The 114,767-nt window shown below is 73.2% G+C and carries 86 protein-coding genes, 1 tRNA gene and 14 pseudogenes (1 of these 101 running past the window's edge); 44 read left to right on the top strand and 57 right to left on the bottom strand.

Annotation, left to right across the window (positions count from 1 at the left end; all coding sequences use genetic code 11):
* Window positions 1-231: the 3' portion of a M23 family metallopeptidase gene (locus tag ACFSJS_RS19150; RefSeq protein WP_380901987.1), read on the top strand. It extends 387 nt beyond the left edge of the window; the window shows 231 of its 618 coding nt (coding positions 388-618); its start codon lies beyond the left edge, outside the window; it ends in the stop codon at window positions 229-231.
* Between the two features lie 122 nt (window positions 232-353).
* Here ACFSJS_RS19150 and ACFSJS_RS19145 read toward each other — a convergent pair.
* The 4 genes from ACFSJS_RS19145 to ACFSJS_RS19130 all read right to left on the bottom strand — a co-directional run bounded on the left by ACFSJS_RS19145 (window position 354) and on the right by ACFSJS_RS19130 (window position 3,268).
* Window positions 354-426, bottom strand: a tRNA-His gene (locus tag ACFSJS_RS19145).
* Between the two features lie 92 nt (window positions 427-518).
* Window positions 519-1,124, bottom strand: a complete 606-nt coding sequence (gene orn / locus ACFSJS_RS19140; protein ID WP_380901985.1) for an oligoribonuclease — start codon at window positions 1,122-1,124, stop codon at window positions 519-521.
* 9 nt (window positions 1,125-1,133) lie between these two features.
* The gene (locus ACFSJS_RS19135) at window positions 1,134-2,402 is read right to left on the bottom strand and encodes a helix-turn-helix domain-containing protein (protein ID WP_380901983.1); all 1,269 of its coding nucleotides are present in this window, start codon (window positions 2,400-2,402) and stop codon (window positions 1,134-1,136) included.
* 386 nt (window positions 2,403-2,788) lie between these two features.
* On the bottom strand, window positions 2,789-3,268 hold the full coding sequence (locus tag ACFSJS_RS19130) for a hypothetical protein (protein WP_380901981.1): 480 nt from the start codon (window positions 3,266-3,268) through the stop codon (window positions 2,789-2,791).
* Between the two features lie 321 nt (window positions 3,269-3,589).
* Between ACFSJS_RS19130 and ACFSJS_RS19125 the strand changes: the two genes are divergently transcribed.
* On the top strand, window positions 3,590-4,111 hold the full coding sequence (locus tag ACFSJS_RS19125; protein ID WP_380901979.1) for a universal stress protein: 522 nt from the start codon (window positions 3,590-3,592) through the stop codon (window positions 4,109-4,111).
* A gap of 277 nt (window positions 4,112-4,388) precedes the next feature.
* Here ACFSJS_RS19125 and glmS read toward each other — a convergent pair whose 3' ends face one another.
* Both glmS and ACFSJS_RS19115 read right to left on the bottom strand, forming a co-directional pair.
* Window positions 4,389-6,215, bottom strand: coding sequence for a glutamine--fructose-6-phosphate transaminase (isomerizing) (gene glmS / locus ACFSJS_RS19120; RefSeq protein WP_380901977.1), 1,827 nt, complete (start codon window positions 6,213-6,215; stop codon window positions 4,389-4,391).
* Between the two features lie 140 nt (window positions 6,216-6,355).
* Window positions 6,356-6,631, bottom strand: a complete 276-nt coding sequence (locus tag ACFSJS_RS19115) for a hypothetical protein (protein ID WP_380901975.1) — start codon at window positions 6,629-6,631, stop codon at window positions 6,356-6,358.
* A gap of 198 nt (window positions 6,632-6,829) precedes the next feature.
* On the opposite strand from ACFSJS_RS19115, the gene ACFSJS_RS19110 reads away from it, so the two are divergent.
* Complete coding sequence (locus ACFSJS_RS19110) at window positions 6,830-8,416, top strand: beta-N-acetylhexosaminidase (RefSeq protein WP_380901973.1); 1,587 nt, start codon at window positions 6,830-6,832, stop codon at window positions 8,414-8,416.
* Between the two features lie 63 nt (window positions 8,417-8,479).
* Here ACFSJS_RS19110 and ACFSJS_RS19105 read toward each other — a convergent pair whose 3' ends face one another.
* Both ACFSJS_RS19105 and ACFSJS_RS19100 read right to left on the bottom strand, forming a co-directional pair.
* A complete protein-coding gene (locus tag ACFSJS_RS19105) occupies window positions 8,480-9,412 on the bottom strand; it encodes a DUF4429 domain-containing protein (protein WP_380901971.1) in 933 nt (310 codons plus the stop codon).
* A gap of 505 nt (window positions 9,413-9,917) precedes the next feature.
* Window positions 9,918-10,505 (bottom strand): annotated as a pseudogene (locus tag ACFSJS_RS19100) (N-acetylmuramoyl-L-alanine amidase); the annotation flags it as partial.
* A 246-nt stretch (window positions 10,506-10,751) separates the two neighbouring features.
* On the opposite strand from ACFSJS_RS19100, the gene ACFSJS_RS19095 reads away from it, so the two are divergent.
* The 3 genes from ACFSJS_RS19095 (at window position 10,752) to ACFSJS_RS19085 (ending at window position 15,306) form a co-directional block, all read left to right on the top strand.
* Window positions 10,752-11,594, top strand: coding sequence for a hypothetical protein (locus tag ACFSJS_RS19095; protein WP_380901969.1), 843 nt, complete (start codon window positions 10,752-10,754; stop codon window positions 11,592-11,594).
* Window positions 11,595-11,597: 3 nt separating this feature from the next.
* Complete coding sequence (locus ACFSJS_RS19090; protein ID WP_380901967.1) at window positions 11,598-12,389, top strand: hypothetical protein; 792 nt, start codon at window positions 11,598-11,600, stop codon at window positions 12,387-12,389.
* 289 nt (window positions 12,390-12,678) lie between these two features.
* Window positions 12,679-15,306 (top strand): SpoIIE family protein phosphatase, encoded by a 2,628-nt coding sequence (locus ACFSJS_RS19085; protein ID WP_380901965.1) that lies wholly within the window; start codon window positions 12,679-12,681, stop codon window positions 15,304-15,306.
* 86 nt (window positions 15,307-15,392) lie between these two features.
* Here ACFSJS_RS19085 and ACFSJS_RS19080 read toward each other — a convergent pair whose 3' ends face one another.
* The 4 genes from ACFSJS_RS19080 to ACFSJS_RS19065 are packed head-to-tail and all read right to left on the bottom strand — an operon-like array spanning window position 15,393 to window position 21,283.
* Window positions 15,393-16,553: an acyl-CoA dehydrogenase family protein gene (locus tag ACFSJS_RS19080; protein WP_380901963.1), complete on the bottom strand. Its 1,161-nt coding sequence runs from the start codon at window positions 16,551-16,553 to the stop codon at window positions 15,393-15,395.
* A 4-nt stretch (window positions 16,554-16,557) separates the two neighbouring features.
* Window positions 16,558-17,583 carry a hydroxymethylglutaryl-CoA lyase gene (locus ACFSJS_RS19075; protein WP_380901961.1) on the bottom strand — a complete coding sequence of 342 codons (1,026 nt, stop codon included), beginning with the start codon at window positions 17,581-17,583 and terminating at the stop codon, window positions 16,558-16,560.
* Window positions 17,580-19,637, bottom strand: coding sequence for an ATP-binding protein (locus ACFSJS_RS19070; protein ID WP_380901959.1), 2,058 nt, complete (start codon window positions 19,635-19,637; stop codon window positions 17,580-17,582). The genes ACFSJS_RS19075 and ACFSJS_RS19070 overlap by 4 nt, the downstream gene beginning before the upstream one ends.
* 14 nt (window positions 19,638-19,651) lie before the next feature.
* Window positions 19,652-21,283 carry a carboxyl transferase domain-containing protein gene (locus ACFSJS_RS19065; protein WP_380901957.1) on the bottom strand — a complete coding sequence of 544 codons (1,632 nt, stop codon included), beginning with the start codon at window positions 21,281-21,283 and terminating at the stop codon, window positions 19,652-19,654.
* An 86-nt stretch (window positions 21,284-21,369) separates the two neighbouring features.
* Between ACFSJS_RS19065 and ACFSJS_RS19060 the strand changes: the two genes are divergently transcribed.
* The 3 genes from ACFSJS_RS19060 (at window position 21,370) to ACFSJS_RS19050 (ending at window position 24,438) form a co-directional block, all read left to right on the top strand.
* The gene (locus tag ACFSJS_RS19060) at window positions 21,370-22,005 is read left to right on the top strand and encodes an SACE_7040 family transcriptional regulator (RefSeq protein WP_380901955.1); all 636 of its coding nucleotides are present in this window, start codon (window positions 21,370-21,372) and stop codon (window positions 22,003-22,005) included.
* Between the two features lie 162 nt (window positions 22,006-22,167).
* On the top strand, window positions 22,168-23,325 hold the full coding sequence (locus ACFSJS_RS19055) for an acyl-CoA dehydrogenase family protein (RefSeq protein ID WP_380901953.1): 1,158 nt from the start codon (window positions 22,168-22,170) through the stop codon (window positions 23,323-23,325).
* A gap of 120 nt (window positions 23,326-23,445) precedes the next feature.
* Window positions 23,446-24,438: an acyl-CoA thioesterase gene (locus ACFSJS_RS19050; RefSeq protein ID WP_380901951.1), complete on the top strand. Its 993-nt coding sequence runs from the start codon at window positions 23,446-23,448 to the stop codon at window positions 24,436-24,438.
* A 229-nt stretch (window positions 24,439-24,667) separates the two neighbouring features.
* Here the strand turns inward: ACFSJS_RS19050 and ACFSJS_RS19045 are convergent, their stop codons facing one another.
* Window positions 24,668-25,462, bottom strand: coding sequence for a phosphatase (locus tag ACFSJS_RS19045; RefSeq protein WP_380901949.1), 795 nt, complete (start codon window positions 25,460-25,462; stop codon window positions 24,668-24,670).
* A 202-nt stretch (window positions 25,463-25,664) separates the two neighbouring features.
* Between ACFSJS_RS19045 and speB the strand changes: the two genes are divergently transcribed.
* From speB to ACFSJS_RS19030, 3 genes are all read left to right on the top strand, one after another.
* Complete coding sequence (gene speB, locus ACFSJS_RS19040) at window positions 25,665-26,687, top strand: agmatinase (RefSeq protein ID WP_380901947.1); 1,023 nt, start codon at window positions 25,665-25,667, stop codon at window positions 26,685-26,687.
* A gap of 332 nt (window positions 26,688-27,019) precedes the next feature.
* A complete protein-coding gene (locus ACFSJS_RS19035; protein ID WP_380901945.1) occupies window positions 27,020-27,316 on the top strand; it encodes a hypothetical protein in 297 nt (98 codons plus the stop codon).
* 415 nt (window positions 27,317-27,731) lie between these two features.
* Window positions 27,732-31,553: an ABC transporter transmembrane domain-containing protein gene (locus ACFSJS_RS19030; RefSeq protein WP_380901943.1), complete on the top strand. Its 3,822-nt coding sequence runs from the start codon at window positions 27,732-27,734 to the stop codon at window positions 31,551-31,553.
* Between the two features lie 61 nt (window positions 31,554-31,614).
* Here ACFSJS_RS19030 and ACFSJS_RS19025 read toward each other — a convergent pair whose 3' ends face one another.
* Window positions 31,615-32,097, bottom strand: a complete 483-nt coding sequence (locus ACFSJS_RS19025; protein WP_380901941.1) for an NUDIX domain-containing protein — start codon at window positions 32,095-32,097, stop codon at window positions 31,615-31,617.
* A 98-nt stretch (window positions 32,098-32,195) separates the two neighbouring features.
* Window positions 32,196-37,922, bottom strand: coding sequence for a glycosyl hydrolase family 18 protein (locus tag ACFSJS_RS19020; protein ID WP_380901939.1), 5,727 nt, complete (start codon window positions 37,920-37,922; stop codon window positions 32,196-32,198).
* 311 nt (window positions 37,923-38,233) lie between these two features.
* On the opposite strand from ACFSJS_RS19020, the gene ACFSJS_RS19015 reads away from it, so the two are divergent.
* Window positions 38,234-39,658, top strand: coding sequence for a S28 family serine protease (locus tag ACFSJS_RS19015; protein ID WP_380901937.1), 1,425 nt, complete (start codon window positions 38,234-38,236; stop codon window positions 39,656-39,658).
* A gap of 135 nt (window positions 39,659-39,793) precedes the next feature.
* Here ACFSJS_RS19015 and ACFSJS_RS19010 read toward each other — a convergent pair whose 3' ends face one another.
* The gene (locus ACFSJS_RS19010; RefSeq protein ID WP_380901935.1) at window positions 39,794-40,879 is read right to left on the bottom strand and encodes a LacI family DNA-binding transcriptional regulator; all 1,086 of its coding nucleotides are present in this window, start codon (window positions 40,877-40,879) and stop codon (window positions 39,794-39,796) included.
* Between the two features lie 109 nt (window positions 40,880-40,988).
* Here ACFSJS_RS19010 and ACFSJS_RS19005 point away from each other — a divergent pair, with 109 nt between their 5' ends.
* Genes ACFSJS_RS19005 through ACFSJS_RS18995 form a run of 3 tightly spaced genes read left to right on the top strand, consistent with a single transcriptional unit; the run spans window position 40,989 to window position 44,172 of the window.
* On the top strand, window positions 40,989-42,146 hold the full coding sequence (locus ACFSJS_RS19005; RefSeq protein ID WP_380901933.1) for a Gfo/Idh/MocA family protein: 1,158 nt from the start codon (window positions 40,989-40,991) through the stop codon (window positions 42,144-42,146).
* Window positions 42,143-43,312, top strand: coding sequence for a dihydrodipicolinate synthase family protein (locus ACFSJS_RS19000; protein WP_380901931.1), 1,170 nt, complete (start codon window positions 42,143-42,145; stop codon window positions 43,310-43,312). Before ACFSJS_RS19005 ends, ACFSJS_RS19000 begins: the two co-directional genes overlap by 4 nt.
* Window positions 43,309-44,172, top strand: a complete 864-nt coding sequence (locus ACFSJS_RS18995; protein WP_380901929.1) for a sugar phosphate isomerase/epimerase family protein — start codon at window positions 43,309-43,311, stop codon at window positions 44,170-44,172. The genes ACFSJS_RS19000 and ACFSJS_RS18995 overlap by 4 nt, the downstream gene beginning before the upstream one ends.
* Window positions 44,173-44,303: 131 nt before the next feature.
* Here ACFSJS_RS18995 and ACFSJS_RS18990 read toward each other — a convergent pair whose 3' ends face one another.
* Together ACFSJS_RS18990 and ACFSJS_RS18985 are read right to left on the bottom strand one after the other, a co-directional pair.
* Window positions 44,304-44,513, bottom strand: a complete 210-nt coding sequence (locus ACFSJS_RS18990) for a hypothetical protein (RefSeq protein ID WP_380901927.1) — start codon at window positions 44,511-44,513, stop codon at window positions 44,304-44,306.
* A 337-nt stretch (window positions 44,514-44,850) separates the two neighbouring features.
* The gene (locus ACFSJS_RS18985) at window positions 44,851-45,843 is read right to left on the bottom strand and encodes a ribokinase (RefSeq protein WP_380901925.1); all 993 of its coding nucleotides are present in this window, start codon (window positions 45,841-45,843) and stop codon (window positions 44,851-44,853) included.
* Window positions 45,844-45,987: 144 nt separating this feature from the next.
* On the opposite strand from ACFSJS_RS18985, the gene recD2 reads away from it, so the two are divergent.
* Window positions 45,988-48,213: an SF1B family DNA helicase RecD2 gene (gene recD2, locus ACFSJS_RS18980; protein WP_380901923.1), complete on the top strand. Its 2,226-nt coding sequence runs from the start codon at window positions 45,988-45,990 to the stop codon at window positions 48,211-48,213.
* Between the two features lie 142 nt (window positions 48,214-48,355).
* Window positions 48,356-49,645, top strand: a complete 1,290-nt coding sequence (locus ACFSJS_RS18975) for a citrate synthase (RefSeq protein WP_380901921.1) — start codon at window positions 48,356-48,358, stop codon at window positions 49,643-49,645.
* Window positions 49,646-50,136: 491 nt separating this feature from the next.
* On the opposite strand, the gene ACFSJS_RS18970 is transcribed toward ACFSJS_RS18975, so the two are convergent.
* From ACFSJS_RS18970 to ACFSJS_RS18935, 8 genes are all read right to left on the bottom strand, one after another.
* Window positions 50,137-50,607, bottom strand: a complete 471-nt coding sequence (locus ACFSJS_RS18970; protein ID WP_380901919.1) for a lasso peptide biosynthesis B2 protein — start codon at window positions 50,605-50,607, stop codon at window positions 50,137-50,139.
* Window positions 50,604-50,855, bottom strand: coding sequence for a lasso peptide biosynthesis PqqD family chaperone (locus ACFSJS_RS18965; protein ID WP_380901917.1), 252 nt, complete (start codon window positions 50,853-50,855; stop codon window positions 50,604-50,606). Before ACFSJS_RS18965 ends, ACFSJS_RS18970 begins: the two co-directional genes overlap by 4 nt.
* The gene (locus tag ACFSJS_RS18960) at window positions 50,852-52,747 is read right to left on the bottom strand and encodes an asparagine synthase-related protein (protein ID WP_380901915.1); all 1,896 of its coding nucleotides are present in this window, start codon (window positions 52,745-52,747) and stop codon (window positions 50,852-50,854) included. Before ACFSJS_RS18960 ends, ACFSJS_RS18965 begins: the two co-directional genes overlap by 4 nt.
* 17 nt (window positions 52,748-52,764) lie before the next feature.
* A complete protein-coding gene (locus ACFSJS_RS18955) occupies window positions 52,765-52,887 on the bottom strand; it encodes a keywimysin-related RiPP (protein ID WP_380901913.1) in 123 nt (40 codons plus the stop codon).
* Window positions 52,888-53,091: 204 nt separating this feature from the next.
* Entirely contained in the window at window positions 53,092-55,374 is a 2,283-nt protein-coding gene (locus tag ACFSJS_RS18950) for a heavy metal translocating P-type ATPase (RefSeq protein WP_380901911.1), read from the bottom strand.
* An 83-nt stretch (window positions 55,375-55,457) separates the two neighbouring features.
* Window positions 55,458-55,673, bottom strand: coding sequence for a heavy-metal-associated domain-containing protein (locus ACFSJS_RS18945; RefSeq protein WP_380901909.1), 216 nt, complete (start codon window positions 55,671-55,673; stop codon window positions 55,458-55,460).
* A 442-nt stretch (window positions 55,674-56,115) separates the two neighbouring features.
* Window positions 56,116-57,471 (bottom strand): Na+/H+ antiporter NhaA, encoded by a 1,356-nt coding sequence (nhaA, locus tag ACFSJS_RS18940; RefSeq protein WP_380901907.1) that lies wholly within the window; start codon window positions 57,469-57,471, stop codon window positions 56,116-56,118.
* Window positions 57,472-57,646: 175 nt separating this feature from the next.
* Window positions 57,647-58,216, bottom strand: coding sequence for a potassium channel family protein (locus tag ACFSJS_RS18935; protein ID WP_380901905.1), 570 nt, complete (start codon window positions 58,214-58,216; stop codon window positions 57,647-57,649).
* 89 nt (window positions 58,217-58,305) lie between these two features.
* Between ACFSJS_RS18935 and ACFSJS_RS18930 the strand changes: the two genes are divergently transcribed.
* Window positions 58,306-59,412 (top strand): PucR family transcriptional regulator, encoded by a 1,107-nt coding sequence (locus tag ACFSJS_RS18930; RefSeq protein WP_380901903.1) that lies wholly within the window; start codon window positions 58,306-58,308, stop codon window positions 59,410-59,412.
* A 36-nt stretch (window positions 59,413-59,448) separates the two neighbouring features.
* On the opposite strand, the gene ACFSJS_RS18925 is transcribed toward ACFSJS_RS18930, so the two are convergent.
* Entirely contained in the window at window positions 59,449-59,880 is a 432-nt protein-coding gene (locus ACFSJS_RS18925) for a nitroreductase/quinone reductase family protein (RefSeq protein ID WP_380901901.1), read from the bottom strand.
* Between the two features lie 188 nt (window positions 59,881-60,068).
* Between ACFSJS_RS18925 and ACFSJS_RS18920 the strand changes: the two genes are divergently transcribed.
* The 3 genes from ACFSJS_RS18920 (at window position 60,069) to ACFSJS_RS18910 (ending at window position 68,125) form a co-directional block, all read left to right on the top strand.
* Entirely contained in the window at window positions 60,069-60,818 is a 750-nt protein-coding gene (locus tag ACFSJS_RS18920; RefSeq protein ID WP_380901899.1) for a hypothetical protein, read from the top strand.
* A 63-nt stretch (window positions 60,819-60,881) separates the two neighbouring features.
* Window positions 60,882-62,933: a flotillin family protein gene (locus tag ACFSJS_RS18915; RefSeq protein ID WP_380901897.1), complete on the top strand. Its 2,052-nt coding sequence runs from the start codon at window positions 60,882-60,884 to the stop codon at window positions 62,931-62,933.
* Window positions 62,934-63,085: 152 nt separating this feature from the next.
* Window positions 63,086-68,125, top strand: coding sequence for a DNA repair ATPase (locus ACFSJS_RS18910; protein ID WP_417824083.1), 5,040 nt, complete (start codon window positions 63,086-63,088; stop codon window positions 68,123-68,125).
* Window positions 68,126-68,267: 142 nt separating this feature from the next.
* Here the strand turns inward: ACFSJS_RS18910 and ACFSJS_RS18905 are convergent, their stop codons facing one another.
* Window positions 68,268-69,413 carry a GGDEF domain-containing protein gene (locus tag ACFSJS_RS18905; RefSeq protein WP_380901895.1) on the bottom strand — a complete coding sequence of 382 codons (1,146 nt, stop codon included), beginning with the start codon at window positions 69,411-69,413 and terminating at the stop codon, window positions 68,268-68,270.
* 212 nt (window positions 69,414-69,625) lie between these two features.
* Between ACFSJS_RS18905 and ACFSJS_RS18900 the strand changes: the two genes are divergently transcribed.
* From ACFSJS_RS18900 to ACFSJS_RS18890, 3 genes and pseudogenes are all read left to right on the top strand, one after another.
* Window positions 69,626-70,117, top strand: coding sequence for an XRE family transcriptional regulator (locus ACFSJS_RS18900; RefSeq protein ID WP_380901893.1), 492 nt, complete (start codon window positions 69,626-69,628; stop codon window positions 70,115-70,117).
* Between the two features lie 190 nt (window positions 70,118-70,307).
* A pseudogene (locus tag ACFSJS_RS18895) lies at window positions 70,308-70,532 on the top strand (acyl-CoA dehydrogenase family protein); the annotation flags it as partial.
* Window positions 70,533-71,256: 724 nt separating this feature from the next.
* A complete protein-coding gene (locus tag ACFSJS_RS18890) occupies window positions 71,257-71,481 on the top strand; it encodes a hypothetical protein (protein WP_380902243.1) in 225 nt (74 codons plus the stop codon).
* Window positions 71,482-72,063: 582 nt separating this feature from the next.
* On the opposite strand, the pseudogene ACFSJS_RS18880 reads toward ACFSJS_RS18890, so the two are convergent.
* From ACFSJS_RS18880 to ACFSJS_RS18870, 3 genes and pseudogenes are all read right to left on the bottom strand, one after another.
* Window positions 72,064-72,254, bottom strand: a pseudogene (locus ACFSJS_RS18880) (transposase); the annotation flags it as partial.
* Between the two features lie 195 nt (window positions 72,255-72,449).
* Window positions 72,450-73,301 (bottom strand): YwqG family protein, encoded by an 852-nt coding sequence (locus ACFSJS_RS18875; protein ID WP_380901891.1) that lies wholly within the window; start codon window positions 73,299-73,301, stop codon window positions 72,450-72,452.
* A 71-nt stretch (window positions 73,302-73,372) separates the two neighbouring features.
* On the bottom strand, window positions 73,373-74,992 hold the full coding sequence (locus ACFSJS_RS18870; protein WP_380901889.1) for a leucine-rich repeat domain-containing protein: 1,620 nt from the start codon (window positions 74,990-74,992) through the stop codon (window positions 73,373-73,375).
* Window positions 74,993-75,088: 96 nt separating this feature from the next.
* On the opposite strand from ACFSJS_RS18870, the gene ACFSJS_RS18865 reads away from it, so the two are divergent.
* Window positions 75,089-75,244 (top strand): transposase, encoded by a 156-nt coding sequence (locus tag ACFSJS_RS18865; RefSeq protein WP_380901887.1) that lies wholly within the window; start codon window positions 75,089-75,091, stop codon window positions 75,242-75,244.
* A 170-nt stretch (window positions 75,245-75,414) separates the two neighbouring features.
* Here the strand turns inward: ACFSJS_RS18865 and ACFSJS_RS18860 are convergent, their stop codons facing one another.
* Window positions 75,415-76,320: an MmyB family transcriptional regulator gene (locus ACFSJS_RS18860; RefSeq protein WP_380901885.1), complete on the bottom strand. Its 906-nt coding sequence runs from the start codon at window positions 76,318-76,320 to the stop codon at window positions 75,415-75,417.
* A gap of 159 nt (window positions 76,321-76,479) precedes the next feature.
* Here ACFSJS_RS18860 and ACFSJS_RS18855 point away from each other — a divergent pair, with 159 nt between their 5' ends.
* From ACFSJS_RS18855 to ACFSJS_RS18845, 3 genes are all read left to right on the top strand, one after another.
* Window positions 76,480-77,262 (top strand): SDR family oxidoreductase, encoded by a 783-nt coding sequence (locus tag ACFSJS_RS18855; RefSeq protein WP_380901883.1) that lies wholly within the window; start codon window positions 76,480-76,482, stop codon window positions 77,260-77,262.
* 162 nt (window positions 77,263-77,424) lie between these two features.
* Complete coding sequence (locus ACFSJS_RS18850; RefSeq protein WP_380901881.1) at window positions 77,425-77,997, top strand: Rossmann-fold NAD(P)-binding domain-containing protein; 573 nt, start codon at window positions 77,425-77,427, stop codon at window positions 77,995-77,997.
* Between the two features lie 29 nt (window positions 77,998-78,026).
* Window positions 78,027-78,257: a tautomerase family protein gene (locus ACFSJS_RS18845; RefSeq protein ID WP_380901879.1), complete on the top strand. Its 231-nt coding sequence runs from the start codon at window positions 78,027-78,029 to the stop codon at window positions 78,255-78,257.
* Between the two features lie 199 nt (window positions 78,258-78,456).
* Here ACFSJS_RS18845 and ACFSJS_RS18840 read toward each other — a convergent pair whose 3' ends face one another.
* The 14 genes and pseudogenes from ACFSJS_RS18840 to ACFSJS_RS18775 form a co-directional block, all read right to left on the bottom strand.
* On the bottom strand, window positions 78,457-78,654 hold the full coding sequence (locus tag ACFSJS_RS18840; protein ID WP_380901877.1) for a hypothetical protein: 198 nt from the start codon (window positions 78,652-78,654) through the stop codon (window positions 78,457-78,459).
* Between the two features lie 32 nt (window positions 78,655-78,686).
* Window positions 78,687-78,923: an integrase core domain-containing protein gene (locus tag ACFSJS_RS18835; RefSeq protein WP_380901875.1), complete on the bottom strand. Its 237-nt coding sequence runs from the start codon at window positions 78,921-78,923 to the stop codon at window positions 78,687-78,689.
* 122 nt (window positions 78,924-79,045) lie between these two features.
* The gene (locus ACFSJS_RS18830) at window positions 79,046-79,201 is read right to left on the bottom strand and encodes a hypothetical protein (protein ID WP_380902241.1); all 156 of its coding nucleotides are present in this window, start codon (window positions 79,199-79,201) and stop codon (window positions 79,046-79,048) included.
* On the bottom strand, window positions 79,150-79,452 hold the full coding sequence (locus ACFSJS_RS18825) for an IS3 family transposase (RefSeq protein WP_380901873.1): 303 nt from the start codon (window positions 79,450-79,452) through the stop codon (window positions 79,150-79,152). The genes ACFSJS_RS18830 and ACFSJS_RS18825 overlap by 52 nt, the downstream gene beginning before the upstream one ends.
* Window positions 79,453-79,546: 94 nt before the next feature.
* Window positions 79,547-80,797 carry an FAD-dependent monooxygenase gene (locus tag ACFSJS_RS18820; protein WP_380901871.1) on the bottom strand — a complete coding sequence of 417 codons (1,251 nt, stop codon included), beginning with the start codon at window positions 80,795-80,797 and terminating at the stop codon, window positions 79,547-79,549.
* The gene (locus tag ACFSJS_RS18815) at window positions 80,794-82,191 is read right to left on the bottom strand and encodes an MFS transporter (protein ID WP_380901869.1); all 1,398 of its coding nucleotides are present in this window, start codon (window positions 82,189-82,191) and stop codon (window positions 80,794-80,796) included. Before ACFSJS_RS18815 ends, ACFSJS_RS18820 begins: the two co-directional genes overlap by 4 nt.
* A gap of 82 nt (window positions 82,192-82,273) precedes the next feature.
* Window positions 82,274-84,805: an FtsX-like permease family protein gene (locus tag ACFSJS_RS18810; protein ID WP_380901867.1), complete on the bottom strand. Its 2,532-nt coding sequence runs from the start codon at window positions 84,803-84,805 to the stop codon at window positions 82,274-82,276.
* Window positions 84,802-85,629, bottom strand: a complete 828-nt coding sequence (locus ACFSJS_RS18805) for an ABC transporter ATP-binding protein (RefSeq protein WP_380901865.1) — start codon at window positions 85,627-85,629, stop codon at window positions 84,802-84,804. The genes ACFSJS_RS18810 and ACFSJS_RS18805 overlap by 4 nt, the downstream gene beginning before the upstream one ends.
* A 134-nt stretch (window positions 85,630-85,763) precedes the next feature.
* Window positions 85,764-86,438: a response regulator gene (locus ACFSJS_RS18800; protein WP_380901863.1), complete on the bottom strand. Its 675-nt coding sequence runs from the start codon at window positions 86,436-86,438 to the stop codon at window positions 85,764-85,766.
* 12 nt (window positions 86,439-86,450) lie between these two features.
* Window positions 86,451-87,683: a sensor histidine kinase gene (locus tag ACFSJS_RS18795; protein WP_380901861.1), complete on the bottom strand. Its 1,233-nt coding sequence runs from the start codon at window positions 87,681-87,683 to the stop codon at window positions 86,451-86,453.
* Between the two features lie 57 nt (window positions 87,684-87,740).
* Window positions 87,741-88,211, bottom strand: a pseudogene (locus ACFSJS_RS18790) (fatty acid desaturase family protein); the annotation flags it as partial.
* 382 nt (window positions 88,212-88,593) lie between these two features.
* A pseudogene (locus ACFSJS_RS18785) lies at window positions 88,594-89,014 on the bottom strand (P-loop NTPase family protein); the annotation flags it as partial.
* 653 nt (window positions 89,015-89,667) lie between these two features.
* Window positions 89,668-90,267, bottom strand: coding sequence for an NAD(P)H-dependent oxidoreductase (locus tag ACFSJS_RS18780; RefSeq protein ID WP_380901859.1), 600 nt, complete (start codon window positions 90,265-90,267; stop codon window positions 89,668-89,670).
* Between the two features lie 114 nt (window positions 90,268-90,381).
* The gene (locus tag ACFSJS_RS18775; protein WP_380901857.1) at window positions 90,382-91,218 is read right to left on the bottom strand and encodes an NAD(P)H-binding protein; all 837 of its coding nucleotides are present in this window, start codon (window positions 91,216-91,218) and stop codon (window positions 90,382-90,384) included.
* A 90-nt stretch (window positions 91,219-91,308) separates the two neighbouring features.
* Between ACFSJS_RS18775 and ACFSJS_RS18770 the strand changes: the two are divergent.
* A pseudogene (locus ACFSJS_RS18770) lies at window positions 91,309-92,238 on the top strand (AraC family transcriptional regulator); the annotation flags it as partial.
* A 482-nt stretch (window positions 92,239-92,720) separates the two neighbouring features.
* Here ACFSJS_RS18770 and ACFSJS_RS18765 read toward each other — a convergent pair.
* Window positions 92,721-93,323 (bottom strand): hypothetical protein, encoded by a 603-nt coding sequence (locus ACFSJS_RS18765; RefSeq protein WP_380901853.1) that lies wholly within the window; start codon window positions 93,321-93,323, stop codon window positions 92,721-92,723.
* A 210-nt stretch (window positions 93,324-93,533) separates the two neighbouring features.
* The gene (locus ACFSJS_RS18760) at window positions 93,534-93,764 is read right to left on the bottom strand and encodes a hypothetical protein (RefSeq protein WP_380901851.1); all 231 of its coding nucleotides are present in this window, start codon (window positions 93,762-93,764) and stop codon (window positions 93,534-93,536) included.
* 236 nt (window positions 93,765-94,000) lie between these two features.
* Here ACFSJS_RS18760 and ACFSJS_RS18755 point away from each other — a divergent pair, with 236 nt between their 5' ends.
* Both ACFSJS_RS18755 and ACFSJS_RS18750 read left to right on the top strand, forming a co-directional pair.
* Window positions 94,001-94,564: a hypothetical protein gene (locus ACFSJS_RS18755; RefSeq protein ID WP_380901849.1), complete on the top strand. Its 564-nt coding sequence runs from the start codon at window positions 94,001-94,003 to the stop codon at window positions 94,562-94,564.
* Between the two features lie 53 nt (window positions 94,565-94,617).
* The gene (locus ACFSJS_RS18750) at window positions 94,618-95,202 is read left to right on the top strand and encodes a hypothetical protein (protein WP_380901847.1); all 585 of its coding nucleotides are present in this window, start codon (window positions 94,618-94,620) and stop codon (window positions 95,200-95,202) included.
* A 477-nt stretch (window positions 95,203-95,679) separates the two neighbouring features.
* Here the strand turns inward: ACFSJS_RS18750 and ACFSJS_RS18745 are convergent.
* Window positions 95,680-95,970, bottom strand: a pseudogene (locus ACFSJS_RS18745) (transposase); the annotation flags it as partial.
* 147 nt (window positions 95,971-96,117) lie between these two features.
* Here ACFSJS_RS18745 and ACFSJS_RS18740 point away from each other — a divergent pair.
* Complete coding sequence (locus ACFSJS_RS18740; protein WP_380901845.1) at window positions 96,118-96,786, top strand: hypothetical protein; 669 nt, start codon at window positions 96,118-96,120, stop codon at window positions 96,784-96,786.
* A 140-nt stretch (window positions 96,787-96,926) separates the two neighbouring features.
* A pseudogene (locus ACFSJS_RS18735) lies at window positions 96,927-97,345 on the top strand (arsenic resistance protein); the annotation flags it as partial.
* Between the two features lie 210 nt (window positions 97,346-97,555).
* Here ACFSJS_RS18735 and ACFSJS_RS18730 read toward each other — a convergent pair.
* Entirely contained in the window at window positions 97,556-98,086 is a 531-nt protein-coding gene (locus tag ACFSJS_RS18730; RefSeq protein WP_380901843.1) for a hypothetical protein, read from the bottom strand.
* A gap of 391 nt (window positions 98,087-98,477) precedes the next feature.
* On the opposite strand from ACFSJS_RS18730, the pseudogene ACFSJS_RS18725 reads away from it, so the two are divergent.
* Window positions 98,478-98,661: pseudogene (locus ACFSJS_RS18725) on the top strand (GNAT family N-acetyltransferase); the annotation flags it as partial.
* A 31-nt stretch (window positions 98,662-98,692) separates the two neighbouring features.
* A pseudogene (locus ACFSJS_RS18720) lies at window positions 98,693-98,992 on the top strand (transposase family protein); the annotation flags it as partial.
* Between the two features lie 140 nt (window positions 98,993-99,132).
* Here the strand turns inward: ACFSJS_RS18720 and ACFSJS_RS18715 are convergent.
* Window positions 99,133-99,516 (bottom strand): winged helix-turn-helix transcriptional regulator, encoded by a 384-nt coding sequence (locus ACFSJS_RS18715; protein WP_380901841.1) that lies wholly within the window; start codon window positions 99,514-99,516, stop codon window positions 99,133-99,135.
* A 101-nt stretch (window positions 99,517-99,617) separates the two neighbouring features.
* Here ACFSJS_RS18715 and ACFSJS_RS18710 point away from each other — a divergent pair.
* Window positions 99,618-99,953, top strand: a pseudogene (locus ACFSJS_RS18710) (RidA family protein); the annotation flags it as partial.
* Between the two features lie 189 nt (window positions 99,954-100,142).
* On the opposite strand, the pseudogene ACFSJS_RS18705 reads toward ACFSJS_RS18710, so the two are convergent.
* Window positions 100,143-100,373: pseudogene (locus tag ACFSJS_RS18705) on the bottom strand (methyltransferase domain-containing protein); the annotation flags it as partial.
* 470 nt (window positions 100,374-100,843) lie between these two features.
* Between ACFSJS_RS18705 and ACFSJS_RS18700 the strand changes: the two are divergent.
* The 3 genes and pseudogenes from ACFSJS_RS18700 to ACFSJS_RS18690 all read left to right on the top strand — a co-directional run.
* Window positions 100,844-100,972, top strand: a pseudogene (locus ACFSJS_RS18700) (IS5/IS1182 family transposase); the annotation flags it as partial.
* A gap of 312 nt (window positions 100,973-101,284) precedes the next feature.
* A complete protein-coding gene (locus ACFSJS_RS18695; RefSeq protein ID WP_380901839.1) occupies window positions 101,285-101,674 on the top strand; it encodes a hypothetical protein in 390 nt (129 codons plus the stop codon).
* A 143-nt stretch (window positions 101,675-101,817) separates the two neighbouring features.
* The gene (locus ACFSJS_RS18690) at window positions 101,818-102,429 is read left to right on the top strand and encodes a CAP domain-containing protein (RefSeq protein WP_380901837.1); all 612 of its coding nucleotides are present in this window, start codon (window positions 101,818-101,820) and stop codon (window positions 102,427-102,429) included.
* Window positions 102,430-102,519: 90 nt separating this feature from the next.
* On the opposite strand, the gene ACFSJS_RS18685 is transcribed toward ACFSJS_RS18690, so the two are convergent.
* The 3 genes and pseudogenes from ACFSJS_RS18685 to ACFSJS_RS18675 all read right to left on the bottom strand — a co-directional run bounded on the left by ACFSJS_RS18685 (window position 102,520) and on the right by ACFSJS_RS18675 (window position 106,600).
* On the bottom strand, window positions 102,520-104,037 hold the full coding sequence (locus ACFSJS_RS18685; protein ID WP_380901835.1) for an endonuclease/exonuclease/phosphatase family protein: 1,518 nt from the start codon (window positions 104,035-104,037) through the stop codon (window positions 102,520-102,522).
* A 369-nt stretch (window positions 104,038-104,406) separates the two neighbouring features.
* Window positions 104,407-105,200, bottom strand: a pseudogene (locus ACFSJS_RS18680) (IS5 family transposase).
* Window positions 105,201-105,421: 221 nt separating this feature from the next.
* Complete coding sequence (locus tag ACFSJS_RS18675) at window positions 105,422-106,600, bottom strand: macrolide family glycosyltransferase (RefSeq protein WP_380901833.1); 1,179 nt, start codon at window positions 106,598-106,600, stop codon at window positions 105,422-105,424.
* 396 nt (window positions 106,601-106,996) lie between these two features.
* On the opposite strand from ACFSJS_RS18675, the gene ACFSJS_RS18670 reads away from it, so the two are divergent.
* From ACFSJS_RS18670 to ACFSJS_RS18655, 4 genes are read left to right on the top strand one after another with little or no spacing between them, the layout of a single operon-like run.
* Window positions 106,997-109,423, top strand: coding sequence for an MMPL family transporter (locus ACFSJS_RS18670; RefSeq protein ID WP_380901831.1), 2,427 nt, complete (start codon window positions 106,997-106,999; stop codon window positions 109,421-109,423).
* A complete protein-coding gene (locus tag ACFSJS_RS18665; RefSeq protein ID WP_380901829.1) occupies window positions 109,420-110,256 on the top strand; it encodes an alpha/beta fold hydrolase in 837 nt (278 codons plus the stop codon). Before ACFSJS_RS18670 ends, ACFSJS_RS18665 begins: the two co-directional genes overlap by 4 nt.
* On the top strand, window positions 110,177-110,572 hold the full coding sequence (locus tag ACFSJS_RS18660) for a class I SAM-dependent methyltransferase (protein WP_380901827.1): 396 nt from the start codon (window positions 110,177-110,179) through the stop codon (window positions 110,570-110,572). Before ACFSJS_RS18665 ends, ACFSJS_RS18660 begins: the two co-directional genes overlap by 80 nt.
* A gap of 21 nt (window positions 110,573-110,593) precedes the next feature.
* Window positions 110,594-110,773 (top strand): hypothetical protein, encoded by a 180-nt coding sequence (locus ACFSJS_RS18655; protein ID WP_380901825.1) that lies wholly within the window; start codon window positions 110,594-110,596, stop codon window positions 110,771-110,773.
* Window positions 110,774-110,946: 173 nt separating this feature from the next.
* Here ACFSJS_RS18655 and ACFSJS_RS18650 read toward each other — a convergent pair whose 3' ends face one another.
* Window positions 110,947-113,748 carry a DEAD/DEAH box helicase gene (locus ACFSJS_RS18650; RefSeq protein WP_380901823.1) on the bottom strand — a complete coding sequence of 934 codons (2,802 nt, stop codon included), beginning with the start codon at window positions 113,746-113,748 and terminating at the stop codon, window positions 110,947-110,949.
* Between the two features lie 98 nt (window positions 113,749-113,846).
* Window positions 113,847-114,296, bottom strand: a complete 450-nt coding sequence (locus ACFSJS_RS18645; RefSeq protein ID WP_380901821.1) for a hypothetical protein — start codon at window positions 114,294-114,296, stop codon at window positions 113,847-113,849.
* Window positions 114,297-114,767: the final 471 nt, after the last annotated feature.

The following is a 114,767-nucleotide window of genomic DNA, read 5'->3' as shown; positions in this document are numbered from 1 at the left end:
GCCGTCACGATCGGGATGGACGACGGCCACTACACCCTCTTCGCCCACCTGTCGGCGATCTCGGTGCGCGAGGGGCAGCGGGTGAGCGGCGGCAGCCGGGTGGGCTCCTCCGGGGCTACCGGCCGCGTCACCGGGCCGCACCTGCACTTCGAGGTGCGCAACGGGCGCAGCTACGGCTCGGACGTCGACCCCGTGGCCTACCTCGCCCGGCGCGGGGTGCGGCTGCTGTGAGGGGGGTCATACCGCACCGCGCCCCCCGGCCCGGGGGAGCCGGGCGGCGCGGGAGCCGTCCGGGGCGGCCCGGGAACGGCCGAGGGCCCGGTCCGCATCCGGACCGGGCCCTCGGGCACCAGGGTGAGTAACGGGACTCGAACCCGCGACATCCTGGACCACAACCAGGTGCTCTACCAGCTGAGCTATACCCACCACGACCGGCGCTTCCCGCACCGGCCGATAAGAGTGTACAGGGTCGGAAGCCCTGCTCGCGCACCCTTGTCGGCCGGTGTCCGGGAGGCGCCTTATCCGGACGCCGGCAGCACGTGCCGGGCCGCGATCCCCCGGGCGGTCTCCGAGTCCGGACCGGGCTGCGGCACGAAGACGGCCTCGCGGTAGTACCGCAGCTCGGCGATGGACTCCCGGATGTCGGCCAGCGCCCGGTGGTTGCCGCTCTTCTCCGGGCTGTTGAAGTACGCCTTGGGGTACCAGCGCCGCGCCAGCTCCTTGATCGAGGAGACGTCCACGATCCGGTAGTGGAGGTGGCCCTCCAGCGCGGGCATGTCGCGCATCAGGAAGCCGCGGTCGGTGCCGACGGAGTTGCCGCACAGCGGGGCCCGGCCGGACTCGGGCACGTACTGCCTGACGTACTCCAGGACCCGCTGCTCGGCGTCCTCCAGCGTGGTGCCGCCCTCGAGCTCGTCGAGCAGCCCGGAGGCGGTGTGCATGGCGCGGACGACGTCCGGCATGGAGGCCAGAGCCTCGGCGGGCGGGCGGATCACGACGTCCACCCCTTCACCGAGCACGTTCAGCTCAGAGTCGGTGACCAGGGCGGCCACCTCGATGAGCGCGTCGTCGGACAGCGAGAGCCCGGTCATCTCGCAGTCGATCCACACCATGCGATCGTTCATGCGTCCAGCCTACGGGGCCCTGCCCGGAGTACGGCCCCGCTGGGAGGGCAGCCGGGGGGAGTAGGTGTCGGAGTCCGGCTTGCACGCCTCGCCCCGGACGCCCCGGTCCGGCCTCTCCCCGCGCTCGCCCCGCTCCCCGTGGAGGGCTCCGGGGCCGCCCTGCCCGCCGCGGCCGCCGGTCCCGTCCGCGGCCGCGGGCGGGTGGTCGGCCCGGCCCGCCGCCACGCGCTCCTCACCCGTCCCGCCGCCGTCCGGTCTGCTGCCGGTGCGCGCCCGGTAGGCCGCCCGGTAGGCGGCCGGGGAGGCGCCCAGCTGCCGCCGGAAGTGGCCGCGCAGGGCGACCGGCGAGCGGAAGCCGCAGCGTCCGGCGACCTCGTCGACCGAGTAGTCGGAGGTCTCCAGCAGCCGCTGCGCCTGGAGCACCCGCTGGGTGATCAGCCACTGCAGCGGCGCGCTGCCCGTCAGGGAGCGGAACCGGCGGTCGAAGGTCCGGCGGCTCATGTACGCGCGCGCGGCGAGCGTCTCCACGTCGAACTGCTCGTGGAGGTGCTCCAGGGCCCAGGCGACGACCTCGGCGAGCGGGTCGGTGCCGATCTCCTCGGGTAAAGACCTGTCCAGGTAGCGCTCCTGGCCCCCGTTGCCGCGCCGGGGCGGTACGACGAGGCGGCGGGCCAGGGCTCCCGCCGCCTCGGCGCCGTGGTCGGTGCGCACCACGTGCAGGCACAGGTCGATGCCCGCCGCGGTCCCGGCCGATGTGAGGATGTCGCCGTCGTCCACGAACAGCTCGCGCGGATCGACGTGGACGGCCGGATAGCGTTTGGCCAGCGTCGGCGCGTACATCCAGTGCGTCGTCGCGGGCCGGCCGTCCAGCAGCCCCGCGGCGGCGAGCACGAACGCGCCCGTGCACAGGCCGATGATCCGCGCGCCCTCCTCGTGCGCCCGGCGCAGTGCGTCGAGCGCCGCCGGGGGCGGCGGCTGGGTGATGGAGCGCCAGGCGGGCACCACGATCGTGCCCGCCCGCGAGAGCGCCTCGAGGCCGTAGGGAGCGGTCAACTCCAGGCCTCCGGTGGTGCGCAGCGGTCCCTCTTCGCCCGCGCACACCAGAAGGCGGTAGCGGGGAACGCCGGCGTCCTGCCGGTCGATGCCGAAGACGGACAGCGGGATGGAGCTCTCGAAGATCGGGCCGCCGCCGAAGAGCAGTACGGCAACGATCTCGCGGCGGCGGCGCGCGGCCAGCTTGCGCGTCGTCCCAGGGCCGTGTGTTGGCTCCTGGCTCATGAAACTAAGCCCCCCTCAGTCGTCGCGTCCTTCCGGTGCTGCACATTTCCCCCGCCGTGGTTGCCAAGATCGAATCTACTGTGTCGCGTGAGGCTGACGTGACAAGTTCACCACTCGCCGCTATGTCGACATGACAACTTGGCGTGAAGCGTTCGATCACGAAGAGTTCCACCTGTCGGTGCCCCTGTGAAGAACGCCTCGGTTCGTCGTCATCTGTCCGCGGCGCCCGCTCGCTCGCCTCGTCTCCTTCCGTCCAGGTGGGCCGGGTGCGGGTCGGCCTCCGGCAAGTTGTGTACCACGGCTGGAAGTTGGCCGAAAAGCACGGGGGCTCAGAAAGAGGGGGCCCACGGTTCCGGTGATGTGCGCTCCGAAGGGGAGGGGCGCATTCAGCGGTGGCCCCGTCCGCCCCTGTGCGCCCCCGCGCCGGTGCGGCCGTGCCGGCCCCGGTGCGGGCCGGTGCGCCCCGGGCGGCCGGGGCGGGCGGCGGTGCGCTCGCAGTGCCGCAGCAGGACCCGGCAGACGGCGGTGACCAGGGCGGCCCCGGCGCCCGCCCCCAGGGCGCGGGCGGGGGAGGAGCCGCAGGAGAACAGGGCGAGGGGAACCAGGAGGCAGCCGAAGGCCGCCCAGCGGGCCAGCTCGCCCGCCCGCCCGGCCGGCCCCGCCGCCCGCCGCCGCGTCCGCCGCCCGCGCCCTTGGCCCCGGCCCCCGTGCCGGGGGGCTCCCGGGCCGTCCGGCGGCCCGCCGCGGCCGGTGCGCCGGCGGCGGCGTCCCCGCGGGACGGCGGGCGCGGACCGCGGCGCGGGGGCGTCCGCCGCCCCGGGCGCGGATCCCGCGTCCTCCGGCGGGGCGTCCGGGAAGCGGCTCACGACGGGCTCCGGGGCGGTCGGGGAGGCGGGCACGCCCTGCCTAACGGCCGGGGTCGTCCGGGGTCACCGGGGCAGGGGCGCCCCGCTCCCCGCGGTCCGGCGGGCCCGGTGCCGCGGCCCGGCCGGCACCGCTTTGCCGCGGCTCCCGGGAGCACACGGGACGGACCGGGCATTGCGCATCGCCCCCCGCTCCGGCATGCTGCACCGGCAGTGACCGCAGACCGCACCATCTGGGCAAGGGGGGAGTGCCGACGTACCCTGGGGGGTATGGGCTGAGGAAGTTGCCTCCCGGTCGTATCCAAGGCACACGTGAAGTTACCGATGGCTGGACACGAGATCCCCGACCCCGCGGACCGCAAGCGGCTCGCCGATCCGACGGCGACGCCCCGGGCGGCGGACGAGACGCGCCACTCCTGCGATCCGGCGTTCCAGCACGGGGTCGTGGTGGGGTTCGACGGCTCGACCTCCAGTGAGCGGGCCCTGGCCTACGCCATCGGCATGGCGCGGCGCTCCGGTTCCGGCCTGATCATCGTCCACGTCGCCAACCGGCTGCCGACGACCGTCTGGGCGGGCTGCGAACCGCCGGTCTTCGTGGACGTCCCCGACCACCGCACCGAGGTCCTCGGCCTGGAGCTGGCCTGCGCCGACCACCTCGCCGAGGTGCCCTGGATCCTGGTCGAGCGCGGCGGCGACATCTGCCACGAGCTGGAGGAGGTCGGCTGCGAGTACGAGGCCGACGCCATCGTCGTCGGCTCCACGCACGGCCTCGTCGGCCGCATCTTCGGCTCGGTCGCCGGACGCCTGGCCCGGCGCGCCCGGCGGCCGGTCGTCGTCATCCCCTGAGCCCCCGGGCCGCTGCCGCCCCCGCTCCCCGGCGGCCCCCCGCCGCGCACGGGCGCGTCCGGTGAATCTGCCCGCACCCGGAGGTGGAACGCGCCCTCGCCGGGGGCATATACGGAGCAGACGCGCCGCCGCGCGGGAGGTGACGGTCCCGCGGGGCGGCCCGCCGCCGGCGTGATGGGCGACGCCGGCGTGGTGGAGGCGGTCCCCTCGTGCGTCCGGTGGCACGCACGAGGGGACCGCCCGTGCCTCTGCCGGGCCGGCGGGCGCCGTCCGGCGCTCACTCCACCGTGACCGACTTCGCCAGGTTCCGCGGCCTGTCGATGTCCCGGCCCAGGGCCAGGGCCGTGTGGTAGGCGAGGAGCTGCAGGGGGACGCCCATCAGGACCGGGTCCAGCTCCACCTCGTTGCGCGGTACCACGATCGTGTGGTCGGCCTTCTCCTGCTCGGCGTGGGCCACGGCCAGGATGCGTCCGCCGCGGGCCCGGATCTCCTCCAGCGTGGCGCGGTTCTTCTCCAGCAGCTCGTCCTCGGGCAGGATCGCCACGGTCGGCACGGCGGGCTCGATCAGGGCGAGGGGGCCGTGCTTGAGCTCGGAGGCCGGGTAGGCCTCGGCGTGGATGTAGGAGACCTCCTTGAGCTTCAGGGACGCCTCGCGCGCCACCGGGTAGCCGCGCACCCGGCCGACGAACATCATCGACGTCGCGTCCGCGTACTCGGCGGCCAGCTTCGCGATCGCCTCCTCCTGCGCCAGGACCTCGGTGATCTGGGCCGGCAGCCGCCGCAGGCCGGAGATGATCCGCCGGCCGTCCGCCACCGAGAGGTCCCGGACGCGGCCCAGGTGGAGGGCGAGCAGCGCGAAGGCGACGGCGGTGTTGGTGAAGCACTTGGTGGACACCACGCACACCTCGGGACCGGCGTGGACGTACACGCCGCCGTCGGTCTCGCGGGCGATGGCCGAGCCGACGACGTTCACCACGCCCAGCACCCGGGCGCCCTTGCGCTTGAGCTCCTGCACGGCGGCGAGGGTGTCGTAGGTCTCGCCGGACTGGCTGACGGCGACGTAGAGGGTGTCGGGGTCCACCACCGGGTTGCGGTAGCGGAACTCGCTGGCGGGCTCGGCGTCGGCCGGGACGCGGGCCAGCTCCTCGATCATCTGGGCGCCGATCAGCCCCGCGTGGTACGCCGAGCCGCAGCCGAGGATCTTCACGCGGCGCACCGCGCGCGCCTCGCGGGCGTCCATGTTGAGGCCGTCGAGCCGGACGGTGGCGAAGCGGTCGTCGATCCGGCCGCGCAGCACCCGGTCCACGGCGTCGGCCTGCTCGCAGATCTCCTTGTGCATGTAGGTGTCGTGGCCGTCCATGTCGTAGGACTCGGCCTCCCACTCCACCGTCGTCGGGGTGGCCGAGGTGCGGCTGCCCTCGGTGGTGTAGGTGCGGTAGTCGCCGGCCTTGAGGGTGGCCATCTCGCCGTCGCCGAGGGTGACCACCTGGCGGGTGTGGGAGACCAGCGCCGCGACGTCGGAGGCGAAGAGCATCTCGTGCTCGCCGATGCCGAGCACCACCGGCGAGCCGTTGCGGGCCACCACGATGCGGTCGGGGAAGTCGGCGTGCAGGACGGCGACGCCGTAGGTGCCCTCGATGCGGCCCAGCGCCTCGCGGACCCGCTCCTCCAGCGTCGGGGCCTGCGAGCGGCCGATCAGGTGGGCCAGCACCTCGGTGTCGGTCTCGGAGGCGAACTCCACGCCGTCGGCGGACAGCCGGGCGCGCAGTTCGCCGGCGTTGTCGAAGATGCCGTTGTGGACGACCGCGACCCGGCCGGAGGCGTCCTGGTGCGGGTGGGCGTTCTCGTCGCTGGGGACGCCGTGGGTGGCCCAGCGGGTGTGGGCGATGCCGGCGGTGCCCGCGAAGCGCGCGGGGACGCGGGACTCCAGGTCGCGGACGCGGCCCTTGGCCTTGACCGTCCGCAGTCCCGCGGCCCGGCCGGTGCCGCTGCCGTGGATGGCGATGCCGACGGAGTCGTAGCCCCGGTACTCCAGGCGCTGGAGGCCCTCCAGCAGGAGGGGGGCGACGTCACGTCCGCCGATGTATCCCACGATTCCGCACATGTCCGGTTCCTCGGCTTTCTGGGCCTCTCCGGGTCTCCCCGGCGCCTCGGTGGTGGTTCTGGGTCTCGGTCCGCGTCCGGGCCGCGCCGTCCGGGCCCGCGCCGCGGCGCGGGCGGCGTCCGTGCGGGCGCCCTCCGCCGTCAGCCGTAGACGATGCGGCGCAGCTGCCGCAGGGAGAGCTGCGGCGGAGCCACCGCGCGGTACGGCAGCTCGCCGGTGATCCGCTCGAAGATCTCCGGGTTCGTCAGCCCGCGGGCCTGGAGCTCGCGGTGGCGGCGGCGCACGAACTCCTCGACCGTCTCGTCGAAGTAGGCCAGGACGTCCAGGACCACCCGCGCCGCCTCGCCGCGTCCGAGCGGCGTGGTGCGCACGAGGTGGTCCACGAGGTCGTCATGGGCCGGGGGGCGTTCGAGCACCCGTTGATACTGAGGCCCCCCCGCCGTCTTTCGCAAGAAATCTGCCCGATATCGGGCAGGTGGGCACTCCAAGGAGGGATGAGGGATCCCCGAAGTGGTCTATACCTTGACCCCCGATGGTGTGCGCAGTACGCATGGGAGCCGAACGGTTGCGCCTCGTACACCCACACCCCGTGCCACGGTCCGAAGGGAACGCCCGTGAGACGACTGCGACTCCGGCTCCTCCTGCTCTGCGCCGCCCTCCTCGCCACCGTCCCCCACGGCCCGGCGGCCGCCGCCGATCCCACCGGACCGCCCGGGGCCGGGCCCAGACCGCTGGACCAGGTGATCCCGGCCCCCGCGTCCGTCGAACCGGGCGGGAGGCCGTACGCGATCGGCGAGCGGACCGTGATCCGGGTGCCGGGCCGGTCGGCCGGGGCGCGGGAGGCCGGCGACCACCTGGCGCGGCTGCTGAGGCCGTCGACCGGGTACCGGCTGCCGGTGACCACCCGGCCCGGCCCCGACGGCATCCGGCTGGAGCTCGGCGGCCCCGCGGAGCTGGGGGAGGAGGGCTACCGGCTGGACGTCTCGCCGCGCGCGGTGGTGATCCGGGCCCGCACGGCCTCCGGCCTCTTCCACGGCGTCCAGACGCTGCGTCAGCTGCTGCCCGCGCGGGTGGAGGCCCGCGAGCGCAGGAGCGGCCCGTGGCTGGTGGCCGGCGGCACCGTCACCGACGTCCCGCGCTACGCCTACCGCGGCGCGATGCTCGACGTGGCGCGGCACTTCTTCACCGTCGAGCAGGTCAAGCGCTACATCGACCAGCTCGCCCTCTACAAGATCAACACCCTTCACCTCCACCTGACGGACGACCAGGGCTGGCGCATCGCGATCGACTCCTGGCCGCGACTGGCCGCCCACGGCGGCAGCACCGAGGTCGGCGGCGGGCCCGGCGGTCACTACACCAAGGAGGAGTACCGCGAGATCGTGCGGTACGCCGCCGGCCGGCACATGACGGTCGTGCCCGAGATCGACATGCCCGGCCACACCAACGCCGCCCTGGCCTCCTACGCCGAGCTCAACTGCGACGGCGTCGCGCCGCCGCTGTACACCGGCACCGAGGTGGGCTTCAGCTCGCTGTGCGTACCGCTGGAGACCACCTACGACTTCGTCGACGACGTGATCCGGGAGATCGCCGCACTGACCCCCGGCCCCTACCTCCACATCGGCGGCGACGAGGCCCACCAGACCAGCGAGGAGGACTACGCCGCCTTCATGGAGCGCGCCCAGCGGACCGTGGCGAGGTACGGCAAGACCGTCATCGGCTGGCACCAGCTCGCCGGCGCCAGACCCGCCGAGGGCGCGGTCGTGCAGTACTGGGGGACGACCGGCAGGGAGGCGGAGGTCGCCGAGGCGGCCCGCGGCGGCACCCGGCTGATCCTCTCCCCGGCCGACCGCTCCTACCTCGACATGAAGTACGACGAGGACACCCCGCTGGGGCTGAGCTGGGCGGGCTACGTCGAGGTGCGGCAGTCCTACGACTGGGACCCGGGCAGCTACTTCGCGGACGTGCCGCAGGAGGCGGTGCTCGGGGTCGAGGCGCCGCTGTGGACGGAGACCATCGAGACCGGCGACCACATCGAGTTCATGGCCTTCCCCCGGCTGCCGGGCATCGCCGAACTGGGCTGGTCCCCGGCCTCGGCCCTGGACTGGGAGGACTACCGCACCCGGCTGGCCCAGCAGGGGCCGCGCTGGGAGCTGATGGGCATCGACCACTGGCGCTCGCCCCAGGTGCCCTGGGAGGGATGAGGCGAACGCCGGCCGGGGGCGGCGCCGCGGGCCCGGGCCCGCAGCGCCGCCCCCGGCCCGTCCTCAGAACCGGCGCAGCACCGCCTGCTTGGCGGCGGTGAACTCCTCGTCGGTCAGGACGCCCTCCCGGTGCAGTTCGCCCAGCTCGCGCAGCCGCCGCAGCAGGGCGTCGTGGTCCTCGCCCGGCCCGCCGCCGGGCGGGGACTTCGGAACCGGCGCGGACGCCGGGGGCAGCGCGGGCGGGACGCTCCCGCCGCCGGGCGCCTCCCGCCCGGCGCGCGAGGCGGCCGAGGGGTGCGGGAGGCGGGCGGTGACGGCGGCGGCCAGCAGCACCGAGCTGACGTCCTTGGCCTGCCGCACCCCCCACAGCACCAGGCAGTTGGGGTCGTGGTCGGGCTTGAGGACGGCGTGCGCCCCCCTGGGCCGCAGCCGCAGGTAGCCGTTCTCCAGACCGACCGCCGGGCTCCACTGCACCCCCTCCAGCTCGTGCAGCGCGAACACGCGCGGACCGGCGGAGGACTTGCTGCCCTCGGCCACCCAGTTCCAGTCGAGCCGGACCTCCTCCCCGTCGAAGGAGGCCGTGCCGTCGGTGCCCTGCACCGTCAGCGGCACCGGCGGGCCGGGCAGCAGGTAGCGGTCGCAGGGCTCGTCGACGGGGACCTGTTCCAGCACCAGGGCGTTGCGGAGCTCCTCGGCGAAGTACCCGGCCACCCCCGAGCGGTCCGGCTCCACCTCCAGGCGGTACGGGTCGGCCGCGTCGGGCAGCCGGCCGCCCGCCGCCTGGAGGAGCGGGTCGGCCCCGTGCCGCAGCCGCAGCCGCAGCCATCCGCCCTTGCGCCCCGGCTCGTACGAGACACCGGCCACCGCCGCCAGCGGGACCGTCAGTTCTCCCAGCAGCCTCCGCAGCTTGTGCACGCTCTTGTGGTGGCCGGGCACGATGCGCACGCTGCCGCCGTCGAACGTCCAGGTCCCCGCCTGCTGGAGTATCTCGGTCATGGGCCGATTCTCTCAGCCCGTCACCGCCGCCACCGCGCGGACGGAGAGCCGGGGCGGGCCGTCGGCGCCGGCCCGCCCCCGGTCACGTCCAGTACAGGCCGCGCAGACGGGAGGTGGTGATGGTGACCGGCGCGTCGTCGTCGGGGGAGGCCGGGTGGTAGATCACCTCGAAGCGCAGCTTCTCGGTGCGCGCGATGCTGCCGGAGTGGTGGAAGTCGGCGAAGGTCGTCCCCGAGGTGGCGGCGCGCTCCATCACGCCCGACTCCCAGCGGGAGCCGTCCGGCCGCAGGTGGTAGAAGCGGCCCTGGAGCGTGGAGTCGCGCGGGATCCTGACGGTGAGGTGGGCCATCACCTGGTAGCGCGTCGCGCCGGTCAGGATGTCCACGCCCTTGATGTCGAGGGTCGTCCACTTCCCCGGGGCGAGCCGGATGTCGGCGGTGTCGTACTCCCCGATCGCGTTCGGCACGTCGTCCTCCTCGTCCCGGTCCCAGCCGGCGGTGTGGTTCAGGCGCTCGCGTATGCGGGCGCGCAGGGTGTTCATGGAGAAGCCGCGGGGATCCACCTTGCCCGGCTGCCACTCCAGGTGGCCGATCACGGACTCGGCCTTCCAGCCGTGGTGGCGGCAGAGCGCCGCGGCGGCGCGTTCGATGGCGTCGAGCTGGGCCGCGGGCCAGGGGTCCTTGCCGTCGCCGAGGTTCTCGCACTCGAAGCCGTAGAAGCGGGCGTTGCCGTCGGTGTTGGCCTCGTTGTCCGCGGGGAGGGGGGAGCGCTCGTCGATCACCGCGCGCAGCACGTCGTCGTCGCCGAGCCCGGCGTGGTTGGCCCTGCCGTGGCCGACCAGGTGGACCCGGCCGTCCTTGGTGATGACGCCGTGGCACAGGGGGCCGGGCAGGCTGCTGTAGCCCGTGCGGCAGATCTCCACCGTCCGCGCCGACCCCGAGGTGACGGTGTGGTGGATCATCACCCCGTGGACCGGCCCCCAGGCGCCCGTGTGGTTGCGGTTGTGCGTGCGCCAGCTGCCGACCTCGACGACTCTGAGCCCCTCCTTCTTGAGGGCGGTGACGAGCGCGCTCGCCCCGATGGGAGTAGCCATAGGTGTTCTCCCGACTACCGTGGGTAAAAGTCGTTGACTGTTTCTTACCCACCTCCACCCGGGTGACCTGGGTGCGGCGCAAGATTTCTCGAAGCGTTTCGACGGTGTGGAGGGCGGGGAGGCGCCGGGGTGCGACGGCGGGGCGGCGGGCCAGGGCTCCCACGGGGCGGGCGCCGGGGATCCGCCGAAGCGGACGAGTCGGGGAAACCGCTTCGGTCACGAACCGTCACGCCCTAGGCTGAGCGGGTGACGAACACGCCGCGTCCTCCCAGAGCCGGTCGGCGGTCCGGGGGCGGGCTGACCCGCCTGGTGGCCCACAGCGACCCCATAGCCCTGGTCGGCATATGCCTGGCCATCGTCCTGTCCGTCTGCCTGGACGTCACCGGAGCCGCGAGCGGGGTCGAGTCCCTGACCGTCGGACTCCTCGTCACCCTCCTCTCCCTCGTGCTGGACGCCTCCGCCCGGGCCGAACGCCGCTTCCACCTCAAGCAGGTCCTCCGGGCGCCCGACTGGCTCGCCGACTCGGTGACGTCCGTGTCCACGGCCGTGCGGCGGATATCCGAGCGGTATCCCGGCAGCGTGATCGAGGAGGAGGCGCGGCGACGGCTGCGCAGGCTGTCCGAGGAACTCGACGAACTCGGCCGGGGCCGGGTGGAGCGGCCCGGGGACGACGGCGAGCACCTCCTGAGCGCCACCCGGAACTGCCGCGTCCGGATGGAGGCCGTGACCAACGTCGTGGGCGACCCGCTGTGGTGGCGCAGCGCCCTGGGGGAGGCCTACTGGCAGGCCAACCTCGACGCACTGGCCAGGGGGGTGCGGATCAGACGCGTCTTCCTCGTCGACCGGACCGGCGCGGAGCTGGAGGAGCTCGTGGAGCGGCAGCGGCGGGCGGGGGTGGAGGTGGTCGTCAGGCACCGGGAACAGGATCCGGGGCTCCGCCTCAACTCCGTCGTCTGGGACGGCCGGTACGCCTGGGAGGCGCGGATGAACGCCCGCGGGGAGATCGTCGCGCAACTGTTCACGGTCAACGAGCAGGACACGGGCCGGCTCCGCGAGTCGTTCCGCAGACTGGTGCCCACCGAGGACTGAAGGGTGACGTCGCTGCTGGTGGCCGCCGTGACCGTCACGCTCACGGTGTGGGTCGTCAGCCTGATCCGTTCGGTCCGGTGGCGCGCGCTGGTCTACAGCCTGCCGATCCCGATCACGATGATGTCGATCGCCACCCCCTTCCACGTGGACGGCGGCGAGCTGCTCGGCGTCGCCGCGTTGAACGCGTTCTTCGTCGTCGTCGCCGTGCTGCACGTGCGGATGGGGCTGCACATCGTGGTGGCGGACCTCGCCGGAGTGCTGGTCTACCTCGGGCTGAGCAGGTTGGTCGCGGTGTTCGAGCCGCTTCCGCTTCCGCCGGTGCTGGCCGTGGTGGGCGTGCTGTGGGCGGTGGCCACGGTGCTGTTCCCGCCCGGCCCCGACCGGGCGGCCGGCCCTGCCACCCGTCTGGGCCCCCTGGCGAAACTGGGCGCCGCGGCGGGCGGCTCGCTGCTCATGGTGGCGGTGGGCCGGCACCTGAAGGGACTGGTCGTCACCTTCCCCTACTCGGGTGTCCTGGTCGTGCTCGAAACACGCCACGACCTGGAGCGCTTCACCCGGCACTTCACCCGCAACAGCATCGGTCTGGTCGCCTTCTTCACGGCCTGCCACCTGCTCCGGGAACAGGGCAGGCCCGTGGCGCTCGCGGCGGGATGGCTCGCCCACGCCCTCTGCGCGACCGCGCTGCACCTCGGCAGGGCGAGGGGGCGGCCCCCCGCCGCCTCCGGCCCGGGGGAGGGCGAGGTCCAAGCCCCCGGTCACGGCGGGGACGAGGCCCGGCCGCGGAGCTCGCCGTGAGCCGTTCCGCGGGGCCGGCGCCGGGGCGGGAGCCGTGCGGGGGCCTCCACTGCGGTGGGAGCGGAGGGCGGGCCGGTGCGGCCACCGGAGGGCGACCGTTCGCCACGGGGCGGCAAACGGTGTTAAGAATGGGCATGTGATCGGACTTTCTGACCGATCTTGGGGCGTGCTGTCCCGACTGTTCGGCGCCCGCCACTCGCGCGGGAACGGGGGATCGGAGCGCGAGGACCCAAGGCGCCACCGGGCCGGGCGGCCGTCGTCGGAACGGCCCCCCGGCTCGTTGCTGGGCATGAGGAGCCTGGCCGGCCAGGTCTTCCTCCTCCAGGCCGTCCTCGTCGTGCTGCTCGTCGTGGCCGCGGTGGCGGCCCTGCTCGTCCAGGCCAACAGCAGCGGCGCCCAGGAGGCGCGCAACCGCTCGGTCGCCGTCGCCGAGGCGTTCGCCAGCGCGCCGGGGCTGTCCGGGGCGCTGGCGGAGGAGGACCCCACCGAGGTGCTCCAGCCGCTCGCCGAGCGGGCCAGGGAGCGCTCGGGCGTGGACTTCGTCGTGGTCACGGACACCGAGGGGATCCGCTACACCCACCCCAGGCCCGACCGGATCGGCGAGCGCTTCGTCGGCACGACCGGACCGGCGCTGGAGGGGGAGGTCGTCACCGAGGAGATCGTCGGCACCCTCGGCCCCCTGGTGCAGGCGGTGGTCCCCGTCACCGACGGCGACGGGACGGTGGTGGGCCTGGTCTCGGCGGGCATCACCATCGACAAGGTCAGCAGCGGGGTCCAGGACCAGCTCCCGCTGCTCTTCGGCGCCGCCGCGGCGGCGCTGCTGCTGTCCATGGCCGGCACGGCCGTGGTCGGCAGGCGGCTGCTGCGCCAGACCCACGGCCTGGGACCGGCCGAGATGGCCCGCATGTACGAGCACCACGACGCCGTGCTCCACGCCGTCCGGGAGGGCGTGCTCATCATCGGGGCCGGCGGCCGGCTGGTGCTCGCCAACGACGAGGCGCGCCGGCTCCTGGACCTGCCGCCCGACGCCGAGGGCCGTCACGTCCGCGAACTGGACCTGAGCCCGCGCACCACCAGACTGCTGGTCTCCCAGCGCCCGGCGGTGGACGAGGTCCACATGGTCGGGGACCGCATGCTGGCCGTCAACCAGCAGCCCACGGACCGCCACGGGGGCCCGCCGGGCAGTGTGGCGACCTTCCGGGACTCCACCGAGCTGCGGGTCCTCTCCGAGAGCGCGGAGGCGGCGCGCCGCAGGCTGAAGCTCCTCTACGACGCGGGCAACGGCATCGGCACCACCTTGGACATGGTGCGCACCGCCGGGGAGCTGGCGGAGGCCGCGGTGCCCCGGTTCGCCGACTTCGTCACCGTGGACCTGGCCGACGCCGTGCTGCGCGGCGACGAGCCGGCCGGCGGCACGGCCGACATGCGCCGGGCGGCCGCGGCCGGCATCCGGGACGTCCCGGCCTTCTACCCGACCGGCGAGTCGATCACCTTCCTGCCGTCCACGCCCCAGGCCCGGGGCTACCGGTTGGGCCACGCCGTCCTGGAGTCGGACCTGTCCACCGCTCCGGGGTGGCGGCGGCAGGACCCCGAGCGCGCCCGGGACATCCTGGCCGAGGGGGTCCACTCGCTGGTCGCGGTGCCGCTCAAGGCGCGCGGCATCGTGCTGGGCGTGGCCACCTTCTGGCGCTCGGAGAAGCCCGAGCCCTTCGACGACGACGACCTGTCCCTGGCCGAGGAACTGGTGGCCCGCGCCGCGGCCGCCGTCGACAACGCCCGCCGCTACACCCGCGAGCACACCATGGCCGCCACCCTCCAGCGCAGTCTGCTGCCCCGCGCACTGCCCGGACAGGAGGCCCTGGAGATCGCCCACCGCTACCTGCCCGCCCAGTCCGGGGTGGGCGGCGACTGGTTCGACGTGATCCCGCTCTCCGGGGCCCGCGTCGCACTGGTGGTCGGCGACGTGGTCGGGCACGGGCTGCACGCGGCCGCCACCATGGGGCGGCTGCGCACCGCCGTCCACAACTTCTCGGCGCTGGACCTGCCGCCCGACGAGATCATCGGACACCTCGACGAGCTGGTGAGCCGGAGCGACCAGGACGCCGACGAGGACGGGGCGCCCGACGACGCCGTCGGGATGATGGGCGCCACCTGCCTGTACGCGATCTACGACCCGGTCGCCCGCAACTGCGTCGTCGCCCGCGCCGGGCACCCGCCGCTCGCCCTCGCCCACCCCGACGGCACCGTGGAGTTCCCCGACACCCCGGTGGGCGCGCCCCTGGGCCTGGGCGGGCCGCCCTACGAGACGGCCGAGATCGACCTGGCCGAGGGCAGCCGCCTGGTCCTCTACACCGACGGGCTCATCGAGGACCGCGGCCGGGACATCGACGTCGGGCTGACCCTGCTGCGGGAGGCGCTGGTCCACGCCGGGGACGCCTCCCCCGAGGAGGCCTGCGACGTGGTGACCGGCGCGCTGCTGATCGAGCGGCCGCGCGACGACGTCGCCCTGCTCATCGCCCGCACCCGGGCGCTGGCGGCCGACAGCACCGCGGTCTGGGAGGTCCCCTCCGACCCGGCCGCGGTGTCGGAGGTGCGGGCGGGCGTCGCCCGGCGGCTGGCCGGCTGGGGACTGGAGGAGCTGGGGTTCAGCACCGAGCTGATCCTCAGCGAGCTGGTCACCAACGCCATCCGGCACGCCACCGGACCGGTCGGGGTCAGGCTGCTGAGGCTGGAGCGGAGCCTGATCTGCGAGGTCTCCGACGCCAGCAGCACCTCGCCGCACCTGCGGCGCGCCGCGACGACGGACGAGGGCGGCCGGGGGCTGTTCCTGGTGGCGCAGCTCTCCGAACGCTGGGGCACCCGGTACACCGGGACGGGGAAGATCATCTGGGCCGAGCAGCCGCTGCCGCAGACATGACCGGGGCGGGCCGGGCACCCCGGCCCGGCCCGGCCCGCCCCCGCTCGGGCGGTGCGGGCGCGGGGGCGGGCGGCGCCCTGCCGAGCTCAGGAGGACATGCCCAGTTCCCGGGCGATCAGCATGCGCTGCACCTCGCTGGTGCCCTCGCCGATCTCCAGGATCTTGGAGTCGCGCCACATGCGGGCCACCGGGTACTCGTTCATGAAGCCGTAGCCGCCGTGGATCTGGGTCGCCTCACGGGCGTTGGTGACCGCGATCTCCGAGGAGTACAGCTTGGCGATCGCCGCCTCCTTCTTGAACGGCTCGCCCGCCAGCAGCCGGGAGGCCGCGTCGCGCCAGGCGATGCGGGCGGTGTGGGCCCGCATCTCCATGTCGGCGAGCTTGAACTGGATGGCCTGGTTGGAGCCGATCGGGCGGCCGAAGGCATGGCGCTCCCGGGCGTACCGCACCGACTCGTCCACGCACCCCTGGGCCAGCCCGGTGGCCAGGGCCGAGATGGCGATGCGGCCCTCGTCGAGGATGCGCAGGAACTGCGCGTAACCGCGGCCCTCCTCGCCCAGCAGGTTGGCGGCCGGGACCCGGACGTCGGAGAAGGACAGCTCGCGGGTGTCGGAGGCGTTCCAGCCGACCTTGGAGTAGGGGGCGGCGACGGTGAAGCCCGGGGTGCCGGAGGGAACGATGATCGAGGAGATCTCCGGGCGGCCGTCGGGTCCCCGGCCGGTGACGGCGGTGACCGTGACCAGACCGGTGATGTCGGTGCCGGAGTTGGTGATGAAGCACTTGGTGCCGTTGATCACCCACTCGTCGCCGTCGCGGACGGCGGTGGTGCGGGTGCCGCCCGCGTCCGAGCCGCACTCCGGCTCGGTCAGGCCGAAGGCGCCCAGCACCTCGCCCGAGCACAGCTTCGGCAGCCACTGGCGCTTCTGCTCCTCGGTGCCGAAGCGGTAGACGGGCATGGCGCCCAGCGAGACGGCCGCCTCCAGGGTGATGGCGACGGAGGAGTCCACCCGGGCCAGCTCCTCCAGGGCCAGGCACAGGGCGAGGTAGTCGCCGCCCATGCCCCCGTACTCCTCGGGGAAGGGCAGGCCGAACAGGCCCATGCGGCCCATCTCGCGGACGATCTCGTAGGGGAACTCGTGGTTCTCGTAGAACTCCCCGATCTTCGGCGCGACGACGTCGTGCGCGAACTCCTCGACGGTGCGGCGCAGTTCCTCGTGTTCGGGGGAGAGGCGGTGGTCAAGGGACATGGCGTCACTGCTCCTTGTGGGAGGCGGGGGAGTCCTGGGCGGTGGTGTCCCGGGAGGCGTCGGCGGCCCGGGGGGCCAGGGCGCGCACCGTGCGGGAGGGGCTGGGGCGGCCCAGCCGTTCGGCCATCCACACGCTCGTGGCGGTCAGGAGGCCGAGGTCGACTCCGGTGTCGATGCCGAGCCCCTGCAGCATCCACACCAGGTCCTCGGTGGCGAGGTTGCCGGTGGCGCTCCTGGCGTAGGGGCAGCCGCCGAGGCCCCCCGCGGAGGCGTCCACGGTGGTGACGCCGTGCCGCAGGGCGGCGAGGGTGTTGGCCAGGGCCTGGCCGTAGGTGTCGTGGAAGTGGACGGCGAGGCGCCCGGTGGGCACCCCGGCCTCGTTCAGGGCGGTCAGCAGGGCGGTGACGTGGCCGGGCGTGGCCACGCCGATGGTGTCGCCCAGGCTGAGTTCGTCGCAGCCCAGGTCGAGCAGGCGGCGGCAGACCCCGACGACCCTGTCGACGGGCACCGGACCCTCCCACGGGTCGCCGAAGCACATCGACAGGTAGCCGCGCACCCCGGCGCCCGCCTCCTTCGCCCGGGCCACCACCGGCTCGAACATGGCCAGGGCCTCGTCGACGGTGCGGTTGAGGTTGGCCTTGGCGAAGGACTCGGTGGCGCTGCCGAAGACGGCGATCTCGCGGGCGCCCAGGGCCAGGGCCCGCTCCAGGCCGCGCTCGTTGGGGACGAGCACCGGCAGCCGTACGGCCTCGGCCCCCGCGCGGTCGGCGAGGTCGGCCACGGCCGGGAACAACTGCTCGGCGTCGGCCAGCTGGGGCACCCACCGGGGGTGGACGAAGCTGGTGGCCTCGACGGTGCGCAGCCCGGCGCCGGCGAGCCGGCGGACGAACTCCGCCTTCACCTCGACGGGGACGACGGACGGCTCGTTCTGCAGTCCGTCGCGCGGCCCCACCTCATGGATGCGGACCCGGGAGGGGAGCCCCTCCGCGGGGAAGGCCATGGGCAGCCCCTCGGCCGGTCCCCCGGTCATCGCACGGCCCCCTCGGCCGGCTCGGCGGCCGGCTCGCCGGACCCCCCGGGCTCGACGACGGCCAGCACCTGGTCCATGGCGACGGTGCTGCCCGGGGCGACGTCCAGTTCGGTGACGGTCCCGTCGTACGGCGCGGTGATGACGTGCTCCATCTTCATCGCCTCCACCACCAGCAGGCTCTGGCCCGCGACGACCTCGTCGCCGACGGCCGCCTTGACGACGGTGACCGTGCCGGGCATCGGCGCGGTCAGCGCGTCGGCGCCGTGCGCCCCGGCACCGCCGCGCAGGGCCGCCTCGACCGGGTCGTGGTCGGTCAGCTGCCAGCCGACCCCGTCGCGGCCGAGCCACCGGCCGCCGCCGGCGCGGGCGTGGGCGAAGGAGTGGGTGACGCCGTCCCACTCCAGCAGGATCCGGCCGGCCGCGCCGCCCCGCAGCGCGGCCCGCACCGGCGGCTCCTCCCCGACGCGGACCTCGGCGCCGGTGGACCGGCCGCGCACCCGTACGGCCACCGGCTCGCGGCCCGGCACCCGCAGGTGGTGGACCGTCCAGGCGGGCTCACCGCCGAGCCGCCAGCCGGTCGGCGCGGCGAACGGGTCCGTCCAGCCGGCGGGGGAGGGCTCCGGCTCCAGGGCGGCGTGGCGCAGCAGGGCCGCCGCCGCGTACACCTCGGCGGGCACCCCCGACGGCAGCAGCGAGGCCGCGTCGCGGTCCACCAGGCCGGTGTCCAGGTCACCGGAGAGCACCGCCGGGTGCTCCAGCAGGGCGCGCAGGAAGGCGGTGTTCGTCTCCACACCCAGGACCGTCGTCCCGGCCAGGGCACCGCGCAGCCTCCGCAGGGCCGACGCCCGGTCCGGCCCGTAGGCGATCACCTTGGCGAGCATCGGGTCGTAATCGGTGCCCACCTCGGTGCCCTCGGCGAGCCCGGAGTCCACGCGCACCCCCTCGCCCGACGGCTCGGACAGCAGGTGGACGGTGCCGGCCGACGGCAGGAAGTCCACCCGCCCGCCGGTGGCGCGGGCGCTCTCGGCGCAGATGCGGGCCTCGACCGCGTGGCCGCGCAGGGAGACGTCCTCCTGGCCGAAGGCGAGCGGCTCGCCGGCCGCCACCCGCAGCTGCCACTCCACCAGGTCCAGGCCGGTGATCAGCTCCGTGACCGGGTGCTCGACCTGGAGGCGGGTGTTCATCTCCATGAAGCAGTACGAGCCCGGGTCCCCGCCGGGGACGATGAACTCCACCGTGCCCGCGCCCCGGTAGCCGCAGGAGCGGGCGGCGCGCACCGCGGCCTCGCCCATCGCCGCGCGGGTCGCCTCGTCCAGCAGGGGGCTGGGCGCCTCCTCGATGATCTTCTGGTGGCGGCGCTGGAGGCTGCACTCGCGTTCGCCCAGGTGGACCACGGTGCCGTGGCCGTCTGCGAGGACCTGGATCTCGATGTGGCGCGGACCGTCGATCCACCGCTCCACCAGCAGGGTGTCGTCACCGAAGGCGCCGCGGGCCTCGCGGCGCGCGGCGGCGATCTCGTCGGCCAGGGCCGCCTCGTCGCGCACCAGCCGCATGCCCTTGCCGCCGCCGCCCGCCGAGGGCTTGAGCAGCACCGGCATGCCGATCTCCAGGGCGGCGGCGGCCAGTTCGGCGTCGGTCAGGGAGCTGCCGCTGCTGCCGGGCACCACCGGCACCCCGGCCGCCCGCACCGTCTCCTTGGCGCGGATCTTGTCGCCCATCAGCTCGATGGCCCCGGCGGGCGGACCGACGAAGACCAGGCCGGCCTCCTCCACCGCGCGGGCGAAGGCGGCGTTCTCGGCGAGGAAGCCGTAGCCGGGGTGGACGGCCTGTGCGCCCGTCCGCCGCGCCGCGTCCAGCAGCCGCTCGGCGGACAGGTAGCTCTCGGTGGCCGGCGCGGGGCCGATCCGCACCGCGGTGTCCGCCTCCCGCACGTGCCGGGCCCCGGCGTCCGCGTCGCTGAAGACGGCGACCGAGCGCACGCCCAGCCGCCGCAGCGTGCGGATGACGCGGACGGCGATCTCGCCGCGGTTGGCGACCAGCACCGTGTCGAACATGGAACGCATCCCCCTCACATCCGGAAGACGCCGTAGCCGGGCGCCGCGGGGTCCTTCTCGGGCAGCGGAGCGTTGGCGCACGCGGTGAGCGCGAGGCCGAGCACCGCGCGCGTCTCCAGCGGGTCGATCACTCCGTCGTCCCACAGCCGCGCGGTGGCGTAGTAGGCGCTGCCCTGGGTCTCGTACTGCTCGCGGATGGGGGCCCGGAAGGCCTCCTCCTCCTCGGCACTCCACTCCTCGCCGCGCGCCTCCAGCTGGTCGCGCTTGACGGTGGCCAGCACCGAGGCGGCCTGCTCGCCGCCCATCACCGAGATCTTGGCGTTGGGCCACATCCACAGGAAGCGCGGCGAGTACGCCCGGCCGCACATCGAGTAGTTGCCCGCGCCGTAGGAGCCGCCGATCACGACCGTCAGCTTCGGCACCCGGGTGCAGGCCACGGCCGTCACCATCTTGGCGCCGTGCTTGGCGATGCCGCCCGCCTCGTAGCTGCGGCCGACCATGAAGCCCGAGATGTTCTGCAGGAACAGCAGCGGGATGCCGCGCTGGTCGCACAGCTCGACGAAGTGCGCGCCCTTCTGGGCCGACTCGGAGAACAGGATGCCGTTGTTGGCGACGATCCCGACCGGGTGGCCGTGGATGCGCGCGAAGCCCGTCACCAGCGTCGTGCCGTACTCGGCCTTGAACTCCGCGAACCGCGAGCCGTCCGTGATCCGGGCGATGACCTCGCGCACGTCGTAGGGGGTGCGCGAGTCCACCGGGACCGCGCCGTACAGCCCGGCCGGGTCGGCCTTCGGCTCCTCCACCGGTTCCACGCGCCAGGGCATCGGGCCGCGCCGGGGGAGGGTGGCCACGATCTGCCGGACGACGCGCAGGGCGTGGGCGTCGTCCTCGGCGAGGTGGTCCGTCACCCCGGAGGTGCGGGAGTGGACCTCCCCGCCGCCCAGCTCCTCGGCGGTGACGACCTCGCCGGTGGCCGCCTTCACCAGCGGCGGGCCGCCCAGGAAGATCGTGCCCTGGTTCCGCACGATCACGGCCTCGTCGCTCATCGCGGGCACGTACGCGCCGCCCGCCGTGCACGAGCCGAGCACCGCCGCGACCTGCGGGATGCCGGCGCCGGACATCCGCGCCTGGTTGTAGAAGATCCGCCCGAAGTGCTCGCGGTCGGGGAAGACCTCGTCCTGCATCGGCAGGAAGGCGCCGCCGGAGTCCACCAGGTACACGCACGGCAGCCGGTTCTCCAGGGCCACCTCCTGGGCGCGCAGGTGCTTCTTGACCGTCATCGGGTAGTACGTGCCGCCCTTGACGGTGGCGTCGTTGGCGACGACCACCACCTCGCGCCCCGACACCCGCCCGATCCCGGCGATCACACCCGCGGCCGGGGCCTGCCCGCCGTACATGCCGTCCGCCGCGAGCGGGGCCAGCTCCAGGAAGGGGGAGCCGGGATCCAGCAGGGTGTCCACGCGGTCGCGCGGGAGCAGCTTGCCGCGCGCGACGTGCCGCTCCCGCGCCCGTTCGCCGCCGCCCAGCCGTGCCGCGGCGAGCTTCTCGCGCAGCTGCGCGGCCAGCTCCCGGTGCGCGGCCTCGTTCGCCCGCCAGGCCTCGGACGCCGGATCGGCGGTGGTGACCAGCGGAGGTGCCTGCTGCATGCCCTTCGAGCCCCCTTGCCCGGTTAGTGAGCGTTAACCTCGCCATAAGGTTAACGCCCGCTAACCCGGCTGTCTACAATTTCCCCATGAGCTCCAGGACCGACGCCCCCACCCGCCGCGAGCAGATCCTCGGCGAGGCCGCCCGCCTGTTCGCCGAGCGCGGCTTCCACGGCGTCGGGGTGGACGAGATAGGCGCCGCGGTCGGCATCAGCGGCCCGGGCCTCTACCGGCACTTCGCCGGCAAGGACGCGATGCTGGCCGAGCTGCTGGTGGGCATCAGCGAGCGGCTGTACGCGGGCGGGCGCAGGTGCCTGGCGGAGTCCGCCGGCGCCGGGCTCGCGCCGGGGGAGACGCTGGACGCGCTCATCGGGCGCCACATCGACTTCGCCCTCGACGACCGCGCCCTGATCACCCTCCACGACCGCGAGCTGGACCGGCTGCGCGACAGCGACCGCAAGCTGGTGCGCCAGCTCCAGCGGCAGTACGTGGAGCTGTGGGTGGAGGTGGTCCGCGAGGTCCACCCGGAGCTGCCGGAGAAGGAGGCCCGCGCCTCGGTCCACGCCGTCTTCGGGCTCCTCAACTCCACACCGCACCTGAGCCGCCCCTCCTCCCTCCCGGACCGCGCCGCGACGGCCGCCCTCCTCCACCGGCTGGCCCGCGGCGCCTTCACCGCGGCCGCGGGGGGCGCGGCGCAGGGGTGGGGCGGCGCCGCCGGCGCGTGATCCCGGGCGCGGCGCAGCCGCCGGCGCTCCCCGCGCGGGGCCGCCCCGTATGACGCCGCCCACACCCGGTGTCCGCCGACCGGATGCCTCTGGACAGTGCGGTGACCCTTGGGTAGCTTGCGTCTGAGCAAGCGCTTAGTTTCCGGCCCCAGGAGGCGTGAGATGCGTCGCACGGTGTTCAACGAGGACCACGAGGCGTTCCGGGAGACCATCCGCGACTTCATCGCCGCCGAGGTCGTCCCCCACTACGAGGAGTGGGAGAAGCAGGGGTGCGTACCCCGCGACTTCTACCTGAAGCTCGGGGAACTGGGCGTCTTCGGGATCGAGGTGCCCGAGGAGTACGGCGGCGCCGGCGAGACCAGCTTCAAGTACAACGCGGTCATCTCCGAGGAGACCGCCCGGGCCGGCGTCAGCTTCGGCGGCTCCGGCGTCCACACCGCACTGTGCCTGCCCTACCTGCTGAAGTACGCCACCGAGGAGCAGAAGCGCCGCTGGCTGCCGCCGTTCGTCACCGGCGAGATGATGACCGCCATCGCCATGACGGAGCCGGGCACCGGCTCCGACCTGGCGGGCATGAAGACCACCGCGAAGCTGTCGGAGGACGGCACCCACTACGTCCTCAACGGCGCCAAGACCTTCATCACCGGCGGCGTCCAGGCCGACCGCGTGCTGGTCTGCTGCCGCACCGCCCCGCCGACCCCCGAGGACCGCCGCGCGGGCATCTCCATCCTGGTGGTGGACACCGCCAGCGAGGGCTACGCCGTCGGCCGCAACCTCGACAAGCTGGGCCTGAAGTCCTCCGACACCGCCGAGCTGTCCTTCACCGACGTCAAGGTCCCCGTCGAGGACCTGCTCGGCGAGGAGGGCAAGGCCTTCTCCTACCTCACCCACAACCTCCCGCAGGAGCGCCTGGGCATCGCCGTCGGCGCCTACGCCCAGGCCGCGGCCGCCGTCCGCTTCGCCCAGGAGTACGTCCGGGACCGCACGGTCTTCGGCAAGCCGGTCGCCTCCTTCCAGAACACCAAGTTCGTGCTCGCCGACTGCCGGTCCGACGTGGACGCCATGCAGGCCGTCACCGACCGGGCCCTGGAGGCGCTGGACGCCGGCGAGCTGACCCCGGCCGACGCCGCGTCCGTGAAGCTGTTCACCACCGAGACGGCGGCGAAGGTCATCGACAGGTGCCTCCAGCTGCACGGCGGCTACGGCTACATGCGGGAGTACCCGATCGCCCGCCTCTACGCCGACACCCGCGTCACCCGCATCTACGGCGGCACCAGCGAGGTCATGCGCTCCATCGTGGCCAAGTCCATGGGGCTGTGAGCCCGCAGCGGGACGGCGGGGACGGGAAAGGAGACGGCGGGGACGGCGGGGACGGCGACGGACCGCCGGGGAGACGGCAGGGGCACGGCGGGGGCCGTGCGGGAGGACGGGCACCACCACATGGACACCGACGCCACCGGCGCCACCGACGCCACCGACGCCACCGGCGCCACCGCGGGCACGGGCGGGCCGGACGGCCCCGCGCGGAGCGGCGGCGGGACGGCCGCGCCGGACCCCCTGGCCGACCTGCTGCGCCTGCTGGACCTGGAGCGGATCGACCGCGACATCTTCCGCGGCCAGAGCCGTTTCGCCGTCGTCCCCCGCGTCTTCGGCGGGCAGGTCGCCGCCCAGGCCCTGGCCGCCGCCTCCCGCACCGTCGGGGAGGACCGGCTCGCGCACTCGCTGCACGCCTACTTCCTGCGGCCCGGCGACCCGGACGCCCCGATCGTCTACACGGTCGACCGCATCCGCGACGGGCGGTCCTTCACCACCCGCCGCGTGGTCGCCGTCCAGCACGGTCGGCCGATCTTCCACCTGTCGGCGTCCTTCCAGACCCACGAGGAGGGGCTGGAGCACCAGGACGAGCCCGCGCCGGACGTCCCCGACCCGGAGACGCTGCCGTCCTCCGCCGACCTGCTGCCGCGCCACGCCCACCTGTTCGGCGACCCGGGCGTGGCCGACCGCCTCGCCCAGGCGCGGGCGGCGGTCGACCTGCGGTACGTCACCGACCCGCCGTACCTGACGGCCGGCCGGCCGCGGGAGCCGCGCTCGCGGATCTGGTTCCGGGTCGACGGCAAGCTGGCGGGCGGGGACGACCGGCCGGTGCTCCACCGGTGCCTGGCGGCCTACGTCTCCGACATGAGCCTGCTGGAGCCCGTCCTGCTCGCCCACGGCCGCGGCGGCTGGACGGTCGGGGACGTGGTGGGCGCGAGCCTGGACCACGCCATGTGGTTCCACCGCCCCTTCCGCGTGGACGAGTGGCTGCTGTACGACCAGTCGAGCCCCACCTCCCAGGCCGGCCGCGGGCTGGGCAGCGGCAGGATCTTCACCGCCGACGGGCGGCTGGCGGTCACGGTGGTGCAGGAGGGCGTGGTGCGGGTGCCGCGCGGCTGAGCGGCGCGCGGCACCCGGCGCGTCCGGTACCGTCCGGCCCGTGGGGCCGCCACCGGGCCGCCGAGCCCGGTGAAGCCGTACCCGGTGAACTCCCGCCAGGCGGCCAGGCGGCCAGGCGGCCAGGCGGCCGGGTGCCCGCCGGGCAGCTGCGGAACACACGGCGCCGACGCCAGGGCCGCGGCCGCCGCCGGGGAACCGGTCTCTCCGCGGGCCGCCGCGCCCGCCGCCCCTACGCGGGCGTCAGGCCGGCCGCGTCCAGCAGGTAGGCCGTCATCGGCTCGTAGTGGCGCGGATCGACCACGTGGTCGTCCAGCGGGACGGTGACCGCGAGGGTGCCCTCGGCCTCGCCGATGAACAGCGCCGGATCGTTGCAGTCGGCGAAGCCGACGGTGGCGATGCCGCGCTGCGCCGCGCAGCCCGCCCAGCCGTGGTCGGCGAAGACCAGGTCCGGCAGCGGCTCGCCCGCCCGCTCCAGGGCGTCGAGGATCGCGGCCATCGGCGCGGGGGAGTGGGTGTGCCACAGCGTCGCCCCCCGCTCGTGCATCGCGATGTCGGCGAGCTGCACCACCACGCCCTGGTCGGCGATCAGCCCCAGCGGCACCCGGACGATCTCGCACCCGGCCAGGCGCAGCGCGCTCGCCACCCGGCTGTGCAGGTCGATCAGGGCGCCGGGGTGGCCGGTGGCGAACAGCACCCGGTGCCCGGACCCGGCCGCCTTGCGCAGCTCGGCGGCGGCCCGGTCCAGGGCGGCCACCGTCAGCTCCGGATCGATGGTGTCCTGGCCCTGGCGGTGCCCGGGGTCGTCGACGACGCCGCAGCGCTCTGCCATCACCGCCAGTACGTCCTGCTCGTCGGTCCAGCGCTCGCCCAGCTCCAGCCCCAGCCAGAAGTGCCGGTCGCCGTTGGCGAGCCTGCGGTAGTGGTCCAGGTTGTTCTCGCGGGGGGTGGCGACGTCCCCCGCGATGCGGGTGCGGACGAGGTGCTCGATCAGCTCGGCGCGGGTGGGGACGGGGGTTATCGGCATGGAGGCATTGTCCCCCGCGGACGCCCGGCGGGCGATCGGCTCGGCCCGTGTGCCGCCGGCGCGTCCCGCGGCCTCCGCCGGCGCCTGCGCGGAGGCGGTCCGCGCACGGCCCCGCGTCCTGTACGGGGCGTCCAAAAAGGCCGCGTCCGACTGGCGGATCCGTCCATGTGTCCCGCAGTGGGGCGGTGCCTACGCTCGGCGCATGAGCACGGACGACACCAGCACGCACAGCGCCCCGCCCCGTGGGCCCGTCGACTCCTCCCGCATCCCGCGCTTCGCGGGGCCGGCGACCTTCGCCCGCCTGCCGCGCCTGGACGAGGTGCAGGGCCGCGCCGACGTCGCGGTCGTCGGGGTGCCCTTCGACTCCGGCGTCTCCTACCGCCCCGGCGCGCGCTTCGGCGGCAACGCCATCCGGGAGGCGTCCCGGCTGCTGCGCCCGTACAACCCGGCCCAGGACGCCTCCCCCTTCGCGCTCGCCCAGGTCGCCGACGCCGGCGACATCGCGGCGAACCCGTTCGACATCCACGAGGCCGTGGAGACGGTCGAGGCGGCGGCCGGGGAGCTGCTGGACGGCGGCGCCCGGCTGATGACCCTCGGCGGCGACCACACCATCGCCCTGCCCCTGCTGCGCGCGGTGGCCCGGAGGCACGGGCCCGTCGCCCTGCTCCACTTCGACGCCCACCTGGACACCTGGGACACCTACTTCGGCGCCGAGTACACCCACGGCACCCCGTTCCGCCGCGCGGTGGAGGAGGGCATCCTCGACACCGAGGCCCTCTCCCACGTCGGCACGCGCGGTCCGCTCTACGGCAAGAAGGACCTGGACGACGACGCGCGGATGGGCTTCGGCATCGTCACCTCCGCCGACGTGATGCGGCGCGGCGTGGACGAGGTCGCCGACCAGCTCAGGCAGCGCATCGGCGACCGCCCGCTGTACGTCTCGATCGACATCGACGTGCTGGACCCGGCCCACGCCCCCGGCACCGGCACCCCCGAGGCGGGCGGCCTCACCTCGCGCGAGCTGCTGGAGATCCTGCGCGGGCTGGCCGGCTGCAACCTGGTCTCCGCGGACCTGGTGGAGGTGGCGCCGGCGTACGACCACGCCGAGATCACCTCGGTGGCCGCCTCCCACACCGCCTACGAGCTGACGACGATCATGTCCCGGCAGATCGCGGCGGCGCGGCGGGACGCGGGGGCGGACACGGGGGCGGAGGCCGCCGGCTGACGCTCGCGGGCCGTTGCGGGAGCAACGGCCCGACCGGTCGAGGGCTCATGAACCGGCCGTTCCGAGGTGCCTTCCCGGCCAGTCGGTGAAGGTTTTCGGTCACCTTTGGCACGGTGCGTATACGGACGTATGCACAACGTTTCGAAGACGATCGACATGATCGAGTGGGATATCGCTGGTGACCGGCGCGTATGTCCCGCACCCCGGGACGTTACAGAGAGATGCTTGTTTAATACACAACGTTACTAAAAATGATCGCTGAAGGTGCGTTCGGCGGCAGTTCTCGACAGACTCACGTTCGCTATCCGTTACGCCCAACGGAAGGACGCGTCATGCCGAACGCGGTGGAGTACGCCCTGGCGGGCGGCCTGCTCGTCGCGGGCGCCCTCGGTCCGCCGGCCGGTGCGGCGCTCGCCGTGCCGCCGCCCCGCGCGCCGGCGGCACTGGTGCTCCCCGCGGCGCCGGAGCGTGCCGCGGAGCCGGCGGCGGTCCTGGTGTGCGGTCCGGAGGCGGCGGACGTCCGCCCCGAGCCGGAGATCGTCTGCGTACGCCTGGGCACGGCGGACGGGCGGGGCGGAAGCGCCGCCGGCACGCCCGCGGACACGGGAGCGGGGGTGCCCGCCTCCTGAGACACGCGGGGCCGCCGGGCCCTCCCCCGGCGGCCCCGCACAGCGGCCGGTCACCGTGCACGCCCCGACGGGCGGCGCGAGTGTCACCGGCACGGTCCCGCGGTACCTCCTCGCCGCGGGGCGGGCCGAACGAGCGGACGGACGGAGAGCCGGTCCTGTGGGGGGTGCTGGCGCGCCCCGTCCGTCGACGCCGCGGCCCACCGGGGACGCGGTCCGGAGAGAATGCCTGGCTCTCCGGGCCGCGTCCCTCCCCCTTCTCCGCCCCGTCGCGGCCCTCCCCTTCCCGCCCCGGCCGGTGCCCGGGCCCCCACCGGAATGAAATACGGCCGCCCGCGTGTTGGATCCCTGGTGCAGTGGACACCCAGGGCGACACACGGTCGCGCACGGCGACGGACGGTCAGCGGGAGGTAGGCACGTGGCGGGCAGCACGGAGGCGGGGGAGACCGGGACGGCCGGGGACGTGCGGCAACCGGGGTGGGTGCGCAGACTGACGGCGTACTGCCTGCGGTACCGCCGCAACGTCTGGCTCTCCCTGGGCGCCTCCCTCGCCGGCATGGGCCTGATGGCCCTGGTGCCGTTGATCACCAAGGAGATCATCGACGGCGTCGTCGACGGCGACACCGGCGGGATCGGCCGGTGGATCGCCCTGCTGATCGCCGCCGCGGTCGTGGTCTACGGGCTGACGTACGTGCGGCGCTACTACGGCGGCAGGCTGGCGCTGGACGTCCAGCACGACCTGCGCACCGAGATGTACGACTCCCTCGCCCGCCTCGACGGGCGGCGGCAGGACGAGCTGTCCACCGGGCAGGTCGTCGGACGGGCCACCAGCGATCTCCAGCTCATCCAGGGCCTGCTGTTCATGACGCCGATGATGATCGGCAACATCCTGCTCTTCGCCGTCTCGCTGGTCGTGATGGTGACCCTCTCCCCGCTGCTGACCCTGGTGGCGCTGGCCGTCGGGCCGGCCCTGTGGTTCATCGCCCGGCGCAGCCGCGACCGGCTCTTCCCCGCCACCTGGTACGCCCAGGTGCAGGCCGGCGCCGTGGCCGGGGTGGTGGACGGGGCCGTCACCGGCGTGCGGGTGGTCAAGGGCTTCGGGCAGGAGGAGCAGGAGACCGGCAAGCTGCGCTCGGTCAGCCGCGAGCTGTTCGCCGCGCGGCTGCGCACGGTGAAGCTCAACGCCCTCTACACCCCCGCCCTCCAGGCCGTCCCCGCGCTCGGCCAGGTCGCGATGCTCGCCCTGGGCGGCTGGATGGCCACCCGCGGCCAGATCACGCTGGGCACCTTCGTCGCCTTCTCCACCTACCTCGCCCAGCTCGTCGGCCCGGTGCGGATGCTGACCATGATGCTGACGGTCGGGCAGCAGGCCCGGGCGGGCGTCGAGCGCGTCGTGGAGCTGATCGACACCGAGCCGGCGATCCGCGAGCGCGACGACGCCCGCGAACTGCCCGGCGACGCCCCGGCCACCGTCGAGTTCGACCGCGTGGGCTTCTCCTACGGCACCGGGCCCGACGCCCGGCCCGTACTGGAGGACTTCTCGCTGCGTGTGGAGCCGGGCGAGACCGTCGCCGTCGTCGGCACCTCCGGCAGCGGCAAGTCGACCGTCTCGCTGCTGCTGCCCCGCTTCTACGACGTGACGTCGGGCGCCGTGCGCGTCGGCGGCCACGACGTGCGCGACCTGACCTTCGACTCGCTGCGCGCGGCCATCGGCCTGGTCCCCGAGCACAGCTTCCTCTTCTCCGACACCGTCCGCGCCAACATCGCCTACGGCCGCCCCGGCGCCACCGACGAGCAGATCCGGGCGGCCGCCCGCGCCGCCCAGGCCGACGGCTTCATATCGGCCCTGCCCGACGGCTACGACACCGAGGTCGGGGAGCAGGGCCTGACGCTGTCCGGCGGTCAGCGCCAGCGCATCGCCCTGGCCCGGGCGATCCTGTCCGACCCCAGGCTGCTCGTCCTGGACGACGCCACCTCCGCCGTCGACGCCCGCGTCGAGCACGAGATCCACGAGGCGCTGCGCGGGGTGATGGCCGACCGCACCACCCTGCTCATCGCCCACCGCCGCTCCACCCTCTCCCTGGCCGACCGCATCGCCGTCCTGGACGGCGGGCGCCTGGTGGACGTCGGCACCGACGCCGAGCTCCAGGAGCGCTGCGAGCTGTACCGGCGGCTGCTCAGCGACCCCGACGAACTGGGCGGCGTCGAGCGCGACCCGGCCGGGCTCGCCTCGGGGGACGGGGGGGACGACCGGAGCGGCGCCGACGGCGACGGCCGCGTCGACGGCATCACCCCCGAGCTGTGGATCCGCGAGGGCGACCCGGAGGACACCGCCGGAACCGGCCCCGGCTCGCCCCCGCCCGCCACCGGCGGCCCCGGCTTCGCCGGGGCGCTGGCCGGCACCCCGGCCACCCCCGAGATGCTCGCCAAGGTCGCCGCCCTGCCGCCCGCCACCGACGCGCCCGACATCGACGAGGAGCGCGCGGCCGGGGCCGAGACCGCCTACCGGCTCAAGCACCTGCTGCGCGGCTTCCGCGGCCCGCTGCTGCTGAGCCTGCTGCTGGTCGTGGTGGACGCCACCGCCGGGCTGCTGCTGCCCGTCCTGGTCCGGCACGGCATCGACGAGGGCGTCCAGCAGTCGGCGATCGGCGCCGTGTGGGCCGCCTCCGTGCTGGCCCTGCTGGTCGTGGTGGTCCAGTGGGCCGCGCAGACCGGTGAGACCCGCGCCATCGGCCGCACCGGCGAACGCATCCTCTACACCCTCCGCGTCAAGATCTTCGCCCAGCTCCAGCGCCTCGGACTCGACTACTACGAGCGCGAGCTGACCGGGAGGATCATGACCCGGATGACCACGGACGTCGACGCGCTGACGACCTTCCTGCAGACCGGTCTGGTCCAGGCGGTCGTCGCCCTGCTGACCTTCTTCGGCATCATGGTCGTCCTCGTCGCCATCGACGCGGGGCTCGCCCTGGTGGTCCTGGCCACCCTGCCCCCGCTGGTGGTCGGCACGGTCTTCTTCCGCCGCCAGAGCCTGAAGGCGTACGAGCTGGCCCGCGAGCGGGTCAGCGGCGTCAACGCCGCCCTCCAGGAGGGCGTCGCGGGGGTGCGGATCGTGCAGGCGTTCCGCCGCGAGCGCGCCGGCAGCCGCCGCTTCGCCGAACTCAGCGACGGCTACCGGCAGGCGCGCGTCCGGGGCCAGTGGCTGATCTCGGTCTACTTCCCCTTCATCCAGCTCATGGCCTCCCTGGCCACCGCCGCCGTCCTGGTCGTCGGCGCGGGACGGGTGGGCGACGGCACGCTGACGGCGGGCGCCCTGGTGGCGTACCTGCTCTACATCGAGCTGTTCTTCGCCCCCGTCCAGCAGCTCTCCCAGGTCTTCGACGGCTACCAGCAGGCGGTCGTCTCGCTGGGCCGCGTCCAGGAGCTGCTGCGGGAGAGGACCACCACGCCGGCCCCGGAGGAGCCGCGCGCGGTGGGCGAACTGCGCGGCGAGCTGACCTTCGAGAAGGTGAGCTTCCGCTACGCCGGCTCCGAGGACGGCGAGGAGGCGCTGTCAGAGGTCGACCTGCACATCCCGGCCGGGCAGACGGTCGCCTTCGTCGGCGAGACGGGCGCGGGCAAGTCCACGCTGGTCAAGCTGGTCGCCCGGTTCTACGACCCGACCTCGGGCGCGGTCCGGGTGGACGGCACCGACCTGCGCGAGCTGGACCTGGCCGCCTACCGCCACCGGCTCGGGGTCGTCCCGCAGGAGTCGTACCTCTTCGAGGGCACCGTGCGGGACGCCATCGCCTACGGCCGCCCCGACGCGACCGACGCCGAGGTGGAGGCCGCCGCGCGGGCCGTCGGGGCGCACGAGATGATCGCCGGGCTCTCCGGCGGCTACCTGCACCCGGTCTCCGAGCGCGGGCGCAACCTCTCGGCCGGGCAGCGGCAGCTGATCGCCCTGGCCCGCGCCGAGCTGGTGCGGCCCGACATCCTGCTGCTGGACGAGGCCACCGCCGCCCTCGACCTGGCCACCGAGGCGCTGGTCAACCAGGCCACGGACCGGTTGGCCGGGCGCCGCACCACCCTGGTCGTCGCCCACCGCCTGACCACGGCGGCCCGCGCCGACCGGGTGGTGGTCCTGGACCGCGGCCGGGTGGTGGAGGACGGCACCCACGCCGAACTCCTGGAGCGCGGCGGGCGGTACGCCGAGCTGTGGCGCACCTACGTGGGGGAGCCCGAACCGTCGGCGGCGTGACGGCCCGGCCCGGGGCGCGTCCTGCCGTCGACGCGCCCCGGCCGGTGCGGTGGGGCGGGAGTCAGGGGCGGCAGAGCGCGGCCAGGTACTCGTCCACCGTCTGCACCACGCCGCCCTCCAGCGGCTCGTCGCCGTCCCTCCAGTGGATCGCGGCGATCTCCTCGCCGGGCTCGAACGGCAGCGGTCCGTCCACCTCGGCGGTGTACAGCGCCCCGTACAGCACCCGGCGCTCCGGGCCCACGGCGGTGCGGGCGAAGCCGACGAACCGCAGCCGCTCCGGCGCCACCCGCTGGCCGCTCTCCTCCCACAGCTCGCGCACGGCCGCCCGGCGGGGGGTCTCGCCCGGCTCGATCGTGCCGCCCGGCAGCTCCCAGCAGTCGCGGCCGCGCACCCGCACCATCAGCAGCCGCCCGGCGTGCCGGAGGGCCACCAGCGCGTAGCCCACGCGCGCGTCACCGAAGCGGGTGTCCTCCGGTTCCCGGCGGAAGTCCAGCAGCGCCATGCCCAGCGGTCCGTCGGCCAAGGGGGACGATGTGTCGGTCATGGCGGTGAGCGTATGCCCGCGGGCGGTGCCCGCGGAACGGGGCCGGACGGCCGGCGGCCCGCCGGGAGGAACCCGGCGGGCCGTCGGTGCGGTGTGCCTCAGCCGGTGGGCCCGGTCGAGGCCGGGACCGGGCCGAGCCTGGTCCACGGGTTGTTCGGGTCGGTGGCGTCGGGCGTGTTGCCCCGGGTCCAGTACTTGGCCTTCCAGTAGTGGCCGCCGTGGGAGACGACGGTGCGGGTGATGCCGCCGGGATCACCCGCGACGGCGTGGGTACCGGCGGTGTTGCCGCTGTTGAGCGGTTCGGCGACGAAGTCGGTCGACGAGCCGGTGGTGTCGTTGTGGGTGATCAGTGTGTAGGAGGTGCCGTGCTGCGGGGCGTCGGCGGGGTTGCCGTCGGCGTCGAGCAGCCGCCACCGCTGGCCTCCGGCGCTGCCGCAGTCGCGGACGGTCAGTGACTCCAGTTTCCTCTGGGCCCCCAGGCACTGCTCCTCGCCGCTGCTGTCGTTGGTGATGCGGAACACCCCGCCGTCGCCGTCCGGCTCGATGCGCCACAGCTGGTGGACGTTGCCCAGCGGGGCGTACAGGTGCGCCCGGTCCCATCCGGCCGGGTGGTCCAGGAGGTTGCCGCTGTTGACGTCCTCGATCTTCCACCGGTCGCCGGTCTGCCACAGGGTGAACGGCGCCCAGGCCGGGTTGTAGGTGCGTGAGGCGTCCCACGCCGCGGCCTTGCAGGCGGCACCGCCGCCGGAGGCGTCGGGCTCGACGGTGGTGGTCCCCTTGCGGCGGTCCTGGACCAGGCCGTACTCCTCCCCGCCGATTCCGAGCTTGAAGTTGGCGGGCCCGGTGATCGGCAGGTAGTACTTCAGGGCGATGTCGCGCGAGGCGCCCGGTGCCAGGTCCTCGCAGTAGCCCAGTCTGATCGTCACCCGGTGGAAGTCCCCGTCGAGGCCGCCCGCGTTGGGTCCGGTGTGGCCGGGTTCGACGGCGTCCTCCATCTCCTGCCACGCCTCGTCCTTCAGCAGGGGCGGGGTGGAGGTGGGGATGTCGAAGGAGAGCTCGGTGCCCTCCGGCAGGGTGGTGTCGGTGTTGTTGGTGATGCGCAGCTTGGGCTGCTGGGGCCACATCTGCGCGGTGTCGGTCGGGTAGTCGGTCAGCTCGGCGGTCACGTCGACCACCTCGGAGGGAAGCTCGGTCCCCCCGTTGCGGGTGTTGCCGTAGGGGCCGGCGTCGCGCAGGGCGTCGTCCAGCGCCTTGGTCAGGGTGTAGCCGGGGACGCACTGCCACCGCTCGGGGCAGTTGTAGTCGCCGGCCAGCTCCCAGACCATCGCGCCGCCCGCTCCGGTGGCGGCGATGTAGTCGGCCTTGGCCGCGACGTCCTGCTCGTCCTGGGTGGAGAGGAAGACCTTCTTGTCCCCGTTCCACAGCCAGGACGCCTTGAGGGTGTCGTCCCAGTGCCGGGTGTAGCCGTCGACCCGGTTGGCCGGGTCGGAGGAGCTCAGCTCGAACTGCTCGCGGTAGGAGGGCGGAATGCCCCTCTCCAGGTTCTTGGCGTGCCACATCGGGTTCGATCCGGCCGCCACCTCCTTGCCGCGGTCGGTGTCGTGCCACAGGTTGTCGATGCCGGTGGCACCGGCGCCGCAGGCCGTGGTGCTGCCGTTCGGGCCGGTGCCGTCGGGGCACTGGCTCTGGTCGGTCAGCTCCGACCTGCCCCACAGCCCGTTCTCGCCGCCGGTGACGTTCTTCCAGCCGCGTGTGTAGTACGGGATGCCGAGGTTGATGCGCCCGGACTGCAGCGCGCCGCGCAGGTGGTGGTAGGACCAGTCGGTGTTGAAGTAGCCCATCTTCTGGTACTCGGGGTTCGTCTCCTCGTCGTAGATCCCGGCCGCCGCCAGCTCGGCGTCCCTCCCGTCGTCGTACAGCGGGGACTGCGGGCCGACGTAGGAGTTCCACGTGCCGTGGAAGTCGTACGTCATGGTGTTGGCGAAGTCCAGGTACTGCAGGGCGCGGAAGTCCTCCTGGCCGCGCAGCAGGTACCCGGACGCCGACACGGCGGCGGTGAGCTGGTAGTAGCGGCCGTCCTCGGCCGAGGCCCGGTCCAGCTTCTCGCGCAGCGTCTTCATCAGCGCCGTGTAGCCGGCGTTGAGGCCCTTGCGGCGCGGGTTGGCGACGGGCCAGTCCGCCGGGTTGCCGGCGTCCATCAGGGCGGTGGGGTACTCGTAGTCGATGTCCACGCCGTCGAAGCCGTAGGTCCGGATGAAGTCCACGGCGGAGTCGGCGAAGGTGTCGATGGCCGGCTGGTTGACGCTGCCGTCGGCGTTGGTGGCCAGGGTGTAGAAGCCGCCGTCGGCGACGCGGTTGCCGTCCGCGTCGAAGTGCCCGCCGGTCTCGGCCCAGCCGCCGACCGAGATCAGCGTCTTCACCCGCGGATGCTGCTTCTTGTACTTGTTCAGCAGGTTGAAGTTGCCCTTGTACGGCAGGTCGGGGTCCATCTCGGCCCCGGGCACGCCCGGCCAGGTCATCCCGGTGGCCGGGTTGGCCGGATCGGAGGTGTCACCGACCGAGACCCGGTTGTCCTCGATGTGCGCGAAGGCGTAGTTGACATGGGTGACCTGCCCCCAGGGGATGCTCCCCGGCAGGTACATCGGCTGGCCGTTGCGCCCGGTGCGCCAGCCGGTGAAGTAGCCGACCAGCCGCCGCGGGTGCCGCTCGCCCATCCGCTCCCGGCCCTGGTCGTCGTAGAGCAGGCAGTACGGGGTGTTGACCCCCTCGGTGGGCGTCATGCCGTCCGGGCGGCACTTCGGCTGGTCGGCGGCCTTCGTCGACCACGGGCCCGGTCCCTCGGGCTCGGGGTCCCCCGGCGGCGTCGGTCCGGCCATCAGGGCCTGCGGCTGGACCACCAGCGGAGGCGGCTGCTCCTGGAGCCAGTCCAGGTCCCGCAGGGAGGGCCACATCTCGGTGAGGGGCATGGGACCCTTGACGACGGTGGTCTTGGACAGGTCGGACCGGTCCACGTTCAGCATCACCGCCTGGTCGCCCGAGATGAGGACGGTCAGCCTGCCGTAGAGGCTCATCGCGCTGTCGACGTGCTGGTCGAAACCGGTGCCCGCCAGGACGGGCATCGCGGTGGCGATGGTGGCCGGCTCCTTGATCCAACTGTCGTTGTTCTGTTCCAGGGTCATCTTCAGCACCCCCACCAGATCACCGCGGAACATCAGCACGCCGCCGCCGGTGTGGTCGTTGGCGGCGGCGTCGATGCCGTCCTCGAACGGGGTGCCCCGCAGGACGTGGAAGAAGTCCCCGATCGGTCCCGGGCCCTTGACCACCTCGTTCTGCGCGCTGCCGATCGGTCTTTGGACCCGGACGTACTGGTCCCCGCGGATCAGGATGAGCTGGAAGTACGTCTGGAAGCCGCAGCAGTAGGACGAGAAGGCGGTGTCGACACCGTTCTCGAACGGGGTGCCCCGCAGGCTGTCCAGCTCCTCGGACAGGGAGCCCTGGCCGAGGAGCCGCCCCTCGGCCACGCCGAAGTCGGCGGAGGAGCCGTCCTGGTTCACGGTGGGGTCGAGGCGGGCGTGCCTGCCGCCCTTGAACAGGTAGTGGTCCTCGTACACATGGCCCTGGTTGTCGTCGCCGTACCGGCCGGTCCACACCGAGGCGTCGACCAGGGTCTTGACGGGGGAGACGGCGGTGTCGTCCGGGGAGCGCGAGGCGGAGCCGGAGCACCGGAAGGACCAGTCGGTGTCGCTGAGCAGGTTGGCCGCCTTGCTCAGGCAGGCCCCCATGGCCCGCTGGCCGTGGGCGTTGGGGTGGATGGCCTCCTGCTGGTCGCCCTGCGACTCCCAGGGCACGTCCTTCGTCCCGTCCAGGAGGTAGGGGACCCAGCGGATCCACTCGGCGTCGGCGGCGGGCAGCCGGTTGTCCGGGCTGTTGGAGCCGGTCGCCTGCCGGGCGGTCTTCGCGCACAGCTCGTGGCCGGCGAAGGCGCTCTGCAGGTCGAGGAAGACCGCGCTGCTCGCCTTGGCGGCCCGGCCGATCATCGCGCTGATCCGGGGCACCACGGAACTGTGCGCCCAGTCCGCGTCGACGTCCCGGAAGGGGCAGCCGCCGCTGCGGTAGCGGCTGTAGTCGATCAGGTCCTGCGGGTACTCGAAGTCCGCGCCGCGCGGCAGCGGGTTGGGGTAGGACTGCAGCACGATGCGGTAGCCGGTGTCGGACTGGCCGGCGTCGCGCAGCGTCTCGCGGATCTTCCAGACGGTGTCGGTGACCTTCTTCTCCACGTCGTCGAGGGCGGCCGCGAACGCCTCCTCCTCGGTCTCCTTGCACGGTGTGGCGCCGGGGATCATGTACGACTTCGCGCAGGCGGCGATCAGGTCGGAGAAGTTCAGGTCGTTGCCGCCGATGGAGAGCGCCACCAGGGAGACGTGATGGTCCTCGGCGATCTCCGCGAGCTGTTCCACCTGGGGCTTCTGGCCCTTGAACTCCTCCTCGACGACATGCCGGGTCTCCGACCCCGAGCAGGCGATGTTGAACCGGTGCTCCTCGGAGACGCCGAGTTCGGCCGACATGATCGGCGCGGTGTCCGCGCGGTCGCACCGGTTGCCGCCCTCCGCGTAGGAGGTGTCGCCGTAGACCCGGGTCAGGTCGTGGTCGCAGGCGTCGGCCGCGGAACAGTTCACGGCGGCCCGGTCGGTGCCCCACACATGGCCGCTCGCCGAGGTGTTGGCGTTGCCCGCCCAGCGGCCTCCCTCACCGGAGATGAAGCTGTCGCCCATGGAGACGACGGCGGACGGCCGCGAGTCGTAGCTCTCGCACGCCGCGCCGTCCTGGGCGGCCACGCCGCTCCCGGCCGCCGGTGACGAGGGGACCTGCGGTACGGGGGTCCGCTGCACGTCCCGCAGGGTGAGGTTCGACGGGAAGTAGACCGTCACGAAGTTCCAGATTCCGCAGATCACCGCGTTCCGGTCGGCGAAGAGCACCGGGTAGTGGTCCGAGCCGCCGTCCGAGCCCAGCCGCACGGTGTGGTCGGCGATCCGCTCGTCGGCCACCATGAAGTCGAGCGCGTAGCCCGACTGCTGGGTGGGGGCGGGCTCCCCGTTGCTCTTCTTCGCGTAGTAGACGTGGCCGCCGGCCGTCTCGGTGAACGTGTCCGGCTTGCTGTTGAAGTCGCCCAGGACACGCCAGTGCTCGCCCGCGGGCACGTTGTCGGCCACGGCCTTCACCAGGTCCTTGGCGTGCCCGTTCTGCGCGTCACCGGACCGCCTGGACTCCGTGTGGATGCCGAAGAACCAGGTGTCGCCGAACTTCAGTCCGAGCGCCGGGCGCGAGCGCAGGTAGTGGGTGGTGGCGTCGGGGGAGTCGGCCGCCCGGACGATCCCCACGTCGTCCGGGCGGACGGCGCTCCAGACCGCCAGGGACTTGCCGGAGTTGCCCGTCAGGTCCACCGGTTCCCCGGCCTTCTGCAGCTTGTACACCTTCAGGTAGTACAGGTAGCCGGCCTGCGGGTTCGCCCGGGGCTGCCCCCACCTCAGCTCGTGCAGGCTGTACTTGAGGCTGGGCAGGCCGGTCGGGGTGGTGTCCAGGTCGCCGAGGTTGTCCAGGAGGCGGTTGGAGGCGGTGAGCTCCGTCCCGCTGGGCGGTGTCTGCGCCTCCTGGAGCGCCACCAGGTCGGCCTTGCCGATCAGGCCCTGCACCGGGGAGGACCACTTGATGCCGCCGCCCTGCATGTTGAAGGTGATGGCCCGTTCGGGCAGGGGCGCCACGGCGGCGGCGGGTTTCGCGGGGAGGACGACGGTCTGGAGGAGCCCGGCCAGCAGGGCCAGGGCCAACAGGGGGACGAGGGATAAGGACCGGTGCCTGGTGGCCCGGCGGCGTTGCGCAAGGGCTCTGCCCATGGAAACCCATCTCGTGTCGGGCCGCGTGAGCGGCGTCTGAGGCACCCGAACGGCGGCCGGGCGCCGTGGGATTTTCGCAATGACGGGTGAAGAACCGGTAAACGGCCATGTCGGCGCGGGGAGGCGCCGGTGCGGCGGCCGGGAAAGGGGGCGGAGGGCCGCCCGCGGTCCGCGCGGGTCTGGTGGGGCGGCGCCGGGGCGGATAGGTTCGCGGCGTTCGAGGACGAGCCCAGGGGAGGGCACACATGCGCAAGGCGCTCAGAGCGCTGCTGACCCTGATGGTGCTGATCGGCACCGTCGGGGTCGGCGGCGCGTCGGCGGGGGCCGCCACCGCGGCCGGGACCGGCGGAGCCGACATCGGGGACCGCATCCTCGCGATACCGGGGATGAGCCTGGTCGAGGAGAAGCCGGTCGAGGGATACCGCTTCTTCGTGCTGGAATACCGTCAGCCCGTGGACCACCGCAACCCCCGGAAGGGAACCTTCCGGCAGCGTCTGACGGTGCTGCACAAGGGGGAGGACCGGCCCACCGTCTTCTACACCTCCGGCTACGGGCTGAACACCAACCCCTCGCGCAGCGAGCCGACGCGGATGACGGACGGCAACCAGGTCTCCATGGAGTACCGCTTCTTCAGCCCGTCGCGGCCCGAGCCCGCCGACTGGTCGAAGCTGGACATCTGGCAGGCCGCCAGCGACCAGCACCGCATCTTCCGCGCGCTGCACCGGATCTACGACGAGGAGTGGATCTCCACCGGCGGCAGCAAGGGCGGGATGACGGCCACCTACTACCGCCGCTTCTACCCGGACGACATGGACGGCACGGTCGCCTACGTCGCGCCCAACGACGTGGACAACAGGGAGGACTCGGCCTACGACGAGTTCTTCGCCACCGTCTCCACCGCCGAGTGCCGCGAGCGGCTGAACGCCGTCCAGCGCGAGGTCTTCGTGCGCCGCGACGAGATCGTCGACCGCTACGAGGCCTGGGCGGCGGCGGAGGGCCGCACCTTCGAGGTGGTCGGCAGCGCCGACCGGGCCTTCGAGAACGTCGGCCTGGACCTGGTGTGGGCCTGGTGGCAGTACGGCTCGGAGGCCGACTGCGACGAGGTGCCCGCGGCCGACGCGAGCACCGACGAGCTCTACGAGTTCGTCGACCGGGTGTCGGGCTTCTCCTTCTACACCGACCAGGGCCTGGAGTACTACACGCCGTACTACTACCAGGCCGGCACCGAACTCGGCTCGCCGACGTTCGCCACCCCGCACCTGGAGGGGCTGCTGCGCCACCCGGGCATCTACGACCCGCGCACCTACGTGCCGCGCGAGATCCCCATGAGCTTCGACAGGAAGGCCATGCGCGACATCGACAGGTGGGTGCGCAAGGACTCCGAGCGGATGCTGTTCGTCTACGGCGAGAACGACCCGTGGGGTGCGGAGCCCTTCCGCCCGGGCCGCGGCAGCGAGGACTCCCACGTCTTCACCGCGCCCGGCGCCAACCACGGCGCGAACATCGCCCAGCTGGAGGAGGGCGACCGGCAGGTGGCCACCGCGGCCCTGATGCGGTGGGCCGGCCTGGACGACGAGGCGGCGGCGCGGCGGAAGGCGGCGCCGCTCGCGCCCTACGACGCGGCGCTGGACCGCGCCGAGACGGCCGACCGGCGGATGCTGCGGCCGTAGGACCGCGGTCCGCGGGATCCGCGCGGCCCCGGGCGGCGCGGATCCCGCACCGCGGCGGTGGGCGCGGCCGGAGGGGGACTCCGGCCGCGCCCACCGCCGCGTCCGGGGGCGCGCCGGGCGGGGCCGCGGGGCGCGTCAGGCGTGCGGGGGCGCGGTGGAGGCGCGGGCCATCAGCTCGGTGCGGACGGTCGCCACGCCGCCGGGGGGCGCCGACTCCCGGCCCAGGGCGAGGCGCCCGGCGCGGGCCCCCGCCTCGTGGAGCGGGATGCGGACGGTGGTCAGCGCGGGGGCGGCGTCGGCGCTGAAGGGCAGGTCGTCGAAGCCCGCCACCGAGACGTCCTCGGGGATGCGCAGGCCCCGGTCGCGCAGGGCCGCGCACACGCCCAGGGCGACGGTGTCGTTGGCGGCCAGGACGGCCGTCAGGTCCGGTCGGCGGCGCAGCAGCTCCAGGGCGCCGTCGTAGCCGGAGGAGCGGTCGTAGGCGCCGTGGACGGTGAGGTGTTCGGCGGCGGCGAGCAGCTCCGGCCCGCGGTCGGCCAGCGCCGACCGGTGGCCCTCCAGCCGGTGCCGGGTGGTGGTGCGCTCTGCCGGTCCGGCGACGTAGCCGATGCGGCGGTGGCCGAGGGCGAGGAGGTGCTCGGTCAGCCGGCGGGCACCGCCGCGGTTGTCGAAGGCCACGGTCAGCGGCCCGCAGGCGTCCTCCCCGTCCGGGGCGGCGGCCCCTCCGTCCGCCTCCGGCAGCGGCGGTCTGCCGCACAGCACCACGCGGGTGCCCGCGGAGGCCAGCCGGCGCAGCCGGGCGGCCAGCGCGGCGGTGTGCCCGGGATCCTCCACGGCGCTGCCGGTGAGGACGACGGCGGCGGCGCGCTGGCGCTGGAGGAGCGTGAGGTAGGTCAGCTCGCGCTCGGGGGAGCCGCCGGTGTTGCAGACGACGGCCAGCTTCCCGCCCGCCTTCTCCGGTTCCATCTCCGACTGGACGGCGCTTGCCATGATTCCGAAGAACGGGTCGGCGATGTCGTTGACGAGGACGCCGACGAGGTCGGAGGTCGCGGCGGCCAGCGCGCTGGCGGGCCCGTTGACGACGTACTCCAACTCCTCGACGGCGCGCAGCACACGGCTCCGGGTCGCTCCGGCCACCGGGTAGTTGCCGCTGAGCACGCGCGAGACGGTGGCCGCCGAGACCCCCGCCCGGGCCGCCACATCCGCCAGCGTCACTGCCATTCCTGTCCTCCGGTGCGGGTGTCGTCCAACAGGTCTTGTCCAGGGTGCTGTGGGCAGGCTAGCTTGCCCTGGGATAGAAAGCGCTTTCTAAAGCGAGAGGGAAACGCCCATGACACGCAGGGTCGTACGGATCGCCATGAACGGCGTCACCGGCCGGATGGGATACCGGCAGCACCTGGTCCGCTCCATCCTGGCCATCCGCGAACAGGGCGGACTGGACCTCGGCGACGGTGACGTGCTGTGGCCCGAGCCGGTCCTCGTCGGACGCCGCGAGCACGCACTGAAAGCGCTGGCGGAGCGCCACGGCCTCGACCCCGCGGCCGTGAGCTGCGACCTCGACGCCGTCCTGGCCGACGAGAGCGTGGAGATCTACTTCGACGCCCAGGTCACCTCCGCCCGCGAGGACGCCCTCCGCAAGGCGATCGCGGCGGGCAAGCACGTCTACACCGAGAAGCCCACCTCCACCGGTCTGGCCGGGGCCCTGGAGCTGGCCCGGCTCGCCCGCGAGGCGGGGATCAAGCACGGGGTGGTGCAGGACAAGCTCTTCCTGCCGGGCCTGCTCAAGCTCAAGCGGCTGATCGACGGCGGCTTCTTCGGCCGGATCCTGTCGGTCCGCGGCGAGTTCGGCTACTGGGTCTTCGAGGGCGACTGGCAGCAGGCGCAGCGCCCGTCGTGGAACTACCGCGCCGAGGACGGCGGCGGCATCGTCGTCGACATGTTCCCGCACTGGGAGTACGTGCTGCACGAGCTGTTCGGCCCGGTGCGCACCGTCCAGGCCCTCACCGCCACCCACATCCCGCAGCGCTGGGACGAGCAGGGCAAGCCCTACGAGGCCACCGCCGACGACGCCGCGTACGGCGTCTTCCAGCTGGAGGGCGGCATCGTCGCCCAGATCAACTCCTCCTGGGCCGTCCGGGTGAACCGCGACGAACTGGTGGAGTTCCAGGTCGACGGAACCGAGGGCTCGGCCGTCGCGGGCCTGCGCACCTGCCGCGTCCAGCACCGCTCGACCACCCCGAAGCCGGTGTGGAACCCCGACCTGCCGGTCACCGAGTCCTTCCGCGACCAGTGGCAGGAGGTGCCCGACAACCAGGAGTTCGACAACGGCTTCAAGGCCCAGTGGGAGCTGTTCCTGCGCCACGTCGCGCGGGACGAGCCCTACACCTGGGACTTGCTGGCCGGCGCCCGCGGCGTCCAGCTCGCCGAGCTGGGTCTGGCCTCGGCCGCCGAGGGCCGCCGTCTCGACGTCCCGGAGCTGGGCCTGTGATCCGCCTCCCCGACCCCGCCGGCGCCCTGCGCGAGTACACCCCGCGCACCGAGTCCGCCCTGCCCCCCGCCGGGGGCCCGCCGCTGGTCTCCCGCACGGTGTTCTCCGCCGCCCATGTCGTCGCCGACCCCTTCGCCGACGTCTGCCCGGACGACCCGGCCGCCGTGGACTGGGACGCCACGCTCGCCTTCCGCCGCCACCTGTGGTCCCACGGCCTCGGTGTCGCCGAGGCCATGGACACCGCCCAGCGCGGCATGGGGCTGGACTGGTCCGCCGCCGCCGAGCTGATCCGCCGCTCCGCCGCCGAGGCCGCCGCCTGCGGGGGACGCATCGCCTGCGGCGTGGGCACCGACCAGCTCACCGCCCCCGGTGCCTCCCCGGAGGCGATCCGTGCCGCGTACGAGGAGCAGCTCGCCGTGGTGGAGGAGGCCGGCGCCCAGGCCATCGTGATGGCCTCCCGGGCCCTGGCCGCCGCCGCCCGCGGCCCCGAGGACTACGCGGAGCTCTACGGGCACCTGCTGCGCCAGGCGTCCGAACCGGTGATCCTGCACTGGCTCGGCCCGATGTTCGACCCGGCGCTCACCGGCTACTGGGGCAGCGAGGACCTGGACGCCGCCACCGAGACCTTCCTCGCCGTCATCGCCGAGCACCCCGACAAGGTCGACGGGGTGAAGATCTCGCTGCTGGACGCGGGCCGCGAGGTCGAGCTGCGCCGCAGACTGCCCAACGGGGTGCGCTGCTACACCGGCGACGACTTCCACTACCCCGAGCTGATCGCGGGGGAGGAACCCTCGCGGGGAGGCCGCTTCAGCCACGCCCTGCTGGGCATCTTCGACCCGCTGGGCCCGCTGGCCGCCGAGGCCGTGCGGGTGCTGGACACCGGCGACCCGGCCGGCTTCCGCAAGCTGCTGGACCCCACCGTCGAGCTCTCCCGGCACCTGTTCCGGGCCCCCACCCGCTGCTACAAGACCGGCGTGGTGTTCCTGGCCTGGCTGGCCGGGCACCAGGAGCACTTCGCCATGGTCGGCGGCCTGCAGTCCGCGCGCTCGCTGCCCCACCTGGCGCGCGCCTACGAGCTGGCCGACTCGCTCGGGCTCTTCCCCGACCCGGCCCTGGCCGAGGCCCGGATGCGGCGCCTGCTGGCGGTGTACGGGGTGGACGCGTGAGCGCGGCGGCGGGGGGCACCGGCGCGGCCCCGGGCGCCCCGGAGGGCTTCTCCATCAACCAGGAGACCGTCAGGCAGCTCTCCCTGCCCGAGCTGGTGGAGGCCTGCGGTGAGCTGGGCGTGGCCGGGGTCGGCCTGTGGCGCGCGCCCGTCCGGGAGTACGGGGTGGAGGCCACCGCGCGCCTGGTGCGGGACGCGGGCCTGACGGTCACCAGTCTGTGCCGCGGCGGCTTCCTGACCGCCGCCGACCCCGCGGGACGGGCCGGCGCCCTGGACGACAACCGGGCGGCGATCGACGAGGCGGCCGGGATCGGCACCGACACCCTGGTGCTGGTCTGCGGCGGTCTGCCGCCCGGCGACCGCGACCTGTACGGAGCGCGGGAGCGGATCGCCGACGCGCTGGGCGAGCTGGCCCCGTACGCGGCCGAGCGGGGGGTGCGGCTGGCCGTCGAGCCGCTGCACCCGATGTTCGCCTCGGACCGCTGCGTGGTCTCCACCCTCGGGCAGGCCCTGGACCTGGCCGAGCGCTTCCCGGCCGGTCAGGTCGGCGTGGTCGTGGACACCTACCACATCTGGTGGGACGACCGGGCGCCCGAGCAGGTCGCCAGGGCCGGGGCGGGCGGCCGCATCGCCGCCTTCCAGGTCGCCGACTGGTGCACCCCGCTCCCGGCGGGCGTGCTGCTGGGCCGGGGGCAGCTCGGGGACGGCTCGATCGACTTCCGCCACTGGCGGGACCTGGTGACCCGGGCCGGCCACCCGGGGTGGACGGAGGTGGAGATCTTCAACGAGGACCTGTGGGCCCGCGACGGCCGCGAGGCCCTGGCCGAGACCGTCGAGCGCTACCGCGCCCACGTGCTGTAGGCCCGCTCGCGGCGGCGGCCCCTCCGCCGCGCCGCGCGCGGCACCCCGGGACGGACGCGGTCCACCACGTCGCGCCGTGGACCGTGCCGGTCCGCCGTCGCCTCCCGTGCGCACGGGAGGCGACGGCGGTGTCACCGCGAACCGCCGCGGTCCTGCTCGGCCCCTTCCGCGCCCTTGTCGCCCTCGGCCTGGGAGGGGGTGCCGGCCTGTGCGCCGCCCTCCTCCCGCGCCTTCCGGTCGGCGGCCTCGGCGGCGTGCCGCTCGCTCAGTCCCCGCGTCTGGTCGACGCCCTCGTCGTCGTCCCGCTCGCCCTCGGCCTGTGATGGCGTCCAGCCGCTCATGCGCCGCTCCTCCCTCGTGTCGTGGCAGGTCCCGGCCTCCCGGAACCCTTCCGCGGTGCCTGCCGGGTACCCGGAGCGGCGCCGAATCCACCCCGCGCACCCGCGCCGGACGCGCCCGGTGGAAACCCGCGGAAAAAATCACGGAGAGCCGTGCAACCGTTCCGCCCGGTCGCGGGTCATAGGTGGTGTCGGTCGCCTTGGGGGAGGATGACGGGGGAGAAGAGACCGACGGGGGGGCACGAGGGGTCCGGCCGCCGAGGCCGGGCCCCTCGTAACGTTCCGCGCCGCCGCGCCGCCGCGCCGGGGCGCGTCACGCCGCACGGCCGCGCGCCGTCCCTCACCGGGGCAGCGCGCCGGCGGTGGGGAAGGAGCTCTGCGCGCCGGGCCGGGTGACCGCCGCGGCCCCCACCCGCACCGCGAACCGCACGGCCGCCTCCGGTGTGTCGCCGCGGGCGAGCCGCCAGGCCAGGGCGCCGGTGAAGGCGTCGCCCGCGCCCGTGGTGTCCACCGCCTCCACCGCCGGGCTCGGCACGCGGACGGTGCCCCCGGGGCCGCGGTGCAGCGCCCCGGCGGCGCCCAGGGTCACCACCACGCTGCGCGGGCCGAGGGCCAGCAGCGCCCGTGCCTGCTCCCCGGGGTCCCGCGGCGCCCCCGCGCCGCCCAGCAGACCGCGCGCCTCGTGCTCGTTGACCACCAGCGGGTCGCAGACCGCCAGCACGTCGTCGGGCAGCTCCCCGGGCGGTGAGGGGTTGAGCACGACCCGGGTGCCGGCCGCCGCGGCCGCGCGCGCGGCCGCGGCGACGACCGGCGCGGGCACCTCCATCTGGAGGGAGACCACGGCGGCGCCGGCCAGCACCCCGTGGGCGGCGGCCACGTCCTCGGGGGTGAGCCGGGCGTTGGCGCCGGGCGAGACGACGATGGTGTTGTCGCCGCGGGCCCCCACCGCGATCAGGGCCACCCCGGTGGGGGCGCCCCCGGTCAGCACCGGTGCGGTGTCCACCCCCGCCGTCCGCAGCGACTCCAGCAGCATCCGGCCGTGGGCGTCGTCGCCGACCCGGGCCAGCAGCGCGGCCCGCGCGCCGAGCCGGGCGGCGGCCACGGCCTGGTTGGCGCCCTTGCCGCCCGGGTGGACGGCGAGGTCGGAACCGAGCACGGTCTCGCCGGGGGCGGGATGGCGCTCGACGCGGGTGACCAGGTCGGCGTTGGCGGAACCGACCACCAGCAGCTCCGCGGGGGCCGGCGCGCGCGAACCGTCCGCGCTCCCCCGGGCGCGCCGTTCCGCCGCGGCGGACCCTCCCGGCCGCAAGGCGGCGTCCCTGGTCCCCGTCATGCCGCAGCACTCCCTCGGGCGCGTGGAAACGGCCACACCGGCGTGCGCCCAGGGTAGGGGGCTCCGCGCCGGGCGGCGACCGCCCCGGCGCGGAGCCCCCACCGGGGTGCCCGGCTGTCGGCGGTCGGGGCTACGGTCTGTGACATGTCGTTCCGACCCGCCGTGCTCGAGGGCGTCCTCGAGCGCATCACCTACGCCAACGAGGACAACGGCTACACCGTCGCCCGCGTCGACACCGGGCGCGGCGGCGGGGAGCTGCTCACCGTCGTCGGCTCCCTGCTCGGCGCGCAGGTCGGGGAGTCGCTGCGGATGGAGGGCCGCTGGGGCTCGCACCCGCAGTACGGCCGGCAGTTCCACGTGGAGAACTACACGACGGTGCTGCCCGCCACCGTCCAGGGCATCCGGCGCTACCTGGGCTCCGGGCTGATCAAGGGCATCGGGCCGCGGATCGCCGAGCGGATCGTGGACCACTTCGGCCTGGAGACGCTGGAGGTCATCGAGAACGCCCCGGAGCGGCTGATCGAGGTGCCCGGCCTCGGCCCGAAGCGGACCAAGCTGATCGGCGCCGCCTGGGAGGAGCAGAAGGCCATCAAGGAGGTGATGGTCTTCCTCCAGGGCGTCGGGGTCTCCACCTCGATCGCGGTGCGCATCTACAAGAAGTACGGCGACGCCTCGATCTCGGTGGTGAAGAACCAGCCCTACCGGCTGGCCGCCGACGTGTGGGGCATCGGCTTCCTCACCGCCGACCGCATCGCGCAGGCCGTCGGCATCCCGCACGACAGCCCGGACCGGGTCAAGGCCGGCCTGCAGTACGCGCTGTCGAACTCCGCCGACCAGGGGCACTGCTACCTGCCGGAGGAGCGGCTCATCGCCGACACGGTGAAGCTGCTCCAGGTGGACACCGGCCTGGTCATCGAGTGCCTGGGGGAGCTGGCGGGCGAGGAGGAGGGGGTGGTGCGCGAGCGCGTCCCCGACCCGCAGCACCCGTCGGAGGCGGTCACGGCGGTCTACCTGGTGCCCTTCCACCGGGCCGAGCTGTCGCTGGCGGCCCAGCTGCTGCGGCTGCTGCGCACCGAGGAGGACCGCATCCCCGCCTTCCGGAACGTCGACTGGGAGGCGGCCCTGTCCTGGCTGGCGCGGCGCACCGGCGCCGAGCTGGCCCCCGAGCAGCGGGACGCGGTGCGGCTGGCTCTGACGGAGAAGGTCGCGGTGCTCACCGGCGGCCCCGGCTGCGGCAAGTCCTTCACCGTGCGGTCGGTGGTGGAACTGGCCCGCGCCAAGGGGGCGAAGGTGGTGCTGGCCGCGCCCACGGGCCGGGCGGCCAAGCGGCTGTCGGAGCTGACCGGGGCGGAGGCCTCCACCGTCCACCGGCTGCTGGAGCTCAAGCCCGGCGGGGACGCCGCGTACGACCGGGAGCGGCCGCTCGACGCCGACCTGGTCGTCGTGGACGAGGCGTCGATGCTCGACCTGCTGCTGGCCAACAAGCTGGTCAAGGCCGTGCCGCCGGGCGCCCACCTGCTGCTGGTGGGGGACGTGGACCAGCTCCCCTCGGTGGGGGCGGGCGAGGTGCTGCGCGACCTGCTCGCCGAGGGCGGCCCGGTCCCGTCCGTGCGGCTGACGCGGATCTTCCGGCAGGCCCAGCAGTCCGGGGTGGTGACCAACGCCCACCGGATCAACGCGGGCCGGCCCCCGATCACCCAGGGCCTGCCGGACTTCTTCCTCTTCGTGGAGGAGGACACCGAGGAGGCCGGGCGGCTCACCGTGGACGTGGCGGCCCGGCGCATCCCCGCGAAGTTCGGCCTCGATCCGCGCCGCGACGTGCAGGTGCTCACCCCGATGCACCGCGGCCCGGCCGGCGCGGGCACCTTGAACGGCCTCCTCCAGCAGGTCGTCACGCCCGCCCGTCCCGACCTTCCGGAAAAGCGGTTCGGCGGGAGGGTTTTCCGGGTGGGCGACAAGGTCACTCAGATCCGCAACAACTACGAGAAGGGCGCCAACGGGGTCTTCAACGGCACGGTGGGCGTGGTGACCGCCCTGGACACCGACGAGCAGCGGCTGACCGTGCGCACCGACGAGGACGAGGAGGTGGGGTACGACTTCGACGAACTGGACGAGCTCGCGCACGCCTACGCGGTGACGATCCACCGCTCCCAGGGCAGCGAGTACCCGGCGGTGGTCGTCCCGGTCACCACCGGCGCCTGGATGATGCTCCAGCGCAACCTGCTCTACACGGCGGTGACGAGGGCGAAGCGCCTGGTGGTCCTGGTGGGCTCGCGCCGGGCCCTGGAGCAGGCCGTGCGGACGGTCTCCGCGGGGCGGCGCTGCACCGCCCTGGACCACCGATTGCGCGGCGCACCGCACCCCGCGTAACTTGCCGGAGGCACTCCGTGCCACCTGAGGGCCCACTGGCCGACCCCGAGTGCACCGCACGGCACCGGGTGGGGGACAGTGGAGAGAAGTCAGGGCACCTCGAACACCTCGAAGAAGAGGCACTACGTCGGTGAGGGATGACGTGAGCGACAACTCTGTAGTACTGCGGTACGGGGACGGCGAGTACAGCTTCCCGCTGGTGAACAGCACTGTCGGCGACAGTGGGTTCGACATCTCCAAGCTGCGCGCCCAGACCGGTCTGGTGACCCTGGACTCCGGTTACGGCAACACCGCCGCATACAAATCGGCGATCACCTTCCTCGACGGAGAGAAGGGCATCCTCCGCTATCGCGGTTACCCGATCGAGCAGCTCGCCGAGCGCGGCACGTTCCTCGAGACGGCCTACCTGCTGATCAACGGAGAGCTCCCCACCGTCGACCAGCTGGCCGAGTTCGGGAACGAGATCACCCAGCACACGCTCCTCCACGAGGACGTGAAGCGGTTCTACGACGGCTTCCCCCGGGACGCCCACCCCATGGCGATGCTCTCCTCGGTGGTGAGCGCGCTGTCCACCTTCTACCAGGACAGCCACAACCCCTTCGACGAGAAGCAGCGCCACCTGTCCACCATCCGGCTGCTCGCCAAGCTGCCCACCATCGCGGCCTACGCCTACAAGAAGTCGGTGGGCCACCCGGTGGTCTACCCGCGCAACGACCTGGGCTACGTCGAGAACTTCCTGCGCATGACGTTCTCGGTGCCGGCCGAGGAGTACGAGCTGGACCCGGTCGTGGTCAGCGCCCTGGACAAGCTGCTCATCCTGCACGCGGACCACGAGCAGAACTGCTCGACGTCCACGGTGCGCCTGGTGGGCTCCTCGCAGGCGAACATGTTCGCCTCGATCTCCGCCGGCATCAGCGCCCTGTGGGGCCCGCTGCACGGCGGCGCCAACCAGTCGGTGCTGGAGATGCTGGAGCGCATCCAGGCCGAGGGCGGCGACGTCGACGCCTTCATCCGCCGGGTGAAGAACAAGGAGGACGGCGTCCGCCTGATGGGCTTCGGCCACCGGGTCTACAAGAGCTTCGACCCCCGGGCGAAGATCATCAAGGCGGCGGCGCACGATGTCCTCTCGGCGCTCGGCAAGAGCGACGAACTGCTGGACATCGCGCTGAAGCTGGAGGAGCACGCGCTGGCGGACGACTACTTCGTCGAGCGCAACCTCTACCCGAACGTCGACTTCTACACCGGTCTGATCTACCGGGCCATGGGCTTCCCGACCAGCATGTTCACCGTGCTGTTCGCGCTCGGCCGGCTGCCGGGCTGGATCGCCCAGTGGCACGAGATGATCAAGGAGCCGGGCTCCCGCATCGGCCGCCCGCGCCAGATCTACACCGGTGTCGTCGAGCGCGAGTACGTCCCGGTGGAGCAGCGCTAGGCGGCCCCGCAGCCGCCGCCGGACCGTGCGGCGCGGCCGTCGCGCCGCCGCGGCCCGAGCCCCGCAGACCCCGTTCCGCAGCACCGCGCGGAACGGGGTCCTTCGCATGGGCGGAGGGGAAGGGAGGCGGGTGGCCGCACCGCGCAGTCGAGTGACGCACGTCACATCGTTTGGGGGGTAACCATCGGCCGGGGTCGTGTGTCTAACGGGGTGGCGGTCGGTACTCCGGCGGAGCCGCCGCCCGCCCGCCGTGTTCGTCTGTGGGGGACGAGGACGGCGGTCCGCGGCGCGACGTGCCTCGGGGGAGCTTGAGCGGCCCTCCCGCCCGCACGCCGCCCGGCAGGCACCCGGCCAGGATCCCGTGGGGGGAGTCCATGACCGGGAGAAGGGAAGCGCCCCGTCGACGGGCCCGTGGGGGGACTCGTCGTTCGGGGCGCTTCTGCCGTCTGCGGGCCCCGGGAGGCCGTCCGCCGCGCCCCCGGGCGGGAGGGCTACGCCTCCGGGAGGCCGCCCCCGCGCCGGCCGGGCGCCCCCGCGGAGCCGCCGTCCCCCTCGCCGCGCACCGAGACCGTCATCAGCGGCCGCAGGTCCTCCGCCGGCTCGCCGACCACCCTGCCCCCCGCCCGCACCCACGCGTGCGGCGAGAAGGGGGGCGCGGCGCGCACCCCGGCGCACCAGTCGGGCCAGGCGCCCGAGGCGCGGCAGACCAGGGCGACCGCGATGGAACGGGGCAGGCAGCCGTACCAGCCTGCGCACCTGCGGCTGGTGGCGACCACCGCCTCGTACGCGGCGAGGGCCTCCTCGTGCCCGGCGGGGCGGGCGCCCCGGCTCACCCGGGCCAGCAGTCGGCGCAGCCTCCCCGGGCGCAGCCGGCTCAGGACGAGGGCCGCGGCGACGGCGGAGCGCACCCGCAGGCCGCCGGGGCCGCCTCCCCGGCGGGGCATGGTCATCTCGGTGGTCACGGCGTGACGATCTCCGCGTCGAGGAGCCGGCCGATCAGCTCCGCCACGTCCGCCTCGGCCTCGGCGCGCCCGACGTCGAACTCCTCCAGCAGCCGCTCGACGGCGGCCTCCCGGCCGCCTCCCCCGGCCAGCGCGTCCACCACGACGGCGCCGCACTCGTTCAGCTGCCAGTAGGCGCCGCTGCGTTCGTCGAGCAGCACGGCGCCGTACTCGGTGGCGGTGAGGGCCACACCCTGTCTGAGCTTCAAGAGACTGCCTCGCTCTCCTCGGAATCGCGGTGACGCTCCCCGCCCGGCCCGGCGCCTTCGGCGGGCCAGCCGCCCTCGGCCGTCCGCAGCCACGCCTCGCAGGAGACCGTCGCGTCGATCGGATGCTGCTGGAGCACGGGTGAGAACGGGTCGTCGGCCAGCCGGCGGAGCCGCCCGGCGTCGACGAGCCCGCGCTCGGCCAGGAGGGAGCCGGACCACAGCGCGCGCAGGTCGGCGGAGTGCTCGCGCAGCCCCTGCACGTCGTCGGCGGCCATGTGGTCCTTGGTGGTCCGGGCCAGCAACCGGGCCGGCACCACCTCGCGCACGGCCTCCACCAGCAGCGGCTTGTACCGCCAGGGGACCAGCCGGTCCTCGGCGCGGACGGCGAGGACCGCCTCGACCACCCGGTCGTCGTAGAACGGCGCGGCCACGGGGAGGCCGGCGGTGACGCCCACGTCCTCCAGGACCTGGAAGCCGCGGGCGCCCAGCCGCACCGTGTCGATGTCCGCGTGCCGCCCGGGGCGCGGGTCCAGCGGCTCGGCGTGCTCGGCCGCCGAGCGGAACCCCTCCAGGATCAGCTCCACGGCGCCGTCGGTGAGCCACGGCCGCAGCGTCTGGCGCGGGCCCCAGGAGAGCGCCGGGCTGCGGTCCGCGGGGGGCCCGGACGTCACGGCGCCGGCCAGCCAGGCGGCGAACGGGGGGCGCGCCAGCAGGCCGCGCAGGGTCGGCCACAGCGGCCAGCCGTACTGGTGCCGCAGCGCGCCGAGCCGGCTCCAGGCCTTCAGGGGGCTGCGCGGGAGGAGGTCGCAGCAGGCGGCCGGCAGGCCGTTGAAGAGTTCGTCCCCGCCGTAGCCGGTGAGGTGGTACCGGGAGCCCGTCGCGGCCGCGCGGCTGAGCAGCAGGTGCGCCCGGGCCCGCGCGGGGGCGACGGGGAAGGGCTCGTCGAGCAGTTCACGGGCGTTGCCCCGCAGGTCCGCGTAGAACAGCGGGGCGTCGTGGGCGGGAATGACGCGGTGCTCGACCGGCCGGGGGGCGCCGCGGCGGAGGTCCGCCGCGCCCCGGCGGGCCCACGCCTCGTCCTCCGCGTGGGCGTTTCGCGAGGCCACGGTCAGCAGGGCCGTCTCCCGTGCGCCCGCCCGCCGGGCGAGGAAGGCGACGGCGGTGGAGTCCAGCCCGCCGGAGAGCTCGCAGCTGATCCGGTCGTGCCCGGCGAGGTGGGCGCGCACGGACTCCGCGAGGGCCGCGGCGAGGAGGGGGGCGCCCTCCGCCGCGCCGAGCTCCGGCTCGGGGGGCCGCCACCAGCGCCACACGGTGTGCCCGGGGCCGCCGGCGCCGTCGCGCAGGCTGAGCGCGTACGCCGGGTCGACCTCCTCCAGGCCGCGCCAGACCGGGCGGTGCCGCAGCGGGTGCGGGAGGTGGTCCAGCAGGCGCAGGGCGAGCGCGCCGTCGTCGAGCTCCGCGCCGGTGAGGTGGGCCAGGACCGCCGGGCGGTCCGAGACGAGGCGCCCGGCGGCGTGCCGGGCGTGGTAGACGCGCCGGTGCCCGGAGGCCGTGCCCCGCACGCAGACCTCTCCCCCGATCCGGGAGACCACGTGGTGGAGCCCGGGCAGCCGCGTCAGCCGCCGGTGGAGGTCGGCGGTGTCGCGCGCCGGCTCCAGGACGCCCAGCAGTTCGGCGTCGGGAACGGGCCCCGGGCCGATCAGCACCAGGGCGTCGTCGCCGCGCGTGACGCGGCTGATCCGCCGGAAGGGCAGGCGGGAGACGATCCAGGGGCGTCCAGAGGGATGGGGGACGACGTGCAGTTCCCCCGCCGGCCGGAGACGCCCGGCCACGGCCCGCCCCTCGGCGGAGTCCGGAAGGACCGCGAAGAAGTCGCGCAGATGACCGGGCATCTCCACTCCCGCGCCGGTCAGATGAACCGGCGGGTGAAGTACTCCTTGTACGAGCCGTAGAAGTAGCCCGCGGTCTTCTTGCGGAAGGCCCCCTGGTGGAAGAGGGAGGGCTTCACGTAGGTCTTCTTCTGCTTCTTCATGTCTTGCGCGCTCTCCTCGTGGCAGGACAGCCCTGTACGGATGCGAACACTCGCGTGCCGCGCGGGGCTGTGACCGGAGTGACGGACGGGATCACCCTCACAGCCGATCACAAGCCCTGCAACGCACTTTTGCGTCATCTTCACGCGGCACGCGGGCGGCTCTGTTTGCCAATGGGACAACTTTCGGCTGATGCGATCATTCGGTCATCGGAAGGCTCGCAGCCGCAGGCTGTTGGTGACGACGAAGACGGAGGAGAAGGCCATGGCGGCCCCCGCGATCATGGGGTTGAGCAGCCCCGCGGCGGCCAGGGGCAGCGCGGCGACGTTGTAGCCGAAGGCCCAGAAGAGGTTGCCCTTGATCGTGCCCAGGGTGCGCCGGGCCAGCCGGATGGCGTCCGCGGCCACCCGCAGGTCGCCGCGGACCAGGGTGAGGTCGCCGGCCTCGATGGCGGCGTCGGTGCCCGTCCCCATGGCCAGGCCGAGGTCGGCCCGCGCGAGGGCGGCCGCGTCGTTGACCCCGTCGCCGACCATGGCCACCGTGCGGCCCCCGGCCTGGAGGCGCTCCACGGCGTCGACCTTGTCCTGCGGCATGACCTCCGCGATCACCTCGTCGATGCCCACCTCGCGGGCGACGGACTCGGCCACGGCCCGGTTGTCGCCGGTGAGCAGGATCGGGGTCAGCCCCAGGGCGCGGAGCCGGGCGACGGCCTCGGCGCTGGTCTCCTTGACCGCGTCGGCCACCGCCAGGACGCCCCGCGCCCGTCCGTCCCAGACGACGGCGACGGCGGTGTGCCCCTCCGCCTCGGCCGCGGCACGGGCCCCGGCCAGTTCCCCGGGGAGCTCCACGGCGAGTTCGGCCAGCAGCCCGTCGCGGCCGACGGCCACCTCGCGCCCCTCGACGGTGCCCCGGACGCCCAGTCCGGGCAGGGCGGTGAACTGCGCGGGCGAGGGCAGCGGGCCGGCCTCCTCGGCGGCCGCTGCGGCGATCGCCCGGGCGACGGGGTGCTCCGAGGCGTGCTCCAGCGCACCGGCCAGCCGCAGCACCTCGGCCCTGTCCTCACCGCGGGCGGTGTGGACGGCCCGGAGGGTCATCCGGCCGGTGGTGACGGTGCCGGTCTTGTCCAGCACGACGGTGTCCACGGCCCGGGTCGACTCCAGCACCTCCGGCCCCTTGATGAGGATGCCGAGCTGGGCGCCGCGCCCGGTGCCGACCATCAGGGCGGTGGGCGTGGCCAGTCCCAGGGCGCAGGGGCAGGCGATGATCAGCACGGCGACGGCGGCGGTGAACGCGGCGGCGGGCCCCGCGCCGGTGCCCAGCCAGTACCCCAGGGTGGCCAGCGCGATCAGCAGCACCACCGGGACGAACACCGCCGAGACCCGGTCGGCCAGCCGCTGCACCTCGGCCTTGCCGTTCTGCGCCTCCTCCACCAGGCGTGCCATGCGGGCCAGCTGGGTGTCGGCCCCCACCCGGGTGGCCTCCACCACCAGGCGCCCGGAGGTGTTGACGGTGGCGCCGGTCACCGTGTCGCCCACCGAGACGTCCACCGGCACCGACTCGCCGGTGAGCATCGAGGCGTCCACGGCCGAGGAGCCCTCCACCACGCGGCCGTCGGTGGCGATCTTCTCGCCCGGCCGGACCAGGAACCGCATGCCGGTCCTCAGCTCCGCGACGGGGACCGACTCCTCGCGGCCCCCGCGCAGTACGGTCACCTCCCGGGCCCCCAGCTCCAGCAGGGCGCGCAGCGCCGCGCCCGCACTGCGCTTGGAGCGCCCCTCCAGCCAGCGGCCCAGCAGGATGAACGTGGTCACCCCGGCCGCGACCTCCAGGTAGAGGGCCGAGGAGGCGTCGGCGCGCGAGACCGTCAGGTCGAAGCCGTGCCGCATCCCGGGCATCCCGGCGTCGCCGAGGAACAGCGCCCACAGCGACCAGCCGAAGGCCGCGAGCGTGCCCACCGAGACCAGGGTGTCCATGGTGGCCGCACCGTGCCGGAGGTTGGTCCAGGCGGCCCGGTGGAAGGGCAGGGCGCCCCAGACGACCACGGGCGCGGCGAGGGCCAGGCAGAGCCACTGCCAGTACTCGAACTGGAGTGCCGGCACCATCGACAGCAGGACGACGGGCACCGACAGCGCCAGCGAGACCAGGAAGCGCTGCCGCAGCGCGGCCAGGGTCCGGTCCGCGCCGTCCGCGGCGCCCTCCCCGTCCCCGGGCGGGCCGCCGCGCTCCGGGGCGGGCGGCTCGGGGACCCGGGCGGTGTAGCCCGTCCTCTCGACGGTGGCGATCAGGTCGCCGACGGTGACGGCGCCGTCGGGGTAGGCGACCCGGGCCTTCTCGGTGGCGAAGTTGACCGTGGCGGTCACGCCGTCCATCCGGTTGAGCTTCTTCTCCACGCGGGCGGCGCAGGAGGCGCAGGTCATCCCGCCGATCGCGAGTTCGATCTCGGCGGTGTCCGCCGGGGCCCCGGCGGGGGCGGTCGTGCTGGTGGTCATGCTGTCTCCCGGAAAGGGGGCCGGGCCGCACCGGCGGCGCGGACGCGCGGGGGTGCGGCCCGGCGGGGACGGGGGCGGACGGCTCAGACCCGGCCGACGAGCTCGTAGCCCGCCTCGTCGACGGCGGCGCGCACGGCCTCGTCGTCCAGGTCGCGGTCGGAGGTGACGGTCACCAGGCCGGAGGAGGCGACGGCCTTCACCTCGGTGACGCCGTCGATCCCCGAGACCTCCTCGGTGACCGCGCCCTCGCAGTGGCCGCAGGTCATGCCGGTGACCTTGTAGGTGGTGACGGTGCTCATGTCTTCTCCACTCCTCGGATGGGCGTGCGGGGGCGTCCGGGAGGGACGTCTTCCCCGGTGATGTCGATGGTATACCCCTAGGGGGTATGAGCCAAGCGAGGGTCGCCCCCTCGGGACGGGTCGGGGCGGGGAAGGGCGGTCGCCGTGCCGGCGGGGAGCGGCACGGCGAGGGCGGCGGTGAGCGCGGGCACGGGGCAGCGGCGCGGAGGACGGCGGCGCGGAGGGCGTGGGGGAGGGCGGGCACGGGGCAGCGGCGCGGAGGGCAGCGGCGCGGAGGACGCGGGGAGGGCCGCTGGGCGTGCGGCGTCGCCGGAGTCCCCGGAAGCGGCGCGCCGGCCGGGACGGGGTGCGGCGGGGGCCGCGGCCCCCGCCGCGGGGAGCCGGAGGGCGGGCCGGGCGGCCGCCGACCGCGAGCTCGTGCTGGCGGCCGGCGCCGGGGCCGTCAGCCCTCGCGGTCGGCGGGAGCGGCCGCGTCCCGGCGGGCCGCCTCCGCCCGCCGCTGGTAGATGTCCGGGACGTTGTCGTGGTCGTCGTCCCGGTTCTCCTCCTCCCACAGCCGCCGGTACTTGGCGTTGCGGGCCCGCAGGAAGATGCAGGCCACCAGGGCCGAGGCCAGCGAACCGACCAGCACCGCGGCCTTGACGTGCTCGGCGACCGCGGGGTCGTCGACGAAGGCCAGCTCGCCCACCAGCAGCGAGACGGTGAAGCCGATGCCGGCGAGCATCGAGACGCCCGCGACGTCCGCCCACTCCAGCTCGTCGCTGAGCTGGGCGCGGGTGAAGCGGGCCGCCAGGTAGGTGCCGCCGAAGACGCCGGCGATCTTCCCCACGAACAGGCCGAGCATCACACCCAGCGCCTCGGGCTGCCGAAACGTCTCGCCCAGGGCGTCGGCGGAGACGCCGACGCCCGCCGCGAAGAGGGCGAAGACCGGCACCGCGAAGCCCGCCGACAGCGGACGCACCTGGTGCTCGATCCGCTCCGCCGGGGACTCCTTCTCGTCGGCCCAGCCCGCGCTGCCCTGGTGCGGCTTGACCCGCAGCAGCATGCCCATCGCCACACCGGCGATGGTGGCGTGCACCCCGCTGGCGTGCATCAGCGCCCAGATGACGAGGCCGAGCGGCACGTACACGTACCAGCCGCGCACCTGGAACTTGTGGTGGAGGAGGCCGAACACCACCAGCCCGGCCACCGCCCCGGCCAGGGCGGGCAGGTTCAGGGTGGAGGTGTAGAAGACGGCGATGACGACGATCGCGCCCAGGTCGTCGACGATCGCCAGGGTGAGCAGGAAGGCCCGGATGCCCGAGGGCAGGTTGGTGCCGATCACGGCGAGCACGCCGAGCGCGAAGGCGATGTCGGTGGCCATGGGCACGGCCCAGCCGTCCATCTGCCCGCCGCCCGCCGCGTTGACGGCGACGTAGAACAGGGCGGGCACCACCATGCCGCAGACCGCCGCCACCACCGGCAGGGCCGCGGCGGCCGGCCGGCGCAGCTCACCCAGGAGCAGCTCGCGCTTGAGTTCGATGCCGGCGACGAAGAAGAAGATCGTCAGGATGCCGTCCGACGCCCAGTGCCCCACCGAGAGGTCCAGGTGGAGGGAGTCGATCCCGAAGTGGAAGTCGCGCACGGACTCGTACACGTCCCCCCACGGGGAGTTCGCCCACACCAGCGCCACCACCGCCGCGGCCAGCAGCAGCATGCCGCCGACCGTCTCGGTGCGCAGCGCCTCCAGCAGGAAGCGGCGCTCCTGGAACGAGGGGAGTCCGAAGAGGGAGGTGCGCTCTTTGGGGGCCTGGGACATGGAGTGGGACCTCCGGTCGGTTTCGGGCACGTCGACGAACGTCGCCGACCAGACTTCCCGGCACACCACTCGTGATCTTGATTGTCATACCACCGTACCCACAGGAGGACGCCCCCGCGCAAGAGCGGTCCGGCGGGCGCCCGCGTGCGCACCGTCGGGAAATACCCCCGATCGCCTAGCCCATGTTGGCGAATGCCTCGACGGCCCGGGTCCCTCCGGTGACGATGATCACATCACCCCTGCCCACGACGGTCCGGGCGGTGGCGTGGGCGAAGTTCTCACCGGGCCGCTTGATGCCGACGACCGTCACCCCGTACCGGGTGCGCACCTGGCTCCCGGCCGGCGGGACGCCCACCACGCGGTCCGGCGCCACCGTCTTGACCAGCGCGTAGTCGTCGTCGAACCGGATGAAGTCCAGCATCCGGCCGGTGACCAGGTGGGCCACGCGCTCGCCCCTCTCGTACTCGGGCAGCACCACGTGGTGCGCGCCGAGCCGCTCCAGGACGCGGCCGTGCCGGCGGCTGATGGCCTTGGCCCAGATGTTGGGCACCCCCGCCTCCAGCAGGTTGGAGGTGACCAGGATGCTCGCCTCGACGTCGGTGCCGATCCCGACGACCGCGCTGGACAGCTCGTGCACCCCCAGCTGGCGCAGCGTCTCCGTGTCGGTGCAGTCGGCCACCACCGCGTGGGGGAGCGTGTCGGAGAACCGCCGGACGAGGCGGGGGTCCTCGTCTATCCCCGGCACGTCCCAGCCGGCCGCTCCCTTACGCTGTGCCGGGGCGTGGTCCGGGCCGTCGGCGCGGGGCCCGAGGACGGCTGGGGGGCGGTGCACAGGTGAGAGGGGGCGGGGTCCCGGAATCCTTCCTCGGCGGCTACCCCGAGCTGCTCGCGGAGATCTCCCGGACGGGGCGGCTGCCGCGCCGCGGAGAGCTGGACTCCTTCCGCGCCCTGGGCGAGCTGGCCGCCGAGGCGGGCCACGGGCTGCGCGACCTGGTCGGCCTCTACCTGGGGGCGACCCGGCGGCTGTGGGGCACCCTGCCCGGCATCGCCCGGTCGGCCACCGGCGCCGAGCGGGCCCGCACCGGGGACGCGCTGCTGGCGGCCCTGGAGTCCTGCGTCGCCGCGCTCGGCGAGGGGCACGAGCGGGCCCAGCGGCTCGCGGTGCGGCAGGCGGAGGCCGAGCGGCGCGAGTTCGTCGACGACCTCCTCTACGGCCGCAGCGACCTGGGACGGCTGGCCGAGCGGGCCCAGCGCTTCGGGCTCCACCTGGCCCGCGCGCACGCCGTCGCGGTCGCCGAGGGCGCCGAGCGGTACGACGACGTGCATCCGGCCGTCCGCCGCATCGAGCGCGAGCTGGTGGGCCGCTTCGGCGAGCGCGACGTGCTGCTGGCCACCAAGGACGGCCGGCTGGTGTGCATCGCCGCCAGCTCCGAGCGCTCCGCCCTGGAGGCGTTCGCGAAGCTGGCCGAGGACCCCGGGCCCGGCCACCCCGCCGCCCGCCGCGTCGCGCTCGGCCGCGACCACAGCGGTCCGGGCGGCGTGGTGCGCTCCTACGAGGAGGCGCTCGGCACCCTGGACCTGGCCGACCGGCTGGAGCTGCCCGCCGTCCGGCTGAACGCGGCGGAGATGCTGGTCTTCCCCGTGCTGCTGCGCGACCGCGCGGCGATGGCGGACCTGGTCAAGACCGTGCTGGGCCCGCTCACCCAGGCGCGCGGCGGGGCCGGGCCGCTGGTGGAGACCCTCTCGGAGTGCGCGGCCGCGGGCTATGTGAACGCCGAGGCCGCCCGCCGGCTGGGCGTGAGCGTGCGGACCCTGTCGTACCGCCTGGCGCGCATCCGCACCCTGACCGGCTACGACCCCGGCGACGGCCTCCAGCGCTACACCCTGGAGACCGCCGCGATGGGGGCCCGGCTGCTGGGCTGGCCGGAACGGCCGCTCTGACGCCCCGCGGCGCCCCGGTCCGGGAGCGCCGCGCGGTCAGGCGTCCGCGCGGCGGAGTTCGACGACGGGGATCGTCCGTCCGGCGCGCCCTGCCCGCTCCTGGTGCTCGGCGAAGAACGGCTGCTGCCGCACCGCCTCCGCGAACAGCGCGTCCCGCTCGGAGCCGGTGGGGACGACGGCGGTGGCGGGGAAGACCTCGCCGCCGAGCTCCACGGTCACGGCCGGGTGGGCCGTCAGGTTGTGGAACCAGTCGGGGTGCCGGGGCGCCCCGTCGTTGGAGGCGATCACGCACAGCCGGCCGTCCAGGCGCAGGAACATCACCGGGGTGGTGCGGCGCGTTCCGCTCCGGGCGCCGGTGTGGGTGAGCAGCAGCAGCCGTCCCGCGTCGAGCCGCCCTCCGACCGTGCCCCGGCCGCCGCACGCCCGGAACTCCTCGATCACCTGCCGGTTGAACGCCGAAAGGTCCACGCTTCCCCCTGGTGGTCAATCGCCCGTCAGTTCGATCAGAGGGTAGCCGCCGGGGCGGTCCCGAGGGGCCGGTTGCGCCCGCAGTCGGACATAAAAACGCTGTAAAGATTGCCGGATCCTGGCAGTGATCCAAGGGGCGGCGCAGTGCCACCATGCGAGCACACCGCAACGGACACGGGGGTGGGACGATGAGCGAGTTCATGCGTGTGGCCATGGACTTCCCGGCCGTCCTCTTCGGTTTCGGCCTGCTGGTCGTCCTCGGTTACTGGGTGGCGGTGCTGGTGGGGGGCGTGGGCGTCGATGCCCTGGACGGGGGTGAGGGCATCGACGCCGCCACGCCCGGCACCGGGGCCGCGGGGGTGCTCGCCGCCGCCGGACTCGGCGGGGCGCCCGTCCCCGTCTCCCTCACGGTCTTCCTCTCGATTGCCTGGTTCGCATCATTGAGCGGTTCGGTCGCCGTGGAGGAGGCCGCCGGGGGAACCCTGCCGCGTCTGCTGGTCCTGCCGGCCGCGCTGCTCGTCGCCTGGCCGGTCACCCGGCTGCTGGTCCTCCCGCTGCGCCGGTTCGCCCGGCGCGAGGCCGGCACCAGCCACCGGGACCTCGTCGGCCGGGTCTGCACCGTCCGCACCGGGCACGTCAGCCACCGCTTCGGACAGGCCGAGATCACGGCGGACGACGGCTCGTCCGCCCTGGTCCAGGTCCGGGCCCTGGGCGCGGACGCCGCCGGGCTCACCGCCGGGAGCACCGCCCTGGTCTACGACTACGACCCCGGGGACGGCACCTTCCGGGTCATGCCCTGCGACCCCGTCCTCGACCCCGCCTCCGGCCCGGCCCCCGGACCCCTCCCCGAACCGCTGCCCGAACCGCTCCCCGGCCCGGCCCCCGAGCCGGCGCCCGGCTCCGCGCGGGAGCAGGACCCCGGCGCCCCACGGCGCTGAGCGCGTCCGCCCCGCCCGTTCCGCAAGCCTTCCCGTCCACAACCTCACAAGGGATCCATCGCCATGGACGCCATCTCCACGGGCCTCGGCGTGCTCATCGCCGTGCTCCTCCTCATGGGAGCCGCCCTCCTGATCGTGGTCAGCCGCCTGTTCCGCAAGGTCGAACAGGGCAGGGCGCTGATCGTCTCCAAGATGCGCAAGGTCGACGTGACCTTCACCGGCACCGTCGTGCTGCCCGTGCTGCACCGGGCCGAGGTCATGGACATCTCGGTGAAGACCATCGAGATCGCCCGCACCGGCAGCGAGGGCCTGATCTGCCGGGACAACATCCGCGCCGACATCCGCATCTCGTTCTTCGTCCGCGTCAACAAGACCGTCGAGGACGTCATCAAGGTCGCCCAGGCCATCGGCACCGAGCGGGCCAGCGACCGGGGCACCCTCCAGGAACTGTTCAACGCCAAGTTCTCCGAGGCGCTCAAGACCGTCGGCAAGCAACTGGACTTCGCCGACCTCTACACCAAGCGCGACGAGTTCCGCGACCGGATCATCGCCGTCATCGGCACCGACCTCAACGGCTACAGCCTGGAGGACGCGGCGATCGACTACCTGGAGCAGACGCCGCTGGCCCAGCTGGACAGCGACAACATCCTCGACGCCCAGGGCATCCGGAAGATCACCGAGCTGACGGCCGCCGAGCACGTGCGCACCAACGAGTTCCGGCGCAACGAGGAGAAGGAGATCACCCGGCAGAACGTCGACGCCCGCGAGGCCGTCCTCGAACTGGAGCGCCGCCAGGCCGACGCCGAGATCCGCCAGCAGCGCGAGATCGAGACCGTGCGCGCCCGCGAGGAGGCCGAGACCGCCCGCGTCCAGGCCGAGGAGCGGCTGCGCGCCCACACCGCGCACATCAGGACCGAGGAGGCCCTCGGCATCCAGAACGAGAACCGCGAGCGCGAGATCGCCGTCGCCAAGCTCAACCGCGACCGGGTCGTGGCCATCGAGAACGAGCGCATCGAGAAGGACCGCCTGCTGGAGGTCATCGCCCGCGAGCGCGAGACCCAGCTGCGCCGGATCGCCGCCGACAAGGAGGTCGAGGCCGAGAAGCGGGAGATCGCCGACGTCGTCCGCGAGCGGATCGCGGTGGAGAAGACCGTCGCGCAGCAGGAGGAGGAGATCAAGAAGCTGCGCACCGTCGAGGAGGCCGAGCGCGAGCGCCAGGCCCTGATCATCGCCGCCGAGGCCCAGGCCCAGGAGCGGCTGGTCAAGGACATCAAGGCGGCCGAGGCCGCGGAGCAGGCCGCCGGGCACCGGGCCGCCGAGGAGTTGACGATGGCCGAGGCGCGGCGCAAGGCCGCCGAACTGGACGCGGCGGCCGCCGTCCGGCTCGCCGAGGGGAAGAAGGCCGAGGCCGCCGCGGCCGGACTCGCCGACGCCGAGGTCAAGGAGCGGATGGCGGACGCCATCGCCAAGACCCGCCACGCCGAGGCCGTCGCCGAGCGCGAGATCGCCCTAGCCCAGGCCGACGGGCTGCGCGAGAAGCTCAAGGCGGAGGCCGAGGGGCTCACCGAGAAGGCCGGCGCCATGGCCCGCCTGGACGAGGCGAGCCGGGAGCACGAGGAGTACCGGCTGCGCCTGGAGGCGGAGAAGGAGATCCGCATCGCCGGCATCGACGTCCAGCGGCAGATCGCCGAGGCCCAGGCGACCCTGATCGCCACCGGGCTGGAGAACGCCACGATCGACATCGTCGGCGGCGAGTCGGTCTTCTTCGACCGGCTCGTGAACTCCATCGCGGCCGGGAAGAGCGTGGACGGCTTCGTGAACCGCAGCGAGACGGTCCGGACCCTGGCGGGCCCCTGGCTCGACAAGGGCAACTCCACCTTCACCGACGACCTCGCCGCGATGGTCTCCGGGCTCGGCGCCGACGGACTGCGCGACCTGACGCTGGCCGGTCTGCTGACCAGGCTCGTCGCCGCGGGCGGCCCGGAGGCGCCGAAGCTCTCCTCCCTGCTGGAGGCGGTCCGCGGTTCGGGCGCGGCGGACCTGCCCCTGTCGGCCCTGACCGGGAGCGGCGCGGCCCGCGTGCCGGCCGCCAACGGGACGGCCGCGGGGCACTGAGCACCGGCGGCCGGTGGGCGCGCGGGGAGGGGGCGCGCGCCCGCCGGCCGGTCCGGCGACCCCCGAAGGCCCGGCGCGCCCCGTGCGCCCCGCGGCCCCCGCCCGTCCGGCGCGTTCGCGCAGACCCCCGGGAACCGTTGGAGGAACAGGAGTTGAGCAGCGTGGAGATCCAGGCCGCGGACGACCGGGTCGCGGGGGAGGGACCGTCCGGCACCCCGCGCGAGCGTCCGGACGCGGACACCTACGAGGTGCTGCGCGGCCGGATGGCGGCCGCCGCCGCGGACCTCGCGGCCCGGGCGCGGGCCCTCGACGACCGCCGGGCCGCGGTCTTCGGCGCCGCCGGGCTGGAACTGGCGGGCACCGCGAGCCTGGCGACCGGGCAGCCCCGGGTGCCGTGCGACCTGGTCCGGGTGGGCGGGGTGCTGCTGCTGGGCGCCAACCCGCCCGCCGGGCACGGACGGGCGGCCGCAGTCGGCGACGTGCTCACCCTCCACCGCCTCGTGCTCCCCGCCGGCGCCGCCGCGCCGTCCTTCGAGGCCGCCGGCCCCGACGCCGTGCCCGGCCTCCTCGACGACCCCCGCCTCCACCGCGACGTCGAGGAGCTGTACCGCTACTACCGCCAGGCCCGTCTGCTGCGCCTGCGCCGCACCGGCCCGCTGCTGCTGGCCGTCTTCCGCACCGGGGAGCGGGACACCGACCTCCGCGTGCTGCGCTGGCGCGTCGAGGCGGACGGCACCGCCGCCTACCTCGACGCCACGGGGGAGCGCGACCACACCACCCCGCCCGCCCACGACGTGGAGTGGACACCGGCCGGACGCGAGGACCACGTCGCCGGGCGCCACCCGCACGTCGCGGTCGCCGGGGGCGAGCTGTACGTCTCCACCGTCGGCGGCTCGCTCACCGTCAAGACCGAGAACGACACCGAGACCCCGGCGGGCGTCCACGACGAACCCGTCGACGACCCCCTGCAGTCCCTGGCCGACGCCGAGATCGCCCACGCCCGAGTCGGCCCCCTGATCCTGCTGCGCGTCCTGCCGTACAACGAGACCGCCCACCGCCACCTGGTGTTCAACACCCGCACCCGCGAGGTGCTGCGGCTGGACGGCATCGGGCGGGCGTGCCGCCGCCTCCCGGACGACCAGGGCGTCGTCTTCCCCGGCGGCTGCTACCTGGCCGACGCCCCGGCCGGCGCCGCGGCCCGCACCTTCGACGCGGACACCGCGGGCATGGAGTACGAGACCGCGGTGCGGTCCCCGGGCGGGGAGGACGTCCTCTACGTCTTCCACGCCCCCGCTCGCGGCCGCACCCTGCTGCTGCCCTACAACCTGATCCGCAAGGAGGCCGCCGCCCCCCTGCCCGCCCTGGGGCACGCCCTCCTCGACGACGGCACCCTGGTGGTGCTGCGCGAGCCGGAGGCGGGAGCGGACGGCGCCGGGGCCGCGGCGCAGGACGCGCCGCGCACCCACCCCGTCCAGGTCTGGAACACTCCCTTCCGATCCGCCGAGCGGGCCGCCGCGCTCGCCGCCGAGCGGGCATCCGCGGACGGGCCGCTGGCCCGGGTCGGCAACGCCGAACTGGTGCGCGGCGTGGCCGACTGCCTGTCCGCGGCACGGCTGGCCGAGGGCGCGGCCGGGGACGGGACGACGGCCACCGCCGCCGCCCTGGAGGCGGTCGCCGCCGCCTGCGCGCGGACCGCCGACCGCCACCACTGGCTCTCCTCGCCCGCGCTGGCCCGCGAACTGGAGGGCCTGGACGGGCCGTTGCGGACCCTGCGCGAGACCGCCGAGCAGGCCGTCGCCGAGTACGAGCGGGCCGCCGAACTGCGCGCGCGGGCGGCCGAGGCCGTGGAGCGGGCCGCCGGGGAGGCCGCCGCCCTGGTGCGCCGCGCGCGGGGCGAGAACCCCGGCGACGCGACCGGCTGGGTGGAGTTGCTGGCCGGACTGCGCCGCGCCCTGGGCTCGGTGGAGTCCCTGCGCGAGGTGCGCCACGCCGACGCCGTCCGGATCGACGCCGTCGCCGCGGAGCTGGGCCGGGCACTGGAGTCCGCCGGCCGCCGCGCGCTGTCCCACCTCGCCCGCCCCGGCGCCCTGGACGACATCACCGCCGCCGCCGGAGACCTGGCCGACCGCGCCTCGGCCGCCGCCACCGCCGCCGGAACCGCCCCGCTGGACGAGGAGCTCCGCGCCCGCGCCGGCGACCTCGCCGGCGTCACCGAGGCGGTCGCCTCCCTCGACGTCCCCGACACCACCGTGCGCACCGCCGTGCTGGAGCGGATCGGCGAGGCCACGGCGGCCGTCAACCGCGCCCGTGCGCTGCTGGAGGGGCGGCGCCGGGAGCTGCTGGAGGCCGAGGGGCGGGCGGAGTTCGCCGCCGAGACGGCGCTGCTGGGCCAGGAGGTCGCCGCGGCGCTGGCCGCCGCCGGCACCGCCGAGGAGTGCGACGAGCAGCTGGGGCGGCTGCTGGTGCGCCTGGAGGACCTCGAGGCGCGCTTCGGCGCCCACGACGACTTCCTCGACCGCCTCTCCGAGCGGCGCGAGGAGATCCGCGAGGTCTTCGCCGCCAGGCGGCAGGCGCGCCTGGACGAGCGGGACCGGCGCGCCGAGCGCCTGGCGCGTTCCGCGGCGCGCGTGCTGGAGACCGTCGCGCGCCGCTGCGCCTCCCTGGGCACCCGGGAGGAGGTGGCCGCCCACTTCGCCGCCGACCCGCTGGTCGCCCGCGTCCGCGCCGCCGCCGACGAACTGCGCGCGCTCGGCGACACCGCGCGCGCCGAGGAGCTGACGGGGCGCCTGAAGGCCGCCCGCCAGGAGGCGGACCGCGCCCTGCGCGACCGCGCCGACCTGTACGACGCCGAGGGCACCGTACGGCTGGGCCGCCACCGGTTCGCCGTCACCACCCGGCCGCTGGAGGTGTCCCTCGTCCCCGACGGTGACGGGCTGGCGTTCACCGTCTCCGGCACCGGCTACCGGGCCCCGGTCGACGACGCCGGCCTCGCCGGGGTCCGCGAGTTCCGGGACCAGCCGCTGGTCTCGGAGTCCCCGGAGGTCTACCGGGCCGAGTACCTGGCGGCCCGGGTGCTCGACGGCCTGCCCCCCGGCACCGCCGCCGCCGTCACCGAGGTGATCGGCGCCGAGGGGGAGGCGGCCGGGGCGCGGGCCCTGCTGCCGGTGGTCGGCCGGGTGGCGCAGGAGGCGTACGACGAGGGGTACGACCGGGGCGTCCACGACCACGACGCCGCCGCGGTCCTCGCCGCCGTGCTGCGGCTGCGGGCCGGGGCGGGACTGCTGCGCTTCACCCCCGGCGTGCGGGCGGCGGCCCGGCTGTTCTGGGCGTACGGAGCGGACAGCGGCGGCCCCGGGGGCGGCGGGGGGCGGGCCCGGTGGGCCGCCCGCGCCCGCTCCCTGGTCCGGGCCCGGAGCGTGTTCGGGGCACGCGGCACGGTGGACTCCCTCGCCGCCGAGCTGGGCCGGGCCGCGGCCGGCTTCCTGTCGGAGGCCGGGCTGCCGGTGCCGCCGCGCCCGGAGGCGGTCGGCGCGTACCTGGTGGAGGAGCTGGCCGCGAGCGGGGGCCGCTTCGTCACCGGTCCGGGCGCCCGCGCCCTGCTCGACGGCTTCCACGCCGCGCTCGGCGGACCGGAGTCCGCCGCGGCCGGGGAGTTCGCCGGGGACCTGAGGGCCCTCGGCGGCGACGGCCCCGGGCACCTGGCCGCCCGCCACGGACTCGCCGCCGCCTGGCTGGGCGCCTGGGCCGCCTCCGACGGCTCCGTGCCCGGCGGCACCGGCAACCCCGACCTGCCCGAGGCCGTCGCCGCCGTGCTGTGCGCGGACGCGGCGCCGGGGCGGGAGGCGGAGGCGGGGGTGCGGCTGACCGCCACCGTCACCGGACTGCTGGGCACCCACCCCAGGATCACCGGCGGCGCCCTGCCGCTGCGCCTGGACGAGTTCCTGGAGCGCACCGCGGAGTTCCACGCCGTCCGCGTCCCGGCCCACCGGGCCCACACCCGCCGCCGCGCCGCCCTGCTGGAGGGCGAGCGGAAGCGGCTGCGGCTGGACTCCCACGTCCCCCGCGTGCTGCCCACCTTCGTCCGCAACCGCCTGATCGACGAGGTGTACCTGCCGCTGGTGGGCGACAACCTCGCCAAGCAGCTCGGCGCGGCGGGGGAGGGGCGCCGCACCGACAGCCAGGGCCTGCTGATGCTGCTGTCGCCGCCCGGGTACGGCAAGACGACGCTGATGGAGTACGTCGCCTCCCGGCTCGGGCTGGCCTTCGTCCGCGTCGACGGGCCGGCGCTGGGCCACCGCACCACCTCCCTGGACCCGGCGGCGGCGCCGGACGCGGGGGCGCGGCGCGAGGTCGAGAAGATCAACTTCGCGCTGGAGGCGGGCGACGACGTCCTGCTCCACCTCGACGACGTCCAGCACACCTCGCCGGAGCTGCTCCAGCGCTTCATCCCCCTGTGCGACGCCCAGCGCCGCATCGACGGGGTGCGGTTCTCCGACGGCCGCCCGGCCACCTACGACCTGCGCGGCCGGCGGTTCGCGATCTGCATGACGGGCAACCCCTTCACCGAGTCCGGCGCCCGCTTCCGCGTCCCGGACATGCTGGCCAACCGGGCGGACGTGTGGAACCTGGGCGACGTGCTGGCCGGGCGCGAGGAGCTGTTCGCGCTCAGCCACGTGGAGAACGCCCTCACCGCCAACCCGGTGCTGGCGCCCCTGGCCTCGCGCGAGCGCTCGGACGTCGAGCTGCTGGTGCGGATGGCGCGCGGCGACGCCTCGGCCCGCGCCGACCGGCTCGTCCACCCCTGCGGCCGGGCCGAGCTGGAGCAGGTGCTGGGCGTGCTGCGCGGACTGCTGAGGGTGCTGCGCACGGTGCTGGCGGTCAACGCCGCCTACATCGACTCCGCCTCCCGGGACGAGGCCGCCCGCACCGAGCCCCCGTTCCTGCTCCAGGGCTCCTACCGCGACACCGCGAAGCTGGCCGCGCGCCTGGTGCCGGTGATGACCGGCGAGGAGGTGGAGGCGCTGCTCGACGACCACTACACGGCCGAGGCCCGCACCCTGGCCACGGGAGCGGAGGCGAACCTGCTCAAACTCGCCGAGCTGCGCGGCCGGCTGACCGGGGAGCAGGCGCGGCGCTGGGAGGAGGTCAGGGCGGCGTTCCGGGCCGGGCGGCGCGCGGCCCTCCCGGTGTGAGCGCCGCGCGCCGCCCGCACCGGGACGGCAAGGCGGCGCGAACGGCGGGACGGCGGCGGGGGCCGCCCCCTACAGTGCGGGTATGGCCGACGACCGGGTGGTGCGCACGCCCGGCCGCGGCCGGGCGTGCGGCCCGGCGCGGTCAGGAGCGGCGGGCCGGGGCGGAGCCTTCGGGCGCCCGGCCCGGCCGGACCTCGCGGCACCCGGCCGTGCGGTCGTCCTCCGCCACGGCCTCCATCGCCTCGCGCAGCGCCCCGACGCTGGTCAGGGAGCGCCCGGCGGCCGGCGGCACGAGCCAGTGCAGCCCCGGCGGCCGGAGGCTGGCGGCGTCGGGCACGACGACGTAGGAGCCGCGGCCCAGGACGCGGGCGCCCGGCAGCTCCCAGCGGTCGGCGGCCCGCGGCGGGATCAGGAAGTACACCCGCGACGGCTCCTCCGCCCCCGGCCCGCCCCGCGGATCGGAGATGACCGGTCCGGGCGGCCGCCTGCCCCGCCGCAGCAGCGCCTCCAGCACCCGGTGCCCGGTCGGCCCCGGCAGCCGGACGGCGTCCCACCAGGTGCCCGCCGGCACGGCGCGGTGCATTCCGCCGTACGGCAGCCAGCCGGGCCGGCCGGCGTGCGGGGCCTCGTGGGGGGTGAGGCCCGGGAGGCGGGGGACGGCCGGGAACCGCTCGCCCGCCACCGCGGGGGCGGGGGAGCCGGCCGGGTGGACCCGGTCGCCCCCGGCGCGCTTGGCCTGGCGCAGCGCCACGTCGGAGTCGAGCAGGAGGTCCGCCAGGCCGCCGGGCGCCGGGTCGTCCGGATCCCAGGCGCACAGGCCGAACGAGACGGTCTGCCCGGTGATGGTCACGCACGTGCCGCGGCTGACCGGGGCGGTCACCGCCATCTCCCGCACGCCCCGCAGCAGCCGCCGCGCCGTCTCCGCCGCCGCGGCGGCGTCCGCGCCGGGCAGCAGCACCAGGAACTCGTCGCCCCCGTGGCCCCCGTACCGCCCGCACAGCGCGCCCTCGGCGCGCCGCAGCACCTCGGCGGTGCCGCGCAGCACGGCGTCCCCGGCGAGGTGGCCGTAGGTGTCGTTGACGCTCTTGAAGCGGTCGAGGTCGCCCAGGAGCAGGGCGAGGGGCTCGCGCCGCCGGTGGGCGAGACTGAGGGCCTGGGAGGCCCTGATCTCCCAGGCCCTCCTCACCAGCAGTCCGGTGAGGTCGTCGGTCAGGGGACGATGGCGGCCCTCCGGGCAGCACGAGGGGGGCGGTGCGTGTTCCTCGGCTGTCCTCCGCGCAGTACTCATCGAACCCCTTCTCCCCCGGTCGGTCCGGCACGTGGGTGGCGGTGGTGAACCTGCGGTTGACTCGTTCGTTGCCCTACTCAACCAGTAGTTGAGTGGATGCGATGAGTGAGTCTAGGCTTCCGGGCAGGTTCACTGTCAACTCCCGCGTGGGGGCCGGGCGTTATGATGCGGTGACGAGTTCCGGCCGTTCAGGCGTGGTGGAGGTGGATGCGGTGTCCGATCCCGGCGGGCGTCGGACGCTGGCCGAGAATCTCGACCGGCTCTTCGACACCATCCGTCCGGAGGGCCCCAAGGGCCGCCGGTACACCAACGAGGAGGTCGCCACCGCCATCAAGCGGGCGGAGCCGGGCATCCGGGTGGGCGGCGCCTACCTGTCGGCCCTGCGCAAGGGCACCAAGCGCAACCCCTCGACGGAGCTGCTGGGGGCCCTGGCCCGGTTCTTCGGCGTCCCGGCCTCCTACTTCCTGGACGAGCACACCGCGGCCCGGACCGACGCGGAGATCGAGCTGGCCAGGGTCGCCCACAACCTGGGCGTCAGGAGGCTCGCGCTGCGCGCCCTGGAGCTCTCCCCCGAGGGGCTCGCCGCGGTGACCCGGATCGTCGAGCACGTCCTGGAGAGCGACCCCTCCTCCCGCCCCCGGCCGCAGGACGGCGACCGGACGCCGGGCGCGTCACCGCCGGACGGCCGGCCGGCGGGGCACTGACGCGGTGGACCCCGGGGCGATGCGCCGCAGCCGCGCGGCCACCGGCGCCGGCGAGGAAGCCCCCGGACCCGCCCTGCCCTCCCCCCGCCCCGGCGCCCGCACCGCGCCCCGCCGCGGCGGACTGTTGCCGGGCGTGGGTGACTCTCCTACGCTCTGGTGCCGTTGATCCCTATTCGAGGCGGTCCGGGCTGTGAGCACTCATCTCCCCGAGCACGACGGCACCCTGACACCGGGTCACCGCTCAGGCGGTCCCGGAACCCCGCACCACGAGGAGGCGGTGCGCTCGGTCGTCGAGCACACCGTCTCCCGCGAGGCGCCCGAGGTCGACCGGCAGGGCCGGTTCCCCCGCGCGAGCATCGACGCGCTGGCCGGGGCCGGGCTGCTCGGGCTGATCAGCTCCCCGGACGTGGGGGGGGGGGGGGGGGGGGGGGGGGGGGAACGCGCGGTCGGTGGAGGACGGCGTACGGGCGGGCCGGGGCCGGACGCAGACGGGAGCGAGGCGGCGCGGTGGTTACGGGACTTGTTCGACGCCTGCGGGCTCGCTGTGCCGGTTCACCCGCCGGTACGGGTTCAGCTCCGCGGCCGTCTCCCGGTACCTGAGCGGCGAGCGGCTGCCGCACAAGGCCTTTCCAGGGGTGCTGCTGACCGGACGCGCCCGGCGCGCCGGCGCGGATCGCGGGCGAACAGCGCCACACCGGTGGCCGGCAACGGCCCCGGGGCCGGTAGGGCCAGTGTGATCAGCAGCAGAACAAGCACGGTCATGAGTACCTATCTGGCGGGATACCGGCGGGTGCGGACAGCCACCGGTGAGCCGCCTGCGACCTGGGCCTGGGGAAAACGAATGACAGCGAACGACTCCGAAGGAACCGGAAGCGCCACAGATCCGGTCGCGGAGTTCGCCGCGTGGATGCGCGACCTCCACCGGGAAGCGGCCAAGCCCAGCTGCACCGCCACCGTGCGGCGGAGCCGAACGCGGTACCCGGACGCCACCGTGCGGGGGAGCGCCATCTCCGACATCCTCAACGGCAAACGGCTCCCTCGCTGGGGGACCGTGGACGCAACTGGAGCACGGCCAGGTCTTCCAGGTCCACGCTCGGGCCCTGGAAGCCCACGGCCGGACGCTGGAGCAGATCGCGAACGTGGTCGGTGGCCTGGCCGTGGGCCGGCAGCAGCTGACCGAACGCGTCGACGGGCTGGTCGGCCGTGCCGGCGGCATCGAGGTGGGCCAGGCCGCGATCCTGGACCACCTGCGGCAGCAGGTCGCGATGTCCCGGCCAGGATCGACCCCAGCGGCCGCAGGAACCCTGAGCGCCGACCGCTCCGCCGGTAGGACCGCCGCGCGGCGGTCCTACCGGACGAAGTGAGATACGGGGCCCGCACACGCTATCCGGGCAGGGGACAAGCAGCTCATGGCCCACCACAGCGACGGCCCCGACCGCGCCCACCAGCGCCCCGTCGGCGTCACCGATGCCACCGCGGAAGCCCTCGGTTCCCTCTCCGAGGCCCTGGAGCTCACTGAACGGGCACGCGGCCACCTCCAGCCCGGAGCATCGAGTCGACCAGCGGCGCGAACTCGTCGATCACCCTCGCTTTCGACCGACCGTTCGGCGACCGGCGCGGCGGGGTCGCCGGACCTGGTGCCGACGGATACTTGCGGACCGTCTTCCGGTCCGGCCCGGTCCCCCGGGCCACCTCCGAGAGGCCGATCGCCCCGGACGCCAACAGGCTCCGAAAGCGCCGCAGCTCCAACCATCGATGCGGATCCAGGACCATCGCCGACCGCCTTCCGCCGCCTCTCACCGACCAAGCAGCAGGGTGTCGAGCAGAGGGCCTCAACGCATCGACAGCTGTTCCTTATCATCCGTACGCGGGTGGGGACGTCCACGTGCACGCCGACACAGACGTGCGTGGACGCACCGGGAACGTTGGCAAGGCGCTCAGGACCGGATCGCGTGCACCAAGCCGGCGTGGGGCGTCGGAGACGACGAACCGGACGCCGGACAGGCCGCGGGCGATCGGGAAACGCAGGAAGGCCAGCCGGTCGGCGCCGTCCTCGGCGGTGGCGACGTCCAGGCCGGGATCTCGCGGTGGCCGTCGGCGTTCACGCCGACCGCGATCACAGCGCATGCACATTAACGTCGCCCCTGCCCCCGCCCCCGCCCCCGCCCAAGCCCAAGCCCAAGCCCAAGCCTCCACCAAACTCATTCTGAAACGGTCGGTTGGCCCCCGGCGACTGCTCCTGCACCGGGCGCCGCCGAGGGCTCCCCATGCCGCCCGTCCAACGAATCCCGCCTTGGCGGCGGTGACATCTCAGGTCAGCGTCCTGCGGGTGTCACGGGTTCCAGGTCATGGTGGCGTAGACCCGGTCGAAGCGTCCCGCGGCAAGGTCCTGCCGGGAGACCGACCAGGAGTAGAGGGCCGTCTCCAAACCGTCGAGCCCATGCATCCACTGGGCGAGGCACACCCAGTCCTCGGGACGTACGTCCGTATCGGGCGCGGGCAGTTCGCCTCGGGTCACCGCTCGTGCCGCTTCCCGCCCGGCCGCCACGCTGGGGTCTTCCGCCCAGTTCTCGTCCTCGGCGTATCCACCCAGCTGAAGCCCGCGGCCGATGCCCTCGCCCGGCATCTCCGTCCACACCTCGATCAGTTCGTTCGCATGGGGATGTTCCGGGTGATCCATGCAGTCCAAGGGCTGCCCGGGAGCGTAGACCGAGGTGTAGTACGGCAGGGAGACGCCGGTACTCAGGTGAAGCAGCCCTTCCGGGAGATCCGTTTCGTAGGGGTAGTTCTTCCATTCCGGGTCGAGGTTCACAGGGCGTTCCTCGACGGGTGTGCCAGCGGGAATGTGGAGTGCACTGCCCAGGTTTCCTTCCCCGATCCGGTCGGGGTCGGGGTCGGCGAACAGCAGGAGGTGGCCGTCGGCGGGCAGGTCGAGGTCGGTCACTCCTGAGGGCAGCGCGGCGAGGTCGATGGTGGCGGCGAGCTTGCACCACGGGTCGGGGGCGTCCGCGGGAAGCATGAGGGGCCCGCCGAGCCGGCCCACCACCGGCCCGTCCCCCCCGGTGCCCAGGAAGGCGCAGGGTCGGGCGGTGGCCACCCACCGCTCGATGTCGTCCGGGGGGATGCCCTCTGCGAGGGCCCTCTCACGGAACTCATTCAGTGTGTCCAGGTTCTCGGGGGACATGAGAAGTCTCCTTGCGGCCAGGTCGGTTCGGCGGAAGGCATCGTGCCGGGTGAGCGGCGGGTCGTGAACAGTCAGCGGTGCAGCGTGACGGTCACGCCTCGTGCCCTGAGTTCGGTCACCACGGGGTGGGGGGCGCCCGACGGCGAGGTCGCAATCCGTTCGGCCAGGTGGACGTGTGCCAGCGCCGGCATGTCGAGCAGAGGCCCGAGATCCTGCAGGGACAGGCATCCACGCAGGTCGAGTTCCGCAAGGTGGGGCGAAGCGGTGAACAGGGTGATGTCCTGCAGCGCGGCCCAGCGCGGGCCGGCCACGCTGAGTGAGCTGAGCCGTTCCACGGGTATGCCCTCGACCGAGGGGCAGTCGTCCAGGGAGCGGAGGGTCAGTTCGCGCAAGCCGGAGCAGTCCCGGAGGGCCCTGAGCGATTCCAGGTTCTTCATGTACAGCAGGGTCAGTGTGGTCAGCGGAGATCCAGACAGGTCACCGAGGCCGCGGACGGCGGAGCCGTTGATCATCAGCGTGCGCAGCGCGGGCAGGCGGTCGAGGCCCTTGAGGTCGGCCAGCGCGGAGCAACCGGTGAAAGTCAACTCCCGCAGCGCCGGCAGCTCGCCCAGCCCCTCGGTGGTGCGCAGTACCGCACTGCCGTGGATCCCGAGCTTCGTCAGTCCGGGGTGGCCGTCCAGCCCTTCGAGCGTCGTCAGCTCGTTGCATCTGTCGAGTTCGAGGGACTGGAGTCGAGGGAGAGCCGCGAACGGCGAGAGGTCGCGGAGCTGGTCGCCGCTCAGCTGGAGGTGGGCGAGGTTCGGCAGCCCGGCGAGTCCCTCCAGGTCCGTGAGGGACCCGCGGGAGCGGAGATCCAGGGATTCCAGAGCACCGAGCGCCCCGCCGAACATACGGAGGGAGCGCACCTTGGTCCAACTCAACCTCAGCCGACGCAGACCACTGAGGTTCAGCAAGGGCTCGAAATCCTCGACGGCGCCGCACCGGCTCAGGTCGAGGCGGGTGAGCCGGGAAAGACGGCCGATCGGGGTGAGGTCCTCCACGCTCGTGCAGCCACCAAGATCAAGGTCCGTGAGACCGGTGAGTTCACCGACCTCGGTGAGGTCGGTGAGCCCGTCACACCGGTAGAAGCCGAGCTTCTCGAGCATCGTGAGATGCCGCAGACCGTGCAGGGAGGAGGCGTACGGCAGCCTCAGCTCCGTCCTGCCCTCCTGGCGGAACGCCGGAGCCAGCAGGTGCTCGGCGAAACTGTCCGGGTCACGGTCCGTCCTCCACAGACGGATGAGGAACTTGGACGCGTACGGGTCCAGAGGGGTGAACCGGGCAGCCAGTTTCAGGGCATGCCCGCCGTCACCCGGCGCGGACAGGGAAACCAGTTTCCTGACGGCCTTGCGCGCGCGGTACGCCGGGGCATCCAAGTTCTCGCAGAAACCGAACGGATCTCCGTCGGCGATCGCCCACAACCGGAGCAGTTCCTCGGTGGAGCAGTCGGACATGCCGCTGTACCGCACGGCCAGCTCCAACGCCGCGTCGCCGCCGCCGGACGCCGTCAGCAGCATGAGCTCCCTGACCGCCTCGCCTGCCTCGGCGGGATTCGCGGTTTCCAGAAGCACCTCTAACTGCCTTGTTCGCGCTGCTGTGTCGTCGTCCTGTGTGTCATCGGCGGGCACGCCGGAGGAGGTTGGTCGTGTCATGGGAGGACTTTAGGGGCCAGGTGTGACATGAAGCTTCCTCTTGGTCGCAGACACCTGGAAACTGAGATCTTGAGGTTCCAGAGGGAGTAGCACCAGGTGGGAAACAAGTACACGAAGCGGTACACCGAGGAGTTCAAGCGGGATGCGATCGCACTCGCCGATTCCTCGGGCAAGACGGTCACCGCCGTCGCCCGCCGACCGAACCTGGCCACCCACGAGGTCGTCGGCTACGCCATGACCGGCCACCTATGAAACGCCGGCGCTGCCGCGCCCGGTCGACCTGCCGCCGCGGAGACCATCCCGTGAGCGTGAGGAAAACGGGAATCAAGGGATCATCGTGAGCCCCGGGCCCGAAGACATATCTCTGTGGGGGTAGGGACCGCCACGCCTTGCCGGGAAGGCGGTCCCCTCGGCGGCGCGGGTCAGGGCTGTGATCCGGATTCCGCCGCGGACAACCCCTCCGGTGCCGTGCCCTCCGTGATGCCCAGGTTCTGGGCCCCTATGACGGACAGCAGTTCCAGTTGCTCGGCTCCCGGGCTTCCGGGCGGGGCGGTGAACCACAGCAGGCGTTGGCGTCCGTCTTCGCTGAGGAGGTTGTAGCAGTCGAGTTCGATGATGCCGAGCGTGGGGTGGACGATCTTCTTGTGGTCCATGCGGCGCACCGCGACGTCGTGGGCGTCCCAGAGGGCTGCGAACTCCTGGCTGCGGCGGCGTAGCACGGCGATCATCTTCGTGACCTCCGCGTCCCGGCCGCGCTTGGCGGCCGCTGCTTGGAGGTCGGCCACGAACACCCGGGAGTGGTGCGGGTGATCCTCGGGCGGGTACCTCTCGCGCGCCTGCGGGTCGGTGAACCAGCGGTACACGAAACTCGCCGCCGGGCCGCGGTGCGCCGGGGACTCGCCGAGCAGATTCCTGGCCAGGTCGTTTTCCACCAGGGTTTCGTGCAGGTCGGTGATGACGCGCGCGGGGGTGTTGGACAGCCGGTCCAGCAGTCCGAGAAGCGCGGGCTGCACGTGCGCCGACGGTCCGTGCGCTGGCGGAGGGCCCGGCCGTTCGGCGAGGTGAAACAGGTAGTCGCGCTCGTCGCCGTTCAGACGCAGGGCTCGGGCAAGGGCGGCCAGGGTCTGGGCCGAAGGCTGTACGCCGTTCTTCGCGCTGCCGCGTTCCAGCTCGGTGTAGTAGTCGGCTGACAGCCCTGCCAGCTGGGCGACTTCCTCGCGGCGCAGCCCGGGGACGCGCCGGCGCGGGCCTTGGGGGAGACCGACCTCGGCGGGGCGGATGCGGTCGCGGCGTGTCCTGAGGAAGGCGCCGAGTTCTGGAAGGTTCACCCCTTCATGGTCGCGCGCGTGCCGAGCCGTAGCCAGGGGGTGGCATCCCCTGGGTGGACGCAGCCCTGGCTAGGGGGTGGGGGACCGGCCGATCGTGGATGACGCAGCAGGGCGACGGCGAGACCGCGGCCCGACCCGCATTCACCACAGGAGTCAGTAATGTCCATCCCCACTTCCCTCGACGGGACCGCTGCCCCGGCTCAGCCCTCCGCCTCACCCCGTGTCGCGATCGTCACGGGCGGCTCGCGCGGCATCGGCCGCCGGACCGTCGGGCGGCTGGCCGCCGACGGATACGCCGTCGTGGTCGGCTACGCCGGCAACCAGGACGAGGCCGAAGCAGCCGTGAAGGAAGCCGTCACCAGCGGCGTCCGGGCGATCGCGGTGCGTGCCGACGTCGCCGACGAACACGCCGTCGCGGCCCTGTTCGACGCGGCCGAAGCAGAGTTCGGCGGTGTCGACGTCGTCGTGCACGCGGCCGGGCGGGCACACATGGCGCCGATCGCCGAGCTGGACCTGGCCGTCCTGGACGACCTGCACCGCACCAACATCCGCGGCACGTTCGTCGTCGTCCAGCAGGCCGCCCGTCGGGTGCGCCCCGGCGGTGCGATCGTGACGTTCTCCACGTCCGTGGTGGGGCTGGCCTTTCCGGGCTACGGCGCATACTCCGCCAGCAAGGGCGCGGTCGAGGCGCTGACGCTGATCCTGGCCCGGGAGCTGCGGGGCCGGGACGTCACCGCCAACGCCGTCGCGCCCGGCCCCACGGCCACCGACCTCTTCCTGGACGGCAAGGACGAGGAGACCATCGCCCGCCTGGCCGCCCAGCCCCCGCTGGAGCGACTCGGCACCCCGTCGGACATCGCCGAGGTCGTCGCGTTCCTGGCCTCCCCGGCCGGCCACTGGATCAACGGACAGGTCGTCCGCGCCAACGGCGGAATCATCTGAACCGCCCGCCCAGCCACCCCGTCGATCAACGAAGGACCCTGTCATGAGGAACGACGACACCGGAAAGGCCATCCCGGCCACCAGGGCCTCCAGCGGCATCGGGCGCTGTCCGTGCGTGCTCCGGCCCTCGCCGGCCACACCGTGTACGCGGGCATCCGCCAGATGGCGACCCGTAACGCGACCGCGGTGGCCGACCTGGTGCGCTACGGCACCGACCACCGGGTCGACGTGCACGCCGTCGAGCTGGACGTCACCTCCCAGGACTCCGCCGACGGCGCAGTCGACCGGATCGTCACCGAGCACAGCCGACTCGACGTGGTCGTGCACAACGCCGAGCACATGGTCCTGGGCGCCGCCGAGGCGCTTCCGTTCGGCATCGACACCGCGATCGTGGTGCCTGGTGCGTTCACCACCGGCACCAACCACTTCGCCAACGCAGGCACCCCCGCCGGCATCGACCGTGCGGAAGCCCACGGCCAGCGTCACCAACCCCTCATGGACGACCTGGGCAAGCGCCTGGCCGCGCTCATCCCTTCGGACGCCGATGTGACCGAGGTCGCTGAAGCCGTCGCGCGACTGGTCACGATGGAGCACGGCACCCGGCCTCTGCGCACCCGCATGGACCCCAGCCGGGATGGCAGCGAAGTCGTCTCCGCGGTCGCCGACCGCCTCCGCGCCGACTTCTTCCGCCGCATCGGACTGGACAGCCTGCTCACCGCAGGCAGCTCCCTGTGACACCCCACTGAGAGAAGGAACAACCAGCCATGCCTTTTGCGAACTTCAAGGTCCCCGAGAAGACCCTCACCCCGAAGCAGAAGGAGGAGATCGTCACCCGCACCACCGAACTGTACGTCGAGATCTACGGCGAGCGCGCCCGCAACAACACCATGGTTCTGGTCGAAGAGGTCGCCGACGGCGGCTGGGGCATCTCCGGCAACGTGCTCACCCTCACTATGCTCGGCGAGGCGACACCGACCGACACCAACGACGCCTGACCGCACCGGCCGTCATTCGGCCAGCACACCACCTTGAAACCGAAGGCCCCCGGGTCGAGCGTCCGGCCACACGGCCTCGTTCATCCGGGGGCCGGTGGGATCGGCGAAGCCCTTCAATGTGTCCCCGCACTCGATCGGTCTGCGATGCCCGCCGGGGTGCGGGTGCGGGTGCGGGTGCGGGTGCGGGGCACGGCAGCGGTCAGCCCCAGGCCGAGCCGCTTGCCCATGTCCAGGCGAAGGTGCCGTACGGGCTGACGTTGGACCAGAACAGTGCGGTCAGGCCGCGCCGGCCCTCGTCGCTCGGATTCTTCGCCCAGGCCGGCCCGGCCAGGACCTGCTGCACCAGCAGCGTGTTGGCATGCACGAGCGCGGACTGGAGCGGACGAAGCGCGAGCATCGACGCCTCGGCGTGCTCCTTGTCCGGGCCGGTCAGGGCGCCGCCCTTGCCGCAGTGCGGAACGCGTCGAGGCGGGCCTCGCGCTCGCCGGCCCAACGCTCGCGGCCCTGGAGCGTCTCGCGCTTGAACGTCGCGTTGAAGGACTCGGCGAGCGCGTTGTCCGCCGAGCTGCCGACCGCGCTCATGGAGTGCCGGACGCCCGCTGTGCGGCAGGCGCCGGCGAAGGCGGCGCTGGTGTACTGGGCTCCGTGGTCGGTGTGCAGGACCACTCCGGTGAGGCCGCCGCGGGTGAGCTCGGCGGCCGAGGCGCCGGTGACGAGACCGGTGCGCAGGTATCGGCCAGAGCCCGGTCGGCCAGGCGGCGGGAGGCGGGGTCGATGACGGTGGCCACCTACAGGAACTTCCCGCCGCCCAGCGGGAGACAGGCGATGCCGCCGGCGTACCGTCTGTTCGGCTCGGCGGCGGTGAAGTCGCGGCCGATCAGGTCCGGGGTCTTCACCCCGGCCGGGTCCGCGACGGTGGTGCGGTGTCTGCGCCGCAGCCGCACGCCGGCCGGATTGATGCTCGCATCACGCGCGCGATGCGCTTGTGGTTGACGCGCTCGCCCGCCTCGCGGAGCTCGGCGGTGATCCTGGGGACGCCGTAGGTGCCGTCCGACTCGCGGTGCACGGCCCGTGTTCGTGCGGCGAGAACGGCGTCGTCAGCCTGCCCCGCTGCCCGGTCCGCGGCTGTCGCGCGCCGGTGGCAGAAGCCGGAGGACGAGCTCGTCGAGGCTGCCGACGAGGAACAGTCGAACAAGGCGACCGCCCGCTACGGCCGCGCGCCGACCAGCGCTGACGACATGACACGGGTCGGTGACGGAACGGCCCGACTTGTTCCGGATGGAGTTCCGTCAGCCGGCAGGGCCCGACCCGGCTCGGCGGTCACGCCGGCGCAGGGGATCGAGCAGAGTGAGCGCCGAATGAGCCGGTTTTCCCTCCGCCGGGGGCATGGCGCTGAGGCTGCGCAGTCGTTCGTTGCGCTGTTCCAGGGCCTGGGCGGTGGTGGGGAAGAGGGTGGCGCCGCCCTGACCGACCAGCCCTTGGTTCGCGGTCACGAACTGCCGGGTGTCGCGTTCGTAGGCGGCGAAGCCCGCGCCGTGACCCCGGTCCGCGAGGCAGCCGGCGAGCATGTACGCGCCGACGAGCGCGAGGCTGGTGCCCTGTCCGGTGAGGAACGAGGGCGCGTACGCGGCGTCGCCGACCAGCGCGACCCTGCCGTTGGACCAGCGGGGCATGTGGATCTGGCTGACCCCGTCGAAGAACAGGTCCTCCGCCTCGCGCAGGGCGGCCAGCATGCCCGGGACCTCCCATCCCGCGTCGGCGAAGACCTTGGCGACCAGGTCGCGTTGGGCTTGCGGGTCCCGGAACGCGTCCATGGGCGGCTCCGGCCGGGCGAAGTTCAAAAAGGCGTGCACCTCGTCGTCGTCCCCCACGGAGTAGAGTGCCGCGGCCCTGCCCGGGGCGTTCCACATCACGGTCTCGTGGGAGAGCCCGAAGGTGTTGCGCATGGTGAACACGGCGAAGCAGTAGCCGAGGTAGCGGTGGAACTGCTCTTCAGGGCCGAACAGCATCTCCCGGGTGCGCGAGTGCATGCCGTCCGCACCGAACACCATGTCGAACGTACGGCTGCCGCCCCCGCGGAAGGTGACGTCGACCCCGTGGTCGCTCTGGTCGAGGGTGTCGACGGAGTCGCTGAACAGGAACTCCACGTCGTCACGGACCGCCGTGTACAGCGCTTCCGTCAGATCCCCGCGCCGTACCTCCAGGTCCCGTCCCGCGACGCCGCCGGTGACGGCATGCGGGTGCAGGGAGGTCACCTCGCTGCCGTCCGAGTCGAGGAAGGTCAGCCGCCGCAGGTCGATGTGCGCGTCCCGCAGCCGCGGCAGGATCCCCATCCTCCGGACGACTTCCAGTGCGGTGCCGCGCACGTCGACGGGATAGCCACCCCCACGCAGGGTGGGCGCCTTCTCCACGACCGTGACCGCGTATCCGTAGCGGTTCAGCCAGAACGCGAGGGCGGGCCCCGCGATGCTGGCCCCGGATACCAGGACCGTGCGCCTCGGCGTGCCGCGGACATCCGTCAGCTGATCGGTGAGGGTCATTCCTTGACTCCTTTGGGCATGGTGCGAGTGACGAACAGGGCCAGCGACGTGACGACGCCGGCTATGACGAAGCCGGTGACGTAGGCCGATTCGGCCGCGACCTCCGACCCGGAAGGGGTTGCGGCGGTGAGGAGCGCACCACCGAGCTGCCCGCCCACGGCGTAGCCGAGTACGCGGCTCACCAGGATCAGGCTGGTGGCGATGCCGGTGTCCTTGGCATCGACGGCCGTGGCGGTGCTGGTCATCATCGCCGTGACGCACAAGCCGCTGGCCAGCGCGATCAGCGCCTTGCCGACGACGACGTGCCAGGCCTCGGTGTGCACGGACGCCAGGACGACCAGGGAGACGGCCAACATGACGACCCCGGCGTTGACCACGGCACGCGAGCCGAAACGCCGGTCCCCGATCCCGCCGAGCGGCCCGGCCAGCGTCGCGGCGACGGCGCCGGGCAGCAGGAGGAAGCCGATCTCGGTGGCGCTGGCGCTGAATCCGTACCCGTCGCCGCGCTCGTCGAGCAGCTGCGGAACGAGATAGGCCGCCATCGAGGTGCCGAGGCAGATCACGAATGTCGGCGCACACGCCTTCCAGATCGCGGGCCGTGCCAGCATGTGCAGATCGATCATTGGGGAGGCCGCACGCCGTTCGACGGACACCCAACCGGTGACGAAGACGGCCAGAGACACGACGAGGGCGCCGAGCACGAGGGGTTGCGAGGCCGCTTCGGGCGCCAGCGCGAGTACGAGCATGAGCGTGACCAGCACCCCGCTCAGGAGCAGCAGGCCGGGCCAGTCGATGCCGGCGTCGTCCGACCCGCCCGGCTGGTCGGACGGCATGAGCCTGTTCACGAGCAGGGTGGCCCCGATGACCGCGATCGTGGGCAACGCGAACATCCAGTGCCGGGAGAGCTCTTCCGCCACCGGCCCGGCCGACAGCATGCCGACCATCCCTCCCCCGACGAAGAGTCCGCTGACCACCCCGATGGCGACCCTCGACTCTCCCGGGGGCAGGTTTTTGCGCACGATGATGAACGACAGGGGAAGCGCGCCCACCATCGCCCCTTGCAGCACCTGCCCGAGCAGCAGCACGGGCAGGTTCGGGGCCAGGGCTGACACCGTGCCGCCGACCGCGACGACCGCCATCAGCCGGATCAGGACTCGCTTCCCGCCGTAGCGGTCGCCGAACTTGCCCGCCAACGGCGTGATGAGTGCCCCGGTGACGAGGAGCACGATGCTGAGCAGTGCCCCTTCGGACTGGCTCATGTCCAGTTCGCGTTCCAGGAGCGGGATCGTCGGTGACACCACCGACTCCAGAGCGCCGGTGAACAGTGCCAGTAAACCGAGGGCTCCGACAGCGGCCTTCCCGATGGGAACCGGGGGATCCAGGGTTGTGGTCATGAGTGTCCTTTCCGCCATTGCCGGGTGAGGAAGGGGGCAACGGGGGGCGCGCACGGCATGTGGCGCTGCCACCCCGGATGGGCTAGGACCAGCGGCGCAGCGCGGCCCGGGCCGGCAGCGTGACCGCCGGCAGGGCCAGGCCGCCGGCGGCGACCGCGAAGCATCCGTACACCAGCGGGGGCACGTACGGCATGTCACCGGTCACGCCGCTCATCATCGGGATCAGCGTGGCCGCGGCGATCGCGGAGCCGAGGGCCAGGCCCACCACGGCGACCAGCAGGCCCTCCCAGCGGAGCATCGTCATCACCTGACGCCGGGTGGAGCCGACGAGGCGCAGCACGCCCAGCTCGCGGCGGCGGCCCAGGACCGTCATCACCAGGGTGTTGACCGCGGCGACGGCGGCGAACCCGCCGAGGACCGCGGCCATGGTGTTGTTCATCCAGGCGCCCAGCTTCGCGTCGCGGTTCTGCTCGGTGGCGTAGCCGGAGGCGTCGGTGACCTCGCCCAGGGCGGTGAGTGACTTCTTTGAGCCGCCCCGTACCAGGAGCGTGCTGTCGAAGCTCGAGGTGACGTGCCCGGCCAGGGACGCCCGGTCCATGGTCACCGTGGCCAGGCCGAGGCCGCGACCGTAGACCGCGACGATCTCGGGGCCGACCTCCGTCCCGTCGGGGAGGTAGAGCGGGAGCCGGTCGCCGACACCGGCGTCCGCCGAGGCCGCCAGGGTCTTGTCGATGGCGATGCGCCCCTCGCCGAGCCGGTCGAGGCTGCCGTCGCGTACGTCCAGGTCCTGCACCTTCGCCAGCTCGGCGCCGGAGCCGGTGACGCCCTGGGCGGTCGCGCCCTGGAGCGACGTGAACTCGCCGGAGCCGGTCGGCACCAGCACCTGCGTGTTCAGCAGCCCGACGGCCGCCTCCACGCCCGGCGCGCGGGCGGCGCGTGCCGCCGCGTCCACCGGGAGCCCGGCCGGGGCCGTCACCACGTGGTCCGCGGTGATGCCCGCGCGCAGCTGCTTGTCGGCGGCGCGGGTCTCGCTCGTGTGCATGAACACGAGGGTCGAGGAGAAGGCCACGGCGAGCACGATCGGGGTGATCGCGGAGGCGAGGCGGCGGGCGTTGGTGCGGGAGTTGGCGGCCGCGAGTTCGGCGGACGGGCCCGCGCCGCGCAGCGGGAGGCCGAACAGGCCGGCGCACAGCCGCGCCACCAACGGGCCGAGCAGCCCGACGGCGAGCATGAAGAGCATGACGACGCCGAGGGCGGCGCCGGCCGCGTCGTCCCCGGCGGAGCGGGCGGACACGCCGGTGAGGATCGTGCCTCCGACGAGGGCGCCGACGCCGAGGAGGGTACGGACCAGACCGGGCCGCAGCCGCTCCACCGACGCGTCCGACAGCGCCTGTCCGGGCTTGGTCTTCGCGGGCCGGCGCCCGGCCATCCAGCCTGCGCCGAGCGCGGTGAGCAGCCCCATGCCGACGGCGGCGAGCAGCGGGAGCCCGGAGACGTGCAGGTCCACGGCGCGCGGGATGGCGTCCCGGTCCTGGAGCTGCCCGAACCACCAGTGGGCGAGCCCGATGCCGGGCAGGCAGCCGATGATCCCGGCGAGCGGCGCGACGAGCAGTGCTTCGGAGGCGACCACGCGGCGGATCTGCCGCGGGGTGGCGCCGACGGCGCGCAGCAGGGCGAACTCGCGGGCCCGCTGACCGACCGAGAGCGCGACGGTTCCGGCGGCCGTGAAGACCGCGACGATGGCGGCGATGCCGCCGAAGGAGCCGCCGATCCCGAAGAGCGTCACCTTGGCGTATCCGAGGCCCGGGTCCTCGACGGCACCGCGGTCGTCGCCGGTGCGGACCTGGACGCCGGAGCCGGCCAGGGCCTGCTTCACGGCGCCGGCGAGGGCGTCGGCGTCGGTGCCGTCATCCGCCAGCACGACGACGGCGTCGGCCTTGCCGGGATGCCCGGCGAGCAGGGGGGCCTGGGTGTCGGCGAACCAGGCCAGGGCACCCGCGTCGCCGGAGTCGCGGGCGGTCTCCGCGGGGCCGGCCTCGGCGACGCCGGCGACGCGGAAGTCCTGCCGGCCGGCGGCGGTCTCCAGTACGACGGTGTCGCCGACCGCGGCGTGCGCGGCGCGGGCCGTTCCCGCGTCGAGGACGACTTCCCCCTCGCGGGGTGCGGAGCCGGTGGTCAACGAGGTGCCGGTGAAGGTGTGCGAGCCCCATCCGTGCGCGGTGAGCACACCTCCCGGAACAGTCAGTGCACGGGCACCGGCGTCCATCGCGCGCACCGGGAAGGTGAAGTCCGCGATGGCGGTGGCTGCACCCGGCGCCCCGGCGGCCTTCGCAGCCAGCCCGGCGTCCATCCGTGCCGTGTCCGGCAGGGGTGTCGCCTCCTCCTCGCGGTCCTCGCCGCTGCCGGTGACGACGTACTTGTTCTGGTCCGCCGCCGCGACGACCGGCGCGTTCGCGTACCGTTCCGGCGGCACGGAGGCGCGCAGGCCGGTCTCGAGCAGGATTCCGCAGGCCGAGACGATCAGTGCGGACATCAGCAGCGCGAGGAAGGTACCCGCCAAGGACGCGGGCTTGAAGCGGACAGCCTCACGGGCGAGTCCGTTGGGGCGCCTCATGCCGCCGCCCTCGCCATCGCACCGGAGCGGGAGGCGCGCGAGGTGAGCACGGCCATCCGTGCCGCGATCTGCTCCACCGAACCGCGCTCGAGGTGGTCGGCGAAGGCGCCGTCGGCGAGGAACAGCACACGGTCGGCCCAGGCGGCCGCGACCGGGTCGTGGGTGACCATGACAACGGTGGCGCCCAGAGCGTCCACCGCATTGCGCAGCAGGCCGAGGACCTCGGCGGCGGTGCCGGTGTCGAGGGCGCCGGTGGGTTCGTCCGCGAAGACCACGTCGGGGCCGGTGACCAGGGCGCGGGCGACGGCCACGCGTTGCTGCTGACCGCCGGAGAGCTCCCCGGGCCGGCGCTTCGCCTTGTCGGCGAGTCCGACCTGGGCGAGCACCGCCTGCGCCTGGCGCCGGTCCTGGCGCTGCCCGGCCAGGCGCATGGGCAGCAGCACGTTCTGCTCCACGGTCAGCGACGGCAGCAGGTTGAACGCCTGGAAGACGAAGCCGAGGCGGCTGCGGCGCAGCTCGGTGAGCTCGTTCTCGCTCATGCCGGTGATCTCCGTGCCGCCGAGGCGCACGGATCCCGCCGTCGGCCGGTCGAGCCCGGCAGCGCACTGCAGGAAGGTGGACTTGCCGGACCCGGACGGGCCCATGACCGCGGTGAACGTGCCGCGCGGCAGGGCGAGGTCGACGCCCGCGAGGGCGTGCACCGTGCCCGGCCCGCGGCCGTACTGCCGCCGGACGTCGCGCAGTTCGACCGCGAGACCTGGCGTGGCGGCCGGGACCTCGGGCCGGTTGTCCGCCTTCTGCCGCCTGCCCCTGCGTAGCCTCATGTCCCGTCTCCCTCTCCCGTGCACTTCCTGTGACGGGTGAAGAGTGCGGGGACGGCTGAGCGCCGGGCGTCATACCGGGGAGCCGATGCGGGGGTGCTACCGCGGTAGGGGGTGGGGGAGGGGCGGGGGCGGTCCTACTCGCCCGGAGCGACCAGCCCCGACTCGTAGGCGAAGACCACCGCCTGGGCGCGGTCGCGCAGGCCGAGCTTGGTCAGGACGCGGCTGACGTGCGTCTTGACCGTCTGCTCAGCCAGCACCAGCGTCTGCGCGATCTCCCCGTTCGACTGCCCGCGGGCCACCAGCGTGAGGACCTCGGTCTCGCGTTCCGTCAGGCCTTTGAGCCGCAGCGCGGGCTTGCCCCGGACGGCGGAACGCTGCCTGGCGAAGTCCGCGATGAGGCGGCGCGTCACGGAGGGGGCGAGCAGCGCGTCGCCCGAGGCCACGACGCGGACCGCCGCGATGAGGTCGGCCGGCGGCGCATCCTTGAGGAGGAAGCCGCTCGCGCCCGCCCGGAGCGCCTCGTAGACGTAGTCGTCGACGTCGAAGGTGGTGAGCATCAGGACGCGCGGCCGGTGTGTCACACCGGGTGCCGGCTCCAGGAGGCGGCGTGCTGCCTCCAGCCCGTCCATCTCGGGCATCCGCACGTCCATCAGCACGACGTCCGGGTGGGTACGCCGGCTCAGCTCGACGCCCTGCGCGCCGTCGGGGGCCTCGCCCACCACGTCGATGTCGCTCTGGGCGGCCAGCAGGGCGGCGAAGCCGGCCCGCACCATGGCCTGGTCGTCGACGATGATGACGCGCGTCGTCACGTGAAGTCCTTTTCAGTCGAGGAGGTTCAGGGGAAGTCGGGCGGCGACCCGGAAGCCGCCGTCCGGCAGCGGCCCCGTGTCGAGGCTGCCGCCGACGAGCCGCACCCGTTCGCGCATGCCGACGAGGCCGTGCCCGGTGCCGCCCACCTCGAGCGGCCCGTCGGGCGGCTGGGGCGGCGGTCCGTTGACGACCAGGACGGTGAGCCGCGCACCGTCCTGCGGACCGGACTCCGTCACCGACAGCGACACCTGCGTGCGGGCACCCGGTGCGTGCCGTACGACGTTCGAGAGAGCCTCCTGGACGATCCGGTACGCGGACAGGCCGACCGCCTCGGGCACCTCGACGTCGCAGGGGGTGAACTCCACCGGCCCGCGGGCCCTCGCCGTCACTTCCACCAGCTGCCCGATCTGCGCCAGGCCCGGCTGGGGCACGAGCTCGCCGTGCGCCTCCTCGTTGCGCAGCACGCCGAGGAGCCGTCGCATTTCGCCGAGCGACTCGCGCGCGGTCGCCGCAATGGACGTGAACTCCTCCCGCACGTCCGGCGGCAGCCTGTCGAGGCGGTACTCCGCGGTGTCCGCCTGCACCGTGATGACGGACATGTGGTGTGCCACCACGTCGTGCAGCTCGCGGGCGATCCGGGCGCGCTCCTCCAGCAGCGTCCGCCGGCCACGTTCGGCCTCGCTGATCGTCTCCTGCTCGACCAGCCTGCGCTGCACCTCGGACCGCTCGCGCAGCGCACCGCCCAGCAGGAGCGCGACACCCCCGAGGATGGTGAACAGCAGGCCCATGGCGCCGAAGCCATGGGGCGCGACGAACCCCAGGGCCACGTTCGCGGCGGCCGTGGCCAGCCACACCAGCAGCAGTGTCCGGCGCCGTTCGCGCAGCCCCAGGGCGAGGCAGAGGCCGACGTACCCGACGATCTCCATGGGCGGGAACGGCCACAGCAGCCGCTCCTGGAAGTCGACGGTGAGCAGGGCGAGCGCCCCGGCAACGTCCGCGACGAAGACCACGTACCAGGCCTGCAGCGGCCGTACGACGGCGAGCAGCAGCGGCGCGGCCTGCGCGACGGCCAACCCGCCGGCGACGCCTCCGGTCAGGCCGTAGTCGGCGGTGAGGACCACGATGGTCGTGGGCAGCAGGGCGACGCACAGCACGAACGCCACGGCCCGCGGCAGCAGCCGCACCCATCGCCGCGAAGCCCCCGCGAGCAGTGCGCGCGGGCGTTCCTCCTCCACTGAGGTCATGCGCACCAGCCTATGTGCGCCGCGACGGCATCCGGAGTGGCGCAAGGCGTCGGCTCCTCATATGTCGGCACGCAGCGGTTCTCCCACTTCGCGCATGTGCCGCAGGGCCTGACGGTGGGAGTCGACGAGGCCGGTCTCCGTGCAGGGGACGCCGAGTTCGCGGCAGTGGGCCTTCACCAGGGGCCGGGCGGGTTTCAGGTGGGGGCGGGGCGTGCTGGGGGACAGGTGGTGCTCGATCCGGTGGTCGAGGCCGCCGAGGAACCAGTCGGTGGGGACGCCGCCTTCGATGCTGCGGGACGTGAGGACCTGGCGCCGCAGGTGGCCCCACTCCTCGCCGTCCGGGTCGGGCATGTCCCTTCCCTTGTGGTCGGGTGCGAAGGCCATGCCCGGGTGCAGCTCGAACAGGGCCTGGTGGAGTACGGCGAAGACGAGTGCCCGAGCCGGCGGCATGCTCGTCAGGAGCACGGTGAGGTATCCGGCGACGTGGGCGGTGAGGAGCGAGCCCTCCACCAGGCGCTCGCGGCCGGTCCGGCGGTTCACGGCCCGGTTGCCGCTGATCCGGGTGTGGCCCGCGTCGTGGCGATGAACGCGGTGCGGCGGAGGCGAGCTTCGCCGTGTGCTGCCGGCACGCGTGGTCACTACGGCGGTGGTCGGCACCGTCCTGAAGCGGCGCATCCATCCGTCTCCCTCTGTCTCGTCCGTGGGAAGACGAGAAGGTAGAGACGCGGTGGGCGCCGGGGCGTCACACCAGGGAGCCAAGACGCGGTGATACCCGGGTAGGGGGTCGGGCCAGGTCCGGCCACCGCGCGGCACGGGCCGCACCGCCCCGGTGGGCCCGCCCCGCGCGCAAGGACCTTCCGAAACGACCGCTCCCCCCTACGCCACGCTCCCCCCTACGCCACGCTCCCCCCTACGCCACGCTCTCCCCCGCGGCCGCGACGGGCCCCGGCGCCCTGCCCTCCCGCTGCGCGAACCGTGTCCGGTACAGCTCGGTGCAGCGGCCGTCGGCCGCCAGGAGCTCGTCGTGGGCGCCGCGTGCTACGGTCCGGCCGCTCCCGATCACCGGGATCAGGTCGGCCGTGCGGATGGTGGACAGGCGGTGGGCGATGACGAGGGCGGTGCGGTCGACCAGGGCCTCAGTCGGGACCTCCTGAACGGCGGGCTCCGAGGTGTCGTCGAGGTGGGCGGTGGCCTCGCGAGGATGACCACGTGCTGGCGGGCCGGCAGCGGCCGGGCATGGTCATGCGCCGGCGCTCGCCGCCGGAGAGGCGGTAGCCGCGTTCGCCGACCACCGTCTCCAGGCCGTGCGGCAGGGACCGTACGAGGGTGTCGCCTGTCGTGCAGGGTGAACCAGCCGCCGAGGCCGTGAACCAGCGCGAGGCAGTCCATCCTGATGGCTGGACACGGCCCTCGACTCCCTGCCCCCGGTACCGGTCGGCCGAGGCGGGGGCAGCAGGACCCGCACGAACGCAGTCGGGTAGCTCGCCGCCGCACTGCGCGCAGCCTGGCGGCGAAGACGGCGTCCATACGCGATACCGGTCGCCTGTCCGCACCATCGGCCGCCGGGCAGCGCCCCACGAACCCCTGCCGTCCCAAGCGGCGGCAGGGGTTCGTGGGGTGCTGCCCGGCGGCCCTCAAGGGGCGGGTTCTTCACCGATGCTGTCCATCGCCGTAGGCACCACCGCGGTCCGGTGCCGTCGAGGACCAGAAGATGGCCGACCGGGACAACTGCGGTCTTGGCCATGGCGGACAGCAACCCGTCGGCCAGTGCGGTGCCGTCCTTTCCGTGTGGGAGGTCTGTTTCGGCACGGGCACAACGGCGGAGTGCTGCGCGGTGACGGGTGGCACCCATACGGCGAGACGGTCATCGTGCCTGGAGCCGGGGCCGGCTCGGCGTTCCGATGTCCCTTGGAAAGCGCAGCAGCCGGCGTCCCTGGCTGCTCTGCCGCGGCATCCCACCGGTCGAAAGGCTGTCTGACCTACCTCATCCCCCCAGGCGGGCATGGATGGCTTCGCTGATGGTCCGCACCGCACGGTCGACATCTCGCACTGTGGCCTCGGGGGTGAGCCGTTCGGATTCGTAGATGAACGCCGTGGAGCCGCGCCGGCTGCCGCAGTAGTCGATGATGCCGTGCTCGACCTGCGTCCGCAGAGCGCTCTCGTATCCGTGGCGCTCGTATGCACCGGAGTCGTCGCCGGCGATGGGGAGAAGATGTGTGGTGAGGCCCTGCAGTTTCGGCTGCAGACCCGAAGCGGGGGAGTATTCGAAGGCCCAGCCGTTGACGAAGACACGGTCGATCCACCCCTTCAGCAGTGCAGGCATCGACCACCAGTACACGGGGAAGACCAGCACGAGATCGGTGGCGCGCTCAAGACGACGGTGTTCAGCCGCGACGTCAGCCGGATAGTTGCCGCCGTCGTGGTACGCCCGACGATCCGCCGGAGTGAACCGGGGATCGAACCGCTCCTCGGCCAGGTCGGCGATCTCGACCGAACCGGGGTGAAGCGCTGCCTGAAGTCTTCCCAGCACGTGATGCGTCAGGGACCGGGGGTCGGGGTTGGCGGCGACCAGCAGGGCATGCATCGATGGCTCCAGTTGCGTGAAGGTACGGACGTCGACAAGTGGTGTGGATGTGCGGGATGGCGTGCGGTGCTCCACTTCCCGGAGCCCAGGACGCCAGGCCAAGGCCCGCGGGACTCAGCACCGCCAGGCTTCCGCTGCCGTGGCCCGCAGGACGAAGCCCTCGAAGGTCCGCGGCGCGCACCCCAGCACGGTGGCGACCTCGTCCGACGTCCAGGCGGCGGTCCCGCGTTCAAGCAGCACGAACATCTCGGTGAGGTACTGGGCCTCGTCCTCGCCCCAGCCCTCCCGGACCAACGCCGCGGTGTACCCGGCCGGGGAGATGCGCCGGTGGACGATGGGCAGCCCGGACGCCCGGGAGATCGGCTCGACTGCCTCCGCCCAGGTCAACCCGCACGGCCCGGTCAGCTCATAGACCCGACCGGCGTGCTGTCCGGGCTCGGACAGCACTGCGGCCGCTCCGTCGGCGACGTCCTCGAGGTCGATGAACGGCTCGGGGACCGCACCCGCCGGAAGCGCCGGCTCGCCGGCGGCCGGCGGGGCGCGGAAGGGTTGCCCGCCGAAGTCCTGGGCGAAGTTCGAGGCACGCAGGATGGTCCGTTCCAGCGCCGAGCCGCGCACGGCGTCCTCGGCCGAGCGCATGTCCGGACCGAACGCAGAGTCGCCCCAATCGTCGGCGCCGTGACCGGAGAGCAGGACCAGGCGCCGCACACCGGCGGCCTCGGCCCGCGCCACGACGTCGTGCACCGGACCGGGCACGGGCGGAGGCACCACGCAGGCGGTGGTGACGCCCCGCAGGACCTGATCCCAGCCGGCGGGGTGGAACCAGTCGAACGGGGTCCGACCGGAACGGGAGGCGGCGCGCACGGGCGTGCCGCGCAGCCGCAACCGGGCGGTCACCCGCCGGCCGGTGGTGCCCGTCGCGCCGAGGGCAACAGTGATGTCGTTGCTCATAGCAGCGAGTCAACGGCACGCATCCGGACGGTTCCATAGGTGATACGCCAGATCACCTGGGCAATCGTCTGAATCGTTTAGCCTTGGCGGGTGGATGCTTTCGGCGACCTCCTGCGCGGAGTGCGGGCCCAGGGCTCGTTGTTCGGCAGCTCGACCCTGACCCCGCCCTGGTCGCTGCACTTCGTGGACGGCGCGCCGCTGACCTTGTGCACCGTCCTCTCCGGAGGCGGCTGGATCGTGCCGGAGCGCCGCCCTCCCGAGCGTCTGGGCGTCGGCGAGACAGTGATCGTGCGGGGCCCCGCGCCGTTCCTCTTCGTCGACGAGGTGGGCACTCGGGCCGAATCCGTCGAGTGCGGCGCGTTCTGCTCGACGCCCGAGCAGGGCGGGACCCGCTACCGGCTTGGCTGGCACGACGCCGGTACCGGCGGGGAGGACACGACGACCCTGGTCGTCGGCGCCTATCCGGTGCGCGGGGAGATCAGCCGCAGGCTGCTGGACGCGTTGCCCGCCGTACTGCGTGTGGGGTCCGGCGGCGGGCCCGACCCCGTGTGGGACCATCTCGCCGCCGAGGTCGCCGCCGACACCCCGGGCCAGCAGATCGTCCTCGACCGGCTGCTGGACTGGATGCTGGTGTGCGCGCTGCGCGAGTACTTCGACCGGCCCGGCGGTACTCCGCCGGGCTGGTACTCCGCCGGGCGCGACCCGGTGGTGGGCGGCGCGCTGCGCCTGCTGCACGAGGAACCGGCAGCGCCGTGGACGGTTGCCTCGCTGGCCGGCCGGACCGGGGTGTCGCGGGCCACGCTGGCGAAGCGGTTCACCGACCTGGTCGGCGAACCGCCCCTGACCTACCTCACCCACTGGCGCATGACGCTCGCGGCGGACCTGCTGACCGAGCGCGAGACGGCGACTGTCGCGGAGATCGCCCGCGCTGTGGGCTACTCCGACGCGTTCGCGTTCAGCGCGGCGTTCAAACGAACCCGCGGCATCAGCCCCAGCGCGTACCGGCGCACCGCGACGGCCCCGCCCCCGCAGCCGGCCGGCACACCCCCCCATGACAAGTCCCCCGGCATCCGCCCCCTCGTCCAGGACCCTCCGCCGGTCAGCGAGATAGAGGTGCAACAGCCTCCGAGTGCTCACCCCACCCAGATGGTCAGCAGGCGCTTCGACTGACAGGAAGTCAGCGATCACCCTGCCTGATACACATTCTCGTGTCTGGAGAACCGTCCTACTTCGGCCCCCGTCCCGGCCGCAGATCCGGCGCCGGGGCGGCCACGCCCGGCATCGGCTCCGGCAACGTCCACGCCACGCGTGATCCCTTCCACCAAGGATCCCCGTGCTGTCGCTTCGCCGCCGCCCTGGTCTCCTGACTCAGGAGACCAGGGCGGCGGCGAACAGAATGTGGACCGACCGGTCCACGGGCGGGATGCCGGGGCGGCGCGTGTACCAGGCTCGGGAGTCCCGCGGTTGCGGTCGACGGCTGCGTCGCGGTGGTGCCGCCTCCCTCACACGCCTGTCGTCCGGACGTCGGTGATCTCCACGGAGAGTTCTGTGTCCGACGAGACGGTGCTGAGTGATGACGGCGTGTAGCTCAGTGTCGTCTGCTCCGACAGTTCCGCGGTACCGATGACCGGTCCGGACTCGTCGCCCTTGATCTCGTAGGTGATCTCGTAGGTTGCGTCCGGGTCGATGTCGTCGCTGAGGCCGACGTAGGACAGGTCGGGTTCGACGGTGACGTTGCAGCCGGCGGAGCCGAAACACTGCTTTGCGGTGGTGCGCAGGGTGATGGTGAAGCTGTCGGGGGTGAGGTCGGCGTAGACCGGCGGTTCCGGGGTCGGCTCGTTTGCGGTGGCGGTCGCTACGTCCTCAGCCGGGGCACTTGACGCGTCGGCCGTGGCGGTGGGCTCGCTGCCGTCGTTGCCGATGGCCTGCACGACGGCAACGCCGGTGCCGATGATCGTGGCGATGACGGCGGCCGCGGCACCGATGACGACCTTGTTGCTGAGACGCTTTGCCTCCGCCGGCGCCGCAGCTGGGGGCTGATCGGGCTGGGCTTCCGGCTGGGGCGGGAAGTCGGGCATCGGCGGCTGCGGCGCTTGGGCGGTCACGGGGTCCCCCTGTACGGCTGGTAACAGAGGCATCATGCGGGGTTAGGGGGAGTCGTGAAGGCCCGTTGGCCGAACCGTGACCAGACCAGCCGGATACACCACGATCATCGCACGCATTCACCTCTCCCAAGCGCCCAGGCGAATAGGCTGCTGAGCGCGTTCACCTGCATTTTCCTGGGCACTTTCACAAGTATGCCGACACACGGCCTGTCAGTGCCGGTGCCGTAGTACTGGGTGGGCCAGGGTGCCTGCGGTGCCGGCCAGCGCACCGAGTACGGCCGCGCCCACTCCCAGAGGCCCGGTCAGTGTCGGGTGGGCCAGGGCGAGGTAGACAGCGGCTGCGGTGATCAGCAGTCCCACGGTCAGAGCCAGTAGGAGGATGGCCGTGTGCAGCTCGTGGTGGTCTCGGTCCCGGCGGGGCATGCCCGTGTTCGTGGTCATGAGGTGTTCGGCTCCTTGGCGAATCGGGCGTACAGCAGCCGCGGCCCTCGGTGGGCGCGGCTTCGTGCAGCGGATCAGCAACGTTCGACCTGGCCGGCCCCCTTGCGGCGTCGGTGCGCCACGAGGGAGCCGGTCTCCACTGCCATGTAATCCGGTGGCCCGGGCACCGACCGGAGGAAGCTGGGGGGTCTGTAAAATCGGCCCGTAGAGGGGAGTCGTGCCGGCAGCTTCAGGCCATGTCCTCCCGCAAGGACCCCAGCGCGGCCGACCGGCAACTCATCGAGCACGCGCAGCGGCACGGCCTCACCGTCACCGCGAAGCAGCTGGCCACCTGGCGGCGCTCAAGGCTGCTGCCGGGCAACATCCCCGGCGGAGGCCTGGGCCGCGGCAAGGGCCGCACCTCCCGGCCGGCACCCGAGAGCTTCGACCTGGTCCTCGGCCTCGCCCGTCATGCCGGACCGGGTAAGCGGCCGTCGGACCTGGCGCTGCTGCTGCTCGCCGAGGAACTACCGGTGCCGGAGGCGGCGGTGCGGGCGACCTTCCGCGCCGCCGTGGCCCTCGCCATCCCCGGCGAGGACGACGACCCGGAGCAGGACCCGGACGAGCGCCTGGACCGCCTCGCCGACCGTCTCTCAGCAGACGGCCAAGCGGTGACCCTGGTGCCCGCCCGGGCCCGGCGTATCGACGAGCAGATCGCCCGTATCCTCCGCGAGGCCGCAGGCGCCTGGCCACCTGCGGAACTGGCCGGCCTGGACCACAACCCCGAATCGGCATCCTTTACCCCGCAGACGCCGCGCTGACCGCCGTCGAGGCAACCCTCAGCGGTTCCCTGTCCACGGACGAGATCGGCACCATGCTGCGGGCGATGGCCCCGGAGTTGCCCGCCAACCCCATCGCCTCCCTCGTCGGGACCACCGAGCACGGCGTTCCCGACATTGCGGCCCGGATCCTTGATACGGACGGCGCCCTGGCCTTCCTGCCGGGCGGCGACGTGCGCGACCACCTGCGCCACCTGGCCGACACAGCGCCCCTGGAGGACCTCGCCGCTGTCTGGGACACCGCTCAGCAGGTGCGGACGTGGGCCCTGGACCTGTGCGAGCGCGTCGAAAGTGAACTGGACGCTGGACAGCTTGGTGAGGCCGTCGAGGAGTGGCTGCGCGGCCGGCAGACGATGTCCGGCCTGGCGGTCCTCGAGGCCCTGCGCGACCGCTGCTGGTCGCCGTCGAAGGGTACCCTCTCCGCACTGGGGCTGCTGTACCAGCGCGAGCAGTTCGCCCTGCTCGACCGCTTGGTTCCCGGCTGCCAGTGGCACCTCCTGAAAACGCCCGGAATGCTGCCTCCACCCGTATACGACCTGTTCAAAGACCTCATCGACCAGGGCATGCCTCGGTGGAACCGGCCACGGCCTGGTGGAAGCCGCGGCGCTGGTCGGGTGTGAGGCGGCGAAGCGGGGCAGGGCCTCGTAGGTGGGCACGGCGAACTCCTTCAGGACGCACGAAGCCCCTGGCCGGTGGCTGGGGGCGGTGGTGGCTGTTCGTGTTGAAGGTCGTCGGTGGCGCAGACGGGCACCGCCCGCCCCCTGGTCTGACGTCCCCGCGCCCCTGAACGCCAGGGGGAACGATGCCGCGAACCTGATGTACACCAGAACCATGACGACCCAGGAAGCGTTCCGCGTGTGATGCGGCAGCGCAGACACCCGAGTCACCCGCCTCGACCCGACCAGCGCGGAAGGCACCTGCTTGCGCTGCGACAAGCCCTTCCACGCCACACCGTGCCAGGGCTGCGGAGGCTTCCGCGTCGACGGCTCCTTCGGCATCCCCGGCATACGGTTTGAGAACCTCCCCGGGAGCGTGGGCTGCTGGGACTGCGGTCACGACAACCCGCTGCGCGACCCCGGCCCTGATTAGACGTCGTTTCAGTTGGTGAGTCGGCGGTAGGTGATGAGGGCTGCAGCGATGCCGACGAAGGCCAGGAAGTGCTCGGCCTTGCGTTCGTAGCGGCGGTGCAGGCGGCGGCAGCCGGCCAGCCAGGACACCGTTCGCTCGACGACCCGGCGGTATCGGCCGAGCCGGGTGGAGGACTCGATGCCCTTGCGGGCGATGCGGTGGCGGATGCGACGCTCGCGAAGCCATGTCCGCAGGTAGCCGTAGTCGTAGCCCTTGTCGGCGTGGAGCCTCTGGCGGGTATCGGGCGGTCCTGGTCGTGAACCCGTCTACCAGGGGCTTCACTCATGTGCCGAACCAACTGACCAGCTCACAGCGCAGGGCGGCAAAGGATCACTCTCCGCTCTACCACGAGCACGCTCCGTGCGTCATAGTAGAGCCAAGGTGAGTCGAACGTGGGGGGATGTTTCGTGATCGAGCAGGCGTATGTTCAAGCCGGCGACGAGACCGTACCGACGATCAGGAACATCAAGGAGCGGATCTCGCGGGCGGTGGATGCGACGGAGGGCACCGGCCCCGAACGCCTCAACTACTGGCTGCAGATGCCGACCGATTCCACGTTCGCGGGGATGTCGGACAAAGACTGCCAGGTGCGCGCTGAAAGGGTCGGCGGTCTGCTGAGCCGTGGGGCAGAAAGGCTGTACAAGCCCAGCAGCCTCTCGGTGCCGATCAACCTCCCGAGCAAGTGGGCCGCCATCGACAGGGCCCTGGAGGACGAGTGTGCCGTGTGCGTCAACGGTTCATCCGGACACGTGGGCGGGGCTCAGAGCAAGTTCAACAACGAGCACAACATCGGATTCCATGTGATCCTCTTCCTGGCCGTCGGGCGGGAGGCCGAAGGACGCGGCTACTACCTGGGCTTCGACCCGGACGTCAGCGCCACGACGGAGTCCCGGGCGGCGTGGAAGGAGTTGGTCGCCGGCGACACCGAGACGAAGCCGCGGGACTTCACTGCCGTGAGGAGCCTGGAGGTCATCAAGTTGATGATCCTCGGCAGTGCGGAGGGCGGCTTCGGCCCGCTGGTCCGCAAGTACTACGTCGACACCACCAAGGCCTTCCCCAAAATCATTTACGCCTGAGCACACCCGGCGGTGACCCGCCTTCACGTGAGGGTGGACGACGGGGATTGGTGCCGGCATCGGCGTCACACGGCGGATGGGCCGTCCACGGTGGACGGCCCTCCTGGGACCGCGCCGATGGCCGACGCGGGCCGAGCCGGGCCGGCCAGGAGGCCTCCGACGCGGCGACCACCACAATGGTGCCGCTGATGGCCGCGACCCTGTTGATCGTGGTCGCCCCTCGGGTACCCGAACTCGGCGACAGCCTCGCCGATGTCGCCGCCGTCGTCCCGTTCCACGCGGCAGCCCTCGTGGTCATGGCGTTCGCCGGCAAGGCCGTGGCACGCCTGTTCCGCCTGGACGCTCCCGCGGGTCGGGCGATCGTCTTCAGTGTGCGACCCGCGACTCCTTCGTCGTCCTGCATCTGGCTCTGGCCCTGCAGGGTGACCTGGCCGTCGCCGCTGTCGTTGTGGTTGCCCAGACTCCGGTCGAGGCTCTCGGCATGATCGCCTATGTCCGGCTCGTGCCCCGCCTGATTCCCGCTGCCTTCCGTGGTGGGGACGTTCCCGTCGTGCCGTGACGGTTGACCGGGCGGGAGGGGGCACACGGCGAACTCATGTCAGGTCCTCCCCCGTAGAGCAGGGGCCGCGGCCGGTTGGTGGGAGGGAGTCCTCCGAGGTTCGGCGAACCCGTCGGTTTCGGGTCGTCGGCGACTCCATGGTCGAGGCCGCGATCTGCGATGGCGACGGGGCCGCAGTCCGCAGCTCATTCCGTTGGGAGTTCGAGGCCGTTACGGCTCGTCCATGCCGGTCGGTGGTCCCTGTGGGTTTCCGTGCGTGACCAGGGTGTGCTTGATGCCGCGCCGTACGAAGGCGCTGGCCCGCGCTGCTCGGTGGATACGCCACAGGTGGCTGATCGGTTCGGGGTCCGCGTACCGGTGCTCGTGGATGTCGCGTACCACGTCCATGGGCGCGCCGAGCGCCGCCGGTTCCGTCAGGGCTTCGCCCTTGGTGATCAGCCGCCCGTCGCGCAGGGTGACGGTGGCGCGGGCCAGGACCAGCAGGTCCGAGTCCACCCGGACGTCCCGGAGCCGGAGCAGTGGTCTGCCGGTGACCGGAAGCCAGTACCGCGCCAGGTCGCGCCGGACGAAGTCCTCCGACTGCCCGCGGGCAAGTGGCGGGAGCAGTTCCGCAGGCGGCGGACCGTGGGGAGTGAGTCCGCCGTCGAGCAGTTCCCGGCGGGTGACCGGGCGTTCCAGCATCGTGCCGTGCGCCCAAGTGAGATGGTCCTCCTCGGCCTCGGGGAGGGCTGCCCTGGCCATGTACGAGCAGTGCAGCTTGGCCGCTGCCGGATTCTCGTCCGACAGGTGCCGGTGAGTGCTTGCCAGCCGGTCCCTCTGCTCTCCGTCCAGTGGGCTTTCGACCACCGCGAGAGGTCGAGGTTGCTGCGCCCCGGCTGGACGCCGCCCAGCGCGAGTGAACCGTGTGCCCAGACAGCCACCGTTGGCACCACCAGCGGTATCTCGGAGACGAACCGCTTGAGCACAGCATCCGTGTCGGTCCCTGCCACGGTGAGGATCCTCGCAGGGCACCGCGTACCGCGCCACGGGCCCGCCTGGTCACGAGCCGCCGCCGGGGTGCTGAGACGCCGCTCCCTGCGGTTGCTGAACAGGGGATTCGGCGGGCGCGGGGATGCGTCCGCCGCCGAGGCGCGCGGCGGCACTGGGCTGGTTCGCCGCCGCGTATCCCGGCGGAGCCGGTGGTGCCGGCCGCCCAGGCCGCCAATGCCCGCGCGGTACGCCTCGCGGTGAGGCTGGGGTTCACCGAGGTGGAGCGGTTCCAGGAGTGGGGTGCCGAGCAGTGGTTCGGCGTGTGGCCCCCGGCTCCGCCGCCCGGTCGGACCAGGACCCGGCAGCGCGCGGCCGCCGGCCGCGGCCCGCGCCCACCGCATCATCCGGATCTGCGAGCGGCAGGGGGTACCCGTGCCGGCCGGCCGGGCCTATCAGGGTGCCGGGTCCTGGGTGACCACCGGCCGCAAACGGCCGCCCGGCGGCGGGCTGTCGCCGACCCAGCGCACGGTCAACCGCGCGCCGGCTCAGGCCCGGGCCCCTGTCGAACGCGGCGTGGCGCGGTTGAAGTCCTGGCGGGTCTTCCGCAGGGCCCGGTGCAGCCCGAATCGAATGTCGCCAATCGCCGCAGCCGTCCTCACCCTGGAGCGGCAACGCTGACAGACCTCAGTGAGAGGTCTGTTTCCGAGCTTGTGGCACAGGATGGCTCGGTAACCCGGTCAGGCGAAGTGCGGGCGATGTTGGCGGCCGCCAACGTGGGATGGATCAAGGTCGCGCGTGAGGGTGCCGCTGTGCGTCCGTCAGGCGTCGAAACGGTCGCGGGCGGTCTCGATGTGACCGAGGTACCGGTGGGTCCAGTCGCACAGCCCGTCGATCGTCGCCCGCAGGGCCCGCCCCGGCTCGGTGAGGGTGTACTCGACCCGCGGCGGCACGACGGGGTGCACCGTCCGCTCGACCAGGCCGTTGCGCTCCAGCATGCGCAGATTCTGGGTGAGCATCTTGTGGCTGACGCCCTCGACCTCGTTCCGCAGCTCGCCGAAGCGCAGGGTGCCCTCCCCCAGGGCCTCGATGATCAGCAGCGCCCACTTGTTGGCGACGTCCGAGAAGATCTCCCGCGCCAGGGAGTCCGCGCGCCGCAGGTCGGCGTCCTCGGGCAGGCCCGTGAGTAGCTGCTTGGTTACCATCAGGTTCCCCAGTCACCGAAAAGTGCGTTCTTCCAGGTCAACCGTCACTCTCCTACAGTTTCCGAGTAACCATAAGAGAGCAAAGCGGAAGGGCGAGCACCATGGCCACCATTAATGTCTTCCACTACAACGTGCCGGCCGAGAGCGACTTCGGCTACTCACAGGCGATCAAGTCCGGCGAGCTGATCCACGTCTCCGGACAACTCTCGTTCGATAAGGCAGGCGAGTTCCTCTACGCGGGCGACTTCGCCGCCCAGCTCAAGCAGACCCACGCCAACATGGACAAGGTCCTGGACCACTACGGCGCCACCCGGAACCAGGTCATCTCGCAGACCCTGTACGTGGTGAACCTGCGGCAGAACGCCGCGGCGACGTCCACCGGCAGCTCCTCCCAGATGTGGCTCGGCAGGCAGGTCGTGGCGGCCACCGTGTCGGGGTCGCCGACGAACCGCCAGGGCCGGCCCGGTGCGTCCGGCCGCTTGGCGACGAGGCGGACGAAGGAGGTGTCCTGGCCGGGGCCGTCGACGACCAGAAGCGCGCCGGCGGCGTGCAGGCGGTGCAGGCCGAGTCTGTTCCACCCACGTCCATGGGATCTCGTCGACGGCGTAGGTGGCGATCACCCGGTCATACGGCGCGCCCTGCGCCCATCCGGCCGTCCCGTCCCCGACCCGCACCTCCACCCCGGCGCCGGCCGCTGCCAGCCGCGCCTCGGCGCCGGCGGCCAGGGATGCGTCGACCTCGACCGAGGTGACTCGGCCCGCACCAGCCCGGGCGGCCGGTAGCGCGGCGTTCCAACCCGTCCCGCAGCCCAGCTCCAGCACCCTGTGGTCTTCCTCCAGCCGCAGGCAGTCGAGCATGCCGACCACTACCGCCACGCACGACAGGCTGGGGGAGGGCAGTCCGTCGGCGACCTGGATGACAGTGGAGACGTCCGGCCCCGGATACACCGCCTGTGCCCACCGCCCGGGCTCGACGGCGCGGTCCACCGCTCGGTAGGCGTCCCCGTCCCAGACCCCACACCCGTACCGGGGTGAAGCGGTGCCGCGGGCAGGCCTCCAGCACCGCGGGGCGGATCCACGGCGACTCCTCATCCGGCCACCGCACCGAGGAGGTCAACCCCCGCAGGCCATCTTCGACGTCCACCGCGTCAGTGCCGGTGGGTACCGGTCGGCGGGGGAGGGTCGGGCACCTTGCCGTCGGAGTTCCCCGGCGGCGGCTTGCCCTGCGACGGATCCGGGCCCGGCTTCCGGTGCTCGCCTACAGCGACCTCCCGTAGCGAGGCGGTGACGTCCCATCATGGCCCAGTGTTCGGCCCCGGGGCTGCCAGATCCGCAGCATCGGCGAGCGCGCCATGGCGATCCTCAAGAGCTGGCGGCTCCTGCGCAAGCTCCGCTGCAACATCACCCGCATCACCGCCATAGTCCGAGCCGTCGTCACCCTTGAACCCGCCAATTGATCACGATGGAAAACCCTCAGGGTGCGCGGGATCTGCACGCCGCCGAACGGGTAGCGTCGCACCACCGCCGGCCAGTCGTCGAAATGTCCGGTCGCGGCCGTGAGATCCACTTCGATCAAGCCGAGCGGAAAAGGAAGTCAACCCGGGTGTAGCCCGGGAGACGCCTGAAGTTTCCGTAAGTCACCTCCGATGCCGTATGACAATATGCTTACGACTCAAAATGCTGCGCAATTCGCCTTTTCGAGTGAACGCAGAAAGCGGGCGGGGAGGTTACTCTCGAATTGCCATCTCCCCTCAATGACCGGAGGAAGAATGCGCAAGACCCTTTCCCTGGCCTGTGCCGCTCTCGCGCTCGCCGGGGCTTCCCTGGCGAGTCCCGCCGCGGCTGCCGACCTCACCGTCGTCCCGCCCGAGTGCGAGGGCGGCCAGATCCTCACCGGCTACGACGGCTCCTTGCGCACGACGAAGGACTGGTACGGGCTGTACAACCAGAGGCCGAACAACAACAACTGGAGGGACGGGCTCGTCGGCCACGTGCCGAGCGACGACAACTCCGGAGTCTGGAAGTGGTCCAAGGACGGCAACCGCTACCTCACCCCCGAGCACGGCGGCAACAACCTGCGCACGGTGTACTGGACCTGGCGCGACGGCCAGTACCGGTACGTCGACTACAGCGGTCCGGAGGACCTGGCCTGCAAGTGAGCCACAACAGCGCCCGCTGCGCGTGAGCTGCCGCGGGCAGGCCAGGTGACCTGGGCGGGGCGGGATCGGTCCTAGCGGTCCCGCCCCGCTGCTCAGTATGCCTGTGTGAGTTTGCCGCCCATCGGGTTTCCGGAAGGAACGGGATGACAAGTCGGCACCACGACCGGGACGGTTCTTCGCGCCACGGCACCGCTCCCGTCCGCCTCCGGCGGTCCGCCCTCGGCGCCGCGGCGCTGGCGGCCGTCATGACCACTGCGGCCGCCCCCGCTCCGTACGCCAGCCACCGGCCGCTCCCTCCCGCAGACACCATCACCTCACAGCCCGGTTCCGCCCTGCCCGCACACACCGCGAGCGGAGAGGATCTGCCCGCTGAGGGCGAACGGGCCGAGGTCGTCCGTCTGGTCAACGCACTGCGTGCCGAGGCCGGTTGTCCTGGCCTTGCCCCACATCCGGCCCTCGCCGAGGCGGCCCGGGACCACAGCGCCTCCATGGCCCGCACCGGCCGGCTCTCCCACCGCGGCCCCGGGGGGCGGCCACTGGTGCAGCGCTTGGAGGACGTGGGGTATGTCTGGAGCCAGGTGGGGGAGAACATCGCCCACGGGTACCCCGACGCGACCGCCGTCGTGGCCGGTTGGATGGACAGCCCACCCCACCGGCGCAACATCCTCGCCTGCGGCCACCGCGACATCGGTGTCGGTCTCGCCCACGGCCACGACACCACCTGGTGGACCCAGATCACCGGAGCCCGGCGCTGACCCGACCGGCGGGGCCGCAACCGGTTCTCTGCGCGCCGTCACCGGGGAAACACCGCTCTGCCCCGCGCCAGTGGTTCTGGTCCGTCCCCGTCAGGTGCGAAGAACCTGGTAGGTGGTGATCACGGCGGCGTGGTCGGAGGGCCACTCGTTGTACCAAAACCGCGGCGGTTTTTTCCAGGATTCGTGTTCTTCGGCCGGTGTGGGTGTCCCGGTGACGCAGGCCCGGGAATCAAGGACTTGGAGCTTGCGTCCCTTGTGGAAGATGAAATCGATACGGTCGACCGGTTCGACACGCTGCATCCCCTTGCGCCACAGCGCAGTAGGGGACCAGGTGATACCGGGGTGCGCGCCAGGGTCGGGATGCACGGCACGGTAGGAGACCTGGAAGCCGGCCTTCTCCAGCAGCATGGTGGCCGGCCAGTTCCGCGGCTCGGTGGCAACCTCGGAAGTCCAGTCCCGGTGCGAGGGACAGTTGAAGTCGCCCAGGACGATGACGGGCTCGTTATCCGCACCGGCGAGATAGCCGGCGAGCTTTCTCAGCACTCCGTCGCGCATCTCCCGCTCGCGGGCCGACCGTTTCTCCTGATCCTGTACATCGGCGGTGAAGCGCCGCGTGCCAGGGGGCGCCAGGTCAGGACCATAGGAGGTGTAATCCAGATGGACGGTGCACACCTGGAGCCTCAGATCACCCACGGTGACCGTCGAGCGCAGGAAGTCGGCTTCGTTGCCGCTGTGGTCCAGGTCGATGGGGTAGCGGCTGATCAGGCCGACGTCCTTGTCGTCTGCGGGATCTTTGTGGACACGAGGGTACTGGTGGTAGTACCAGCCCAGCCGGTCGGCCAGTTGCCGTACCGTACCGGGCTCCTGGTAGCGGTGAACCTCCTGCAAGGCGAGCAGGTCGACGTCCTGCTCGAGGAGGAAACGCAGCACTTTGCTCTTGCCGTCCCATACCTTTCCCGCGTCGTACCACATGTTCCAGGTGGCGATCCGCAACCGGTCAACGAGTGGGCCTTCCTCAGGGCGCACCGGAACCGTCACCGCCACGCTTGTGGTGCGTGGCGGCGCGGCGTCATCCTGAGCGGTGACGACGATGTGTCCGGCGCGTCCTGCGGCTTCGGCGGGTGGAGTACCGGTGATCTTCCCGGTTCTCGCGTCGACCGTCAGCCAACTGTCTCCACTGTGCTTGCCGTAGGTGACGGTACGGGTGAACTTCTCCAGAATCCCCGCCAGGGAGATGCTGCATGCCTCACGAGCGGGCGTGTTGGCGGCGGTGAAGGAACCCACCAGGAAGCAAGGGCTGTCGGTGAGTGTGAATCTGGCTTCCGCCAAGGACGTGCCCGGGCTGCCGGTGGGGTACGGCACGAGTCTGAGCACGTAGGCGCGAGGCGAGATGGACTTGCTCGCATCCTCGGTGGAGATGCCTGAGAAGCGGACGACGCCTGCTTGGCAGGGAGCAGGCTCGAAGGTGAGGAAGCCGGCCAGGTCCGTCGTGCCCTCCGGATACAGGGCGACACAGTTGTGCCCGGCCTTGTCCGTCTCGTAGTAGACGAGGATGTCCTCGCCCGGCCTGACCAGCCCACTCGAGTACAGACAGACCCTGTTCACCATCACCACTCCCGATTACTTATGCACCACGGCCACCCCCCGCCTCCGGTAAGCAACCCCACTCTCCCTCCCGCCCTACGCCGACGCCACCGGTGCGCCGCTGCCTGGAGCACACGGCACAGCAAACGCACGTTCAGGAAGCCGCTCCGTTCCAGCGGCCCGCCCCGTCCACCGGACAGACGCAGCGGTGGGCGCGGCGTGAGAGGTCCCCGCCGGGACACAGACTCCGATCCGGGGTCCGGCCGTGGCCCCGGCGGTTTCCCCGTCCCGCGGTGGCAGGCTCCACCGGGTCCGCTGCCCCGAGCCTTGGTGGTGACGGCCCCGATGGCAGGCGGGGCCACCGGCCAGCAGTGGGCGGCTTTACAGGTCATCTCATTTGGCGAGTCGGCGGTAGCAGATGAGGGTGCAGGCGACGCCGGCGAAGGCAAGGAAGTGGCCGGCTGCGTGTTCGTGGCGGCGGTGGAGTCGGCGGCAGCCGGAAAGCCAGGCGAAGGTCCGCTCGATTTTCCAGCGGTGCGGGCCCGGCCGCTCGGAGAAGTCGATGCCCTTGCGGGCGATGCGCGGGGTGGTGCCGCGGTTGCGGAGCCATCGTCGCAGGTGGGCGTGGTCGTAGCCCTTGTCGCCGTGCGGCCTGGCGGGCCTGCGGCGCCGTCGGCCGCGGCGGGAGCGGATCGGCGGGATGCCCTTCACCAGCGGGATCGGGGCCTGGCTGTCGTGGGTGTCGGCTCCGGAAATCCCGACCGAGAGGGGCAGACCGGACCGGTCGGTGAACAGGTGGATCCTCGTCCCGTACTTGTCCCGATCGACTTCGATTCGGTCCGGTCGGCTCCCCCTTTTCAGGGCTCGCATGGTCACCGAATCGATCGCGCAGCGGGTCCAGTCCGGCTCGCCCCGGGCGCCGAGTTCGTCCAGCACCAGACGGTGCAGCCTGGCCCACACCCGCACCCGGGCCCACTCGGCGAACCGCTGGTGGGCCGTGGCCCCGGACGGTCCGAAAGGCGCCGACGGCAGTTGTTGCCAGGTGCAGCCGGAGGTGGCCACGAAGATGATCGCGGCCAGGACCTCGCGGCCGCCGTGCCGGCGGCCGGGTCGGGGCGGGCGGGCGGTACCACCCGCTGGAACAGCTCCCACAGCTCGCCCGATACCAGTCGTTCCACGATCGTCACACCCGCAGAGCACCGACCACGCCAAATGAGATGACCTGTTAGCCGACGGCAGCAGCGGCTCGGCGAGCTCCCACAGCCCGTCCGGAACGATCCATCCCCACCGAGCACTCCCCCTGCCCGGCCCGACGAGCCGACCACCACACAGGACGCGCTCTCGGACAACTGCGCGCCGACAGGAGACCGAGTTGCTGCGGCGCAATCCGCCGGCGGCGTACAACGGGTCAGGGCGTCATCGGCCGGTCGGCGAGGACTTTCTCCACGATGTCGGCGGCTGCCGAGCTCCCGCCCGCCTGACTGATGTCCTGGCCCAGCGTCGCCAGTGCAGCACGTACTCGCGGGTTGTTTCTCACCGTGCGCACCGCGTCCCGCAGCGCCTCGCCAGTCACCTCCTCTCGTGGCAGGTACACACCCAGGCCCAAGGCCCGCACACGCTCGGCGTTGACCCGCTGCTCGGCCATCTGCGGAACCACCACCAGGGGAACACCGAGGGCGACCGCCTCCATGACGCTGCCCATGCCGCCGTGCGTGACGAACACCGAGGACGCAGCCAGGACATCGAGCTGGGGAACGGCAGCGTGCACCTCGAACCCCTCGGGCAGCTCACCGACACGCACCCGCGCCACCTCGGCACCGACACTCATCACCACGTGCACTCCAAGACCGGCGAACGCCTCCACGCACATCCGGTAGAACTCCGGACGGTGGTTGTACTGCGAGCCCAACGACACGTACACCACGGGCCGGCCGCTGTCGGGAGCGCGCCAGCTGCCCTGGAAGGAGCGGTCGCCGAGCGCGGGGCCCACCCAGTGGGCCTCGGCCGCCCGTACCGTCTCCGGCCGCCGCTGGAAAGCACGCGGGAGGAAAGCGATCGCGCGCGGCGGAGCCAGTGTCACGGCGCGCGCACCGCCGGGGACGCCATAGGCGGTGAACCCACGCTCGAGATCGGCGAAGCCCGGCATCCGCGTGAGGTCGTTCACGCCGAACATCTCGCTCAGCACCCCGTCGTACGGCAAGTGGCTGGGCGAGAGCAGAACGGCCGGCACACCCCAGCGAGCGGCAAGCATCGGCCCCGCCCACGCGTAGACGTCATACAGCACAAGGTCGGGACGGTCATCGGCGAACGCCGACTCCAGCTGCGGTACCGCGGCACGGTTCACCTCCACCGCCTGGGCCGCTCCCACGGCGAGGTCCTCCGGCGCCTCACCGGCGGAGGACACGTCGTAGAGGACGGGGTCCGCCCCCACGGCCCGCACCTGATCGCCGAACTCTGCAGTCACCGCGTAACTCACCCGGTGGCCCCGCAGTACGAGCTGCCGCACCACCGCCAAGGTGGGCAGCACATGCCCTGCCATCGGCACGTTGAAGACGGCGATGTGCGAGCGAGCAGCGTCACGGGTCATAGCTGATCCTGTCTTTCCGTCGTAGCCCGGGAACAGGGCCTGGACATCCCCCGGTGTCTAACGCGCCAGGTGCCCGGGGCGGCACGGCATCCGGAAGGATCGCCTCCCATGGGGGTGCTTCGCTCACGGTCACCACCACCGATCGTCACCGCGCACCGGTGATGATCACCCGCATCCTGGACCGTGGCGACGTCGTTGTCCATGGGACACGACCTCGCCCCACCAGGCGGGCCCTGAAGCCGCCGGGAACAGCCGGCGACCGATCCGATGGGACCTGATGAGCACGCGCTCCACCATTCCCAGCCGCAGACGCATCGCGGCCCCTCGAAGCCCTTCCGGGAGATGGGCGGCCCACGCAACGGCTGTTCAAAGCCTTCGGCACGTGCCCGTCCGCAGGTGCGCAGCTCCGGCCGGCCGGCAAGCGGATGCCGTTTCCGGCCCGGCGCGGTGGTGAAGGCCCCGAAAGAGGCGCAGCACGGGCGGCTTTCCGCTCTCGTGCTGCGCCGACGGTGGGCTGTGCTGGTGGCGACTCTGTGCGTTGCCCTTGCGGCAGTCTGGTGGGGCGGGTCCGCGCACGAGCACCTGACGGCCGGCGGTGAGGCGCCCGCGTCGGCAGAGTCCATGCGTGCCAAGCGCATCCTGGAGCGGGACTTCGGGTCGGCCGCGCCGGACGTCGTCCTGATCGCCCGTGCACGCCTGACGGTGGACAGCCCCGGATCGGCGGCAGCTGCACGGCGTGTCGAGGCAGGACTCCGGGCGAACCCGGCCGTCGCGTCGGTGCAGTCCTACTGGTCGACCACTTCCGCGGCGCTGCGCTCCCGCGACGGACGCAGCGCCCTGATCCTGGTGCAGCTGGACGGCGAGGACGCGCACACCACGCGGATCGCCGACCGCCTGGTTCCACAAGTGACCGGCCACCAGGGCGAACTGACCGTCTCGGCCACGGGGGAGGCGGCACTGCGCGCGCAGGTCGGCAGACAGGTGGAGAAAGACCAGGTTTTCGCGGAGCTGCTGGCGCTGCCGGTGACGGCACTGATGCTGCTGTTCGCCTTTCGCTCCGCCATCGCCGCTGTGCTGCCGGTGCTGGTGGGCACCCTGGCGGTGACGATCACGGCAGCCGTTCTGCGGTTCGCCACGCTGTTCACGCCGGTGTCGGTGTTCGCGAGCAGCATCAGCTACGCCTTGGGATTCGCCCTCGCGGTCGACTACAGCCTCTTCATCATCAGCCGCTTCCGGGAAGAGCTCGACAACGGGCATTCGGTGGAAGACTCACTGCGGGCGACGATGTCCACAGCCGGCCGGGCGGTGGCCTTCTCCGCGGCAACCGTGGCGACGTCGCTGGCGGCACTGTTCATCTTCCCTCTGCCCATTCTCAGATCGATCGCCTTGGGCGGCATCACGGTCACGGTGTCGGCGGCCGCACTGAGCCTGCTCCTGCTGCCCGCAGCACTGTGCCTCCTGGGGCGGCGAACCCATCGGTTCGATCTCTTCGCCTCACTGCGCCGCGGACGGGCCACGCGCACGGGCACCATGACCCGTGCGGGTACAAACGACGAGGACACACCGAGGAGCGCCGACGGGCCGACAGGCATGGAGCGCGGCACCTGGGGACGCATCGCGGCGCTCGTCATGCGCCGCCCGGCCGTCGTTTCGCTGGCACTGACCGCAGGGCTCGCAGTGATGGCGAGCCCTTTCACCCGCGTGGAGTTCGGAATGTTCGACGACCGTCTCTTCCCGATCACCTCGGAAATCGGTCGGAGCGGCCAGGCACTCCGCCAGGACTTCACCGACGGTGGCGTCGCGAGCCCAACGACAGTGGTGCTCCCCGGCTTCAACCCGACCGCGGCAGCCCGCCGCCTCGACCGCTACGCGCGCGCCGTCTCCGCGGTGCCGCGAGTGCGCCGGGTGGAGACCGCGACAGGCTCGTATCAGAAGGGCAGCCGTGTCCGGGAAGCAGGCCCGGCCTCAGCGTCATACGCCGGCCGGCGGGGGGCCTGGCTATCGGTGACGACCGACTGCGAACCCTTCAGCGCCCAGGCGCGCCGCGTGGCGCTCGCCGTGCGAGCGCTCCCCGCCCCGGGACCGGCCCTGGTCGGCGGCCCGGGCGCGGTACTGGCCGACATGCACCAGTCGATCGCCGACCGGCTCCGGCAGGCCTGCGCACTGATCGTGGCGGCCATGACGATCCTGGTCCTGGCACTCACCCGCCGCCCGGTACTGGCACTGAAGGCGGTCATGCTGAACGCGCTGAGCCTCAGCGCGACGTTCGGCGCGCTGGTGTTCGTATTCCAAGACGACCACTTCGCCGGACTGCTGGGCGGCTTCACGACGACGGGCACCACCGACATCCAAATGCCCGTACTGATCTTCTGCATCGCCTTCGGCCTCTCCATGGACTACGAGGTCTTCCTGCTGGCCCGCATCTGCGAGGAGTACCGCCGCCTTCCCGACACCGCACACGCCGTCATCGCGGGTCTGGACCGCACCGCCGGACTGTTCACCTGGGCAGCCGTCATCTTCGCCACGGTCATGGCCGCCCTCGCAACATCCGACCTCGTGCTCCTGAAGGTCATCGGTGTCGGCCTCGCACTGGCCGTGGTACTCGACGCCACAGTCATCCGCGGCCTGCTCGTCCCGGCCGTCATGGCTGTGGCCGGACGAGCGAACTGGTGGACCCTCGGCGGCACGGTCGTGGAAGCAGGCGTGCCCGCCCGCCGACTTCCCCACGGCGCACCCGGCCGTACGACCGAACCACAGCTCCCCCCCGCCCGCGATGCCGCGTCGACACCAGGCCCCGAGATGCCGAAAGGCGAACGCCCTTGACGCCCCCGAACCTCCGCTGGCACACGTACACGACACCTTCCGGCTCCCTGGCCGCCGTGCACTGCGCTCCACCGGAAGGAACCGACCGCGGCTCCTGCGTCGTCCTGGTCGGCGGCCTGTACGGCTCGAAGGAGGACTTCCTCCCGCTGATGCCTGAGCTCGCTGCGGCGGGATACCATACCCACGCCTACGACCACCGCGGACAGCACGAGTCCGACGGCCCCACAGATCCGGGCGACTACAGCCTGGACCACCTGGCAGCCGACCTGCAGGCCGTCCTGTCCCAGGTCACCCATCCGCATGCGGTGCATCTCGTCGGCCTGTGCATGGGGGCCTACGTGGCCCGTGCCGCCGCCCTGGCCACCACATCGGTACTCAGCCTGACCGCCGTGGGCTGGCACCTGGGCCAGGACGGCGCCTTGGCCCGCCGCCTCCGCACCGGAGCGGCCCTCGGCCGGCGCCTGGGGCCGAACCGCACGGTGCGGCTGGTCACCGGCATCGCGGACCTCGCCCGGCCCGACGAAGCCGCGGACCCCGCCTACCAGGCCGTCGCCCGAGCGCGCCTCACGACCACACGAGCCGCCCACTACCTGGGCCTCACCCGAGCCTGGGCGGCAGCCCTCGAATCGGACGGCCACCCCGAGCCACCGACGCCCACCCTGCTCGTACGGGGCTCACAGGACACCCTGTTCCCGGCACAGGGATTCACCGACACCGCCGGCAGACTCGGTGCCCAGCTCACAGTCGTCCCCGATGCGGGACACCTGGTACAGCTCCACCGCCCCCGCACAGTCGCCCAGTCCCTTCTGCGCTTCTGGACCACCCGCGAATGACCCTGCCCACCGACGACCAGGACGACGAGGACGCTTCTTGAATCTCCCCACTCGCTGCCAACGGGCGGGGCGAACCTGCTCTGTCGATCCAGCCCCGCAGATGATCGAACACGCCCACGCCAAGCTCACCACCGCCGACCTGGCGGGCCGGCTCCTGGTCGGTGACGCCACCGCGCCGCCCACGGGGCAGGCACGGTTCGACGTGGTGCTCTGTCGCCACCTGATGCGGACCCTGCCCGATCCGACGGCGGCCCTGACCGCGTGGACTTCCCGAATCCGCCCCGGTGGCCCCCTCGTGCCGGTCGAGGGCCGCTGACACGAGGCCGGGCAATCCGGCGTGCCGTACGTGGCCGGCGCCGGTACCTTGCCCTGGCACCAGGGTGTCACCGCCGCCGACCTTGCCGCCACCGTACGCCCGCTTGCCGGCGCGGTCCGCATCGAAAACTTCAGCGACGACCCCGATCTGTGGGGTGGCCCGGTGACGGACGAGCGTTACGCGCTGATCGCTCGCGTCTGATCCGCCACACCCACAAAGCTCCGCGCAGGCTCTCGTCCACCCTGTCGGTACATGCCTCCCACGGCCATGAACAAAACCGGCCCGCAAAACGCAACACCGGGGTGAGGCTGCTCCGTCTCACGGACGGCCCCACCCCGGTGCTTCCTCCACGACCCCTGGAACCGCCCCTGCTTCTACACCCCCAACTCCTCCAGTGCTTTGACCCGCTGGTGGGGGAGTCGGTGTCGTCGTTGGCGTTGGTTGTTGAGCCAGATGCCGAGTCGGATGGGGTGTTGGTGTCCGGTCTGGTCGTGGATGGTCTCGACCCACTTGCGGGGCACGCGTACATGCCCTTCGCGTGCTTGGTATTGGTGGAGTGCGGCCAGGGCGCGGTCCCAGGCGGTGGCGCCGGCGGGCACGATCACCGCCCCGCCTCGGCCGGGGCTGGTCTGGCTGCCTGGGGCCGGTGTGGTGGGTTGGATGCCGAGGGCGGTCAGGCGCTGGCGTTGTCCGTCGGCCAGCTGCGCCCACCCGGTGCGTTGCCGGGCCAGCCACAGCCCGACGTCCTCCCCGCCGACCGTGACGCCGGGCCGGATCTCGGTCACCGTCGCTCCACCCTCGATACAGGCCCGCAGCTTGGCGTAGCGGCGTTGCCAGTCGACCGTCCAGCCCTTCTCCGCCGGGTTCCAGTCCGGATCGATGGCGGCGAGCCGGGCGGCCCGCTGCGCCGCCCGCTGCGGGTCTTTGCCGAGCCCGCCGGGGCGGCGGCAGTTGGTGAGCCACTGTCCGATCGGCCGGCCCTCGGCCACCGCCGTTCGGGGCGCGCACAGCGTGCCGTGCACCGCGTAGTAGGCCCGCGCCGCGGCGAGGTTCTCCTCGAAGGCGGCGTCGGGCACGGACCACACCATCCCGGCTTCTTCCAACAGCTCCACCCGCCACGCGGCCAGCGTCCCGGCCCGGTAGGCGCGCCGCTGTTCACTGACCCACTGTCCGAGGGGGAAGGGGCCGACGCGGGCGTCGAGGGGCACCGCCACGGGCCTGTGGGTCGGGCCGGCGGCGCTGCTCTTTCCGATTTTCTCGCCCTTCCCGTGGTCGCAGTGTTCCTGGTTGCTGTGGTCGCCGTTGTGCTCCTGCGACTCGATCTGGTGGTCGCCGTGCTCCTGGCGCTCGCACACGCCGTCTTGTCCCTGCTCGTGCTCGCGTCCCTCGTGCTCGCCGCGGTGCTTCTCGGGCTTGTGGTCCTGGCCCCCGCGCACGCCGTCCCGCCCTTGTTCCTGTTGCTGGTGCCAGGTGTGGAGGGCGTTGAGTCCGGTGAGCCAGGCCTGGGATTCGGGTCGGATGACGCGGGTGCGGACGAATTGCGCGATCAGGTGAGGGTCGCGGGGGGTGGAGAATCGCAGCAGCGGCACCCCCTCCGGCTCCGCCCCGTCGCCGCCGCCCTCGCCCCCGCTACCACCACCGCGGGCGGGGTCCAGGCCGAGCACGGAGGCGGGTCGGCCGCGACTGGGCGCGGAGACGACGGCCAGCTGCTCCACGAGTTTCTCGGAGTGGCTGCGCAGCCCCTGTAGCACGGTTACCAGCGGCTTGTAGGAGGCGGAGGCGAGCATGTCGTCCGGCGCCTCGCCCGGCTCCAAGAAGACCGGCACCACCAACCGGGCCACCTTCCCCTGGCGGGGCTTCTGTCGCAGCGCCCGGCCCACCGCCTGGACGATGTCGACGGCCGAGCCGCGTACGTCCGCGAAGACCACACCGTCGACCCCGCGCCGGCCGCAGATGTCCACCCCTTCGCCCAGGACGCGCACGTTCGCCAGCACCGACAGCTCGGTCTCCCACCCGTCCTCGTCAAGGCCGTCGGCGAACCGGCCCAGCACTGCCCGCCGATGCTGCGGCTCGTGTTCCCCGCACAGCCAGTCCGCCCACACCCGCCGTGGATAGGTCGCCGGGTCCTCCTTGTGCAGCCGTGCCGCGGTACCCGGTAGGGCACGGGCGAACGCCATCGCCTCGGCTGTACGGTGGTGGAAGCAGATCAACGACCGCACCCCGGTGGCGGCCGCGTGTTTGACCAGCGCGGCCTGCAAGGCGGCCAACCGCCTACCCCGCCGCTCCTCCTCACTCCCACCCGTGCCCAGGTCCGGCGGGCGGATTTCCAGCACGTCGATCTCGAACCGCGCCAGGATGCCCCGGTCGATCGCTTCGGTGAGGGAGAAGGTGAACACCTGCGGCCCGTACAGCCGCTCGTCGTCCATGCTCGCCACCAACTGCCCGGCACCGGCCGCAGTAGGTTCCGAGACGCCCTCTGCGGCCTCCAGAGTCCCGCCCCCGCCGCCCACGACCTCTTCGCCTGGCCGTCCGGTGGGTTGCCAGATGCGTGGTGTGGCGGTGAGGTACAGCCGCCGTGCCGCCGGGATCCGACGGTTGTCGTGGATCGCCGCCCATGGTTTGGCCAGATCCCCACTGGTTCGGTGCGCCTCGTCGACCACCGCAAGCCCGAACGGTGCCAGGCGTTGCCCGTAGACGCCGCGGAAGGCCGTTTCCAGCGGTCCGGGCACCTGGACCGGCTCCCCACCCGGGCCGATGTCCTGGCGCGGCGCGAGCGAGGCGTAGGTGGCGAACACGACCACTGGCCCTCTCCCGGCCCACAGCGCCAACCGGATCGGATTGGTGGTGCACCGCACCCCCAGCGAGGCCAAGGCCGTGTCTCCTTCCAGGGAGCACACCGCGACCGCAGGGCCGGTGTGACCGGCCACCCGCCATGCCTGGACCGTCTGCGTCAGCAGGTCCAGGGTGGGCACCATCACCAGCACCCGACCGCGCGGCTCCAGGCGACGCGCGGCCTCGGCCGCGATCAGCGTCTTGCCCGCCCCGGTGGCCGCCACCACGGTGGCCCGCAGCCCGTCCGCCGGCACCTGAGAACCTGCGCGGTATTCCAGCGCCCGGACGATCGCGTCCACCGCCTCCACCTGATGCGGCCGAAGTCTGATACCCGCCACGAGCATCCCTTCCCGTTCTTTGCCGCGCTTTCCGATCTTTTCTCCGAGCCCGGCAAGCAATCCGAATGACCCGCGAGAAATCACCGGGTGTGAATTCCACCCGGCTACGCGTCGATGTCCGCGCCGCTTTCCACGGCGAAGGGGGCCACTTCCACCAGGCCCTCGGGCGTGGTGCGGACCTGCTCGATCAGCAGACCGATCAGGTGCCGTGGGGTGATGCCGTGGGCGCCGGCGCAGGTGCGCAGGTGCCAGTAGGTCTGCCCGTCTACGGGGACGGTCAGCACCATCTTGGCCGAGCCGTCCTGCCGGGCCTGCTCCTGCCGCTCCCGCTCGGCTTCCTCCCGCGCCCACCGCACCGCCGTCGGATCACGCTCGGGCTCGTAAGCCCCCAGGCCCTCTTCCTCCATCACGTACCCGATGCGCCGCCACTCGGTGTGCTCGGCCACCGCGATACCGATGGCGCGCACATCGTCCTCGGTCTCACACAACCGCGAGCGCATCCGCTCGTGCATACGTGCCTCGTCCGTGGCCTTCTCGATCTGCTCCGCCGTCATGTCCGCAGCTCTGCGTCGTACTGCCGCGCGTGCGTGGATCTTCGCATTCTCCATCGCCTTACGCATGAGCCATCCTCGACCTTCGGGAGAGTGGTGTGTTTTCCCAGACTCTACACACCAATGCATCCCCACGTGCGAGAATCTCGCCAACCCGTCCCACTTCCTCGCTCCGTGACCGGCCGTCGTACTCCCCACCGCCCCGCACCCCCTCCCTACAGCTGGCCCTGGCCCGCGCAGCGGGCTCAACCCTTGCCCCTGTACGTCTGCTGACGGCCACTCACTCCGGCCATCCAAGGCCCGGTTCCGGGGGTGGAGCGGAGCGGAACCCCCGGCCCGCATGCGGGCCCCCTTGAGCCGCTGTGAGCGCAGCGAACGGCGGCCGGCCCAGAAAGGGCGGAGCCCGCCCGGGGCGCCGGGCCGCGAAGCGGCCCCTGGCCGGGCGGAGCCCGGCCCGCCCGAGCGAAGCGAGGG

This window comes from Streptomyces desertarenae (genome assembly GCF_042681365.1).
Lineage (GTDB): Bacteria > Actinomycetota > Actinomycetes > Streptomycetales > Streptomycetaceae > Streptomyces > Streptomyces desertarenae.
Note: the sequence above shows the minus strand (reverse complement) of the source record. Positions and strands in the feature narration are given on the sequence as shown.

Excerpts from the sequence above, each read along its gene's own strand:
- ACFSJS_RS19035 (WP_380901945.1), top strand. The coding sequence starts at position 27,020 with ATGCCGAACGCGGTGGAGTACGCCCTGGCGGGCGGCCTGCTCGTCGCG.
- ACFSJS_RS18985 (WP_380901925.1), bottom strand. The coding sequence starts at position 45,843 with ATGACGGGGACCAGGGACGCCGCCTTGCGGCCGGGAGGGTCCGCCGCG.
- ACFSJS_RS18645 (WP_380901821.1), bottom strand. The coding sequence starts at position 114,296 with ATGACGGCGGAGCAGATCGAGAAGGCCACGGACGAGGCACGTATGCAC.
- ACFSJS_RS18840 (WP_380901877.1), bottom strand. The coding sequence starts at position 78,654 with ATGCTCGCGCTTCGTCCGCTCCAGTCCGCGCTCGTGCATGCCAACACG.
- ACFSJS_RS19005 (WP_380901933.1), top strand. The coding sequence starts at position 40,989 with ATGACACGCAGGGTCGTACGGATCGCCATGAACGGCGTCACCGGCCGG.
- ACFSJS_RS19015 (WP_380901937.1), top strand. The coding sequence starts at position 38,234 with ATGCGCAAGGCGCTCAGAGCGCTGCTGACCCTGATGGTGCTGATCGGC.
- ACFSJS_RS18950 (WP_380901911.1), bottom strand. The coding sequence starts at position 55,374 with ATGACCACCAGCACGACCGCCCCCGCCGGGGCCCCGGCGGACACCGCC.
- ACFSJS_RS18955 (WP_380901913.1), bottom strand. The coding sequence starts at position 52,887 with ATGAAGAAGCAGAAGAAGACCTACGTGAAGCCCTCCCTCTTCCACCAG.
- ACFSJS_RS19085 (WP_380901965.1), top strand. The coding sequence starts at position 12,679 with ATGAGGAGCCTGGCCGGCCAGGTCTTCCTCCTCCAGGCCGTCCTCGTC.
- recD2 (WP_380901923.1), top strand. The coding sequence starts at position 45,988 with ATGTCGTTCCGACCCGCCGTGCTCGAGGGCGTCCTCGAGCGCATCACC.
- ACFSJS_RS19050 (WP_380901951.1), top strand. The coding sequence starts at position 23,446 with ATGGACACCGACGCCACCGGCGCCACCGACGCCACCGACGCCACCGGC.
- ACFSJS_RS18920 (WP_380901899.1), top strand. The coding sequence starts at position 60,069 with ATGAGCGAGTTCATGCGTGTGGCCATGGACTTCCCGGCCGTCCTCTTC.
- ACFSJS_RS18990 (WP_380901927.1), bottom strand. The coding sequence starts at position 44,513 with ATGAGCGGCTGGACGCCATCACAGGCCGAGGGCGAGCGGGACGACGAC.
- ACFSJS_RS18850 (WP_380901881.1), top strand. The coding sequence starts at position 77,425 with ATGGCGACCCGTAACGCGACCGCGGTGGCCGACCTGGTGCGCTACGGC.
- ACFSJS_RS18870 (WP_380901889.1), bottom strand. The coding sequence starts at position 74,992 with ATGACACGACCAACCTCCTCCGGCGTGCCCGCCGATGACACACAGGAC.
- ACFSJS_RS18795 (WP_380901861.1), bottom strand. The coding sequence starts at position 87,683 with ATGACCTCAGTGGAGGAGGAACGCCCGCGCGCACTGCTCGCGGGGGCT.
- ACFSJS_RS18650 (WP_380901823.1), bottom strand. The coding sequence starts at position 113,748 with ATGCTCGTGGCGGGTATCAGACTTCGGCCGCATCAGGTGGAGGCGGTG.
- ACFSJS_RS18960 (WP_380901915.1), bottom strand. The coding sequence starts at position 52,747 with ATGCCCGGTCATCTGCGCGACTTCTTCGCGGTCCTTCCGGACTCCGCC.
- ACFSJS_RS18775 (WP_380901857.1), bottom strand. The coding sequence starts at position 91,218 with ATGAGCAACGACATCACTGTTGCCCTCGGCGCGACGGGCACCACCGGC.
- ACFSJS_RS18815 (WP_380901869.1), bottom strand. The coding sequence starts at position 82,191 with ATGACCACAACCCTGGATCCCCCGGTTCCCATCGGGAAGGCCGCTGTC.
- ACFSJS_RS18845 (WP_380901879.1), top strand. The coding sequence starts at position 78,027 with ATGCCTTTTGCGAACTTCAAGGTCCCCGAGAAGACCCTCACCCCGAAG.
- orn (WP_380901985.1), bottom strand. The coding sequence starts at position 1,124 with ATGAACGATCGCATGGTGTGGATCGACTGCGAGATGACCGGGCTCTCG.
- ACFSJS_RS19135 (WP_380901983.1), bottom strand. The coding sequence starts at position 2,402 with ATGAGCCAGGAGCCAACACACGGCCCTGGGACGACGCGCAAGCTGGCC.
- ACFSJS_RS19045 (WP_380901949.1), bottom strand. The coding sequence starts at position 25,462 with ATGCCGATAACCCCCGTCCCCACCCGCGCCGAGCTGATCGAGCACCTC.
- ACFSJS_RS19025 (WP_380901941.1), bottom strand. The coding sequence starts at position 32,097 with ATGACCGACACATCGTCCCCCTTGGCCGACGGACCGCTGGGCATGGCG.
- ACFSJS_RS18820 (WP_380901871.1), bottom strand. The coding sequence starts at position 80,797 with ATGACCCTCACCGATCAGCTGACGGATGTCCGCGGCACGCCGAGGCGC.
- ACFSJS_RS18760 (WP_380901851.1), bottom strand. The coding sequence starts at position 93,764 with ATGACCACGAACACGGGCATGCCCCGCCGGGACCGAGACCACCACGAG.
- ACFSJS_RS18855 (WP_380901883.1), top strand. The coding sequence starts at position 76,480 with ATGTCCATCCCCACTTCCCTCGACGGGACCGCTGCCCCGGCTCAGCCC.
- speB (WP_380901947.1), top strand. The coding sequence starts at position 25,665 with ATGAGCACGGACGACACCAGCACGCACAGCGCCCCGCCCCGTGGGCCC.
- ACFSJS_RS18905 (WP_380901895.1), bottom strand. The coding sequence starts at position 69,413 with ATGAGTACTGCGCGGAGGACAGCCGAGGAACACGCACCGCCCCCCTCG.
- ACFSJS_RS19065 (WP_380901957.1), bottom strand. The coding sequence starts at position 21,283 with ATGCAGCAGGCACCTCCGCTGGTCACCACCGCCGATCCGGCGTCCGAG.
- ACFSJS_RS19080 (WP_380901963.1), bottom strand. The coding sequence starts at position 16,553 with ATGTCCCTTGACCACCGCCTCTCCCCCGAACACGAGGAACTGCGCCGC.
- ACFSJS_RS18810 (WP_380901867.1), bottom strand. The coding sequence starts at position 84,805 with ATGAGGCGCCCCAACGGACTCGCCCGTGAGGCTGTCCGCTTCAAGCCC.
- ACFSJS_RS18945 (WP_380901909.1), bottom strand. The coding sequence starts at position 55,673 with ATGAGCACCGTCACCACCTACAAGGTCACCGGCATGACCTGCGGCCAC.
- ACFSJS_RS18690 (WP_380901837.1), top strand. The coding sequence starts at position 101,818 with ATGACAAGTCGGCACCACGACCGGGACGGTTCTTCGCGCCACGGCACC.
- ACFSJS_RS18695 (WP_380901839.1), top strand. The coding sequence starts at position 101,285 with ATGCGCAAGACCCTTTCCCTGGCCTGTGCCGCTCTCGCGCTCGCCGGG.
- ACFSJS_RS19105 (WP_380901971.1), bottom strand. The coding sequence starts at position 9,412 with ATGACCGAGATACTCCAGCAGGCGGGGACCTGGACGTTCGACGGCGGC.
- ACFSJS_RS18915 (WP_380901897.1), top strand. The coding sequence starts at position 60,882 with ATGGACGCCATCTCCACGGGCCTCGGCGTGCTCATCGCCGTGCTCCTC.
- ACFSJS_RS18875 (WP_380901891.1), bottom strand. The coding sequence starts at position 73,301 with ATGTCCCCCGAGAACCTGGACACACTGAATGAGTTCCGTGAGAGGGCC.
- ACFSJS_RS19055 (WP_380901953.1), top strand. The coding sequence starts at position 22,168 with ATGCGTCGCACGGTGTTCAACGAGGACCACGAGGCGTTCCGGGAGACC.
- ACFSJS_RS19060 (WP_380901955.1), top strand. The coding sequence starts at position 21,370 with ATGAGCTCCAGGACCGACGCCCCCACCCGCCGCGAGCAGATCCTCGGC.
- nhaA (WP_380901907.1), bottom strand. The coding sequence starts at position 57,471 with ATGTCCCAGGCCCCCAAAGAGCGCACCTCCCTCTTCGGACTCCCCTCG.
- ACFSJS_RS18660 (WP_380901827.1), top strand. The coding sequence starts at position 110,177 with ATGCGGGACACCTGGTACAGCTCCACCGCCCCCGCACAGTCGCCCAGT.
- ACFSJS_RS18755 (WP_380901849.1), top strand. The coding sequence starts at position 94,001 with ATGTCCTCCCGCAAGGACCCCAGCGCGGCCGACCGGCAACTCATCGAG.
- ACFSJS_RS19070 (WP_380901959.1), bottom strand. The coding sequence starts at position 19,637 with ATGTTCGACACGGTGCTGGTCGCCAACCGCGGCGAGATCGCCGTCCGC.
- ACFSJS_RS18730 (WP_380901843.1), bottom strand. The coding sequence starts at position 98,086 with ATGGCCAGGGCAGCCCTCCCCGAGGCCGAGGAGGACCATCTCACTTGG.
- ACFSJS_RS19010 (WP_380901935.1), bottom strand. The coding sequence starts at position 40,879 with ATGGCAGTGACGCTGGCGGATGTGGCGGCCCGGGCGGGGGTCTCGGCG.
- ACFSJS_RS18780 (WP_380901859.1), bottom strand. The coding sequence starts at position 90,267 with ATGCATGCCCTGCTGGTCGCCGCCAACCCCGACCCCCGGTCCCTGACG.
- glmS (WP_380901977.1), bottom strand. The coding sequence starts at position 6,215 with ATGTGCGGAATCGTGGGATACATCGGCGGACGTGACGTCGCCCCCCTC.
- ACFSJS_RS18715 (WP_380901841.1), bottom strand. The coding sequence starts at position 99,516 with ATGGTAACCAAGCAGCTACTCACGGGCCTGCCCGAGGACGCCGACCTG.
- ACFSJS_RS18675 (WP_380901833.1), bottom strand. The coding sequence starts at position 106,600 with ATGACCCGTGACGCTGCTCGCTCGCACATCGCCGTCTTCAACGTGCCG.
- ACFSJS_RS18685 (WP_380901835.1), bottom strand. The coding sequence starts at position 104,037 with ATGGTGAACAGGGTCTGTCTGTACTCGAGTGGGCTGGTCAGGCCGGGC.
- ACFSJS_RS19075 (WP_380901961.1), bottom strand. The coding sequence starts at position 17,583 with ATGACCGGGGGACCGGCCGAGGGGCTGCCCATGGCCTTCCCCGCGGAG.
- ACFSJS_RS19125 (WP_380901979.1), top strand. The coding sequence starts at position 3,590 with ATGGCTGGACACGAGATCCCCGACCCCGCGGACCGCAAGCGGCTCGCC.
- ACFSJS_RS18750 (WP_380901847.1), top strand. The coding sequence starts at position 94,618 with ATGCTGCGGGCGATGGCCCCGGAGTTGCCCGCCAACCCCATCGCCTCC.
- ACFSJS_RS18805 (WP_380901865.1), bottom strand. The coding sequence starts at position 85,629 with ATGAGGCTACGCAGGGGCAGGCGGCAGAAGGCGGACAACCGGCCCGAG.